This is a genomic window from Endozoicomonas sp. 2B-B, assembly GCF_053470045.1.
The window spans coordinates 288,111-403,453 of sequence record NZ_JBLZMU010000001.1; the positions used below are offsets into that span (position 1 = coordinate 288,111).

At 46.9% G+C, this 115,343-nt stretch carries 89 protein-coding genes, 4 tRNA genes, 3 rRNA genes and 1 pseudogene (2 of these 97 cut by a window edge); 52 read left to right on the forward strand and 45 right to left on the reverse strand.

Annotated features, from left to right (window positions below):
- Window positions 1-1,284 carry the 3' portion of a DNA helicase II gene (uvrD, locus tag ACOMHB_RS01135; RefSeq protein ID WP_448215152.1) on the forward strand. 870 nt of this gene lie to the left of the window's left edge, so 1,284 of the gene's 2,154 nt are visible here — the last part of the coding sequence; its start codon lies off the left edge, out of view; its stop codon occupies window positions 1,282-1,284.
- Between the two features lie 165 nt (window positions 1,285-1,449).
- On the opposite strand, the gene ACOMHB_RS01140 is transcribed toward uvrD, so the two are convergent.
- The 4 genes from ACOMHB_RS01140 to ACOMHB_RS01155 form a co-directional block, all read right to left on the reverse strand.
- Complete coding sequence (locus ACOMHB_RS01140; RefSeq protein ID WP_448215153.1) at window positions 1,450-1,881, reverse strand: hypothetical protein; 432 nt, start codon at window positions 1,879-1,881, stop codon at window positions 1,450-1,452.
- A 25-nt stretch (window positions 1,882-1,906) separates the two neighbouring features.
- A complete protein-coding gene (locus ACOMHB_RS01145; protein ID WP_448215154.1) occupies window positions 1,907-3,307 on the reverse strand; it encodes a hypothetical protein in 1,401 nt (466 codons plus the stop codon).
- 177 nt (window positions 3,308-3,484) lie between these two features.
- Entirely contained in the window at window positions 3,485-4,306 is an 822-nt protein-coding gene (murI, locus tag ACOMHB_RS01150) for a glutamate racemase (protein WP_448215155.1), read from the reverse strand.
- Between the two features lie 20 nt (window positions 4,307-4,326).
- The gene (locus ACOMHB_RS01155; protein WP_448215156.1) at window positions 4,327-4,515 is read right to left on the reverse strand and encodes a hypothetical protein; all 189 of its coding nucleotides are present in this window, start codon (window positions 4,513-4,515) and stop codon (window positions 4,327-4,329) included.
- A gap of 52 nt (window positions 4,516-4,567) precedes the next feature.
- On the opposite strand from ACOMHB_RS01155, the gene ACOMHB_RS01160 reads away from it, so the two are divergent.
- A complete protein-coding gene (locus tag ACOMHB_RS01160) occupies window positions 4,568-5,065 on the forward strand; it encodes a DUF29 domain-containing protein (RefSeq protein ID WP_448215157.1) in 498 nt (165 codons plus the stop codon).
- Complete coding sequence (locus ACOMHB_RS01165) at window positions 5,058-5,546, forward strand: DUF29 domain-containing protein (RefSeq protein ID WP_448215158.1); 489 nt, start codon at window positions 5,058-5,060, stop codon at window positions 5,544-5,546. The genes ACOMHB_RS01160 and ACOMHB_RS01165 overlap by 8 nt, the downstream gene beginning before the upstream one ends.
- 148 nt (window positions 5,547-5,694) lie before the next feature.
- On the opposite strand, the gene ACOMHB_RS01170 is transcribed toward ACOMHB_RS01165, so the two are convergent.
- Window positions 5,695-7,686 (reverse strand): hypothetical protein, encoded by a 1,992-nt coding sequence (locus ACOMHB_RS01170; RefSeq protein WP_448215159.1) that lies wholly within the window; start codon window positions 7,684-7,686, stop codon window positions 5,695-5,697.
- 369 nt (window positions 7,687-8,055) lie between these two features.
- On the opposite strand from ACOMHB_RS01170, the gene ACOMHB_RS01175 reads away from it, so the two are divergent.
- Window positions 8,056-8,334, forward strand: a complete 279-nt coding sequence (locus ACOMHB_RS01175; protein ID WP_448215160.1) for a hypothetical protein — start codon at window positions 8,056-8,058, stop codon at window positions 8,332-8,334.
- On the opposite strand, the gene ACOMHB_RS01180 is transcribed toward ACOMHB_RS01175, so the two are convergent.
- Entirely contained in the window at window positions 8,331-9,590 is a 1,260-nt protein-coding gene (locus tag ACOMHB_RS01180) for a hypothetical protein (protein WP_448215161.1), read from the reverse strand. The two genes, ACOMHB_RS01175 and ACOMHB_RS01180, sit on opposite strands and share 4 nt — an antisense overlap.
- A 433-nt stretch (window positions 9,591-10,023) precedes the next feature.
- On the opposite strand from ACOMHB_RS01180, the gene ACOMHB_RS01185 reads away from it, so the two are divergent.
- Window positions 10,024-11,283, forward strand: a complete 1,260-nt coding sequence (locus ACOMHB_RS01185; RefSeq protein ID WP_448215162.1) for an FAD-dependent monooxygenase — start codon at window positions 10,024-10,026, stop codon at window positions 11,281-11,283.
- A gap of 81 nt (window positions 11,284-11,364) precedes the next feature.
- On the opposite strand, the gene ACOMHB_RS01190 is transcribed toward ACOMHB_RS01185, so the two are convergent.
- Window positions 11,365-11,559 carry a hypothetical protein gene (locus ACOMHB_RS01190; RefSeq protein WP_422136167.1) on the reverse strand — a complete coding sequence of 65 codons (195 nt, stop codon included), beginning with the start codon at window positions 11,557-11,559 and terminating at the stop codon, window positions 11,365-11,367.
- Window positions 11,560-11,824: 265 nt separating this feature from the next.
- On the opposite strand from ACOMHB_RS01190, the gene ACOMHB_RS01195 reads away from it, so the two are divergent.
- The gene (locus tag ACOMHB_RS01195) at window positions 11,825-13,669 is read left to right on the forward strand and encodes a Na/Pi cotransporter family protein (RefSeq protein WP_448215163.1); all 1,845 of its coding nucleotides are present in this window, start codon (window positions 11,825-11,827) and stop codon (window positions 13,667-13,669) included.
- On the opposite strand, the gene ppx is transcribed toward ACOMHB_RS01195, so the two are convergent.
- Window positions 13,655-15,151, reverse strand: coding sequence for an exopolyphosphatase (ppx, locus tag ACOMHB_RS01200; protein WP_448215164.1), 1,497 nt, complete (start codon window positions 15,149-15,151; stop codon window positions 13,655-13,657). The two genes, ACOMHB_RS01195 and ppx, sit on opposite strands and share 15 nt — an antisense overlap.
- A 490-nt stretch (window positions 15,152-15,641) precedes the next feature.
- Between ppx and trxA the strand changes: the two genes are divergently transcribed.
- The 5 genes from trxA to ACOMHB_RS01225 all read left to right on the forward strand — a co-directional run bounded on the left by trxA (window position 15,642) and on the right by ACOMHB_RS01225 (window position 21,385).
- Window positions 15,642-15,965 (forward strand): thioredoxin TrxA, encoded by a 324-nt coding sequence (trxA, locus tag ACOMHB_RS01205; protein ID WP_317144147.1) that lies wholly within the window; start codon window positions 15,642-15,644, stop codon window positions 15,963-15,965.
- A gap of 591 nt (window positions 15,966-16,556) precedes the next feature.
- Entirely contained in the window at window positions 16,557-17,816 is a 1,260-nt protein-coding gene (rho, locus tag ACOMHB_RS01210) for a transcription termination factor Rho (RefSeq protein ID WP_257276489.1), read from the forward strand.
- 65 nt (window positions 17,817-17,881) lie between these two features.
- Window positions 17,882-19,348 carry a 4-hydroxy-3-polyprenylbenzoate decarboxylase gene (gene ubiD, locus ACOMHB_RS01215; protein ID WP_448215165.1) on the forward strand — a complete coding sequence of 489 codons (1,467 nt, stop codon included), beginning with the start codon at window positions 17,882-17,884 and terminating at the stop codon, window positions 19,346-19,348.
- A gap of 329 nt (window positions 19,349-19,677) precedes the next feature.
- Window positions 19,678-20,565, forward strand: coding sequence for an NAD(P)H-flavin reductase (locus tag ACOMHB_RS01220; protein WP_448215166.1), 888 nt, complete (start codon window positions 19,678-19,680; stop codon window positions 20,563-20,565).
- A 169-nt stretch (window positions 20,566-20,734) separates the two neighbouring features.
- Window positions 20,735-21,385, forward strand: a complete 651-nt coding sequence (locus ACOMHB_RS01225; protein WP_448215167.1) for a TetR/AcrR family transcriptional regulator — start codon at window positions 20,735-20,737, stop codon at window positions 21,383-21,385.
- 93 nt (window positions 21,386-21,478) lie between these two features.
- Here ACOMHB_RS01225 and parC read toward each other — a convergent pair whose 3' ends face one another.
- Window positions 21,479-23,752, reverse strand: a complete 2,274-nt coding sequence (gene parC / locus ACOMHB_RS01230; protein ID WP_448215168.1) for a DNA topoisomerase IV subunit A — start codon at window positions 23,750-23,752, stop codon at window positions 21,479-21,481.
- 87 nt (window positions 23,753-23,839) lie between these two features.
- Window positions 23,840-24,535: an endonuclease gene (locus tag ACOMHB_RS01235; protein ID WP_448215169.1), complete on the reverse strand. Its 696-nt coding sequence runs from the start codon at window positions 24,533-24,535 to the stop codon at window positions 23,840-23,842.
- A gap of 306 nt (window positions 24,536-24,841) precedes the next feature.
- Between ACOMHB_RS01235 and ACOMHB_RS01240 the strand changes: the two genes are divergently transcribed.
- From ACOMHB_RS01240 to ACOMHB_RS01295, 12 genes are all read left to right on the forward strand, one after another.
- Window positions 24,842-25,975 (forward strand): glycerate kinase, encoded by a 1,134-nt coding sequence (locus tag ACOMHB_RS01240; RefSeq protein ID WP_448215170.1) that lies wholly within the window; start codon window positions 24,842-24,844, stop codon window positions 25,973-25,975.
- 657 nt (window positions 25,976-26,632) lie between these two features.
- Window positions 26,633-28,195, forward strand: a complete 1,563-nt coding sequence (locus ACOMHB_RS01245) for an FAD-dependent oxidoreductase (RefSeq protein WP_448215171.1) — start codon at window positions 26,633-26,635, stop codon at window positions 28,193-28,195.
- Between the two features lie 191 nt (window positions 28,196-28,386).
- A complete protein-coding gene (locus ACOMHB_RS01250; protein WP_448215172.1) occupies window positions 28,387-30,237 on the forward strand; it encodes an F-box/WD repeat-containing protein in 1,851 nt (616 codons plus the stop codon).
- Between the two features lie 234 nt (window positions 30,238-30,471).
- Window positions 30,472-32,304, forward strand: coding sequence for a WD40 repeat domain-containing protein (locus ACOMHB_RS01255; protein WP_448215173.1), 1,833 nt, complete (start codon window positions 30,472-30,474; stop codon window positions 32,302-32,304).
- A 272-nt stretch (window positions 32,305-32,576) separates the two neighbouring features.
- Window positions 32,577-34,424: an F-box/WD repeat-containing protein gene (locus ACOMHB_RS01260; RefSeq protein WP_448215174.1), complete on the forward strand. Its 1,848-nt coding sequence runs from the start codon at window positions 32,577-32,579 to the stop codon at window positions 34,422-34,424.
- A gap of 220 nt (window positions 34,425-34,644) precedes the next feature.
- Window positions 34,645-36,483 carry an F-box/WD repeat-containing protein gene (locus tag ACOMHB_RS01265; RefSeq protein ID WP_448215175.1) on the forward strand — a complete coding sequence of 613 codons (1,839 nt, stop codon included), beginning with the start codon at window positions 34,645-34,647 and terminating at the stop codon, window positions 36,481-36,483.
- Window positions 36,484-36,720: 237 nt separating this feature from the next.
- Window positions 36,721-38,571, forward strand: a complete 1,851-nt coding sequence (locus ACOMHB_RS01270; RefSeq protein WP_448215176.1) for an F-box/WD repeat-containing protein — start codon at window positions 36,721-36,723, stop codon at window positions 38,569-38,571.
- 575 nt (window positions 38,572-39,146) lie between these two features.
- Window positions 39,147-40,232 (forward strand): IS630 family transposase, encoded by a 1,086-nt coding sequence (locus ACOMHB_RS01275; protein ID WP_448218589.1) that lies wholly within the window; start codon window positions 39,147-39,149, stop codon window positions 40,230-40,232.
- Between the two features lie 130 nt (window positions 40,233-40,362).
- Complete coding sequence (locus tag ACOMHB_RS01280) at window positions 40,363-41,859, forward strand: WD40 repeat domain-containing protein (RefSeq protein ID WP_448215177.1); 1,497 nt, start codon at window positions 40,363-40,365, stop codon at window positions 41,857-41,859.
- A 237-nt stretch (window positions 41,860-42,096) separates the two neighbouring features.
- Complete coding sequence (locus tag ACOMHB_RS01285) at window positions 42,097-43,944, forward strand: F-box/WD repeat-containing protein (RefSeq protein ID WP_448215178.1); 1,848 nt, start codon at window positions 42,097-42,099, stop codon at window positions 43,942-43,944.
- Between the two features lie 505 nt (window positions 43,945-44,449).
- A complete protein-coding gene (locus ACOMHB_RS01290) occupies window positions 44,450-45,118 on the forward strand; it encodes an epoxyqueuosine reductase QueH (protein WP_448215179.1) in 669 nt (222 codons plus the stop codon).
- A 48-nt stretch (window positions 45,119-45,166) separates the two neighbouring features.
- Window positions 45,167-45,598 carry an H-NS family histone-like protein gene (locus ACOMHB_RS01295; RefSeq protein WP_448215180.1) on the forward strand — a complete coding sequence of 144 codons (432 nt, stop codon included), beginning with the start codon at window positions 45,167-45,169 and terminating at the stop codon, window positions 45,596-45,598.
- Window positions 45,599-45,636: 38 nt separating this feature from the next.
- Here ACOMHB_RS01295 and ACOMHB_RS01300 read toward each other — a convergent pair whose 3' ends face one another.
- The 7 genes from ACOMHB_RS01300 to ACOMHB_RS01330 all read right to left on the reverse strand — a co-directional run bounded on the left by ACOMHB_RS01300 (window position 45,637) and on the right by ACOMHB_RS01330 (window position 51,841).
- Entirely contained in the window at window positions 45,637-46,299 is a 663-nt protein-coding gene (locus ACOMHB_RS01300; protein WP_448215181.1) for a hypothetical protein, read from the reverse strand.
- Window positions 46,300-46,352: 53 nt separating this feature from the next.
- Window positions 46,353-47,819: an AAA family ATPase gene (locus ACOMHB_RS01305; protein WP_448215182.1), complete on the reverse strand. Its 1,467-nt coding sequence runs from the start codon at window positions 47,817-47,819 to the stop codon at window positions 46,353-46,355.
- Between the two features lie 124 nt (window positions 47,820-47,943).
- A complete protein-coding gene (gene rpmG, locus ACOMHB_RS01310; RefSeq protein WP_034834535.1) occupies window positions 47,944-48,111 on the reverse strand; it encodes a 50S ribosomal protein L33 in 168 nt (55 codons plus the stop codon).
- A gap of 20 nt (window positions 48,112-48,131) precedes the next feature.
- Window positions 48,132-48,368: a 50S ribosomal protein L28 gene (gene rpmB / locus ACOMHB_RS01315; protein ID WP_422136193.1), complete on the reverse strand. Its 237-nt coding sequence runs from the start codon at window positions 48,366-48,368 to the stop codon at window positions 48,132-48,134.
- A 405-nt stretch (window positions 48,369-48,773) separates the two neighbouring features.
- A complete protein-coding gene (gene radC / locus ACOMHB_RS01320; protein WP_422136194.1) occupies window positions 48,774-49,469 on the reverse strand; it encodes a RadC family protein in 696 nt (231 codons plus the stop codon).
- 377 nt (window positions 49,470-49,846) lie between these two features.
- A complete protein-coding gene (locus ACOMHB_RS01325) occupies window positions 49,847-50,851 on the reverse strand; it encodes a hypothetical protein (protein ID WP_448215183.1) in 1,005 nt (334 codons plus the stop codon).
- A 423-nt stretch (window positions 50,852-51,274) separates the two neighbouring features.
- Entirely contained in the window at window positions 51,275-51,841 is a 567-nt protein-coding gene (locus ACOMHB_RS01330; RefSeq protein WP_448215184.1) for an RING finger protein, read from the reverse strand.
- 174 nt (window positions 51,842-52,015) lie between these two features.
- Between ACOMHB_RS01330 and ACOMHB_RS01335 the strand changes: the two genes are divergently transcribed.
- From ACOMHB_RS01335 to slmA, 5 genes are all read left to right on the forward strand, one after another.
- Complete coding sequence (locus ACOMHB_RS01335; protein ID WP_448215185.1) at window positions 52,016-52,228, forward strand: hypothetical protein; 213 nt, start codon at window positions 52,016-52,018, stop codon at window positions 52,226-52,228.
- Window positions 52,229-52,510: 282 nt separating this feature from the next.
- On the forward strand, window positions 52,511-53,755 hold the full coding sequence (gene coaBC / locus ACOMHB_RS01340; protein WP_448215186.1) for a bifunctional phosphopantothenoylcysteine decarboxylase/phosphopantothenate--cysteine ligase CoaBC: 1,245 nt from the start codon (window positions 52,511-52,513) through the stop codon (window positions 53,753-53,755).
- Window positions 53,752-54,207, forward strand: a complete 456-nt coding sequence (gene dut, locus ACOMHB_RS01345) for a dUTP diphosphatase (RefSeq protein ID WP_317144117.1) — start codon at window positions 53,752-53,754, stop codon at window positions 54,205-54,207. The genes coaBC and dut overlap by 4 nt, the downstream gene beginning before the upstream one ends.
- A 105-nt stretch (window positions 54,208-54,312) precedes the next feature.
- A complete protein-coding gene (gene argB / locus ACOMHB_RS01350) occupies window positions 54,313-55,218 on the forward strand; it encodes an acetylglutamate kinase (RefSeq protein WP_448215187.1) in 906 nt (301 codons plus the stop codon).
- A gap of 120 nt (window positions 55,219-55,338) precedes the next feature.
- Window positions 55,339-55,929 carry a nucleoid occlusion factor SlmA gene (slmA, locus tag ACOMHB_RS01355; RefSeq protein WP_422136201.1) on the forward strand — a complete coding sequence of 197 codons (591 nt, stop codon included), beginning with the start codon at window positions 55,339-55,341 and terminating at the stop codon, window positions 55,927-55,929.
- A 144-nt stretch (window positions 55,930-56,073) separates the two neighbouring features.
- Here slmA and pyrE read toward each other — a convergent pair whose 3' ends face one another.
- Complete coding sequence (gene pyrE / locus ACOMHB_RS01360; RefSeq protein WP_448215188.1) at window positions 56,074-56,718, reverse strand: orotate phosphoribosyltransferase; 645 nt, start codon at window positions 56,716-56,718, stop codon at window positions 56,074-56,076.
- Window positions 56,719-57,631: 913 nt separating this feature from the next.
- Between pyrE and ACOMHB_RS01365 the strand changes: the two genes are divergently transcribed.
- The gene (locus ACOMHB_RS01365; protein ID WP_448215189.1) at window positions 57,632-58,408 is read left to right on the forward strand and encodes an exodeoxyribonuclease III; all 777 of its coding nucleotides are present in this window, start codon (window positions 57,632-57,634) and stop codon (window positions 58,406-58,408) included.
- A 302-nt stretch (window positions 58,409-58,710) separates the two neighbouring features.
- Here ACOMHB_RS01365 and ACOMHB_RS01370 read toward each other — a convergent pair whose 3' ends face one another.
- Together ACOMHB_RS01370 and rph are read right to left on the reverse strand one after the other, a co-directional pair.
- On the reverse strand, window positions 58,711-60,663 hold the full coding sequence (locus ACOMHB_RS01370) for a hypothetical protein (RefSeq protein WP_448215190.1): 1,953 nt from the start codon (window positions 60,661-60,663) through the stop codon (window positions 58,711-58,713).
- 359 nt (window positions 60,664-61,022) lie between these two features.
- Window positions 61,023-61,742 carry a ribonuclease PH gene (rph, locus tag ACOMHB_RS01375; protein ID WP_448215191.1) on the reverse strand — a complete coding sequence of 240 codons (720 nt, stop codon included), beginning with the start codon at window positions 61,740-61,742 and terminating at the stop codon, window positions 61,023-61,025.
- Window positions 61,743-62,060: 318 nt separating this feature from the next.
- Between rph and ACOMHB_RS01380 the strand changes: the two genes are divergently transcribed.
- Window positions 62,061-62,924: a YicC/YloC family endoribonuclease gene (locus ACOMHB_RS01380; RefSeq protein ID WP_448215192.1), complete on the forward strand. Its 864-nt coding sequence runs from the start codon at window positions 62,061-62,063 to the stop codon at window positions 62,922-62,924.
- Window positions 62,925-63,000: 76 nt separating this feature from the next.
- On the opposite strand, the gene ACOMHB_RS01385 is transcribed toward ACOMHB_RS01380, so the two are convergent.
- The 3 genes from ACOMHB_RS01385 to epmB form a co-directional block, all read right to left on the reverse strand.
- The gene (locus tag ACOMHB_RS01385; protein WP_317144109.1) at window positions 63,001-63,255 is read right to left on the reverse strand and encodes a hypothetical protein; all 255 of its coding nucleotides are present in this window, start codon (window positions 63,253-63,255) and stop codon (window positions 63,001-63,003) included.
- A gap of 132 nt (window positions 63,256-63,387) precedes the next feature.
- Window positions 63,388-65,064, reverse strand: coding sequence for a hypothetical protein (locus ACOMHB_RS01390; protein WP_448215193.1), 1,677 nt, complete (start codon window positions 65,062-65,064; stop codon window positions 63,388-63,390).
- Between the two features lie 93 nt (window positions 65,065-65,157).
- Window positions 65,158-66,213 (reverse strand): EF-P beta-lysylation protein EpmB, encoded by a 1,056-nt coding sequence (epmB, locus tag ACOMHB_RS01395; RefSeq protein WP_448215194.1) that lies wholly within the window; start codon window positions 66,211-66,213, stop codon window positions 65,158-65,160.
- Window positions 66,214-66,242: 29 nt separating this feature from the next.
- Between epmB and efp the strand changes: the two genes are divergently transcribed.
- The 8 genes from efp to ACOMHB_RS01435 all read left to right on the forward strand — a co-directional run bounded on the left by efp (window position 66,243) and on the right by ACOMHB_RS01435 (window position 75,203).
- Complete coding sequence (efp, locus tag ACOMHB_RS01400; RefSeq protein ID WP_448215195.1) at window positions 66,243-66,812, forward strand: elongation factor P; 570 nt, start codon at window positions 66,243-66,245, stop codon at window positions 66,810-66,812.
- 117 nt (window positions 66,813-66,929) lie between these two features.
- Window positions 66,930-67,919, forward strand: coding sequence for an EF-P lysine aminoacylase EpmA (epmA, locus tag ACOMHB_RS01405; protein WP_448215196.1), 990 nt, complete (start codon window positions 66,930-66,932; stop codon window positions 67,917-67,919).
- A gap of 591 nt (window positions 67,920-68,510) precedes the next feature.
- Window positions 68,511-70,065, forward strand: a 16S ribosomal RNA gene (locus ACOMHB_RS01410).
- Between the two features lie 141 nt (window positions 70,066-70,206).
- A tRNA-Ile gene (locus ACOMHB_RS01415) sits at window positions 70,207-70,283 on the forward strand.
- A gap of 17 nt (window positions 70,284-70,300) precedes the next feature.
- Window positions 70,301-70,376: transfer RNA gene (locus ACOMHB_RS01420), tRNA-Ala, on the forward strand.
- A gap of 331 nt (window positions 70,377-70,707) precedes the next feature.
- Window positions 70,708-73,800, forward strand: a 23S ribosomal RNA gene (locus ACOMHB_RS01425).
- Between the two features lie 203 nt (window positions 73,801-74,003).
- Window positions 74,004-74,119: ribosomal RNA gene (gene rrf / locus ACOMHB_RS01430) — 5S ribosomal RNA — on the forward strand.
- Together the 16S, 23S and 5S rRNA genes with 2 tRNA genes alongside form the textbook arrangement of a ribosomal RNA operon.
- 271 nt (window positions 74,120-74,390) lie before the next feature.
- Window positions 74,391-75,203: a formate/nitrite transporter family protein gene (locus tag ACOMHB_RS01435; protein WP_317144287.1), complete on the forward strand. Its 813-nt coding sequence runs from the start codon at window positions 74,391-74,393 to the stop codon at window positions 75,201-75,203.
- A 100-nt stretch (window positions 75,204-75,303) separates the two neighbouring features.
- Here ACOMHB_RS01435 and ACOMHB_RS01440 read toward each other — a convergent pair whose 3' ends face one another.
- On the reverse strand, window positions 75,304-75,741 hold the full coding sequence (locus ACOMHB_RS01440) for a hypothetical protein (protein WP_448215197.1): 438 nt from the start codon (window positions 75,739-75,741) through the stop codon (window positions 75,304-75,306).
- 399 nt (window positions 75,742-76,140) lie between these two features.
- Between ACOMHB_RS01440 and ACOMHB_RS01445 the strand changes: the two genes are divergently transcribed.
- Window positions 76,141-77,268 (forward strand): ankyrin repeat domain-containing protein, encoded by a 1,128-nt coding sequence (locus tag ACOMHB_RS01445; protein ID WP_448215198.1) that lies wholly within the window; start codon window positions 76,141-76,143, stop codon window positions 77,266-77,268.
- Between the two features lie 71 nt (window positions 77,269-77,339).
- Here ACOMHB_RS01445 and radD read toward each other — a convergent pair whose 3' ends face one another.
- Window positions 77,340-79,109, reverse strand: coding sequence for a DNA repair helicase RadD (gene radD, locus ACOMHB_RS01450; RefSeq protein ID WP_448218590.1), 1,770 nt, complete (start codon window positions 79,107-79,109; stop codon window positions 77,340-77,342).
- 580 nt (window positions 79,110-79,689) lie between these two features.
- Between radD and ACOMHB_RS01455 the strand changes: the two genes are divergently transcribed.
- Window positions 79,690-80,349: an XRE family transcriptional regulator gene (locus ACOMHB_RS01455; protein ID WP_448215199.1), complete on the forward strand. Its 660-nt coding sequence runs from the start codon at window positions 79,690-79,692 to the stop codon at window positions 80,347-80,349.
- Window positions 80,350-80,435: 86 nt separating this feature from the next.
- Here ACOMHB_RS01455 and ACOMHB_RS01460 read toward each other — a convergent pair.
- The 5 genes from ACOMHB_RS01460 to ACOMHB_RS01480 form a co-directional block, all read right to left on the reverse strand.
- Window positions 80,436-80,511: transfer RNA gene (locus ACOMHB_RS01460), tRNA-Phe, on the reverse strand.
- Window positions 80,512-80,552: 41 nt separating this feature from the next.
- A tRNA-Phe gene (locus ACOMHB_RS01465) sits at window positions 80,553-80,628 on the reverse strand.
- A 146-nt stretch (window positions 80,629-80,774) separates the two neighbouring features.
- Window positions 80,775-80,993 (reverse strand): hypothetical protein, encoded by a 219-nt coding sequence (locus tag ACOMHB_RS01470; protein ID WP_317144291.1) that lies wholly within the window; start codon window positions 80,991-80,993, stop codon window positions 80,775-80,777.
- 20 nt (window positions 80,994-81,013) lie between these two features.
- Window positions 81,014-81,286: an oxidative damage protection protein gene (locus ACOMHB_RS01475; RefSeq protein ID WP_422136221.1), complete on the reverse strand. Its 273-nt coding sequence runs from the start codon at window positions 81,284-81,286 to the stop codon at window positions 81,014-81,016.
- A gap of 56 nt (window positions 81,287-81,342) precedes the next feature.
- Window positions 81,343-82,809, reverse strand: coding sequence for a protein adenylyltransferase SelO (locus tag ACOMHB_RS01480; RefSeq protein WP_448215200.1), 1,467 nt, complete (start codon window positions 82,807-82,809; stop codon window positions 81,343-81,345).
- A gap of 259 nt (window positions 82,810-83,068) precedes the next feature.
- Here ACOMHB_RS01480 and ACOMHB_RS01485 point away from each other — a divergent pair, with 259 nt between their 5' ends.
- Window positions 83,069-84,112 carry a protein kinase family protein gene (locus ACOMHB_RS01485; RefSeq protein WP_448215201.1) on the forward strand — a complete coding sequence of 348 codons (1,044 nt, stop codon included), beginning with the start codon at window positions 83,069-83,071 and terminating at the stop codon, window positions 84,110-84,112.
- A gap of 190 nt (window positions 84,113-84,302) precedes the next feature.
- On the opposite strand, the gene ACOMHB_RS01490 is transcribed toward ACOMHB_RS01485, so the two are convergent.
- Window positions 84,303-85,217, reverse strand: a complete 915-nt coding sequence (locus ACOMHB_RS01490; protein ID WP_448215202.1) for a 1-acylglycerol-3-phosphate O-acyltransferase, YihG family — start codon at window positions 85,215-85,217, stop codon at window positions 84,303-84,305.
- 91 nt (window positions 85,218-85,308) lie between these two features.
- Entirely contained in the window at window positions 85,309-86,409 is a 1,101-nt protein-coding gene (mutY, locus tag ACOMHB_RS01495; RefSeq protein WP_448215203.1) for an A/G-specific adenine glycosylase, read from the reverse strand.
- A gap of 293 nt (window positions 86,410-86,702) precedes the next feature.
- On the opposite strand from mutY, the gene ACOMHB_RS01500 reads away from it, so the two are divergent.
- The 4 genes from ACOMHB_RS01500 to ACOMHB_RS01515 all read left to right on the forward strand — a co-directional run bounded on the left by ACOMHB_RS01500 (window position 86,703) and on the right by ACOMHB_RS01515 (window position 94,590).
- Window positions 86,703-87,674 (forward strand): TDT family transporter, encoded by a 972-nt coding sequence (locus ACOMHB_RS01500; RefSeq protein ID WP_448215204.1) that lies wholly within the window; start codon window positions 86,703-86,705, stop codon window positions 87,672-87,674.
- Window positions 87,675-87,905: 231 nt separating this feature from the next.
- Complete coding sequence (locus ACOMHB_RS01505; protein WP_448215205.1) at window positions 87,906-90,002, forward strand: hypothetical protein; 2,097 nt, start codon at window positions 87,906-87,908, stop codon at window positions 90,000-90,002.
- A gap of 234 nt (window positions 90,003-90,236) precedes the next feature.
- Window positions 90,237-92,309, forward strand: a complete 2,073-nt coding sequence (locus tag ACOMHB_RS01510; RefSeq protein ID WP_448215206.1) for a hypothetical protein — start codon at window positions 90,237-90,239, stop codon at window positions 92,307-92,309.
- A 229-nt stretch (window positions 92,310-92,538) separates the two neighbouring features.
- On the forward strand, window positions 92,539-94,590 hold the full coding sequence (locus tag ACOMHB_RS01515) for a hypothetical protein (RefSeq protein ID WP_448215207.1): 2,052 nt from the start codon (window positions 92,539-92,541) through the stop codon (window positions 94,588-94,590).
- A gap of 546 nt (window positions 94,591-95,136) precedes the next feature.
- On the opposite strand, the gene ACOMHB_RS01520 is transcribed toward ACOMHB_RS01515, so the two are convergent.
- The gene (locus ACOMHB_RS01520; protein ID WP_448215208.1) at window positions 95,137-95,619 is read right to left on the reverse strand and encodes a hypothetical protein; all 483 of its coding nucleotides are present in this window, start codon (window positions 95,617-95,619) and stop codon (window positions 95,137-95,139) included.
- Between the two features lie 992 nt (window positions 95,620-96,611).
- On the opposite strand from ACOMHB_RS01520, the gene ACOMHB_RS01525 reads away from it, so the two are divergent.
- On the forward strand, window positions 96,612-98,678 hold the full coding sequence (locus tag ACOMHB_RS01525) for a hypothetical protein (RefSeq protein WP_448215209.1): 2,067 nt from the start codon (window positions 96,612-96,614) through the stop codon (window positions 98,676-98,678).
- A 63-nt stretch (window positions 98,679-98,741) separates the two neighbouring features.
- Here the strand turns inward: ACOMHB_RS01525 and ACOMHB_RS01530 are convergent, their stop codons facing one another.
- From ACOMHB_RS01530 to ACOMHB_RS01550, 5 genes are all read right to left on the reverse strand, one after another.
- A complete protein-coding gene (locus ACOMHB_RS01530) occupies window positions 98,742-99,515 on the reverse strand; it encodes a metal ABC transporter permease (RefSeq protein ID WP_448215210.1) in 774 nt (257 codons plus the stop codon).
- Window positions 99,515-100,429: a metal ABC transporter substrate-binding protein gene (locus tag ACOMHB_RS01535; protein ID WP_448215211.1), complete on the reverse strand. Its 915-nt coding sequence runs from the start codon at window positions 100,427-100,429 to the stop codon at window positions 99,515-99,517. Before ACOMHB_RS01535 ends, ACOMHB_RS01530 begins: the two co-directional genes overlap by 1 nt.
- A complete protein-coding gene (locus tag ACOMHB_RS01540) occupies window positions 100,413-101,651 on the reverse strand; it encodes a hypothetical protein (protein WP_448215212.1) in 1,239 nt (412 codons plus the stop codon). Before ACOMHB_RS01540 ends, ACOMHB_RS01535 begins: the two co-directional genes overlap by 17 nt.
- Window positions 101,652-101,869: 218 nt before the next feature.
- Window positions 101,870-103,963, reverse strand: a complete 2,094-nt coding sequence (locus tag ACOMHB_RS01545; protein WP_448215213.1) for an AsmA family protein — start codon at window positions 103,961-103,963, stop codon at window positions 101,870-101,872.
- 111 nt (window positions 103,964-104,074) lie between these two features.
- Window positions 104,075-105,817: an SPOR domain-containing protein gene (locus ACOMHB_RS01550; RefSeq protein ID WP_448215214.1), complete on the reverse strand. Its 1,743-nt coding sequence runs from the start codon at window positions 105,815-105,817 to the stop codon at window positions 104,075-104,077.
- Between the two features lie 275 nt (window positions 105,818-106,092).
- Between ACOMHB_RS01550 and ACOMHB_RS01555 the strand changes: the two genes are divergently transcribed.
- The 5 genes from ACOMHB_RS01555 to hisF all read left to right on the forward strand — a co-directional run bounded on the left by ACOMHB_RS01555 (window position 106,093) and on the right by hisF (window position 109,548).
- Complete coding sequence (locus ACOMHB_RS01555) at window positions 106,093-106,809, forward strand: hypothetical protein (RefSeq protein WP_448215215.1); 717 nt, start codon at window positions 106,093-106,095, stop codon at window positions 106,807-106,809.
- 146 nt (window positions 106,810-106,955) lie between these two features.
- Window positions 106,956-107,549, forward strand: coding sequence for an imidazoleglycerol-phosphate dehydratase HisB (hisB, locus tag ACOMHB_RS01560; protein ID WP_422136241.1), 594 nt, complete (start codon window positions 106,956-106,958; stop codon window positions 107,547-107,549).
- Between the two features lie 116 nt (window positions 107,550-107,665).
- Window positions 107,666-108,310, forward strand: a complete 645-nt coding sequence (gene hisH, locus ACOMHB_RS01565; protein WP_422136242.1) for an imidazole glycerol phosphate synthase subunit HisH — start codon at window positions 107,666-107,668, stop codon at window positions 108,308-108,310.
- Window positions 108,311-108,376: 66 nt separating this feature from the next.
- Window positions 108,377-108,733: a DUF4870 domain-containing protein gene (locus tag ACOMHB_RS01570; protein WP_422136243.1), complete on the forward strand. Its 357-nt coding sequence runs from the start codon at window positions 108,377-108,379 to the stop codon at window positions 108,731-108,733.
- A 41-nt stretch (window positions 108,734-108,774) separates the two neighbouring features.
- The gene (hisF, locus tag ACOMHB_RS01575) at window positions 108,775-109,548 is read left to right on the forward strand and encodes an imidazole glycerol phosphate synthase subunit HisF (protein WP_448215216.1); all 774 of its coding nucleotides are present in this window, start codon (window positions 108,775-108,777) and stop codon (window positions 109,546-109,548) included.
- A 50-nt stretch (window positions 109,549-109,598) separates the two neighbouring features.
- On the opposite strand, the gene ACOMHB_RS01580 is transcribed toward hisF, so the two are convergent.
- The 7 genes and pseudogenes from ACOMHB_RS01580 to ACOMHB_RS01610 form a co-directional block, all read right to left on the reverse strand.
- Complete coding sequence (locus tag ACOMHB_RS01580; RefSeq protein ID WP_448215217.1) at window positions 109,599-110,609, reverse strand: hypothetical protein; 1,011 nt, start codon at window positions 110,607-110,609, stop codon at window positions 109,599-109,601.
- Between the two features lie 244 nt (window positions 110,610-110,853).
- Window positions 110,854-112,131: an AhpA/YtjB family protein gene (locus tag ACOMHB_RS01585; RefSeq protein ID WP_448215218.1), complete on the reverse strand. Its 1,278-nt coding sequence runs from the start codon at window positions 112,129-112,131 to the stop codon at window positions 110,854-110,856.
- Window positions 112,132-112,294: 163 nt separating this feature from the next.
- Window positions 112,295-112,645, reverse strand: a pseudogene (gene rhuM, locus ACOMHB_RS01590) (RhuM family protein); the annotation flags it as partial.
- A gap of 11 nt (window positions 112,646-112,656) precedes the next feature.
- Window positions 112,657-112,842: a virulence RhuM family protein gene (locus ACOMHB_RS01595; RefSeq protein WP_448215219.1), complete on the reverse strand. Its 186-nt coding sequence runs from the start codon at window positions 112,840-112,842 to the stop codon at window positions 112,657-112,659.
- Window positions 112,843-112,971: 129 nt separating this feature from the next.
- Window positions 112,972-113,106, reverse strand: a complete 135-nt coding sequence (locus ACOMHB_RS01600; protein WP_448215220.1) for a hypothetical protein — start codon at window positions 113,104-113,106, stop codon at window positions 112,972-112,974.
- Window positions 113,107-113,315: 209 nt separating this feature from the next.
- Window positions 113,316-113,921, reverse strand: a complete 606-nt coding sequence (gene rhuM / locus ACOMHB_RS01605) for a RhuM family protein (RefSeq protein ID WP_448215221.1) — start codon at window positions 113,919-113,921, stop codon at window positions 113,316-113,318.
- Window positions 113,922-114,066: 145 nt separating this feature from the next.
- Window positions 114,067-114,405 carry an N-6 DNA methylase gene (locus ACOMHB_RS01610; protein WP_448215222.1) on the reverse strand — a complete coding sequence of 113 codons (339 nt, stop codon included), beginning with the start codon at window positions 114,403-114,405 and terminating at the stop codon, window positions 114,067-114,069.
- A 390-nt stretch (window positions 114,406-114,795) separates the two neighbouring features.
- On the opposite strand from ACOMHB_RS01610, the gene ACOMHB_RS01615 reads away from it, so the two are divergent.
- On the forward strand, window positions 114,796-115,343 hold the 5' portion of the coding sequence (locus tag ACOMHB_RS01615) for a hypothetical protein (RefSeq protein WP_448215223.1). Its footprint extends 181 nt past the window's final position; only the first 548 of its 729 coding nucleotides appear in the window; its start codon is at window positions 114,796-114,798; its stop codon lies off the right edge, out of view.

Here is a 115,343-nt window from a genome sequence, read left to right on the forward strand (position 1 = left end):
CGTGCAGCCAATGCAGTGATTGCCAATAACCCGGACAGGCTGGGTAAAGAGCTCTGGACCAGCGGTTATGAAGGAGAGCCCATCCAGCTTTATGCCGGTTTTAACGAAATGGATGAAGCCCGATTTATCACCGATCGTATTCGTGAGGCTTCTGAACAGGGCATGGCTCGCAGTGGTATAGCGATACTTTATCGCTCCAATGCCCAGTCCCGTATTCTCGAAGAAGCCATGCTCAGGGCTTCCATTCCCTACCGAATTTATGGTGGTCAGCGGTTTTTTGAACGGGCGGAAATCAAGAATGCTCTGGCCTATCTGAGACTGGTCAGCTCACCTGATGACGACACTTCCCTCGAAAGGGTTATCAATATTCCTACTCGTGGCATTGGTGAAAAAACCGTTGAAAAACTCCGTGAAACAGCCCGTTCACAGGGCCTGAGTTTATGGGGTGCCGTCAAAACTGTTGTTGCCGCCAGTGCCATTGGTGGCAAAGCCGGTCGTTCTCTGGGTGAATTTGTTGACTTGATAGAAAGCCTGAGTGCTTCAGGTGATGAGCTGAATCTGGGGGAGTTGGCCGACCATGTAATATCCGTCTCTGGTTTGATTGATCATCATGAGAAAGAGAAAGGGGAAAAAGGTCGTGCCAGGGTAGAAAACCTGGAGGAACTGGTCACCGCCTGCAGCGAATTTGATATTGAAGACTTCGATCAGGATGAAGAGACAGAGCCCATGTCTCCGCTGGCAGCATTTCTGGCCCACGCGGCTCTGGAAGCCGGAGACAATCAAGCTGACCCATTTACAGACAGCGTTCAGATGATGACCCTTCATTCAGCTAAGGGTTTGGAGTTTCCGCTGGTTTTTCTTGCCGGTCTGGAAGAAGGTCTGTTCCCCCATAAGATGTCTCTGGAAGAAGGTAACCTGGAAGAAGAAAGACGACTCTGTTACGTCGGGATTACCCGGGCTATGGAAAAGCTCTATCTTACCTATGCAGAGAATCGCAGACTCTACGGGAGTGACACCATGAATCGCCCTTCCCGCTTTATTCGGGAAATTCCCGGCGAGCTGATGCAGGAAGTGCGTCTGGGTGGATCAATTACTCGTCCGGTTTCTGTTCAAACATCTGACCATGGATTGGCTTTAGGCCAGCGTGTTCATCATGATGTCTTTGGTGAAGGGGTGGTCCTGAATTATGAGGGTGAAGGCGGCCAGGCCCGGGTTCAGGTCAACTTTGATTCGGAAGGTTCAAAATGGTTGATGATGGCTTACGCTAACCTGAGTCCGTTGTAGGTATAAGCATCTGGTCAGCGACCTGGATCTTCCCCCGTCTAAAGAGGGTGTCGCAAAACCCTGGTTCCCAAGTTTTCAGACCCTGTGGGTCCCTGCATGGAAACGAGAGCTTTGCGACAGCCTTAATTCAGGTGAGGAGTGCCGCAATTGATTTTGTAGCGTGATTCACAGTGCGTCGTAGTAATCCCCCCACTTTTGTCTGAAAAACACGTTACAGTACTGTAACTCCAATTCTAATGGCGATTCGTTGGTGACATTGACATAAGGGTTAAGTTCCAATGTGACTACTACTGACTCTCCCGCCAGCAGCTTATCGTACAGTGCTCGTTTTCGCCCTTCATTCTCTGAAGCTGGCATTCGTATAATGATATTTTTTTTGCAGTTTGGTGCAGGTATAGGAAAGTATTTTTTGGGCACCAATATTTCAAATTGACCACCCTGGTTAAAACCATAGTGCTCGTTAATCCTGTACTCGCCAGACTTCAGTTCATATTGCATATGATAATAGTCAGAGTATTTGCCCGGGTTTACTTTTACCCATTCTGCATAAGTTATTGCAGTGAATAGCAGCATGAATAGGGTTAAAATTCTGTTCATAAGTATCTGGCCAGTTACTTAATGATCATTTGGTGTCAAGCATAATTACATCATAACCAGGAATAAACTCGCCCTCAATAAGATGATGGTGATGGTTTTTTCGCAAATTGCGAACATAATAGATAATACCAGCAGCTATAGTAGTTAAAACGAACCCCACGGGGATTCCAACGGCGATTCCTGTCTCTATTCCCTTACTGTAATCTCGTGATAATTTTTTCCAGTCGGGGTTGGGATAAAGACACTCCTGTTGAGGCGGTTCTTGAGATATTGGCTGATGTATAGCTATGGGTGAGTTGAGTCTATTGGCAAGATCTGCTTTTTGGGTTCTGGTATCTCCGGGATAGAAAGTATGCGTTTGCGAAAATGGGCTTTGGGTGGATGCTTCTACCACCTCAGGGTCGGAGAGATTTGCTTTGACAACCAGGTCTGTGGTTAGCGTGTGGAAAGTTTTTAGAGAGCGTGTCACTTCTATATCACAAAGATAACGACCAGCATCAGTTAAATTGACTCCGTGCATAGTCACAGCGAAGGTGTAGTTTCCAAGATTGGAAAGATCCAGTGAAATATTTTTCAGATTGGAAAAACTCAGCGATGTGTTTCCCGGACTGGAAAAATTCATCGGTACTTGTCTTTCGGCATTTTCATAGGAAATACTTTCTGCCTTGTCTTTCTGCCAATAAAGGTAGGTTTCGATACTGCCATTTTTTTGCTGGGGGCCAAAGCGAACCGAATCCAGTGATGGTATCTCATTATCAACAGTGGGGTTGAACCTATACTGGAATCTGGCTTCATTGCCCTCAAGAACAGCAATGTTTGGATTCACTGGCCCATGATGAATGTGTCTTAGTTCAAGATCGCAGCTGAACATAACTGGTGGGAAGGAGTCATAACGGATGCGTGCGCCATAAAATCCGGCCTCTTCTGGCTGTACATCCTTAAAAAAGATTTTCAGATTAGCGCCTGCCGCATCTCCTTTGTAAGAATAAGAAAACCGTCCTTCGTAACCTTTTCTTGTATCCAATGTATGATTTTCTAACTTCATCATAAAAAAATCGACCCACTTATATTGACGATTCCAGAGCCCAAACCAAATCTCCTCTTTTTCATCAAAATTCCCTGTCGGGCAAGGGCCATGATCAATCCTGACAAAAAGAACAACTGTGCCTTTAAAATATTCATGCAACTGTGGCTCAAACTGACAGCTACCTTCGCAAGTTTTAAGATTTTTGGCATCTGCAAAGCCGCTATTTTGATTGTCAGGACGGTTAATAGCGGAGTGGAGAACAAACATGGTTGCCAGAGATTGTAGCCAGGAATTAGAGTTTAAATATGGAGAAGAACGGGCATAAGGTGAAACAAGTGGCAGCATGATGAGCATCAACACCAGACTGTAATTTGAATATCTTAATTTTTGAATAAACATAACATCGCCTTTCAGGTATCAAATGGATTGAAAACTGCTGATTGGTTTTTGACAGATAATGAACTCATGGCATTGAGCGTAGACGAGAATCCGGATCACAGCAGGCAGGCAAAACAGACCCATGTATCCTTTGATGCATGCCACTGAGTATTACAACATTTCTGAGAACTTTGATTGTCAGCCTGACGGGGTAATCCCGGTCAGGCAGTCCAGACAGGTTATTTCCGAAAAATTCATGGCTTCCAGGGCAGGCAGCAATGATGTGACTGATTTGTTTGAGCCCGTATAAAGGAAGCGATGTTCAACAGGCCCTTCATGATGGGAATAATGCACCTCCAGCAAAGAGGCCACTCTGCGGGCGATAGCTTCACCGGAATCAATCCAGGTAACGGGGGCGGGTACGACAGAATCCAGAAGTTCCTGAACCAATGGAAAATGGGTGCAACCCAAAACGATACAGTCTGGCCAGTTAGTGCCATTGAACAGCGGTTCAATAATCTTTTTCAGATCATCAGGGTTTATTTTTTCACCGCGCAGATGTTGTTCAGCAAGGTGCACCAGTTCACTACTGCCTACCCGAATCACCTCACAGTCTCCTGCGAATTCATGGATCAGCTGACTGGTATATTCTCTTCCAACGGTTCCCGGCGTGGCCAGAAGGCCAATGCAGCGTTTTTTTGAAGTCTGGCTGGCAGGTTTGATGGCTGGCACAACGCCAACAACAGGAATTTCGAGCAGCTGGCGGGCCCTGGGCAGAGAAACTGTGCTGGCTGTATTGCAGGCGATGATGGCCAGGGAGGGGTGAAAGTTATTAACCAGCCGTGACAGGCAATGAAGAGTTCGGTCAACCACATCATTTTCAGACTTTGGGCCATAGGGAAAACCTTCACTGTCAGAGCAGTAAATCACGGACAGAGACGGCAGTTTCTCCCTGACTTTCTGGTAGATGCTGAGACCTCCGACTCCGGAGTCAAAAATGACGATAGGCTTCTGTTGCATAAGATGACAGAGGTACCGGTTCAATGAAAATAAACAGCATAGACTAGAGCCTTTGTTTCTCTTTGAAAATAGTTGCTTAAACTTAGTTTCTGCATCCCCATCATTTGTTTTCGATACTGACGGTTCTCCTTGGCATCAATGGCCGAATTGACCAGTCCAAAACCACGGGCAAAGCCCCCGGCAAAGGCATCTGTGCTTTGGTAATTCATTTTGATTCCCTTCTGCTATTTGCCTACAGTGGAAGGGCAATGGAGGTGATTTATGGAAAACCTATACAAAACCGATTACACCCAATGGCTCAGCAAGCAACGGGAGTTACTGGCTCAGCGGCAATTTGACCAGCTCGACATAGACAATCTTCTGGAGGCGATGGAGTACGAGATGGGCAACAGTATCAAGGCTTTTGAGTCTCATTTAACTATCTTGTTGCTGCATCTACTCAAATACGATTATCAGAAACGAGTGTTAAAAGACCCTTGGGTGGAAAGTATGGTAGCCCATTTATGGGTCACTAGTATTGGGCAATCAAGAGTTCAGATCAATCGCCATTTAAAGGGTGACCGCTGTCTGGAATCCAAGGCTGATGAGCTGATAACCGACGTTTATCAAGATAGCAAAAAGCTTGCAGTTAAGGAGATGAATCAACACGCCCGTAGTGAAAGCCAGAAACTTGATAGAAGCAGCTTCCCAGACCAATGCCCGTGGACCTTTGAACAGATCATGACAGAAGACTGGCTACCGGAGACAGACAATGACTGATTTATACAGAACTGACTACCACAAGTGGCTAGGACAGCAACGGGATTTGCTAGCCCAGCGACAATTTGACCAGCTTGACATCGACAATTTGTTGGAGGCTATGGAGCTACGAATGGGGGATTATGCCGATAATCTGGAATCTCATCTTGTTACTCTGGTATTGCACTTACTCAAGTATCATTACCAAACCTTTGTTATTAACCCAAACCTGTATGAACCCAAGACTTTTAGAAGCTGGTTTATCAGTATTTCCAATGCACGTAACGACATTAGTGATTTAATTAAAAAACACCCACACCTACAACCCCGGCAGGACGAGTCTTTATCAAACAGTTACCCTAAAGCTAAAAAAAGAGCTATCGAGCAGATGAACCTATTCATAACCAACAAACGTTATCTTGTGAACAACAACAGCTTTCCAGACCAATGCCCATGGACGTTTGACCAGATTATGACAGAAGACTGGCTCCCCGACGACTAAAACAGCGCAGCAGCCCCAATCCCCGCCACCGTCCCAATGGTGCCAAAGAACCCACCCTGGTTCAGGGCACTTTGCTGATCCGCCACCACCTCCAAAACACATAATCAGTTCTCCTTGCCAAAGTATCCGTCACAAGTGATGCAAGTCACTAATGCTGATCAACTAAGTCCAATTCTTTGTCTGGACTATCTTCCTGGAGCGTTCCTATGTTTGAAGAATCTGGATCGACGTCGGACTGTTCTTGATCGTTCGTCAGCAAGGAGGCCGTGTCAACATCTGTGACAGTTGTTTCTGTTTCAGAAGATCCCTGAGCAGAAGGGACAGGTGCTTCTGTCAAAGCTTTCCCTGAGCCATCTGACATGCTGGTATGGGAATCATCTGGCTGCATCTTTACGTCTTCTAAAATATAACCGCGACCGTACAGCTCGCCATAAGATTTCAGGAACATCCAGTGACGGTAGCCACCACCTGCATCACTTGTAGCCCCGGAGTCCGTGTCAGGAGTGGTGACGGTTGTTTCTGTTTCAGAAGATCCCTGAGCAGAAGGGACAGGTGCTTCTGGCGAAGCTTTCCCTGAGCCATCTGACATGCTGGTGTGGGAATCATCTGGCTGCATCTTTACGTCTTCAAAAATATAACCGCAGCCGTACAGCGTGCCATAAGATTTCAGGAACATCCAGTGACGGTAGCCACCACTTGCATCATTTGTAGCCCCGGCGTCCGTGTCAGGAGTGGTGACGGTTGTTTCTGTTTCAGAAGATCCCTGAGCAGAAGTAACAGGTGCTTCTGTCGAAGCTTCTCTTGAATCATCGGATTTGCCAATGAGGTTTTTCAGCTTCTGTATAAGATGTCTTATGCCTATAACTTTAAATTTATCACCAATAGCATCCTGGGCGAGCACTAAAGCGTATCGCAGCTTCTCGAGTTCTTCCTGTGGCATATCTTTCGGAATCTCTGCTCCAGAGTATGCCTCAAAAGAAAATGCATTAAATCTTACGCCTTCAGGTGCATAAATTACTGTAGCTTTTTCCCTGTCAGAGAAGGTCCAGCCTTGTCGCTCGTAGACTTCACTAACCTTGTCTAAAAGCAAAGAGATGTCATTCATTAAAGAGATATAAACATAATCAGACTCGTTTCTGTCTTCTGGAGGAGTACGGGAATAATCGGTTGCTCTTTCCGGTGGATCATTGTCTTCACCGCCTGAGCCAGCCCCAATACCTCCACCACTGCCGATATTACCTGTTCGAAAGTCAGTGAACCCGCCAAGAAGAGGTGCATAGGCAGGCTTTTTCACTTCACCTCCCTCACCTTCTTTTCCAGTATCTGCGTCCATAGGCTCTTCGGAGGAATAAGGATCGCTGATAATGGTTGCTTTACCATGCCCTGAATAGACCAGCCAGGCATATTGGCTCAGGGGAACACAGTAACTGCTGCCCCTGCAGAAGCTTGTGTTGGGATAAGTGGGAAAAAGAGTCATGTCGGGAAAAATAAAATACTCATTTACTTCAGCCTGTTTCAGCACTCCCCCAGGGAAAGCTTCTTTTCCTTCCAAGCCGTCAGGATGTTCATTCAGGTGCTGGATCAGGTTGACAATCAGTTGAAGAACTTCCGGCATTAATAAGATAGCCGGGACCAGGAATGAGTGATAGGGTTCGGAAATCTCAGAATTGCTGAATTCAGAAATAATGAACGTTTTTCCATGAAAAGAAAATCTCATGGTGTTGAACTGAGAATCAAACACCAGCCTTATCTTGTTCAGTCTGAGAATATCCAAATGATTCAGATAGACCTGCTCTAATGCAGATGTTGTTTTGGAAGTTCTATCTGCGACTTTAAATGCAGTGACGAAAACACCTTCATCGGCTTCAGATATCTCAATAGAGGAGGAGCCGAAAGTGGCAACATTTAATGGAAGAAATGTTTTTGTTTTACTCAGAGGGGACGCTTCAGGTTGATAAAAAAAAGTATCAGTCCATTGTGCTTCAGGAAGCTTCAATACTTCTATAGGTGATAGGTATAAGTCCGTTGTTTTGGGTTGGTAGTTATAAGAAATCGAATGATGGACCAGGTCAGACCATTGTCCTGCTTCACTGTAAAATGACACAAGGAGAGGGACTATCGGAAGCAACCGATACTGCATTTGTATACTCCACTTTAGTACCTAACCAGTTGGTTTCGCATATTCTGGACGGCGGCTTTTTCCATCCTTCTGCGTTCCAACTCTGGTTGCGTAGCTATGGCTACGCGCCCGTCGTTGCGCTTTGAAGGATGAAAAAATCCACTCGCCAGAATATGCGAAACCAACTGGCCAGGTACTTAATCAACATTATTTATGCAAAGGTTATTTTTAGCAGTAGTTGATCGATATGCAAAAAAATTGTTTTTTATTTGTCTTCCAGCCATTTGGCAGAACTGCTTTCAAGGTTTGTGACGATTTAGCTGATTACGCTTGGAGGTAAAGATTTTTCAGGATACACTCATTCAATAGGTCAGCAAGGAAGCGCAACTGATGAAAATCAATCCGTCTTCTACTTCCACTGCACTGGACTATGGTGAAAACCCAGACAAAAGCTCAGGCGATCAGGGTGAAGGTTCTCATCAGGCGGGCGATGAGTATCAGCCAAAAGTCCCTCAAAAGGAGCGGGGGCTCAACTCTGCCCGAAATCTGCGATCCCGAAAAGCTTCAAAAAAACGCAATAAGAAGCGTGGGGCCCGAAAACTTTCTGAGCGTCGGGCCCGTCAAAAAGACAAAGACGAGTATCAAAATGACAGCGAGTCTGATGTCTAAATCTCATCAATGTTGATGAGTAACCTCCTTTCTTTGGATGACATACCTTTGCGCAGCTCTCTGTTTTTTGAAGGGCCAGAACTGACTACGGACTCTTCTTCATCCTTCGCTACCAGCAATGGAGCTGTGTCAGGAGGCATGACTGTTGTCTCTGTTTCAGCTGATTCCTGATCAGAAGTTGCAGGTGCTTCAGGTGGTGGTGTGGATGGTTTCTGCGACGCTTCCTTTGATTCATCGAATTGAACGCTTTGGTCATCCGTCAGCTTCTTCCAGCTTCTTTTACCATGATTTATACGATAAAAACGGCCTCTGAAATTTGCGAATTTTTCTATCTGGACAGTTTCGATGCGTCTGCCTTTTTCTGCATTACGATTCAGTCTGGCAATTGTAGATCTTTCCAGATCAGACCTTGATTGAGCATCTCGCTCGTCAGCTTCATCATCTTCAGGTAGCAGGAAAGAAGTTTCGTCATCTTCAAATTCGTTTCTGTCTTCTGGAGGTGTTCTGGAATAATCTGTTGCTCTTTCAGGTGGATCATTTTCTTCACCGCCTGAGCCAAGCCCGACGTATCCATTTCGGACATTACCGACCCGGAAGTTAGTCAATCCGGCAGGTGCTGGTCTATAGACCGTTTTTTTCCCTCTATCGCCATTACCTCTTTTTCCTTTTTTTCCATCCATAGGCTCATCGGAGGAATAAGGATCACTGATAATCGCTGCTTTCCCATGCCCTGAATAGACCAGCCAGGCATATTGACTCAGGGGAACACAGTGACTGCTGCCCCTGCAGAAGCCTGTGTTGGGCTGAGTGGGAAACAGAGTCATGTCGGGAAAAATGAAATACTCATTCTCGTCAGCCTGTTCGAGCATTCCCCCGGGGAAAGCTTCTTCTCCCTCTATACCATAAGGGTGTTCATTCAGGTGCTGGACCAGATTGACAACCAGTTGCAGGACTTCGGGCATTAACAAGATAGCCGGGACCAGGTATGAGTGATAGGGTTCGAAAATTTCAGAATCGCTGAATTCGGAAATAATGAAGGTTTTTCCATGAAAAGAAAATTTCATGGTGTTGACCTGAGAGTCAAAAATAAGACTGATTCTGTTCAGTCTGAGAATATCCAGTTGATTCAGATAGACCTGCTCTAATGCAGGTGTTGTTTTGGAAGTTCCTTCTGCGTCTTTAAATGCACTGACGAAAACACCGCCATCGGCTTCAGAAATCTCAACACAGGAAGCACCAGCTGTAGCAATATTCAATTGAAAAAGTGTTTTTGTTCCACTCAGGGGGGGTGTTTCGGGATGATAAAATAATTCATCGGTCCATGGTACTTTGGGAGCTTCCGACAATTGAAGTAAATGTGGAAGATTCCGGTCCATTATTATTTTGGGTTGGTTGTAATAATAAGAAGTTGAATACTGGGCTAAGTTAGGCCATTGTCCTGCTTCACTGTAAAATGACACAAGGAGTGGGACTATCGGAAGAAACCGATACTGCATTTGAATACTCACTTAATAAATTTTATTTATGATGACAATGTATTTAGCAGCAGTTGATTGATATGCAAGAAAATTGGTTTTTATTTGTTAGATGCTGCGACATCCTTCCTGATTCGGGTAGTTGAGCATTCAGCGGCCCTGTGGTCATATGGGCCGGTTATCTGCACAGTTTGGGTTAATGGGAAGTGAGGCTATGGTGAAATCAGAAAACTACGATGTACTGGTGGTTGGCGCAGGTATGGTGGGTGCCGCAATTGCTTGTGCTCTGGGTCTCAAAGGTATTCGTATTGCAGTTTTTGACCGGGCCTTACCGTCAGCATTCAAACCTGATCAGTTGCCGGACCTGAGAGTGTCGGCACTGAGCTATGCATCAGAGCAGATTCTGAAAAACCTGGGAGTCTGGCCATACCTGCAAACCATGAGAATGTGCCCATACCGACGCATGGCTGTATGGGAGAAATTGCACTTTCCGCCCGGCAGTGAAACGGATAAGCGTCCTAATCAAACCGTATTCAACGCAGCAGATATCAGGCACGACCAGCTGGGTTTTATTGTCGAGAATCGCATCACTCAGCTGGGTCTTTTAAAAAGGCTCAAAGATATAGAGTCGGTATCCTTGTTCGCCCCGGCAACTATTGAAAGTATGAATCTAAAGGGTGAAAAGCCTGAAATCATGCTGCAGGATGGAAGTGTATTTAAAGCGGATCTGCTTATCGGGGCTGACGGTGCCCAGTCCAGAGTCAGGGAGCAAGCCAATATTCGTCTTGACACTCGTGAATATGAGCAACAGTGTCTGGTGGCTACTGTAGAGATTGAAGGCGGCTTGCAGGACATTACCTGGCAGGCTTTCACGCCTACCGGACCGGAAGCCTTTCTGCCACTGCCCGATATCGACAGCAAAAGTTATGCGTCTATTGTCTGGTATAACTTGCCTGAGAATGTCCAGAAACTCATGAAACTTTCGGACACTGACTTTCTGGAAGAGCTGTCATCGACTTTTCCCAAAGAGTTACCACCGTTGCTTAAGCTGCACGGGAGAGGCTCGTTCCCGCTGGCCCGTCGTCATGCCATGAACTATTTCACTAATGGAGTGGTGTTGGCAGGCGATGCCGCACACACCATCAACCCTCTTGCGGGTCAGGGGGTCAATCTGGGCTTTCAGGATGTTGCCTGGCTGGCAGAAGTACTGACTGATGCCTTTCAAGCGGGTGAGTCGCTGGGTAGCCAGAAAGTACTGTCGCGATACGAAAAAGCTCGTCGCAGAGACAATCAATTGATGATGAGTACTATGGATGCTTTCTACCTTGCTTTCAGCAACAACAGTTTGCCCCTGAAGGTTTTGAGAAACGTTGCATTGAGTCTTGCCGCTAAATCAAAGCCTGCCGTGAAGGAAGTCATGAAATACGCCATGGGCATTTCCGGGCGACAGGCTGAATTAGCAAAATCGTCGTAAATTTTTGACAGGGTAGGAAGTGTCAGAAAAAAGGCCTGAAAAAACAGGCCTTCATTTATTAGTGCACTTTAGTCCATTATGTCACTGCTTCAGACAACGTCTTTTGGAGAGCTCTGCCGCCGGACTGGAGGCCAGTGTAGCCACCAGATCTTTGGCAAAGTACTCTCTGACCTCACCAGTGTCCATCAGTACCTTGATCCGACCATTTCGCAGGCATTGATATAATCGCCCCTGCTCGCAGGTGATTCGATCTTTAACTATCAGATTTCCGGCCATCTTCCTAACCTTGTTACTCAACCATCTGAACGAAGTTCCCTGTTATGAAACTTGCCGTCACAGCTCTTTGAATGTTTCTCATCTCTGTCATCTTTACCCGCGAGGCTATTCCATACTGCTGATCAGGCATTAGAATCTCGGGAACCCATATTATCGGGCCTCAGTCCTGACTCTTTAGTGACAGTTTTGCTACAGATAAATTAATTGAAAAGTCCGAACCAACGCGCCGATAAGGACGGTAATGAAGTCAGCGTTCGGAATGTTTATGAGCTTTCAATCAGGCATGTTAAGCCGACTTTTTTTACCTTCTATCATTGTAATGCTGATCTATGGTTTCTGGGTCAGCCCCGAATTTCGCGAGATAGCGGCTGGTGTTGCTATTTTTTTGTTTGGCATGGTTTATCTGGAGCAGGGCTTCAAGGTCTATACCGGAGGGCTTCTTGAAGCTCTGCTCAAGAAAACTACCGATAAGGTCTGGAAAAGCCTGTCCTTTGGTGTGATTTCCACCGCTTTTTTGCAATCCAGCTCTTTGGTTTCGGTTATCGTCATTTCCTTTCTCAGTGCCGGACTGATAGGCCTGACGGCAGGAATCGGGATTATTTTTGGTGCAAATCTTGGCAGTACAGCCGGTGCCTGGCTGGTGGCTGTTTTTGGCTTGAAGGTTAAATTGTCAACCTATGCCATGCCCCTTTTAGTGATAGGAGTGCTCCTGAAATCCAACAAGTACAAGAATATTAATGGATTAGGTTACATCCTTCTTGGTATAGGCTTTCTGTTCCTCGGTATCCACTACATGAAGGTGGGCTTTGATGCCTTCAAAAGCTCCATTGACCTGGCTGAATTTGCCATGCAGGGCTTTTCGGGGGTGCTGGTGTATACCGGGTTAGGTATGCTGGCCACCATCATTATGCAGTCAACCAACGCAACAATGGTTTTGACATTCTCGGCTCTTGCTGCAGGTCAGCTCAGCTATGAGAATGCCCTGGCCCTGGCCATCGGCTCAAATATTGGCACCACGATTACAGCCATCCTTGGAGCCATCAGTGCCAACGCAGAAGGTAAAAGGCTGGCTGTTGCCCACCTTGCTTTTAATGTCGTCACGGCCACCATTGCTATTGCTGCTCTCAAACCTCTGATGGGGGCAGTGGACTATCTGGCTTCTGTTTATGGTATTGCCGCGAATAATTACACCTTGAAGCTGGCCATCTTTCATAGCCTGTTCAACATCATTGGTATCGTGACCCTTTTGCCCTTCCTCAATAAAATGGTGCATTGGCTACAGATGCTCTTTACCGAGAGCACTCCGCAGGTTCCATTAAATCTTGCGGGGGATGAATCTTTGAAGGTTGAAAGAGCTATTTACCTGAACCCGGTCACTCTCAGTTATCCCGATACCGCATTGAGAGCCATTACCAAGGAGTGTGGACATCTCTATCGCAATACTCTTGAGTTGATCTGTTATGGCATTTATCTCAGCGGTGAAAAGCTTCGTGAGTCTGACAACCTCGAAGAGTTGGTTCAGAGCTGGCGCAGGGATGACCAGCCCTGGACGATCAAGGAACTTTATATTCGCCACATAAAGGGTATCTATGCGGATATTGTCCAGTATTCTGGTGCCCTGGAAGGTAAACTCCCCAGGCAGCAAGCTCAGGAGCTGTTTGCCCTGAAGGTGGCCTGTCGTGATTTTGTTCAGGCCATCAAGCACGTCAAGCATATTTACAAGAACATGGGCAAATACACCCAGTCGGAAAATGAGCAGATTCGGGAACAGTACAATCAATTGAGGCTCTGTCTGGCTTCCGTTCTAAAGCTGGTTGACATTTTGGGCGTTCGTCGCAGTTACAGCCATATCCGTGAACATGCGGAACAACTGAAGAAAGAACTCAGGGAAAGAGACGGGCAAACCAACGAGACTCTGAACGAACTGATTCGCTCCGGACAGGTCGACCCATTTATTGCAAGCTCACTATTGAACGACAGCGCTCATGTTCACGATGCCTGCACAAACCTGATTGACGGTGCCGTCATCATGCTCACAAGGGACAGGGAAGAGTATCAGGAATTTGATATGTCTTCCGAACAGCCCCCCGATCCATCAGTTCACAGTTAATTTGAAGCCGACCTTATTCAGATACATTTTTTCTCGTTCAAAGTCGGCTGCTGTCAGGGGGTGATCTCCTAACCAACCTGATTCAAAGCTAACATTCAGAGTACGGTGACCCGCTTTTAAATCATAATGGGAGAAAGCCCCGTCCCGTATATGATTGAGCACAATCCCCAGACGCAGGAGCACAGTCAGCTTTAACAGCAGGTTGCTGTCTGAATGTTCAAGCAAGCCTTTCGGAATGGCTCTGCGATGCCCATGCACCAGCAGAGCCAGCTTTCTCTGCTGCTCTTTATTGAACCCCATCAGATCCGAGTGCTGGATCAGATAAGCGCCATGACGGTTGTATTGTGCATGTGAAATATCCAGGCCTACCTCGCACACCAGTGAAGCCCAGTTCAATAACTCCCGATCAGAAGCCACCAGTCCCCAGCTCTTTCTGACCTGATCAAAACAGGCCTGTGAGTAACGGTTAATCCCTTCTGCATTGGTCAGGTCAACATGATAGCGTTTCATCAATGCCGACAGGGTCCGGCCCCTGACATCCTCATGACGGTCCCGACCCAGCATGTCGTAAAGAACGCCCTCCCGAAGAGCACCCTCTGAGTATTGCATCCTTTCTATCTCGAAAGCGTCAAAACAGGCCATCAAAATGGCCAGCCCGGCAGGGAAGATAGCCTGCCGATCCGGTTTCAGGCCAGGGAAACGGACTCTGCCAGTGTGACTGAATTCCAGAACCTGACTTTTGAGCATGTCCATTTTTTCATGGGTAATAATTTCACCATGGCCCATGGCTGAGAGAATCGAACTCACTGCCCGAATAGAGCCAGAGGAGCCCACCGCATCCACCCAACCAAGATTTTTGTAGGCTTGTTCAATATTCAGGAGTTCCAGGCGCGCCGCATAATAAGCCGACTGAAAGCGCTCGGGGGACAGCTCTGCGCCGGGAAAAAACCGGTCGGTATAGGCCACACAACCCATATGAAGACTCTCGAGCAGTCTGGGTTCGAAGCGCTCACCTACAATCAGCTCGGTGCTGCCACCACCAATATCGACCACAACTCGACGATCATTGTCGTCTGATTGAGTCTGGGCTACGCCCAAATAGATCAGACGGGCCTCTTCCCGACCGGCAATAATTTCAATAGGATGATTGAGGATTTTTTCAGCTTTTTCGACAAAATCGCTGCTGTTCTTCGCTTTTCTAAGGGCATTGGTGCCAACGACCCTAAGTGCCTGAAAGTGCCTTCCGGACATATACTGGGCAAACTGTGCCAGGCAATTCAGTCCTCTTTTCATGGCCTGCTCAGAAAGACAATCATCCTCACTCAGACCGGCAGCCAACTGTACTTTTTCTCCAAGTCGTTCAATCGGCCTGATTTCCCCCTGTTCCACTCTGGCGACAATCATGTGAAAACTGTTGGAACCCAGATCAATAGCTGCCACGAGAGGCTGGCTGTTGGACTCAATACGACCCTGGTCTGTCATAATGTTCTTCTTCGACACTCCCGCAGCAATCAGTCCGGTTTTTTTCACCCGGGGCCCGTTGAGCTGACGGTTGGTTGAATAATCAGGCCATGACCAGACAATCAGTTTTTGTCATGCAAATCATGGTGCTGGCTAACATAAACCAGCAATATAACAGAAGGCTCTGGTTACAGCACATTTACTGTCAGCCGCACATTGTTGTATACCGGGCTGCTTGCGCTTAAAGCTTCTGTTTACAGGTTTTGGCAGAGATTTCGTGAAAGGAAAAAAGCCATACTTTCAAGTTTCTGATGATGAAAAATAAACATCCCATGAGTCATCAATTACAGGCTGCAAAATCTGATTCATGCTGACAGCCGTATACAAATAATCATAACTCTGTAAACTACCACCCACAATAAAATCAGAGTGATCGAATTTGTTTCCGGGATCATCCCTTTGCTATGATTCGGGCTCTGACATTAAGCAAAATGGCTAGGAGATCCATTCCATGAGCGAAATTGTCAATGTGACAGACGCTACCTTCGAAGAGGACGTGCTGAAGGCAGAATGTCCTGTACTGGTCGACTATTGGGCTGAATGGTGTGGTCCCTGCAAAATGATCGCGCCCGTACTGGACGAAATCGCACTGGACTACGACGGCAAACTGAAAATCTGTAAACTGAACATTGATGACAACGAAGCCACACCTCCAAAGTATGGCGTTCGAGGCATTCCAACACTGATGCTGTTCAAGGGTGGCAATGTTGAAGCGACCAAGGTTGGAGCCCTGTCCAAGTCTCAGCTGACAGCATTTCTTGATAGCAACCTGTAACAGAATCAATCTTACGGCTTTAGAGATTTCAGAAGCTTTCTGATACTCCCGGCCAAGAGATTTCTGGAAAAAATCAGCCGGATGAAGTCGAATCATCCAGCTGGTTTCACAGCATTGTGTGATATCACAAAGCAATGAGTCAGGATAGTCCGGCGCCCATCCATCATCGTCAGAATGAGGCTGATGAAAATCAAAAACACAGATACGAAATAGCTGTTTTCATGCTTGCTCCGAAGGGAAATATTTCTCAACAAAAAGTTTCTGAAAAGTTGACGTAGCAGGAGTTCTTGATTATTTTCCAGAAAAGGATATAGACTGTTAATTCGGGAGTTATTAGATCTGCTTGTTTCAGGTAAGCCTGTTGAATGCTTTTCTGGAGCTTTGAAGGTCCTTCTGAACAGCAGTAGTGGATACTCCGGCCACGTTTGTTTCGAGCTAGCCTTTACGATGTGGTTACAGCTTGAAAGCCGTTTTTATGAGCTTAGGCAGGCATCGATATTAAACGATGCTGAAAATAATAATCTCAATAATATCTGATCTTCCTGCAACTACGACGGCCATTACCTTTCAATTTAACGTTCGCGAACTCTTATGCATCTTACCGAACTGAAAAAAAAATCTGTTCCTGAACTTCTGGCGATCGCTAATGAAATGGGCCTTGAAAATCTGGCCCGTTCCCGGAAGCAGGACGTAATTTTCTCAATCCTGAAGCGCCACGCCCGCAGCGGGGAAGACATCTATGGCGATGGTGTTCTTGAGATCCTGCAGGATGGCTTCGGCTTCCTGCGCTCTTCCGACAGTTCTTATCTGGCGGGTCCTGATGATATTTATGTTTCACCCAGTCAGATTCGTCGATTCAATCTGAGAACCGGTGATAGCATTGCGGGTAAAATTCGACCACCTAAAGAGGGTGAACGCTATTTCGCACTGCTAAAAGTCAATGAAATTAACTTTGACCAGCCAGAAAACGCCCGTAATAAAATTCTATTTGAAAACCTGACCCCGTTGTTTCCACAGGATCGTCTGGTCATGGAGATGGGTAACGGCTCCACCGAGGATTTAACAGGACGAATTATCGACCTGGTGGCTCCAATCGGTAAAGGTCAGCGTGGTCTGATCGTGTCCCCCCCTAAGGCTGGTAAGACCCTGATGCTGCAGAATATTGCAGCTAATATCACCCGTAACAACCCCGAATGCCACCTGATCGTTCTGTTGATTGATGAGCGTCCGGAGGAAGTGACCGAAATGGCCCGTTCCGTGCGTGGTGAAGTGGTGGCCTCGACCTTTGACGAGCCTCCATCGCGACACGTGCAAGTGGCTGAAATGGTTTTGGAAAAAGCCAAGCGACTGGTTGAGCATAAGAAAGACGTGGTGATCCTGCTGGACTCCATTACCCGCCTGGCTCGTGCCTACAACACAGTTATTCCTTCTTCCGGTAAAGTTCTGACCGGTGGTGTTGATGCCCACGCTCTGGAGCGTCCCAAACGTTTCTTTGGTGCTGCCCGTAACATTGAGGAAGGTGGCAGTCTGACCATTATGGCTACCGCCCTGGTGGACACTGGCTCGAAAATGGACGAAGTGATCTTCGAGGAATTCAAAGGTACTGGTAACATGGAACTGAACCTCGACCGTCGCATCGCTGAAAAGCGTGTTTTCCCTGCCATTAACTTCAACAAGTCCGGTACTCGTCGTGAAGACTACCTGACCACAGAAGAAGAATTGCAGCGCATGTGGATTCTGCGCAAGATCCTGCACCCAATGGACGAAATCGGCGCCATTGAATTCCTGCTGGACCGCATGAAGCACACCAAGACCAATGAAGAATTCTTCCAGTCTATGAAGCGGAAGTAATCCATCATTATCCGGGGACAGGTCAGCCTGTCCCCATCTTCTCTCAGCCTCAGCTTTAACTTCCAATGAAATACAGGGACCTACGGGACTTCATCAAGCTGCTGGAAAAGCAGGGTGAACTCGTCAGAATCAAGACCGAAGTCGATCCGTATCTGGAAATGACCGAAATCAGCGACCGAACGCTTCGCAAGAAAGGGCCGGCACTGCTGTTCGAAAATCCAAAAGGTTATGACATGCCGGTACTGGCCAATCTGTTTGGCACAGAGCGCCGGGTGGCTCTGGGTATGGGGCAGGATAATGTCAGTGCGCTGAAGGAGATAGGTCAGCTCCTGGCATATCTTAAGGAACCCGATCCACCCAAGGGCTTCCGTGATGCTTTGACAAAGCTGCCTGTCTTCAGACAAGTGTTGAACATGGGGCCCAAAGTGGTCAGTAAAGCCCTCTGTCAGGAAGTCGTGCTCAAAGGTGATGAGATAGATCTGAACCGGATTCCTGTTCAAACCTGCTGGCCCGGCGATGCGGGCCCTCTGGTCACCTGGCCTCTGGTCATCACCAAAGGCCCTGGAAAGGATCGACAGAACCTCGGAATTTATCGGCAACAGCTGATTGGTAAAAACAAACTGATCATGCGCTGGCTCTCTCATCGTGGCGGTGCTCTGGACTTCAGGGATTGGCATCAGCAATACCCTGACAAGCCTTTCCCCGTAACGGTAGCTCTGGGTGCTGATCCAGCTACTATCCTGGGGGCAGTAACCCCAGTGCCTGACAGTCTTTCAGAGTATGCCTTTGCAGGCCTGTTAAGAGGCAGTAAAACCGAACTGGTTAAAAGCATCACCAACGATCTTCAGGTACCTGCCAGTGCCGAGATTGTTCTGGAAGGGCATATCTATCCGGGAGAGATGGCAGACGAAGGCCCGTTCGGTGATCACACCGGTTACTACAACGAAGTGGAACGTTTTCCGGTCTTTACCGTAGAGTGTATTACTCACAGAAGAGATCCCATCTATCACAGCACCTACACAGGCAGGCCTCCCGATGAGCCCGCTATCCTGGGAGTGGCCCTGAATGAGGTATTTGTCCCCATTCTGAAAAAGCAGTTTCCGGAAATCGTGGACTTTTATCTGCCTCCGGAAGGCTGTTCTTACCGAATGGCGGTGGTGACCCTGCGTAAGGAATACCCGGGTCATGCCAAGCGAGTCATGCTCGGTGTATGGTCATTCCTCAGACAATTTATGTATACCAAGTTCGTTGTTGTCACCGACGATGATGTCAATGCCAGAGACTGGAACGATGTCATCTGGGCCATGACGACTCGAATGGATCCCAAGCGGGACTGCGTCTTTGTTGAAAACACTCCCATTGATTATCTGGATTTCGCTTCACCCGTTGCAGGTCTTGGTTCCAAGGTGGGTTTTGATGCTACGAATAAATGGCCCGGAGAAACCGATCGGGAATGGGGGCAAACCATAACCATGACGCAGGAAGTCAAGGAACGGGTTGATGCACTCTGGGGTGATTTGGGTATAGACTGAAACAATTACAGCTCTTGATTATCACTCGGTTACCCGAGCTAGCAGCCTGTCGGACTCAAGCGCCCGTAGCGAGGATTGCGAGAAATTGGTCTAAAAATTTCTGCTTCTGAGGAGAACAGGGGGCTATTTGACGAAGAGGCAGGAATTTTTAGACCAATTTATCGCAACCGCACGGATGCAGGAGCTAGAGCAACGCAGGAGCAGTTGCCGAGTAGGGCAGACTTAAGTCCGACAGGCTGCTAGGAGGCTGACCGAGAATAGCGCCCGTAGCGAGGACGGCAGAAAATTGAGGATGAAAATTCGGTTTTGTGAGGAGAATAGCCAGCTATTTGACGAACAAAAGCGGATTTTCAGACCAATTTGCTGCCGCCACAGTAGGGCAGACTATTCTCGGTCAGCCTCCTAGAGAGTTACTTCTTAATACGGTCATCAGGGAAACCCCGGGCATTCCTGCTGGCTGTGATATTCGGGAGGGAGGTATTGTGCAGATAAGCGAGTCTTCCAGGCTGCGGTGCTCAGTTGCCGATACTCAGCTTCTCAGTTCCGACATTTACCGTATCAAACTGACTGCTGAGTCAGACTGCTTTCCTGGCTATTATCCGGGTCAGTATCTTGTTGTTCACCTTCAGAATAATGAAAACAATTGTTTTTCTATTGCTTCAGCGCCGCAAAAAAACCAGCAGCATCTGGAGCTGCATATTCAACAGCTGAAAGGCAGTCCAAACTCTCAACAGCTCTTTCGGGAAATAAAAGAAGGTGTGCTGAACGTCAGTTTGCCTCTAGGGAATTGCCATCTCCCTGACTCAATCGACAAACAGCAGCCCCTGCTTTTCGTTGCCGCCGGCACCGGCTTCTCCCAAATGAAAAGCATGATTGAGTATTGCCTGCGTCACCATCATCACGGTGAGATGCATCTTTACTGGGGAGCCAGAACACCTGCAGACTTCTATCTGCCCAACCTCCCTGTGCAATGGTCTGGCCAGGGCGTTCATTATCATCCGGTAGTTAGTGAAACCCATCATGAAGATGACTGGTGTGGGCGCCATGGGCTGCTGTATGAAGCGATTCTGGTCGATCGCGAAAAGCTGCTCGATTGTCAGACCTATATCAGTGGCTCACCACAAATGGTTTATGCGACATATGACGTAATGATTGGAGACGGATTCCCGGAAAAAAACCTGCACTCTGACGTTTTTGACTACGCACCAAGAAAATAATATCGTCACAAATCTTGCTACCCTTCTGAATTGCAAATATAAACCCTGACCCATTAGCACAGTAATAAAAAACACTGCCGTAATTTATTTGCAACGAATGGTAATTGCGCAACTCTTGTCTATATTCATAGTCGATCGTCATAACACCCAATCAATATACGGAGATTTTATGCAATCTTCCGCTGCCAAAGTTCAGCAGACGGCTGTGAGAAGCAGTCGTGTGCGCCAGAAAAATATTAAGGTCATATTGCAAGCTGCAGAGGACGAATTCGTTCTTAGTGGCTTCAAAGGAGCTTCAATCAGGGATATTGCAACCAGAGCCGGGTTGCCAAAAGCCAATATTCATTATTACTTCAACAGCAAGGTCGATCTGTATGGTGCTGTTCTTGGCCATATTATGGAACTCTGGGAAGCGGTTTTTTCCGGCTTGAACATAGAGGATGATCCGGCTTCAGCCTTTCGTCAGTACATACAGGCAAAAATGCAATACTGTCTGGCTCACGCCAACGCTTCCCGTATATTCAGCAGTGAGATCATTCATGGTGGGCAACATCTTAAAGAACATTTTGAGTACTTCAAGTCATGGATCAAAGAGAAATCACGAGTTATTGAATCTTGGATAGAGCGAGGCAAAATGGACCCTGTCGACCCTTTGCACCTGTTATTTACCATCTGGGCTACCACCCAATATTATGTGGATTACAGCCCACAGGTAGCCTGTGTTATTGGTAAGGAGGCTCTGTCCGATGAGGATTTAGAGGCTGCGACAGAGCATCTTTGCAACCTCATCATCAAGGGGTGTGGGATCAGAAGTTGCTGATCGCAGTCACTGGGTGCAAAGACCGTCATGGGTTTTTAACGGTCGTCAGCGACGGCTGTAAAAACCTGTGACCGGATGACTCAGGCATCGAGCTTAACAATCCTCCTCCTCCTTCTTGTTCGCCCGAATAACCTCAACACTGTCCACTTTCTGGAAGCCTCGGGGCAGCTTATTGCCTCTGCGACCTCTCTCTCCGTGGTAATGCTCAATATCTGCCGGTTTCAGAGTCACATGCCGTTTGCCGGCGTAGAGAACCAGAGCATCGCTCGAGTTCATCACCGCCAGATGAACCATCAATTCGATTCGATCCGATGCCCGTGCCGCAGGAATATTAATGATCTTGTTACCTTTGCCTCTTGCCAGCTTGGGTAATTCAGATAGCGGGAAGATCAGCATACGCCCTTCGTTGGTAATGGCAGCCAGCACCTGGTCTTCGCCCGTTACCGGTATAGGTGACATGACCCGGGAATACTTGGGCAAAGTCAGCAGAGCCTTACCGGCTTTGTTCTTGCTGACCATATCAAAATGCTGAACGACAAAGCCATAACCAGCATCGCTCGCCAGCAAATAACAGTCATCATTGTCACCGACACACAGCCCTTCAAAGGTCGCCCCGGAAGGTGGATTGACACGCCCGGACAGCGGCTCACCCTGGCCTCGCGCAGAGGGAAGAGTATGAGTTAGAATAGAATATGCACGACCAGTAGAGTCTATAAATACCGAAGACTGGTTACTCTTGCCCTTGGCAGACAGTCGATATCTATCCCCTGCCTTGTAGTTGAGACTGGCGGGGTCAACCTCATGTCCTTTGGCACACCGCACCCAGCCTTTTTCAGACAGCACGACAGTCACTGGATCAGATGTCATCAGGTCAGTTTCCGAGAGAGCCTGGGCTTCCTGTCGAACCTTCAAGGGTGAACGACGATCATCACCAAACTCTTCGGCATCGGCCTTGATCTCTTTTTTGACCAGGGTTTTCAGTCGACGCTCGGAACTGAGGGTCAGCTCAAGATTTTTGCGTTCGTTTTCCAGCTCTTCCTGTTCAGCACGAATCTTGATCTCTTCCAGTTTGGCTAACTGGCGCAGCTTGATTTCCAGAATGGCATCCGCCTGAAGCTCAGAGAGGCCAAATCGAGTCATTATGACTTCCCTGGGTTTGTCCTCATTGCGGATAATTTCGATGACTTCATCAATATTCAGGAAGGCTGCCAGTAAACCTTCAAGAATATGAAGTCTGGCCAGTACTTTATCCAGACGGTGCTGCAGGCGACGTCTGACGGTATCGGTTCTCCAGACCAGCCACTCCTTCAGCAGGGTATCCAGAGCCTTGACCTGAGGCTTGCCATCGACACCGATCATGTTCATATTGACCCGGTAGGTCTTCTCAAGATCGGTTGTGGCAAACAGATGGTTCATCAAACCATCGACATCAATACGGTTGGAGCGGGGAACAATCACCAGCCGAGTAGGATTCTCATGGTCTGATTCGTCCCTCAGGTCTGCGACCATTGGCAACTTCTTGGCCTGCATCTGAGCGGCTACCTGCTCCAGAATTTTGGCTCCGGAAGCTTGATAGGGCAGCGCTGTAACAATGATTTCTCCGCCTTCCTGCTGATAGACGGCTCTCATTCTCAGAGAACCTCGTCCCTGCCCGTAAATCTTCAGAATTTCTTCGCGGGGTGTGATGATTTCAGCTTCGGTGGGGAAGTCCGGTCCCTGAACATGCTCAACAAGCTCGGCAGTGGTTGCCCCCGGATGATCCAGCAGATGAATACAGGCGTTTGCCACTTCTCTCAGGTTGTGAGGAGGAATGTCGGTCGCCATACCCACTGCGATACCGGTGGTACCGTTCAACAGCAGATTGGGCAATCTGGCAGGCAAGATGGATGGCTCTTCCAGTGTTCCGTCAAAGTTAGGCACCCAGTCTACCGTGCCCTGTGCCAGCTCACCGAGCAGTACGTCAGAATAACGAGTCAGTCTGGACTCGGTATATCGCATGGCAGCAAAAGACTTGGGGTCATCCGGCGACCCCCAGTTACCCTGACCATCTACCAGCGGATAGCGGTATGAGAAGGGCTGCGCCATCAATACCATGGCTTCGTAACAGGCAGAGTCGCCATGAGGATGAAATTTACCCAGAACATCACCCACAGTACGGGCTGACTTTTTAAACTTGGCGGTATTTTTCAGTCCCAGCTCACTCATCGCATAAACAATACGACGTTGTACTGGCTTCAGGCCGTCGCCAATGTGGGGCAGAGCGCGATCCAGAATGACATACATGGAGTAATTCAGGTATGCGCTTTCTGTATAGGCCCTCAGTGACTGACGTTCTATTCCATCGTCACCTATGAAGGTCTGTTCCATTCTCTATAAACCTTGGGAGCTTTAAAAATGTGCTAATCGGAATATGATAATACCCTGATCGCAGATAGGACAGTGGAATGGGCTCATTCATCCCTCTGAATATCTTGAAACGTATGGATTCTCCCAGCCCTGAACCTCGGCAATACGAGCATTACGCTCAATTTCCCAGTCGGCTGCCGGATAGAGCCGGTCCCAGGCCTCATAGAGCTTTTTCTGACTTTTACTGATTCTGAAGGCGTAACGGCCTGCCATATACAGATAGATACGGGCAATCTGGCCCCGTTGTGTTATCGGTGGTTGTGCTTTTCGCTGCTTGAAATTGACTTTAAAGTCACACTGGCCATACATGTTGGGCGTATCTTGCAGAAAGCCGAAGCGGTAGTTGGATCGATCGCCATTCACCTCTCCTACGGCGGGCACCATATTGTGGAGATCCGATTCCATTTTGCGAAAATCGGGATTCTCGCCACAGCGCTTACGACCCCCTTCCTGCCAGCACTGGAGCTGATGACCAAATTCCCAGGCCGGTACAACATGTTCCCACTCAATCCTTGAAGCACGGTTTGGTTGTTTTCGTACCTCGTAGCCGCAGGATTGCAGGTCAGGCACCAGTTTCTTGCCGCGGACGGTTATATCACAACCGCAATAAAAACTGGTGAGGTGATCGGAATAGATTTTCACCGCTTCCCGCTTGGCCTGAGAAAAACTGGAGGGTGCAGACCAGGCAGAAAAAGGAAGCTGAGCAACGGAAAATACAATCAATAAACGAGAAGCAATGGACACGAATCAGACTCGGACATAAAAGACACAGGTCTTATTTTATTAAAAATTAGCCCTATGATTCCATATATGTTTCAGAATAGCCCTGACGTCTACTAAGTACCTGGCCAGTTGGTTTCGCATATTCTGGCGAGTGGATTTTTTCATCCTTCAAGGCGCAACGACGGGCGCGTAGCCATAGCTACGCAACCAGAGTTGGAACGCAGAAGGATGGAAAAAGCCGCCGTCCAGAATATGCGAAACCAACTGGTTAGGTACTTACGTATTGCGGCATCATAAAGACTGGTTGACACGGAAGAGTAGAAACCGATGAAAATTGTCATTGCCCCCGATTCCTTTAAAGAGTGTCTAACGGCTGCCCAGGTAGCCTCTGCGATCGAAACCGGCTTTAAGGAAATTCTTCCTGATGCGCAGTACGTCAAAGTACCTGTTGCTGACGGTGGCGAAGGAACACTTCAGTCACTGGTTGATGCCACGGGTGGACATTTTATAGAAGTGCCCGTCACAGGCCCTCTGGGTCATCAGATTCAGGCTGAGTTTGGCATACTGGGTGATGGCACAACCGCTGTCATTGAAATGGCCAGGGCGTCCGGACTGGAGTTGGTAAGTCCTGATCAGCGTGACCCGATGATTGCGACCACACAGGGTACCGGTGAGCTGATCCTCAGTGCGCTGGACAGGGGCGTCGACAAAATAATTGTCGGGATCGGTGGCAGTGCAACCAATGATGGTGGTGCCGGTATGGTGCAAGCTCTGGGGGTTCGTTTATTGAACGACCAGGGCAAGGAGTTGCAACGCGGTGGTGGTCAGTTATCAAGCCTGAGCAAGATCGATGCCTCTAACCTGGATCAGCGCCTGCAATCAGTAGAGATTATTGCTGCCTGCGATGTTGATAATCCGCTGACCGGTGACAATGGAGCTTCCGCTATTTTTGGTCCGCAAAAGGGAGCAACACCCGATATGGTCAAAGTTCTGGATCAGTCCCTTGGTCATTATGGCCTGATTATGGAACGCGACCTGGGTGTCTCTGTCTGTGACAGGCCGGGTGCCGGAGCAGCGGGTGGCATGGGGACGGCATTACTGGGTTTTCTCAATGCCCGGCTGGAGCCGGGTATTGAAATCGTCATGGCTGCTGTTGACCTGGCTGAAAAAGTCAAAGGGGCCAATCTGGTCATTACAGGTGAAGGCCGCATTGATGGTCAGACTGCTCAGGGAAAAACCCCAGTGGGTGTGGCCCGTGTTGCCAAATCATTGGATCTTCCGGTAGTGGCATTGGCCGGTTCAGTTGGGCAAGGGGCAGAGGCCGTTTATGCTCAGGGGATCGATGCCTTGTTTCCTGTAGTTCACGGAGCGGTGACTCTTGAGCAGGCACTGATGAAAGGAGAAGAAAACCTGATCAGGGCTGCCAGAAATCTGGCTGTAGCTTTGACAATGAAGCTCTAGAACGCTCAAGAGTGTGGGAGCGAATTGTTAGAGTTTTTTGACAGTCTCATAGTTTAAAACTGTGATTTACAAGACTAGCAGCCTGTCGGACTTGAGCGTCCGTAGCGAGGATTGCGAGAAATTGAGGATAAAAATTTCTGATTCCGAGGAGAATAGCGAGCTATTTGACGAGGGAGCAGGAATTTTTAGACCAATTTATCGCAACCGCAGTAGGACAGTCTTAAGTCCGACAGGCTGCTAGCGCGAGAGTTGCAATCAGGCATCAGGGTTTAACGCGGTCTTTGATTTTTTAATCCTTCAGTCCCTGGCAATAGCGGTAGAAAAATCTGAAATTTTGGAAATTGAATTCACAAACAAATAATTTGATCTATTTTTACCAATTGGCCTGAGTAAGTCGTAAGCTGATCTATTTCTCAGGCGTTCCGGAAATCCGACAGCTTGATCGGAATCAGGCCGGTAAAGAACAATAAGAGTTATACCAATCGTATTTTCTAACTCCCGTGATGAGCGTGGAGATTTTAGCCTTAAGACAAGGCGACGATCGCCAACGCAGGATTAAGGCTAAAATCTTCAGCGCAATAGGGAGTTAGACAGTTCGATTGGTATTAAAAGAAAAATACTCTGCAACGAATTGCCTATTGCTGAACACTTTTAAGAATGAAGTCTAAAAATATCATTAAGGTAGGTCTGCTGCTCACCTTATTCCTGAGTCCGACACTCCGGGCATTGACGCCTTCAGTTGTGATCGTAGGTGGTGGGCCTGCAGCCATGACGGCCGCCCAGACGATTGCCAGATACAACCCAATGGTCAGGATACGGGTGATAAAAAGTCATAAGAGTCAGGGGCAGCTTGAAGGGGCGGGTACTATTGAGAACTGGCCAGGTAGCCTGACAATCACGGGGAGAGGCCTGCAACAGTTGATGGAAAACAAGGCAAGGAGCAGTCCTAATGTCCAAATCATTGAAGATCATATCGTTGCCACTCAACTGAAGGGAAAAATGAAGATTTTACAGGGGGAGCGCTCCGTCTATTATGCGCCCCTTGTTATATTGGCATCGGGGGCAAAACCGAACCTGCCGACGATTCTGGAGCCCTACAAAGGCAACGGAGTATTTACCTGTACCGATTGTGATGGTCCCAGGTTTGCGGAAAAAGATGTTCTGGTGGTGGGTGGAGGAGCCTCAGCCATTGAACAGGCCATCAGCCTGCTCAGCCTCAATGCCAAAAAGGTGCATCTGGCCGTTCAAGGCAGTAGCTTCAAGGCAGAAAGCATCTTGATTGATCTTCTCTACAATGCACTGGAGAGAAGGAAGAAGGCTCTTTTTCTCTATTTCGAACATAATCTGGAGTCTGTTTACATCAATCAGGATGGCTTGTTAAATGCCACTACATTGAGTTTTGAGGGTGGCAGGCGCAAGCTGAGTCTTCCCATTTCTGGCGTGTTCTCAGCCATCGGACAGAAACCTCAATCCAGTATGTATCCTGATATTTGTCTGAATAACAAGGACTATATCCAACGCTATGATCTCAACCAAACCCCATGGTCCCAGCCCTTGATGAAGAGCAGCATACTGACACTGGGTTCTGTTGATAGCCCCTTTGTTACTCTCCTGATGGCTGCTGCCAGGGGAACCACCACTGCCCAGTGGCTGAATAAAACGGTGACAAAAAGTATCTGGCCGAAAAGGAGGGTCGCTATTCTTGGCGCAGGAATTGGCGGAAAAACCGCTGCTTTATATGCCAGTCGATCGGGATTTGATGTTGTTCTCATTGATACCCGAAACAGAAAGCCATTGAAAGGCTTCTGGCCAGTCCCCGACAATGAATCCAGCCTGCTCACAAGTCTGGATAAGCAGCTTCTCAAGTTATCCGTTTCTGCAACAACCGTAGATACCATTACCTTGACGCCTTTAGAAAATCTCTACCATGTTCAGGCTGACAGCCGTTCCATCGTGGTGGATGGCATCATTGCAAACACACTGGAATACGCGCCGGAGAGCCTGGGAATTGGCTCAACAGCGCCCGAGAGTCTGGATAACGAATACCGTTGGAGCCATACCTGTCAGAGCGGCGTGCTGACTGCCGGGGATGTTGCTGTCCAGCACGACCTGCCCAGACAAGCAATAACGGCCTCTTATTCTGGCTACCTTGTCGGCTTGCGGGCACTGGAAGAAATCCTGATGATGGAAGCGCAAGAAGCACTTCTCGATAGACCCTGAGCAACAACCGTCCAGCCTGTTCATTATTTGTTGTGGGGAAAGACAAAGAAAATGCATGGGCCGGTGGCATTTTTGTTAGTTGTTCTTAACAAGAAGTTCTTAACTTTTACTCTAAAGCCGACTTTACTTCACAGCGTTAATTTTGAATATTTTCTAATCGAGGACAAATACTCACTTCGAAGACTCCGAGTATGAATAGAACAGATAATAACAACACCGTTGGCGGTTCAGTTCCCCAGAGACCTTTTCAATCTACATTGGCGCAAGCACCAACTGGGGTCAGTGAGGGCAGAAATGTCACTCTATCTGACGAGAGTAAATCTTCACTGCTCAATTTGTCCGTCGACACACATTTGCAAATTATTGGCTGTTTGAGGCTTAGGGATATTGCTCGTTTAAAACAGGTATCTACCTACTTTCGAGAAGTGATTCAAGAAGATAATTCGCTGGCAAAGGCGTGGTATCGGCGTTTTTCTTCAAGGCACCACTTTCTACTTAGCACGATCGTCACTTCAAAAGACGATGATCAGCTCCGTTGTTGGATGGAGCGGTTTATAAACGATAAAGATTTAATCGAATCACTCATACAACGCCGAAGCAGTCCTCATTTACCTGCTCTGCTTCATTTCACTAATGCTGAACGAAAATCTCAATTTAGAACCTTTAAGTTAGCGACAAAAACCACTATTTCAGATGATGGCCTTGTCAACTCGGCCTGTTTCAGCGCTGATGTTCGCCATATGGTGACTGCCAGTTATAACGGCACGGCGAGAATCTTTGGCCTGGAGTCCGATGGATCATGGAAACCAAAAGTCCTCATTCTTAACTTCCATTCATCATGTTCAGCCAGCTTCAGCGCCCATGGCCGCCATGTAGTAGTCTCCAGTGACAACGGCACAGCACGTATCTATAGTCAAGAGGTCGATGGTTCATGGGAACGAAAAGCCGTTATTGTTCATGAGGACGCTGTCTATTCAGCCACCTTCAGTCCCGATGGTCGCTATTTGGTATCCATCAGTGCAGATGGTGAGGCGAGAATCTACGGTCTGGAAGCTGATGGTGCATGGGTAAAAAAAACCGTCATTTTTCATCAGGATCACTTTGTATCAGCAACCTTTAGCGCCGACGGTCGCTATGTGACGACCGTCGGTAGAGATCACACAGCGCAAATTTTCGGCCTGGAGGACGATGAATCATGGCAACCAAAAGCCATCATTCGGCATAATACTTCAGTCAGGTCAGCCAGCTTTAGCGCCGATAGCCGTCTTGTGGTGACTGTCAGTCGCGATCGCAATGCCAAAGTCCATTGTCGGGAGATAGACGGATTATGGCAAGAACAAGCCACTTTACCCAATGATCTCTCGGTCGCATCAGCCCGCTTCAGCCCCGATAGCCGCCACGTGGTGACTGTCGGTGACGATAACCTTGCGAAAATCTATAGCCAGAAGGATGGTGGATTGTGGGAAGAAAAAAGCATCATTTCCCATAATGGTTCGATTCAATCACTTAACTTCAGTGCTGATAGCTGCCATGTGGTGACTGCCAGTGCTGATGAAACGGCGAAAATCTATAGCCTGAAAGCCGATGGGTCATGGGAGGAAAAACAGACCGTTTTCCATGAAGATTGGGTTAGATTGGCGACCTTTAGCCCTGATAGCTGCCATCTGGTGACTGCCAGTGACGATGGTATGGCGAAGATCTACGGCCTGAAGGACGATGGGTCATGGGAGGAGAAAGCGACCATTCCTCATAGTGGGTGGGTCTATTCAGCGGCCTTCAGTACTGATGGCCGACATGTGGTAACTGCCGGTGACGACGGCGCGGCAAAAATCTGCGGTCAGATGCTCGATGGAACCTGGTTAGTGAAAGCGACCATTTCCCATGATGGTTATGTCCGATCAGCCACCTTCAGCGGCGATGGCGGCTATGTAGTGACCGTCGCTGACAATAATTGGGACCATGATGGTCGTCGAACCATGAAAATTACCGAACTTTGGGTGGAAGATGAACCCCTGTGTGAGGATATATGTCGCCTCTTTTGATTCATGACACTCCTCAATAGACCCTGAGCAACATCCATCCGTTCTGTTTAAGTAACTGTTAGGTACTTATCATTGGTTGCGGAGAAAAACACTGAAAATGCATGGCAGCATTTTTGTTAGTTGTTCTTACCAACATGTTGTGAACTTTTATCCTTAGACCGACTCTACATTGCCTCATTAATTTTGAATTTTCTTTCTAATCGAGAACAAATACTCACTTCGAAGATTCCGAACATGAATAGAGTAAATAATAACGGCACCGTTGGCAGTCCAGCTCCCCTGAGACCTCATCAATCTATATCGGCGCGAGCACCAGAGGGGCTCAGTGAGGGCAGAAATATCACTGTATCTGACGAGAGTAAACCTTCACTACTCAATTTATCCGTTGACACACATTTGAAAATTATTGGCTGTCTGAGGCTTAGAGATATTGCCCGTTTAAAACAGGCATCTAGCTACTTTCGGGAAGTTATTCAAGAAGATAATGCGCTGGCAAAGGCGTGGTATCGCCGTTTTCCTTCATCACACCAGCTTCTGCTTAACACAATCGTCACTTCAAAAGATGATAATCAGCTCCGTTGTTGGATGGAGCGGTTTATAAACGATAAAGATTTAATCGAATCACTCATACAACGCCGAAGCAGTCCTCATTTACCTGCTCTGCTTCATTTCACTAACACCGAACGAAAGACAAAATTTAGAATATTTAACTTATCTACAAAAGCCACTATTTCACACGATAGGCCTGTCAACTCAGCAAGTTTCAGCGCGGATGCCAGCCACATGGTGACAGCCGGTCGAGACGGCGCGGCGAGAATCTTTGGCCTGGAGGCCGATGGATCGTGGATACCAAAGGTCCTCACTCTTCAACGCTATTCAGTATGTTCATCCAATTTCAGCGCCAATGGCCGCCATGTGATAATCTTCAGTTTCAACGACGGCACAGCGCGTATATACGCACAAGAGGCCGATGGTTCATGGGAACGAAAAGCCGTTATTGTTGAAGCTGTCCATTCAGTCACCTTCAGTCCTGATGGTTGTTATTTGGTAACAGGCTCTTGGTGTGGCAGGGCGGTAATCTATGGTCTGGAGGCCGATGGTACATGGAAAATAAAAGCCAGTATTTCCGATTGGGAATGCTTACCGACCTTTAGCTCCGACGGTCGCTATCTGGCGATCGTCGGTAACGATCAGACAGCGCGAATCTTCGGCTTGGAAGACGATGGATCATGGCAACCAAAAGTCATCATTCGGCATAATAGTCCAGTCATCTTAGCTTGCTTCAGTCCCGATGGCCGCCTTGTGGTGACTGTCAGTGGCGATCGTAATGTGAAAGTCCATGGCCAGGAGATAGACGGATCATGGCAAGAACAGGCCACCTTACACCATAATCTCCCCGTTGCATCAGCCCGCTTCAGCCCCGATAGTCAGCACGTGGTGATCAGTGGCTATAGGTTTGCGAAAATCTATTGTCAAAAGGACGATGGATTATGGGAAGAAAAAAGCACCATTCCCCATAATGGTTCGCAATCACTTACCTTCAGTGCTGATAGCCGTCATGTGGTGGCTGCCTGCGCTGATAAGACGGCGAAAATCTATGGATTGAAAGCCGATGGGTTATGGAAAAAAAAAGAGACCGTTTTCCATGGATGTTGGGTTAGTTTGGCGACCTTCAGCCCTGATGGCTGCCACTTGGTGACTGCCAGTGACGATGGCAAGGCGAAGATCTACGGCCTGAAGGACGATGGCTCATGGAAGGAGAAAGTGACCATTTCTCATAGTGGCAGGGTCAATTCAGCGACCTTCAGCACTGATGGCCGACATGTGGTGACTGCCAGTGATGACGGCACGGCGAAAATCTGTGGTCAGATGCTCAATGGATCCTGGTTAGTGAAAGCGACCATTTCCCATAATGGTCGCGTCAGATCAGCCACCTTCAGCGCCGATGGCGAGTATGTGATGACCGTCGCTGAAAATGATTGGGACGAAAATGGTAGTCAAACCGTGAAAATCACCGAACTTTCGGTGAAAGATGACATCCTTGAGGATATATGTCGTCTCCTTTGATCTATGACTCTTCAGTTTCCGTGCCGTGCACGGTTATCCATAACTCTGTTCAGGGTAATTGAACAAAAAAATGTCTTCAGTATCTATCATCCGGTCTGTTCATTATTTGTTGCGGAGAAAGGCAAAGAAAATGCATGGGCTGGCGGTATTTTTGTTAGTTGTTCTTACCAACATGTTATGAACTTTTATCCATAAACCGACTCCACATAACCGCATTAATTTTGAATTTTCTTTCTCATCGAGAACAAATACTCACTTCGAAGATTCCGAACATGAATAGACTGGAAAATAACGGCACCGTCGGCGGTTCACCTCCACCAGAATCCTATCAGACTATATTGGCGCAAGCTCCAAAGGGAGTCAGTAAGGGCAGAAACATCAATGTATCTGACGAGAGTAAACCTTCACTACTCAATTTGTCCGTCGACACGCATTTGAAAATTATTGGCTGTCTGAGGCTTAGAGATATTGCCCGTTTAAAACAGGCATGTAGCTACTTTCGAGAAGTCATTCAAGAAGATAATGCGCTGGCAAAGGCGTGGTATCGCCGTTTTCCTTCATCACATCAGTTGCTACTCAGGACAATCGTCACTTCAAAAGATGATGATCAGCTCCGTTGTTGGATGGAGCGGTTTATAAATGATAAGGATTTAATCGATTCACTCATAGGACGCCGAGGCAGTCCTCATTTACCTGCTGTGCTTCATTTCACTAATACCGAACGAAAGTCTAAATTTTGGACATTTGAATTAGCTACAAAAGCCACTATTTCACATAATAGGCCTGTCAACTCAGCCAGTTTCAGTGCTGATGCCAGCCACGTGGTGACTGCCGGTCAAGGCGGCGTGGCGAGAGTCTTTGGCCAGGAGGCCGATGGATCGTGGATACCAAAAGTCCTCACTCATCAAAGCGATTTTGGCTGTTCAGCCAGTTTCAGCGCCAATGGCCGCCATCTGGTAATCTTCGGCTACGACGGCACTGCGCATATCTATGGTCAAGAGGCCGATGGTTCATGGGAACGAAAAGTCATTATCGTTCATGAGGGCGTTGTCTTTTCAGCTACCTTCAGTCCCAATGGTTGTTATTTGGTAACCAGTAGTTTGGATGGAACGGCGATAATCTCCGGTCTGGAGAGTAATGGTTTATGGGTAAAAAAACTCATTATTCTCCGTCATGATCCAGATGCTTTGGTGAATTTCAGTGCCGATGGTCGCTATTTGGCGATCATCGGTGAAGATAACACGGCGCACATCTTCGGTCTGGAGGACGATGGATCATGGCAATGGAAAGCAATTATTTGCCATAATAGTGCAGTCAGGTCAGCCTGCTTTAGCGCCGATTGCCGTCATGTCGTGACTGTCAGTAGAGAGCACAATGCGAAAGTCCATGGCCAGGAGATAGGTGGGCCATGGCAAGGAGAAGCTATTCTACCCCATGCTCCCCCAGTCAAATCAGCCCGCTTCAGCCCCGATAGCCGCCACGTAGTGACTGTCGGTGACGATAATTTTGTGAAAATATTTAGTCTGAAGGAGGGTGGATTATGGGAAGAAAAAGGCATCATTTCCCACAATGGTTCGATTCGATCACTTAACTTCAGCGCTGATAGTTGCCATGTGGTGACTGCCAGTGCTGATAAAACGGCGAAAATCTGTGGCCTGAATGACGATGGGTCATGGGAGGAGGAAGTAACCATTTCTCATAGGAATTGGGTCATTTCAGCGATTTTCAGCCCCGATGGCTGCCATGTGGTGACTGCCAGTGTTGATGGTATGGCCAAGATCTATGGCCTGAATGCCGAAGGGTCATGGGAGGAGAAAGTGACCATTTCTCATAGGATGTGGCTCAGTTCAGCGACCTTCAGCACTGATGGCCGACATGTGGTGACTGCTAGTCGTGACGGTACGGCGAAAATTTGTGGTCAGGTGCTTGATGGAACCTGGTTAGTAAAAGCGACCATTTACCATGCTGGTTGCGTCAGATCAGCCACTTTCAGCGCCGATGGCGACTATGTGATGACCGTCGCTGACAATGATTGGGACGATACTCGTGGTCAAACCGTGAAAATCACCGAACTTTGGGTGGAAGATGATCCCTTTGAGGATATATGTCGCCTCTTATGATCCATGACACTTCTCAATAGACCCTGAGTAACATCCATTCGTTCTGTTTATCATTGGTTGCGGAGAAAAACACTGAAAATGCATGGGCTGGCGGTATTTTTGTTAGTTGCTCTTAACAGCATGTTATGAACTTTCATCCTTAAACCGACTCTACATAACCGCATTAATTTTGAATTTTCTTTCTCATCAAGAACAAATACTCACTTCGAAGATACCCAGCATGAATAGTGTAAATAATAACGGCTCCGTTGGCAGTCCAGTTCCCCTGAGACCTCATGAATCTACATCGGCGCGAGCACCAAAGGGAGTCAGTGAGGGCAGAAATATCAGTGTATCTGACGAGAGTAAACCTGCACTACTCAGTTTGTCCGTCGAGACACATTTGAAAATTATTGGCTGTTTGAGGCTTAGAGATATTGCCCGTTTAAAACAGGTATCTAGCTACTTTCGAGAATTCATTCAAGAAGATAATGCGCTGGCAAAGGCGTGGTATCGTCGTTTTCCTTCACCACACCAGTTTCTACTTAACACAATCGTCACTTCAAAAGATGATGATCAGCTCCGTTGTTGGATGGAGCGGTTTATAAATGATAAGGATTCAATCGATTCACTTATAGAGCGCCGAAGCAGTCCTTATTTACCTGCTTTGCTCTATTTCACTAATACCGAACGAAAGTCTCAATTTAGAAAATTTAAATTAGCTGCAAAAGCCACTATTTCACATGATGGCTCTGTCAACTCGGCCAGTTTCAGCGCTGATGCCCGCCATATAGTGACTGCTGGTCAGGATGGCAGGGCGAGAATCTTTGGCCTGGAGGCCGATGGATCATGGACACCAAAAGTCGTCATTCACCAGAGGTACATAGCATATTCAGCCAGCTTCAGCGCCGATGGTCGCCGTGCAGTGATTTTCGGTTACGACGGCACAGCGAGTGTCTATGGTCAAGAGGCCGATGGTTCATGGGAACGAAAAGTCATTATTGTTCATGAGAAATCTGTCTATTCAGCCACCTTCAGTCCCGATGGTGGCTATTTGGTGACCTTCAGTGGAGATGGCACGGCAACAATCTGCGGTCTGTACAATGGTGCATGGATAAAAAAAGCCATCATTTGCAATCAGAGTTGCTTTGGTCCAGCGACCTTTAGCGGCGATGGTCGCTATATGGTGACCATCGGTGGCGATCAGACAGCGGATGTCTTCGGCCTGGAGGACGATGGATCATGGCAACCAAAAGCCATCATTCACCACGATACTTCAGTCAGGTCGGCCAGCTTTAGCGCCGATGGTCGCCTTGCAGTGACTGTCAGTGGCGATTGCATTGTGGACGTTCATGGTCTGGAGATTGACGGATCATGGCAACCAAAAGCCAGCATTCGCCACAATAGGTCAGTCAATTTAGCCAGCTTCAGCCCCGATAGCCGACACCTGGTCACTGCTGACGATTTTTTTGCGAAAATCTCTAGTCAGAATGACGATGGATTTTGGGAAGAAAAAGGCATCATTTCCCATGATCCGATTCTATCACTCATCATCAGCACTGATAGCCGCCATGTGTTGACTGCCGGCCATGATATAGCGAGGATCTATGGCCTGAGGGACGATGGATCATGGCAGGAGAAAGTGGCCATTCCTCACAAGTGCAGGGTCTATTCAGCGATCTTCAGTACTGATGGCCGACATGTGGCGACTGCCAGCGCTGACGGCACGGCGAAAATCTATGGCCTGAAGGACGATGGATCATGGCTGAAGAAAGTGACCATTTCTCATAAGAGCAGGGTCTATTCAGTGAACTTCAGTACTGATGGCCGTCATGTGGTGACTGCCAGTGATGACGGCACGGCGGAAATCTGTGGTCAGATGCTTGATGGATCCTGGTTAGCAAAAGCAACCATTTCCCATGGCGGTCCCGTCAGATCAGCCACTTTCAGCGCCGATGGCGACTATGTGATGACCGTCGCTGACAATGATCATAGTAATAATTGTGGTCAAACCGTGAAAATCACCGAACTTTGGGTGGAAGATGAACCCCTGCGTGAGGGCATATGTCGCCTCTTTTGATCTATGACACTCTGGCTTCCACGCTGTGCACGGTGGTCCTTCGACCCTGAGCAACATTTATCCGTTCTGTTTATCACTTGTTGCGGAGAAAACACTGAAAATGCATGGCGGCATTTTTGTTAGTTATTCTTAACAACATGTTATGAACTTTCATCCTTAAACCGACTCCACATTACCGCATTAATTTTGAGTTTTTTTTCTAATCGAGAACAAATAATCACTTCGAAGATTCCGAACATGAATAGAGTAAATAATAACGGCACCGTTGGCAGTCCAGCTCCCCTGAGACCTCATGAATCTATATCGGCGCGAGCACCGAAGAGAGTCAGAAAGGGCAGAAACATCAATGTATCTGACGAGAGTAAACCTTCACTACTCAATTTGTCGGTCGACACGCATTTGAAAATTATTGGCTGTCTGAGGCTTAGAGATATTGCCCGTTTAAAACAGGTATCTAGCTACTTTCGAGAAGTCATTCAAGAAGATAATGCGCTGGCAAAGGCATGGTATCGCCGTTTTCCTACATCACACCAGCTTCTGCTTAACACAATCGTCACTTCAAAAGATGATAATCAGCTCCGTTGTTGGATGAAGCGGTTTATAAACGATAAAGATTTAATCGAATCACTCATACAACGCCGAAGCAGTCCTCATTTACCTGCTCTGCTTCATTTCACTAATACCGAACGAAAGTCAAAATTTTGGAGATTTAACTTAGCTACAAAAACCACTATTTCACACGATAGGCCTGTCAACTCAGCCAGTTTCAGTGCTGATGCCAGCCACATGGTGACTGCCGGTCAAGACGGCGTGGCGAGAGTCTTTGGCCTGGAGGCCGATGGATCGTGGATACCAAAAGTCCTCAGTCATCAAAGCCATCTAAGATGTTCAGCCAGATTCAGCGCCAATGGCCGCCGTGTGGCAGTCTCCGGTTACGACCGCACAGTGCGTATCTATGGTCAAGAGGCCGATGGTTCATGGGAACGAAAAGCCGTTCTTGTTCATGAGGACGTTGTCTATTCAGCTACCTTCAGTCCCGATGGTTGTTATTTGGTAACCAGCTCTAGGAGTGGGGCAAGAATCTATGGCCTGGAGGCCGATGGTAAATGGAAAATAAAAGCCAGCATTCCCGATCAGCAAGGTTTGTATTCACCGATCATTAGCTCCGACGGTCGCAATGTGGCGATCATTAGCAACGATCAGACAGCGCGAATCTACGGTCTGGAGGACGATGGATCGTGGGAACCAAAAGCCATCATTCGGCACAATAGTTTAGTCGTGTCAACTAGCTTTAGCCCCAATGGCCGCCTTGTGTTGACTGTCAGTGGCGATCGCAATGCGAAAGTCCATGGCCAGGAGATAGACGGATCATGGCAAGAACAAGCCACCCTATACCATGATCTTTCGTATTCATCAATCCACTTCAGCCCCTTTGGCCGCTTCAGCCCCGATAGCCGCCACCTGGTCACTGCCAGACATAATTTTGCAAAAATCTATAGTCTGAAGGACGATGGATGGGAAGAAAAAGCCACCATTCCTCGTAAAAGTTTTCTATCAGTTATCTTCAGCGCTGATAGCCGCCATCTGGTGAGTGCCAGTGACGATGGTGTGGCGAAAATCTATGGCCTGAAGGCCGATGGGTCATGGGAGAAAAAGGATACTATTTTCCATGAAGATACGATCATATCGGCTACCTTCAGTTCTGATAGCTGCTATTTGATGACTTTCGGTGGCGATAAGGCGAAGATCTATGGCCTGAAGGGCGATGGATCGTGGCAGGAGAAAGTGACCATTTCTCATAAGGGGAGGGTCAATTCAGCGTCCATCAGCACTGATGGCCGACATGTGGTGACTGCCAGTAAAGACGGCACGGCAAAAATCTGTGGTCAGATGCTCGATGGATCCTGGTTCGTAAAAGCGACCATTTCCCATGCTGGTCGCGTCAGATCAGCCACCTTCAGCGCCGATGGCGAGTATGTGATGACCGTCGCTGACAATGATTGGGACAATCGTAATAGTCAAACCGTGAAAATCACCAAACTTTCTATGGAAGATGACATTCTTGAGGATATATGTCGCCTCTTTTGATCTATGACTCTACGTTTCCCGCGCTGTGCACGGTTATCCCATACCTCTGTTCAGGGTAATTGAACAAAAAATGTCTTCAGTATGTGTCATCCAGTCTGTTAATCATTTGTTGTGGAGAAAGACAAGGAAAATCCATGGGTTGGTAGCATTTTTGTTAGTTGTTCTTACTAACATGTTATGAACTTTCATCCTTAAACCGACTCTACATTCCTTCATTAATTTTGAATTTTCTTTCTAATCGAGAACAAATACTCACTTTGAAGATTCCAAGCATGAATAGAGTAGATAATAACAGCACCGTTGGCGGCTCAGTTCCCCAGAGACCACATCAATCTATATCGGCGCGAGCACCAGAGGGGGTCAGTGAGGGCAGAAATATCAATGTATCTGACGAGAGTGAACCTTCACTACTCAATTTGTCCGTTGACACACATTTGAAAATTATTGGCTGTTTGAGGCTTAGAGATATTGCCCGTTTAAAACAGGTATCTAGTGTAGTGCGACCTAATTAACAGTACATAAAGACTCCTAACGGTCTACTATGGATGTTATTCCAACCACTGCCTGTTTTTACTATGCGAGTTGCCACAGAGATAATACTTGATGCTTCTGAAGAAATACGACTCAGAAAGATTACTTCATCAAATACTTGCCCTCTTCGCTTGGCCCGCCGTGCCCAGATTGTTCTTCTCTCTGCAGAAGGAAAAAGCAATCTTGAGATTGCGCAAATACTGAAGATCGGTCGTCATCAGGTCAGCCGCTGGCGTGACCGATATGCTCAGGAAGGCTTCTCCGGGATTGAACAGGATCGAGCTCGCAGTGGCCGTAAAAAGAAGATTGATGCTGCTGAGATTGTGAGTCTGACCACAAACACCCTTCCGGAAAATGCCACTCACTGGAGCACCCGAACTATGGCTGCTGTTAGCGGTATCAGTGAGAGAAGTGTTCGCCGGATATGGCATGCATATGGCCTCAAGCCTCACCTGGAAAAGACATTCAAGGTGTCCCGAGACCCGAAATTTGTGGAGAAGCTTGAAGATATTGTCGGACTCTATCTGTCTCCTCCTGAACATGCGTTGGTGCTGTGCTGTGATGAAAAAAGTCAGGTTCAGGCACTCGATCGAACACAGCCTGGCTTACCGTTGAAGAAAGGGCGTGCCGCAACAATGACTCATGATTATAAACGACATGGTACAACCACTCTCTTTGCAGCACTGAATGTACTTGATGGTGCTGTCATCGGTCAGTGCCAGCAGCGTCATACCCATGTGGAATGGTTGAAGTTTCTTAAACAGATAAATAGGGAAACGGCAAAAGACAAAGAGCTGCACCTGATTTGCGACAACTATGCGACTCACAAACACCCGAAGGTGCGAGAATGGCTGGAAAAACATCCTCGTTTTCATATGCACTTTACGCCAACGTCAGCATCATGGTTAAACATGGTTGAGAGATTTTTTCGGGATCTCACGAGTCAGCGTTTACGCCGTGGTGTGTTTGTCAGTGTGCCACAGCTAGTCAGTGCGATTGATGAATATATTGAAAAGCATAATCAAAATCCAAAGCCGTTTATCTGGACTGCTAAGGCAAATGATATCTTAGAAAAAGTCGTTCGGGCTAATCGCCGGTTAAGTTGCAAAAAGAACGACGCACTACACTAGCTACTTTCGAGAAGTCATTCAAGAAGATAATGCGCTGGCAAAGGCATGGTATCGCAGTTTTCCTTCATCACACCAGTTTCTGCTTAACACAACCATCACTTCAAAAGATGACGATCAGCTCCGTTGTTGGATGGAGCGGTTTATAAACGATAAAGATTTAATCGAATCACTCATACAACACCGAAGCAGTCCTCATTTACCTGCTCTGCTTCATTTCACTAATACCGAACGAAAGTCTCAATCTAGAACCTTCAAATTAGCTACAAAAGCTACTATTTCACATGATAGCCGCGTCAACTCGGCCAGTTTCACCGCTGATGCTCGCCATATTGTGACTGCCAGTCAAGATGGCACGGCGGGAATCTTTGGCCTGGAGGCCGATGGATCATGGAAACCAAAAGTCGTCATTAATCAGGAGGATACATCATATGATGTCAGCTTGAGCGCCGATGGCCGCCGTGTGGTTATTTTCGATTACGACGGCACAGCACAAATCTATGGTCAAAAGGCCGATGGTTCATGGGAACGAGAAGTCATTATTGTTCATGAGGACGCTGTCCATTCAGCCGCCTTCAGTCCTGATGGTTGCTATTTGGTAACCAACAGTCAAGATGGCATGGCGATAGTCAGCGGTCTGGAAGCCGATGGTACATGGGTAAAAAAAACCATGATTCCCAATCAGAATTTCTTTCATCCAGCGACCTTTAGCGCCCAGGGTCGCCATATGGTGACCATCGGTGGCGATCGTAATCAGACAGCGCAAATCTCCGGCCTGGAGGACGATGGCTCATGGCAACCAAAAGCCATCATTCGGCACAATTATTCAATCAGGTCGGCCAGCTTCAGCGCCGATAGCCGCCTTCTAGTGACTGTCAGTAACGATCCCAATGCGAAAGTCCATGGTCTGGAGATTGACGGATCATGGCAACCACAAGCCTGCATCCGCCACAGGAGGTCAGTCAAGTTAGCCAGCTTCAGCCCCGATGGCCGCCACCTGGTCACTGCTGACGATTTATTTGCGAAAATCTCTAGTCAGAATGACGATGGATTATGGGAAGAAAAAGGCAACATTTCCTATCATGGGATTCAATCACTCATCATCAGCACTGATAGCCGCCATGTGTTGACTGCCAGTCAAGATGGTATGGTGAAGATCTATGGCCTGAAGGACGATGGATCATGGCAGGAGAAAGTGACTATTTCTCATAAGAGTAAGGTCTATTCAGCGACTTTCAGCACTGATGGCCGACATGTGGCGACTGCCAGTGATGACGGCACGGCGAAAATCTATGGCCAGAAGGACGATGGAACATGGCAGGAGAAAATGACCATCTCTCATAAGAGCAGGGTCTATTCAGCGACCTTCAGCACTGATGGCCGACATGTGGTGACTGCCAGTGATGACGGCACGGCGAAAATCTGTGGTCAGATGCTCGATGGATCCTGGTTAGTAAAAGCGATCATTTCCCATCACGGTCAAGTCTTGTCAGCCAGCTTCAGCGCTGATGGCGACTATGTGATTACCGTCTCTGATAATGATCAGGATGTTGGTGGTCAAACCGTGAAAATCACCGAACTTTGGGTGGAAGATGAACCCCTGCGTGAGAATATATGTCGCCTCTTTTGATCCATGACACTCTGGCCTCCACACTGTGCACGGTGGTCCTACGACCCTGAGCAACATCCATCCGTTCTGTTTGTCATTTGTTGTGGAGAAAACACTGAAAATGCATGGCGGCATTTTTGTTAGTTGTTCTTAACAAGATGTTATGAACTTTCATCCTTAAACCGACTCTACGTTACCACATTAATTTTGAGTTTTATTTCTCATCAAGAATAAATACTGACTTTGAGGATTCCGAACATGAATGGACTAGAAAATAACGGCACCACCAGTGGTTCACCTCCACCAGAACTCTATCAGTCTATATTGGCGCAAGCTCCAACGGGTGTCAGTGAGGGCAGAAATATCAGTGTATCTGACGAGAGTGAACCTTCACTACTCAATTTGTCCGTTGACACACATTTGAAAATTATTGGCTGTTTGAGGCTTAGAGATATTGCCCGTTTAAAACAGGTATCCAGCTACTTTCGAGAAGTCATTCAAGAAGATAATGCGCTGGCAAAGGCATGGTATCGCAGTTTTCCTTCATCACACCAGCTTCTACTTAACACAATCATCACTTCAAAAGATGACGATCAGCTCCGTTGTTGGATGGAGCGGTTTATAAACGATAAAGATTTAATCGAATCACTGATACAACACCGGAGCGATCCTCATTTACCTCCTCTGCTTCATTTCACTAATACCGAACGAAAGTCTCAAACTAGAACCTTCAAATTAGCTACAAAAGCCACTATTTCACATGATAGCCGCGTCAACTCGGCCAGTTTCACCGCTGATGCCAGCCACGCGGTGACTGCCAGTCAGGATGGCACGGCGAGAATCTTTGGCCTGGAGGCCGATGGATCATGGAAACCAAAAGTCGTCATTAATCAGGAGGATACATCATTTGATGCCAGCTTGAGCGCCGATGGCCGCCGTGTGGTTATTTTCGATTACGACGGCAGAGCGCAAATCTATGGTCAAAAGGCCGATGGTTCATGGGAACGAGAAGTCATTACTGTTCATGAGGACGCTGTCCATTCAGCCGCCTTCAGTCCTGATGGTTGCTATTTGGTAACCAACAGTCAAGATGGCATGGCGATAGTCAGCGGTCTGGAAGCCGATGGTACATGGGTAAAAAAAACCATGATTCCCAATCAGAATTTCTTTCATTCAGCGACCTTTAGCGCCCAGGGTCGCCATATGGTGACCATCGGTGGCGATCGTAATCAGACAGCGCAAATCTCCGGCCTGGAGGACGATGGCTCATGGCAACCAAAAGCCATCATTCGGCACAATTATTCAATCAGTTCGGCCAGCTTCAGCGCCGATAGCCGCCTTGTGGTGACTGCCAGTAAAGATCAAAATGTGAAAGTCCATGGCCTGGAGATTGACGGATCATGGCAACCAAAAGCCAGCATCCGCCACAGGAGGTCAGACAAGTTAGCCAGCTTCAGCCCCGATAGCCGCCACCTGGTCACTGCTGTCGATAATTTTGCGAAAATCTCTAGTCAGAATGACGATGGGTTATGGGAAGAAAAAGGCACCATTTCCCATGTTCACTCGATTCTATCACTTATCATCAGCACTGATAGCGGCCATGTGTTGACTGCCGGTTATGATGGTATGGCGAAGATCTATGGCCTGAAGGACGATGGAGCATGGCAGGAGAAAATGACCATTTCTCATAAGAGCAGGGTCTATTCAGCGACCTTCAGCGCTGATGGTCGGCATGTGGCGACTGCCAGTGGTGATGGCACGGCGAAAATCTATGGCTTGAAGGACGACGGAACATGGCAGGAGAAATTGACCGTTTCTCATAAGAGCAGGGTCTATTCAGCGACCTTCAGCACTGATGGTCGACATGTGGTGACTGCCAGTGATGACGGCACGGCGAAAATCTGTGGTCAGATGCCCGATGGAACCTGGTTAGTAAAAGCGATCATTTCCCATCACGGTCAAGTCTTGTCAGCCAGCTTCAGCGCTGATGGCGACTATGTGATGACCGTCTCTGATAATGAACAGGATGATGTTGTAGATGTGAAAATCACCGAACTTAGGGTGGAAGATGAACCCCTGCGTGAGGGTATATCCCGCCTCTTTTGATCCGTGGTTCTGGCCCCCACGTTGTGCATGGGTATCCATTCTCCTGTTCAGGCCATTTGAATAAAAATGTCTTTTATTGGACTCCTCAACAAGGCCTGCTGCAGGTCTTCGATCGATGATTGGCCTTGAATCAATAAATGACAAACCTGTTGGTAATGCCTGAACTCCCGAAAGGCACCCTGATGGAAATAGATGATGATGGTCATTATTTCAGTGAGCGACAGTTTTGATATATCACTTTTGCTCTATTGGCGTCGCAGACGAGTTGCTTATGCTGCCCGGTTGCAAAACTCAGGCAGAAATCATCGACATTACAGAATACATTGGCCATAGACACGAAGCCTTTGGTAGTTGTCTATGGTTTGGTATCTTGACGTTAGCTAAGATGTCTGGAGGTTTTCTGCGTTGAACTCATCTTAACTCATGGATATAAGAAAAAAGCATTTCTCAATTGACGCGTTTGCTATTTAACTGATGATTACGACTGGATTCAGGTATCCACATTATGAATTCACCTTACTCTGTAGATAACTATCAAAGGCCTGTCCTGAAGTCTCCCAACGGCTCAAGGAGAATTTTATTGCATTCTTGTTGTGCACCTTGCGCCTGCGAAATCATTAGTGCCATTAAAGCCTCTGGTTTTGAGCAGACGGTATATTTTTATAATCCTAACATTCATCCTCTGGAAGAATATGAGTTAAGGAAAAAAGAGAACAAGCGTTACTGTGAAAAAAATGACATCAACTTTATTGATGCCGACTATGATACTGAAAACTGGTTTGATCGTGTCAAGGGTTACGAGGACGAGCCGGAGCGTGGAGAAAGATGTTCAATATGCTTTTCGATGCGTTTTGAGAGAACAGCGTTGTATGCTTTTGAACATGGGTTTAATCTCATCTCCAGTACATTGGGTATTTCTCGCTGGAAGAACCTTGAGCAAATCAATCGCTGCGGCGTTGAAGCTGCCGGTCGGTATCCGGACCTGACGTACTGGACTGTTAATTGGCGCAAACAGGGTGGCGCTTCAAGAATGATTGAAATTTCCAAAGATGAGCATTTCTATCAACAGGAGTATTGTGGCTGTGTGTATAGCCTGAGAGATACTAATCGTTGGCGAATGAGTCGGGGTCGCCCTAGAATTAAACGACTTATCACGTTTTATGGTGAACGCTGAATGGTGCCTTCACAAGCTGACGGCATTTGTTTGATACACTGAGGTCTGATGATGAATATATTTGATGAACTTCTGCATCGTCTGGGTAGTAAAACCAGAATCCGTTCTCTCTTCAAGGATATGGGTATGGATGAGATGGAGCGCATCATTAACCGGTTGAATGAGGTGCTGGAAGAAAAAAATCAGGAAAAAGAAGCCGCTGATATAAAAAGAAAACAAAAGCTTCAGAGCGTAGAAGAGATCAAGAAAGTCATGGAGGCCAAAGGTCTTTCGATGTCTGATCTGAATCTTTTGCAAGAGGTAGGCAAGGAAGGCAAGCGTAAGAGAAACGTCTCCAAACATAACTTTGAGTTTCAGACAAACTCCGGAGACACGGTGCGTTGGTTCGGTTCAACAACAGGGCGCCTGCCCAAAGATTTTCAGGACTATCTGGATCGTACCGGTAAAAAGCGGATTGAATGTGTTATTGAAAGTGAGTAGTTGTTGATGATGGTAATAGTATCTGCCAGTGGGTTTTATCAGGCTTGCAGATGAGTTATCAGAGAACGCATCCATAAAGACAGATCACTGATGTCGTCCAGAATCAGAAACAGCAGGGCGACATCCACAGGATCTATTTCGCTTTCCGTCAGACAGGTTTGTTCACGAATTTCGTGACAGGCCTTTCTGAGCTCATCGACATCACAGGCCAGACTTTTCCTGTAGCAACCTTGAGATTTGTTGTGCTGCTTTCTGAATCCGCTCTTGCTGAGTTCATTTGATTTGATGGCGGCCTGCTTTAATTGATTCGCCGTCTTACCAAAGTGCCCGGTCAGGTTATTCAGCGGAATAATCATTTCGGCTGGCAATCGAAGGGGGCGGTAGCTTAGTCGTTCTGAAAGTCGAAAGATCTGATGGGCGAGCTGGCTCTGTGCCTGCAGTGTATCTGCGATTACTTCCCTGGGTTGAGCCGTCAGCGATGGTTTTTGCAACCGGGACAGCACCTCTTGCTCCATGGCTTTAAGCTGATGTGGGAGTTCTTTGATCCAGGGCTTGCTGGAAGGGATCGGCGTGTTTTCATACACAAAACCTTGAAGTTCTCGGTTGAGGTGCAAAAGTGCATTCAACACGGCATTACGATGTCGTAACAAGGGTTTGAACGGTGAGCCTGAGAAGAGGCTGGCAAAGGTTTCAAGATCCATAAGGCCGTTATCGGCCAAGAGTCTGACGAACTTAAGTGTCCCCGTTGCGGGCGCTATTCCCGGTTTGGCTCGATTACCGAAGTACATTGAGTTGATATGGCGGTTAGCACCGCCGTCGGGGCAGTGCTCTCTGACATCAGGACAGGTAACGAACCAGCAAAGACATCAAGCTTTCCCTGGCTTGAAAGAGTGCCAACAGGACCTATAGCAAGCAGTTTGGGGAGTTTCGATAAATTTTCCAGAAGAGTCAGACGACTGTGCCCTGTCTCACTATCACGATGACTTATCGTGATAAAAGGCGTCATTTCCGGTCCCAGGCTATCCAATAGTGCTGGATTGTGTGTGGTCACCAGGATATCGATATGACGTTGTTCCCCAATAGACCTCAAAACGCTCAAAAGGACATTGGATCTTGAAGGATGAAGACCATTATCAATTTCTTCTACTACCAGAAGGCTGTGCTCGGGGCGGGTGAGTAAGGCAACCAGTATGGCCAAAAACCTCAATGTACCATCTGACATACCTCTGGCATCAACGGAAACCTTCTTGTCGCCCCAGAACTCATCACAATATAACATGGCATCGGATTTGAAACGGCCAACAGTTTCAGAGTATATCCGACCAATGTCCTTTTCTGGCAATAAACTGACATGCTTCGTCAATGTCTCTTCAATGTACTGTTTTTGTTGCACATCAAGAGCCGCAATGATTCCGGCCATGTTGGCTGCATCGCTATCCAGATCTTTTGACAAGGGGGCATAATTCCTCATGTGAGATGGGATAGGGTCAAGAATAAAAATACTTGTTAGTGCCCCGATAACGGCTTCAACCCCATCGGTAATATCTTTACTCAGATTTTGAGAGAATGCTTCCGGGTGTAGCTGACTCAAAATAGTGGATTGTCGTGTCGAGGGTCTGGGTTTACCTTGTTTTCTGTTGTAGAGACGGGCTGTAATAGCAGGTGCATCAAGTCCGCAATCATCAGTTCTGAATAAAAATATATCTGAGGAGATGGCTTGGGCTCGTGGTCTGTACTTCACTCGTCTCAAGCTTTCTGAGGCAATTTGTGGTAAGCCCTCAATATTGACTTCGAGCCTGTAAATATAATCAATGAGTTCATTGCTTCCAGAGGCTTTTACTTCCAAGGCAAACTGTTTTGTACCCGAACGACATACCCAGTCTACGCTGCCACGCAATCCCGGGAAATTACTGTCTCCCTGAAGAATAACATTCAAAGGCACACTTGATGCACTGAGGTTCAGAAATAGTAAGGCGTCCAGTACATTGGACTTACCACTGGCATTGGTGCCGATGAGAACTGTGAGAGGGTCTATGTAAAGGGTCGAGCTTTCGAAGCTTTTCCAGTCTTCTACTCGGATTTCTTTTATCATAAAGCTACCGTTTGCTTGATCTGCTGGGAGAAAGGCTTTCTTGTCTTTTTCTTTTGACACTACTCCAGATAGTAAGTATTGGAACGTTTGGAATGTATGGTGGATTGAGGGTTGACCAAACTGGTCCAAAATAGACAACTCGGTTACAGAGTAGTTGCAGGTTATATTAAATCGTAATGTATTTGAACGTAAGAAGAAGCTGTGGAGGAAAAATGGGCCCGACAGAGCATCGGGCCGGAAAGAGCTCAGGATCTTACTTGATCTTGTACTCTTTATATTCAACGTGCTTGCGTACAACAGGGTCGTACTTTTTGAACACCAGCTTGTCTGGAGTGTTACGCTTGTTTTTGGTCGTGGTGTAGTAGTGACCTGTGCCAGCTGATGAAACCAGCTTGATTTTTTCACGAATACCTTTAGCCATGACTTATTGCTCCCGCTATCTTAAACTTTTTGACCGTTAGCACGCATTTCGGACAGAACGGTGTCGATACCTTTCTTGTCGATGATGCGCATGCCTTTAGCGGATATACGCAGGCGAACGAAACGCTTCTCGCTCTCTACCCAGAAACGCTTGTGGTGCAGGTTTGGCACGAAACGACGCTTGGTCTTGTTGTGCGCGTGGGAAACGTTGTTTCCGGTAACCGGGCGCTTGCCGGTAACCTGACAAACTTTGGACATAGTAGTGGCCTCTCAAACCAAAAAAACCCAGCCATGAGGCCGGAGGATTCCGTTATTCTTTTTCGGGCAGGTCTGCCCAATGTTAAGAGTCAGAACTCTCAGCAGCTACCCATATACAAAGACCGCGCTTTATACCAAAGTCAAGGCTTTGGTGCAAGTTGGGCGCTATAGGCGTTTTCCGCCTGTTGGCTCGAAAGCCTTCTCCTTACTGGCTCCTGAAAAACTGAAAGAGTCAGTTCTTCAAGGGGCGCGGTCTGAATTATCCACAGATTTGAACAGAATCTGTAGTGGTAAAAATCGATATTTGCGGTGTCAGGGTATCTGATTATCACGTATCTGTGTTGCAGGAAGTCTATTGGATCTCTTCAGCATTATACCCATCATTATACCCATCGCTTGCCAGATTCACATAAGGCCTTGCTCGGCCAGAGAAGCCGACACACCTTTGCCAATAATAATGTGGTCCAGTAGCCTGATATCCACCAGGGCCAGTGCTTTCTTGAGGGCTTCGGTAATTCTTATATCAGCCTGGCTGGGCTGCGGATCACCTGATGGGTGATTGTGGCTGGCTATAACCGCCGCCGCGTTGAGTTCAAGGGCTCTTTTTACCACCTCTCTGGGGTAGACAGGCGCTGCATCGAGTGTGCCCTGAAAGAGGGTTTCCAAAGCCAGAACCCGGTGACGGGTGTCCAGAAACAGGCAGGCAAACTCTTCTCTCTGACAGCCCCTGAAATGGAGCTGAAGGTATTGACGGGTGGCATCCGGGCAGTTGATCGTGCTCTGCTCAGACATTTTTTCTGAGAGTACTCTCTGGCAGATTTCGAGAATGGCACTGAGTTCAGTCGCCTTCGCTTTCCCAAGTCCTTTTAAAGCTTGTAATTGCGCAGGTGTTGCACAAAGCAAACCATCTAACGACTGAAAGCGCTGAATCAGCTGGTTAGCAAGAGTCAGCACATGAGTGCCTTTGTAGCCGGTACGTAGCAGAATGGCCAGTAGCTCGGCATCACTCAATACGGCAGGCCCCCGGGAGATCAACTTTTCCCTGGGGCGTTCCTCTACCGGAAGTGCTTTAATGGCTGTGTCCTGAGGTTGATGAGTCATAAGGTCAGAAGTATCGACTGTTAAGTTGGTGTTATTTCAGACACAATAAAATCCGAAAAATTCCCTGATTTATCCCGTGATAGCCTCTATCGTTAGCTAAGTGAAGAAGGTAATCCAAATCTAAAAACCCTTTTGGCTGTGTTTAAGGCTCTGGGAGTTTCTATGAATATCGGAAAGCCTTTGCAGATGTAAGCTTATCTCGTTCCCACACTTGGACCCACAGGGCCTAAAAGTATGGGAACGAGCCATTTCCGTTACCGTATCTCTGAAACCAGAGGGCTTTGTGGTCATTGGCTCACTCGCCCGCAAGATCCCACTTGACGGGGACAGCCGCTGCCGGTCAGTTCTGCGGTTATGCATTCAGCGCCATAAAATAATTATTTTTCCAGCTTTAAAGTTCCGTCACCTAATAAAATTCTACCGTTGTAGTACGGAAGAGCATGGTTTGCCCAAGAATAATTTTTTATGAAACTTTCACCTATGACCATATTCATTGAGTTCACATAATGTGCATGTACTTGACTAATTGCGCTTGCAAGATGAGACCTTGCTGAAACAGCCAACACTCTACTATATGGGGAAAAAAGAAATGCAGATGCAATATTGTTCTTATCTGGAAATCCGCCGTGGCAAGAATAAAGATCAATAAAGCTGCTTTTTGAATGGGAATTGTAAAGGATATCTAGAGCTTTAATATGCTGATTATTTACAGAAATTAAATCCCTATTACCATGAACGTTAATTTCAGTTATGGTTGCGTTAGATGCATTCACAGCTTTCCAAAAATCATCCGTACTATAAACAACATTGGGTAAATAACTTCCCAAGGAATATAAAGCATGTGCATAGTAATCAAGTGTATCAAGGTAAGACTCAATTGATGATATTACATTGATATGGTTATTCCAATAATAGTTGCTTTTTCGATATTCATGGTTCCGCTTAAAGTAATTCTTAAGCAGCGCTACGTTATCTAGATTTGTTACCAGGCTAGGATCGATACGGCTCACCCAAAAATCTGGTTTTATCGAGAAAAAAAATGAATTAGCAAAAGTGCACTCACTACAACTGATTAAATGATCATCTTCATATGGGAAATTGCCAATTAAGACTACACCTTTCATTTTTTGCATTGAATGTTGTAAGACTAATTCTTTATGGAATTCGCTATATGAATAATATCTTTTATCTTTAAAAAGAAAATTAACATTCCAACCTTCTGATTCAAGGTCATTTTTGTAAACCTCTAGCTCTTTTTCAAGTGAAGATGCATAACTAGTATCAGTAATAACTAAAACCATATCATTTTGGGCTAATGCAGAGTTCATCGTAATAAAAGTGATGAACAAAAAAAACAAACTTTTCATAATCAAACTATCCATAGTAATTTCCATATAAATACTTAGAGCTTCTTATGTGGAATAAGTTTCTATGATTTGTTAGTCAAGAAAACAGTATTGAAAGAATGCATAACAAAAAATTCCAGCAGATGTCTTCGGTGCTGCTGAATCGAGTCTGGTCAGTCTTCCGTGCAAGTGAGCAGGGTTATTAAATTTCTGTCCCCAAAAAGATCTGGGCTCATCCTTCATCCTGCCCAATTTCATGTAAAAAAACGGGTTCCCATTTATATGTTTATCTAAGAATTCCAGTAACACTCTGCCAGTGTACGTCTCTATGCACATCGCTTTTAACTCAGTGCGAATGCAACATAATAACAGCATTGTCTGGGACTCGCTGACGCTCACCCGACACCACCTTTGACGGCTCGACTTAATCAGGCAGCATACTCTCAATAAAACCAGCTGTTATTGTGTTTCCGTCTTTGGCTCTATCTGAGTCTCTGTTGGCTCATTTAGAAAATCCGTGAGCTCTTCAAGACCTTTTTCAAATTTCGAATGATCGTCTTCGCTTAACTCAGATAAACGCTGAAAAAACAAAGTAGATAATTTTTGGTATAATACTCTGCTGATATCGTCTCTTGCTGGGTAATGTTCTTGTGATTTTACGAATGGAGCTGCAAAAACTAAAAATTTTGGACTTGCCGGACCCCTTTGTAGTGCAACAATCATTGATGCCTGAGACTCTGGTCTGGTAAGTGCCTGTGACAGAGGTTCTTGCTCAATACAAGTTTTATGATCTGCTGAACTTGCACCATGATGTACTCGTGCTCGCCGCCTACAAACCGGGCATAATAGATCCTGATGAGTTGATCGTAATGTATCTATACAATCCTTATGAAAATCATGTCCGCAGCAAAGGCTGGTACTTTGCTGACTACTGTTAATTTCATGCAGACAAATTGGACATACGTCAGCGTATCCTGTGCTGATTGTCAAACTTAAGTTGAAAACTAAAAAAATAAACAAGCGCATAAAGAGCTACACCATTTTGATTTGAATCAAGAGAACAAGCATTAAAAAATTTCTTAAGGAATGCATCTACTTCACAGTCTCTGAAATTATTAAGTGCTACTTTCAGATTTGTGCACTACTTATAGTGGCCAGTGTCATGTTCGTCCAGATCAAGTTTCATAAATGCTGAATCTTATGCTACTTCGGATAGGGCATACCTTTAATGTTCTGGAATTGATTCTGTTGTCGCCCAGAGCTTCAGCTCCCAAACGTTTTTTTCCACTGGCAGCAAAGCATAAGCGGGTCATGGTTCTCATGGGCCCACTTGAGAAACTGACTGGTGCTGTCTACCTGGTCGTCGTTAGGCGACAGAGGGAAGATGGTCAGCTTGATCGCATAGTTCGATAACCAGGGAGTCACTTCCGGTAAAAAAGCATGCCTACTTCAAACAGGCTTGAAAGTTACCGCTGGCGACTCAGCTTGGCCACAAGAACACAAAAATGATCAATGAAGTTTACGCAAAATGGACGCCTTCAAAGTCTAAAGATGAGTCCAGAAGAATCTGGCAGACAATGACTGATCAAGGTCATCTATCTAATGCCTGCCTTATAAATTAAAATAGCCCGAAAATAGACCCAAAGGTTTAAAGGAATTGAGAAATCCCCTTTATTTATCGAACATAGGCCTACTATGCAACGTTTAAGAAATAAACGGATCTTGCTCGGTGTAACAGGTGGCATTGCTGCCTATAAGAGTGCCGAGCTGATTCGCATGCTTCGCAAATGGGATGCGGATGTCCGGGTGGTCATGACCAAAGCTGCCTGTGAATTCATCACGCCTCTGACGCTTCAGGCCCTTTCCCTCAATCCGGTCCACCTGGATCTGCTGGATGCCAGAGCTGAAGCCGGAATGGGCCATATTGAACTGGCCCGCTGGGCTGACGTGGTGCTGGTGGCTCCGGCCACAGCCGACTTCATTGCCCGACTCACAAGCGGTCAGGCCGATGACCTGTTGACCACACTCTGTCTGGCGACCAGCGCTCCTATTTGTCTGGCCCCTGCCATGAATCAGGGCATGTGGCGTGACCAGAGCACACAGCAGAATATAGAACTGTTAAAAGAGCGCAGCGTTAGCATCTTCGGGCCTGACGATGGCAGTCAGGCCTGTGGTGATATTGGTCCGGGCCGAATGCTGGACCCTGAACTGATTGCCCGGCATACCGCTGAAATGTTTCAACATGATGTATTGAGTGGCCTGAATGTTCTGATTACCGCCGGACCTACCCGGGAAGCTCTGGACCCGGTGCGGTTTATTTCCAACTACAGCTCTGGAAAAATGGCATACTCTCTGGCGGTCGCGGCCGTGGAAGCCGGTGCATCGGTCAAACTGGTCAGTGGCCCGGTTGCCCTGGAAACACCCGACCGGGTTGAGCGCATTGATGTCATCAGTGCCAGAGATATGCAACAGGTTGTTCTGGATAACATCGAAGGGGTTGATATCTTTATTGGCTGTGCAGCGGTCTGTGATTATCGTCCAGTTGAAATCGAGAAAGACAAGATCAAGAAGAACCCTGACGATCCTTCTGAAACGCTGGAGATCAGGTTAGTCAAGAATCCGGATATCGTTGCATCGGTGGCCGATCTGGAAGAACCTCCTTTCGTTATCGGGTTTGCGGCAGAAACCCGAAATGTTCTGGGTTATGCAATAGACAAACTGCGTCGCAAGAAACTGAACCTGATTGTTGCCAACGACGTGTCAGATGATGAAATAGGTTTCAGTAGTGACAATAATGAAGTGACTATTCTGGGTGAAGATTTTGAAGAGCCCATACCAAGAGCTTCCAAGACCGTTCTGTCCAGAAAGATTCTGAAAATTGTCGCGCGTCGTTTTGGCAAATGGGAAAGAGAATACAAAAACACGTCAGGTGACCAATGAAAGCACTGAAAACCCGAATTCTTGATACACGACTGGGTTCTGAATTCCCTTTGCCAGCCTATGCAACGGATGGCTCTGCAGGGATTGATCTCAGAGCTATGCTGGAAAAGCCGTTAACACTGGAGCCGGGGCAGACCGAGCTGCTGCCTACCGGTATGGCCATTCATATTGAAGACGCTGCTCTGGCTGCCATGATCCTGCCTCGTTCCGGGCTGGGACATAAGCACGGTATTGTCCTGGGTAATCTGGTGGGCTTGATTGACTCTGATTATCAGGGGCAGCTGATGGTTTCCTGTTGGAACCGGAGTCGTTCGACTTTCACCATCGAGCCCGGTGAGCGCATTGCTCAGCTGGTGCTGGTGCCGGTGGTTCAGGCCAAACTGGATATTGTTGACAGCTTTGATGAAACTGATCGCGGTGTCGGTGGCTTTGGTCATTCTGGAACTCGATAAATCAGTATCGGCAATGCGAGCCAGTGCCTGAGCCGAAAGTGTCATAAAGAGTCGAACTTTTGCTCTGGTATTTTTTCGGCTGATTGTGTTTTGTGAGGAGTATTGATGGATAAAGCAACCCAACTGCCATTGCATGATCGGGCCCGGGTGCTCACAGAGGCTCTGCCTTATTTACAGCGTTTTGCAGGTAAAACCATAGTCATCAAGTACGGTGGCAATGCTATGGAGAGTGAAGAGCTTAAAAATGCCTTCGCCCAGGGTGTCGTCATGCTGAAAGCTGTGGGCATCAATCCTGTTGTTGTTCATGGGGGCGGCCCTCAGATCGGGTCCATGCTGAAACGCCTGAATCTGGAAACCCGCTTCGTGCAGGGAATGAGGGTGACAGACTCCAGTACCATGGATGTTGTCCAGATGGTGCTCGGTGGTTTGGTCAACAAGGAAATAGTCACGCTGATAAATAACAACGGTGGTCGTGCAGTGGGTGTCACCGGTAAGGATGGTCGCTTCATCCGGGCACGTCGTCTGCAAGTGACTCATAAGACACCGGAAATGTCTGCACCGGAAATCATAGATATTGGCCATGTGGGTGAAGTGGAGTCCATCGATACCGGTATTGTTGAGATGCTACAGAACTCGGACTTCATTCCTGTAGTTGCACCTATCGGTGGTGATGATTCGGGTCTGTCTTATAATATCAATGCCGATCTGGTAGCGGGTCATCTTGCAGAAGCTCTGAATGCGGAAAAGCTGTTACTGCTGACTAACACTCCGGGGCTACTCAGTAAAGACGGTGAATTGTTGACCGGACTGGATTCCGTGCAAGTTGAGAAGCTGATTGCTGATGGCACGATTTATGGCGGTATGCTACCAAAAATCCAGTGTGCCCTGAGTGCAGTCAGTAATGGGGTAAACCGGGCTCATATCATTGATGGAAGAGTTCCCCATGCCCTGCTACTGGAACTTCTGACCGATCAGGGTGTGGGTACCCTGATTACTGGCGGTCATGCGTGAACAGCCTCTGAGAAAAGAGACAGTGATCTTTACAGTCAGAGGTCAGCGGCATTTTCGGCTCAAGGCTGTTTGGAGGCTGAAAATTTTTTCACGGACTTAGTAAGAGTGTGTCGAGAAGTAATGGATAAAACCAGAAAGTTTTCCCGAAAGGATCAAATTCTGCAGGCACTGGCTCATATGCTGGAAAATGCCCCCGGGGAGAGGATTACTACCTCGTCTCTGGCCAGAGAAGTGGGGGTGTCTGAAGCAGCGCTTTACCGCCACTTTCCCAGCAAGGCCAAGATGTTTGAAGGACTGATAGAGTTCATAGAAGATACTCTGTTCTCAAGGGTTAATTTGATAATGGAAGAAGAGCAACAGGCTTTGCGACGCTGCGGCATGATGCTGCAACTTCTGCTGGGTTTCTGTGAGAAAAACCCTGGTTTGACTCGTATTCTCACAGGTGATGCTCTGGCTGGAGAGCCTGATCGCCTGAGACAGAGAGTCTTCAAACTGTTTGACCGGTTGGAAACCCAGATCAAGCAGGTCCTGAGAGGTGCTGAATTAAGTGAGGGGCTGAGACCTCAAGCTACTCCGGGTGCTATGGCTAATATGTTGCTCTCCATTGCTGAAGGACGTATTTGCCAGTACGTGCGCAGTGAGTTCAAACGGAAGCCAACTGAGCAGTGGCTCGCACAATGGGAAGTGCTTGCAACCGTCGTCTTCAGATAAGCACGATGTGTCAGTGGGCGACTCAGTGATCGCCCTTGCTGCTTTGACAGCCGTCTGCGTTTAGACTGGCGCAAGAGACTGTCAAAGCAGCGAAACAGGCCGGCATGATCGAAGAGAGCCGCTTATTTCTGATGCCAGAGATTGTTATGAGACTCCGTAACGTTCCCTGTATTCCCTGATGGCAGGGGCATACATCTTTATATCTTTATTCTCTTCGGCATACGACAAAAGGTCATTCAGTGTGACAATGCTGACCACAGGGATGGAAAAATCTCTCTCAACTTCCTGGATGGCTGACAGTTCGCCCTTGCCTTTTTCCTGACGGTCCAGAGCAACCATGACTCCCGCCGGACTGGCAGGGCTCTGATCAATAATTTCCATAACTTCACGAACAGCAGTACCCGCTGTGATCACGTCATCCACAATAATGACACGACCTTCAAGGGGGGCTCCGACGATATTGCCTCCCTCGCCGTGTTCTTTAACTTCCTTGCGGTTGAAACACAGGGGCGTATTGAGGTTGTGATGCTCAGATAATGCTACTGCAGTGGTAGTGGCCAGAGGGATGCCCTTGTAGGCCGGACCAAAAAGAATATCGTACTCAATACCAGAATTGACCAGGGCGTGAGCATAGAACTGCCCCATTTTACTGATGGCTTCGCCAGTGTTGAAAAGGCCGGCATTAAAGAAGTAGGGCGATTTTCTGCCAGATTTGAGGGTAAACTCACCGAAGCGAATCACCTGTTCTTGCAGGGCGAAGTCTAGAAATTCTCTCTGATAATCGAGCATGATCTATCAAGTGCTTATTCGAAAAAAGGTAGCTTTATTTTACCGCGAAAATTCTTCTCATGCAGGCTCTGAAGCGATTTACATGATTCCGGTCAAATAAAGTTTGGGTCACTGGCGCCGCTTGCAGCAGGACGAACCGTCAACCTGTAGGAGGCTTTTATAAAACCCCATAAAATGGATCGGAAATGCTGAACGCTATTCTTACGACAGTGAGTTTGTAATTCTGTGTTTAGCCTTAAGTAAGAAGGTCAGTAAACTGTATGGGAACCCTCAATTTTGAAAATACCTTTGCCAACTATCCATGGGTGCAGCTATTCTCGAAAGTAGTGTCTTTAAATGAAAAAAAGCCAAAGTGATGTTTTGATGCCTGACGACAGTGCACTGCTCTGATATTTTGAGAAGCTGTTGCAGCATTTATGCGGATAAACATATCGGCGACAACCCTGTATCATTCTTCAGTTAAAATTCCCTCTTTTCCTGTACTCTGTGTAGTTGAACTTTTACCTTGGAAATGCAGCACTTTTAACTATTAAGTCATTTCCAGGGTTTAATCAGGGCTGTATAAGGCTGGTCCCGGATCCGGGAAGCAATGCTCTGGTTATGGAGAGAGACCTGTGACTATTCAGGTTATGAGTCGATTCCCAAGTCATTGGAGGCCGTCGCAAAAGTGCTGTGCCTGGCTGATACTGCGTTAAAAGGTGATTCAAAATGCTCATTTACTCCTTGTAAACTTCGCTTTTTGCCACTTTTTTTCCCTGTCTCGGCTTTGTCGCTACTTTTGCAACACCCTCATTGGCGTGAGGCAGATGCAGGATTAAGCCTGTTTTAATGACTGTTGACTCAGGTCGACAGTTCAATCAGGTAGTTTGCTTTATGCCGGGCCAGGTCTGGTTCAGGTAAGGTGTAGTCAATAATGAGAGTTATCAGCTTTAATTGCGAAGGCATAAAAAACGCGCGTGAAAAAGGTCTGTTTGGCTGGTTGATGGACCAGGATGCCGATGTCATCTGTTTGCAGGACATTCGTGAGGATGAGTTTGCAATGGAAGAAGACCAGTATCAGCTCAAAGGACATTTCTGTTATGCATACGGTGGTTATGACAGGAAAGATTGTGGCGGTGTAGCCATTTATACACGTCAGGCGCCCAAAGCTATTATCAGCGGGCTTGGTTTTTCCGAGGCGGACGAAACAGGGCGTTATATTCAGGCTGACTTTGACAAGATCAGTATTGCCAGCATGCATGTGCCTGAAGGTCATGATGCTGCCAGCCAGAACTTCAAGTATCGCTTTCTGGACAATTACTCCCATCATCTGAACAAACAGCGTCGCAAGCGCCGTGAATTCATTATGGCGGGTACCTGGAACATTGCTCATCGCAAGATTGATGTGGCCAACTGGCGCGATTCTGAAGAAGTTTCCGGTTTTCAGCCTGCTGAACGTGGCTGGATGGAAGGTCTGCTGGGTGATATGGGCTTCTTTGATGCTTATCGTGAAGTGGATCGTGAGTCTGGCAAATACAGCTGGTGGCAGGATGAGTTTCTGCGTCATGATAATCTGGGCATGCGTATTGATTATCAGATCATCACGGCCGGGATGCGTCACAGTGTCTTGAATGGTGGTATCTACAAAAACCAGATTTTCTCCAGTCACGCGCCGGTCATCATCGATTTTGACTGGGAGCTGGAGAGCTGATCTGCACCTTCTTTGTAGCTGTTTGTGTCGATAATGTCAGACGGGTTGCCTGACAATGTTTGTCGGCCAGGCTTTATCAAAAAGTTCTGATTTGAAAAATCTGCATTCTGTTCAAGCTCGATAACGAAACGTCTTGTCAAAGGTTTAGACTGGCAGACGACAGACAACGACAGTAACAGCAGTGTCGCAAAGAGTGAGTGTTTAATAATTCTATCCTTGCCTCCTGATCTACAGAGAGGAAGGATAGATCAAGAAAATAAGTGTGTTTTTTTTGTCTTTCCCATTAAAGGGCGGGTATCAGTTCAAGGGATGAGGTCATTATCCTGGTTCACATCAACAGGCTTGCGTTTTCGATGAATTCTTTTGTGATTCGAAAGGGCTTTAGCATTCTGACTGACCCACCCGCATGGCCGTGGCTGGCGATCCATCCCGAATACTGTCAGGTTACAGGTTTTTTGTCCGGTGTGGATTCTTTTGTGATTCCACAGAGCTTGTGCATTCGGAAAGACCATTCCGCACGGTCTTGACGGCCCATCCTCGCTGACTAACATTATGTCACAGGTTTTTTGCCCGGTGTGGTATTTGGTTTTGTGATTCGACAGGGCTAGCGCATGCTTGTTGATCTTCCCGCACAGTCGCTGCTGGCCATCTTCCCCGGTAACGGTTGCATCGCAGATTTGTTGACTGCTGTGGACGCAACTTTTGTGATTCGACAGAGCTTTAGCATTCTTGCAGATCATTCCACATGGCAGCGGCTGGTCATCCTCCCCGACGACTATTACGTCACAGGTTTTTTGCCCGCTGTGATACCGGTTTTTGTGATTCGCCATGGATGGAGCATTCTTGCACACCTTCCCGCATGGGTACAGTTGGCCATTCTCTCCGGCCACGGTCGTGTAACAGGTCTGTTGCCCGCTGTGAACTCTGAATTTGTGAGATGCCAATTTTTTGGCATTATTGCAGACCATTTTGCATGGCCGCAGCTGACCATCTTCCCCGATGACTCTTACGTCACAGGTTTTTTGCCCGGTGTGATATTGGTTTTTGTGATTCGCCATGGCTTGAGCATTTTTGCACACCTTCCCGCATGGGTAAAGCTGGCCATCCTCTCCAACCAGGTTGACATAACAGGTTTGTTGCCCAGTGTGGACGTACCTTTTGTGATTCGACAGGACTTGTGCATTCTGGCAGACCATTCCGCATGGCCGCAGCTGGCCAGCTTCCCCGACGACTCTTACGTCACAGGTTTTTTGCCCGGTGTGATATTGGTTTTTGTGATTCGACAGGACTTGAGCATTCTTGCACACCTTCCCGCATGGGTAAGGCCGACCATCCTCTCCAAACACGTTGACATAACAGGTTTGTTGCCTGGTGTGGACGTACCTTTTGTGACTCGACAGGGCTTTAGCATTCTGGCAGACCATTCCGCATGGCTCAAGCTGACCATCCTCCCCGACTAAAGTTAAGTCGCAGGTTTTTTGCCCGGTGTGGTATTTGCTTTTGTGAGAAAGAAGTGATTTTTTATTCTTGGAAACCCTCCCGCATTGTCGCAGCTGGCCGTCATCTCCTATCAGAATCACGTTGCAGGTTGCTTGTCCGACAGGGGGAGTTGTATCGGCTGCCTCTGAAACCATTGAGTTTGAGGCAACCCCATCTGAGGCGACCCCGTTTACGCTATTGGATGGGTCGGAAGATTGTCGGAATCGACAAACATCGTCACAGGGATAGACAAAACAATTTAAACCCAAGGTATGGAAGGATTGTCCAGGGTCTTCATTACCGCCGCCAGTGTCAGAATACAGTAGGCCGCTGTAATAGCCTGTAATATGAGTAGTGGCCTGTGAGGTATTCTGGCCCGGTGATTGTGATGACTGATATTGTGGTTGGTCCTGTTCAGTGCCAGGCATCATAGTGGTGATCGCAAACGGGGGATTTTGACCCGTCTCCTGTCCTTCAATTGGGTTAAACAGCGATGAGTCGGGGTTCCAATAGTTTTTTAAAAGCCAGCCGACAGTGATAACCGCTTCTAGAAGCAGCCATGAATAAGGGGTTGGGCACTGAGAGGTTTTTTTTATCCAGTAACTGTCAGGTTTGTGTCGTTTTTTATCAGTCTGTGAATCGGGTTCTGTATAGCCGTTTGTGTCGGCAATCTCAGACGGGTTGCCTGACAATGTTCGTCGGTCAAGCTTTATCAAAAAGTTCTGGTTTGAAAAATCTGCATTCCGTTCAAGCTCGATAACAAAATGTTTTGTCAAGGGTTTAGCCTGGCAGATGACAGACAACGTCAGTAACAGCAGTGCCAAAAAGAGTAAGTGTTTAATAATTCTATCCTTACCTTCTGGTTAACAGAGAGGAAGGATAGATCAAGAAAATAAGTGTGTTTTTTGTGTCTTCACTCATGAAAGGGCAGATGTCAGTCGCAGGGCTTGGGAAATCATCCCGGTTCACATCAAAAGGTCTTGCCCTTTCGATGTGCTCTTTTGTGATTCGACAGGATTTTTGCATTCTCGCAGACTGTCTCGCATTTAACAGATAGCTGCCAGGCTGTCGGTTATCAATATCCTTTCGTCCCATCGGGTTGTGCCAGACCGGCAGGCGGTCTGGATCAAGCGGTTTATTCTGCCAGAGCCTCTTTCTGCAGGTTAACCAGGTCATTAATGCCTGCTTTAGCCAGAGCTAACATGGCTGTCATCTCGTTTTGACTGAACGGTGCTGCTTCAGCGGTACCCTGAATTTCAATGAAACCACCCTCTTCTGTCATGACAACGTTCATATCGGTTTCAGCGTTGGAGTCTTCCGGATAATCCAGATCAAGAACCGGGCTGCCTTTGTAAATACCTACAGAAACAGAAGCAATCAACTGAAGGAATGGATCATTCTTGATGATCTTTTTCCTTTGCATATGGCGGATCGCATCAACAAGAGCCACGCAGGCACCGGTAATAGAGGCTGTACGGGTACCACCGTCTGCCTGGATAACATCACAGTCGATGGTGATGGAATTCTCGCCCAGTTTTTTCAGGTCAACAGCAGCACGCAGTGAGCGGCCAATGAGACGCTGAATTTCCAGAGTGCGGCCACCCTGCTTGCCTCTGGCGGCTTCGCGGCCCATGCGATCTGTGGTTGATCGGGGCAGCATACCGTATTCGGCGGTCACCCAGCCTTGTCCGGAACCTTTAAGAAATCGGGGGACTGACCTGTCGACAGACGCTGTGCAGATCACTTTGGTGTTGCCAAACTCAACCAGCACTGATCCTTCAGCGTGCATGGTGTACTCACGAGTGATTTTGATGTTGCGTAACTGATCCGCAGTTCTTCCACTAGGACGCCGCATTGTCTTACCTTCTACCGCCGGGAATATTAAAAGCGGAATTATAACCAACGCCGACGTTGGGCTCTATGTTTGCCATAAAATAACCATTAATGGCCGGAAGTTGATCGAGGCTTGATACTGCTTGCTGTTGATGTATCCTGCAACACCGGACCACAAACTTTCGCTCTGAAAAAATACCGGGTGGTTCCCGTTCTGCTTCCTGATCCGGGTTGATCAGGATTCCGACATCTTCAAAGGCGGCACTCGGGGCGGTTGCTTTTCAGTGCAGTAATTTATGCTCAGCCGATGTGGCTGACGGTTCTTTTTACAGGGATACTTATGACTTCCAGTATGACGGCATTTGCCCGCACTCAGGTCCAGGAGGGCTGGGGCAGTCTGGTGTGGGAAATTCGTTCAGTCAATCATCGCTACCTGGAGCCTCATTTTCGTCTGCCAGAAGCTGTCAGGGAACTAGAACCTGCATTGCGAGAAGCATTGAGAAAGCATCTGCACAGGGGTAAGGTCGAATGTTCATTAAAGCTGCAACTGGCAGAAGGTCAGCAGCAGATGAACGTCAATGAATCGGCCCTGGAAGCTCTGCAGTCAGTGGTCAACAAAGTTGAAACCTACTTCATCAATGCTTCCGGCGTAAATCCTCTGGAGGTCTTGCAATGGCCCGGCATTATGGACAATGAAGAGACCAATATGGCTTCGGTTCATGCGGCGGTTATCAAAGCCTTTGAAGAGGCTCTGATACAGCTGTCGGATTTCCGTCGCAGAGAAGGGGGCGAGTTGGAGAAGTTCATCCGTTTAAGGCTGCAAGGCGTGACCGAAGAAGTAGAGAGCGTGCGTTCTGTTCTCCCTGATTTGTTGGAGTCCCAAAGACAAAAAATCATGGATCGTCTGAAAGAAGCCAAGGCTGAACTGGACCCGGATCGACTGGAACAGGAATTAGTGTTTCTGGCTCAGAAAATGGATGTCGATGAAGAGCTGGATCGTTTGTCGACCCATGTTTCTGAAGTTAAACACACCCTGGGCAAGAAAGGAGCTATCGGGCGCCGACTTGACTTCCTGATGCAGGAACTCAACCGGGAAGCCAATACGCTGTCCTCAAAATCCATCAACGCAGGTCTGACACAAAGTGCCGTTAATCTTAAGGTGTTGATTGAGCAGATGCGGGAACAGGTTCAGAATATCGAGTGAATTGTTCTGGTATCAGTTTTGAACATCGTTAAGTGCTAACCATGGCGCCTCCTGCGTTCTGGCGACGGTGGAAGTGTCACTCAGACGACATCTTTTTAATTTTATCCATCGATATCGATTGCCAGTACGGGCAACCGGTGTATCGCCAGTTTTGAATGACGCCTTTGGAAGAAGTAGTAAACGACTGTCGACAAGTGCTCATCAGGTAGGCTGAGCCCCAGTTAGAGACCCAGCTATAAACTTTATTACCATTCTTCAGTTCCAGCATGGAACTGGGGGCTCCCCAATTACTGATGGCTTCTTCTACGTGGTGGCCGTGCCAGGAATCCATGACCTCCTGAGTGGTGCTACAGCCTGTCAGAAGGAAGATGAATGGTAGTACATATTGCAAAGAATGGTTGCTGAACACTTTATTGCCCCTGCTTCGATCTTCAGGGTTGAATCGAAAAAAGTATAGAAGCGATCAGTACTGATCTTCCAGCAGCCGAAATTTGAACTGTCTATAGCCTGGTGAACTGGAGATGCATTCCAGCAGTTGTCCTTTTCGGATTTTGTCTCCCTGAAGCAGAGTGAATTTCAGTCCACTTTTGAATGAGACCCTGGGCGTTATCAGGGTGGGCATATCATTCACGGCTGGCATGACCGGTAGAAGGAAAGCTCTCTGATAGTGACTGGTGTCCATGTTTTTTTTCAGAGGCGTAAGCGCACAGGGTTTTGTTGAGGCAGACAGAAGTTCCAAACCTATGAGCAGATCTTTTTGATTATTCACCTGAACCCAACGGACTGCGGCCAGTAACCAGTTTTGCTGGCCGGTTTCCCTGACGGCCAGAAGCTCCCCGGTTCGCAGTTGGCGTTCAAGATCACCACTGGTGCTCAGGCAGTAACCCCCTGCGCAGGTATTGATGATCGAGCAATCATAGACGGGATAGAGAGAGCCCTGATTGCCTGAGCGGGTAAATTGAATGGGTGAAGTGCTCGTGGACATCTTTGTATCTTCATCCGTATGGGTGTCATGGGCTTCGGACCAGGCATCACTACTGTCATTGGAAGAGAAGCTACTCATACCGGATTGGTTATGGGCGATATGTCCGGAAACCATTTCATCAAACGACTGCTGGCCGTGCAGGAAATAATGAACAGCGCTGAAGCCAAAGCAGATTTCACAGCTGTCTGAGCTTGTCTGACGTTGGTGTTTTCGTTGCCCGGGAAGGCTCCATGCAGCTGCCAGATGATCAATGACCCGTTTTGTCAGAGCTCCGGGTTTTTCTTCCGAGACCGATTCGCTCAGCTTTTTGAGGTGCGCGGTCAGCAGCCTGGAATCCAGAGCCATAAGGTGATCATTTTTTTCTCCTTCCAATAGAGAGCTGAAGAGCAGCCCTTCATCGGAATCCAGATTGACCACAAAGTGCGACCGGCTATTTTCAACCGGCTCGAGTTTGCTGTGCGGTGCCCAGAGACAGAGGGCCTTGAAAATCTGTCGGATTTCCTGAGGTCTCAGCTGGTTGGATCGGGAGCGACTGAGTAGCAATGCACGCTTATACAGATCTGAAAGAGACAGTTTTCTGGCCTTGGTAGTGATGGCATCCTCTAGGCTGAAAGTGTCCAGATTTTGTGTGCGGGCAGTAAAGTACAGGGTGTGCATTTCCAGCCACACCCGCTCGGGAGCAGGTCGATAATACTCACAGGTAAAGAGCAGAATGGAGGCACTTTCAGTCAGTGAGCGGTGCAATGCGGCGCCCAGAGGGCTGGAAGCATCCTCCTGGTTCTGGCTGCTGCGCACAATCACTTTGTAGACTCTCAGCAGTCTGAGCAGCAGTTTCAGACAATTATCGTATTCTACCTGCTGAGCATCGTTAAAAGTGATGATATCTTTCAGAACCTGATTCTGACTCTGATGAACCAGAAAATAAACGACGGGTCTGAATTGCTCAACCAGAGACCACTGAAGAGAAGGCTGTACTTTGAGGCGAGCCAGCTCTTCCAGTGCCTGCCCTATTGATTTAAACGACAAAGATCTATCAATTTTAGGCAGCTCACTGAGCCATTGATGAACTCCGTGCACATCGGTCTGGCTGAACGATAAAGTGTTCAGGCTCTGAGACGGGAGCTGCAGCGGAATCCTTTCGTTCTGCGCGTCCATGAAATCATCCTGATTGTCTGCCTGTTAAAAATCCTTTAGGACCATTTCTTATATTAAGATCACGGGCTTAAAGAATCCAGCGTGACAGACAGGCTAATTAACCGGTATGGGGGTTTTGCTGGCTTCTCCTGCTACTTCTTTGACCAGCCTGGGGACCAGGTAACCCGGACATTTCTGCATCAGCTCGTTAACGAGCACTTTGGCTCTTTCTTCCGTTACGTCAAAGTGGGCGGCACCCTGAACCCGGTCCAGAAGATGCAGGTAATAGGGTAGAACTCCGGCATTGAACAGGGTGTGACTCAGATCGGCCAGTGATCCGGAGTCATCATTGATGCCTTTAAGCAGCACCGTCTGGTTCAATACTGTTGCACCCGCTTGTCTCAGCTTTTGCAGCGCTCGTTCAACCTGTTCATCGATCTCATTGGCGTGGTTGCAGTGAATCACCATAACGGGTTTCAGCCTTCCGCCACAAAACCAATGAAGCATTTCTTTGGTGACTCTCTGGGGAATAACAATAGGCAGTCGGGTATGAATTCGAAGCGTTTTCACATGGGGTATATCGGACAGTGTCTCTACCATACGAGCAAGGCGACTATCCGTGGTAGCCAGTGGATCTCCGCCACTTAATATGACCTCATGAATACTGTTCTGAGTGCGAATGTATTCTATCGCCTGCATCCAGTTGTCTCCGCCCAGCCGGTTGTCCTCATAAGGGAAATGTCGCCGAAAGCAGAAGCGGCAGTTTATGGCACAGGCTCCGCTGATAATCAGAAGCAGTCTTCCCTGATATTTATGAATAATGCCCTCGGTCGGGTTCTGAGACTGTTCTGCGAGAGGGTCGAGACTGAACCCACTGACTTCCTCACACTCTTCACCCAGAGGCAGAACCTGTCTGAGCAAAGGATCGTACTGGTCACCCCGGGTCATCCGATCTATAAAAGGACGTGGAATCCGCATACGAAAAGACTTGTCGCTTTTGATGGCCCCCGGCAACAAAGTGTCTGGAAGATTCAGAATGTTGAGCAATACTTCAGGGTCGGTGACTGAATCAGCCAGCACTTTTTTCCAGTTGTCTGGTTGCTCTTCAGGAAGCATAAAACGGGTTGATAGCTTGTCAGTATGCACACCGTCCTCGTAACGGGTTATCATAGGGGTTTTCATTTTGCTGGTAGTGTCCGATGGCTAGTTATAGTACCAACGAATTTCGTTCAGGTCTCAAAGTGATGCTGGAAGGTGATCCCTGCGTCATCATTGAAAACGAGTTTGTAAAACCGGGTAAAGGTCAGGCCTTTAACCGCGTCAAGTTCCGCAACCTGATGAGCAACCGTGTCTGGGAGCGTACCTTCAAGTCTGGTGAAAGCATCGAAGCGGCAGACGTGATGGACTATGACATGGAGTACCTCTACACCGACGGTGAATTCTGGCACTTCATGATGACTGACGGTTCTTTCGAGCAGCACGCTGCCAGCAAGGAAGCCGTGGGGGATACTCTCGATTGGCTCAAGGAGCAGGAAGTATACACCGTAACCCTTTACAACGGATCTCCTCTTTCTGTGAGCGCACCTAATTTCGTAGAACTGGAAGTCATTGAAACCGATCCGGGCCTGAAAGGTGATACTGCCCAGGGCGGCTCCAAGCCAGCCAAGCTAAGTACTGGCGCTTCCGTGAAGGTGCCTTTGTTTATCACTGAAGGTGAAGTTCTGAAAATCGATACCCGAACTGGTGAGTATGTGGGTCGTGTGAAGTAATTGACCGTTACCTCCAGCCTTTGGCTGGAGGGCTTCTGCATCGTGCGCCGCTGTAATTGTTTGTGTCCCTCTGACAGCTAGCATGTGACTCATTTCGACCAATGGAGTATGACTTGCATGTCATCCGATAACTGGAAGCCCTCTGCCTCAATCTCGACACTGCAAGAAAGAGCCCGGCTGTTCACCAGAATTCGGCAATACTTCGACGAGCAGCAAGTCATGGAAGTGGATACGCCCATGCTTTCTGCCAGCGCGACTGTGGATCTTCATATCGACAGTTTTGTCACTACCTTTTTACCTATCGGTGAGGGGGGGGAGCAAACCTGCTACCTGCATACATCACCCGAGTTTCCAATGAAAAGGCTTTTGGCTGCGGGAAGTGGTGATATTTATTCTCTGGGTCGAGTGTTTCGTAATGGAGAGGCAGGCGGGCGCCATAATCCTGAATTCACGATGCTTGAATATTACCGACTCGGAATGGATTCGCACCAGTTAATGGATGATATGACCTCACTCCTGTCTTCAGTGACAGCTTTTAAAGAGATAGAGAGAGTCAGTTATGGGGGCATTTTTCACGAAAAACTGGGACTGAATCCTCATGGGGCAACAGATGAGGCGCTTTCTGATCTGGTTAAAAAGCATGTCGATGAGGCACTCTCAGGCCTGGAAAGAAATGATTGTCTTGATCTGTTGTTTTCAAAGAAGATTGAACCGGAGCTCGGTGTCGGTGAGGCCGGTGAGCTTAATGGCGTTTACGTCTACGACTACCCAGCCAGTATGGCTGCTCTGGCGAAGCTTCATACAAATGATCAAGGGGACCGGGTGGCAGCACGATTCGAGCTTTTTGTTAACGGTGTTGAACTGGCCAATGGTTACCACGAACTGACCCATGCTGAAGAGCAGCAGATGCGTTTCAAAACGGAGCAGGCTAATCGTAGAGAACTGCGCAGACCAGTTTACCCTTACGATCATCATCTTGTTGAAGGCTTGAGGTCAGGTATGCCCGATTGCGCTGGTGTCGCTATGGGGCTTGATCGCCTCCTGATGTTAATGCTGAACAAAAAGAAAATTGCAGATGTCGTTGCGTTCGATTTCTTCAGGGCCTGAGCAAACAGATCGTCAAGCCGGTTTTCAAGCGACATTTGTCGTTGGAATGATTGGGTGCCTGAATAGCACTATTGAGTATTAGGTATTAATCCTCTGTTGCCATAGTCGGTTTCAGACGTATAATTCATTCTACTTATCAGGCGCAATATTCCATTACTGGCAGACGGCATTGCAATCAATAAAATATTGGTTGACAGTCTGGTTTGGCGGTGTAGAATGCGCCGCCGCTGAACAGGAAAAACAACACTGATTAATCATAAGTGTTTGTCAGTTTAGCGGTTTGGAAAGCCACTTTGACTCCTTGGCAAAGACAAGGCTTGACAACAAAAACGGTCGCGGTAAGATAGCGGCCTCGCTGAACAGCGCTGACCGCTGAATCAGCCGGTTAAAACCTTCTTGTTTTAATCCAGTTCTTTAACAAATTATCAGACAATTCGTGTGGGCGCTTGTGCGAATGGCATCGGTCAGCAGAGCTTTGCTCTGAAATGATTTAAATGCTGATCAAGCAAGCGAACATACCTGTAATTCATGTACGTTTAATTGCAAATGATTGAGCAGCGGACTGTTTTCGGACAGGAAGCAAAACGATTTAAACTGAAGAGTTTGATCATGGCTCAGATTGAACGCTGGCGGCAGGCCTAACACATGCAAGTCGAGCGGTAACAGAACTAGCTTGCTAGTTGCTGACGAGCGGCGGACGGGTGCGTAACACGTAGGAATCTGCCCGGTAGTGGGGGATAGCCCGGAGAAATCCGGATTAATACCGCATACGCCCTAAGGGGGAAAGCAGGGGCCCCGTTCTTTTTTAAAGAGCGGACCTTGCGCTATCGGATGAGCCTGCGTCGGATTAGCTGGTTGGTGGGGTAAAGGCCTACCAAGGCGACGATCCGTAGCTGGTCTGAGAGGATGATCAGCCACACTGGGACTGAGACACGGCCCAGACTCCTACGGGAGGCAGCAGTGGGGAATATTGCACAATGGGCGCAAGCCTGATGCAGCCATGCCGCGTGTGTGAAGAAGGCCCTAGGGTTGTAAAGCACTTTCAGCGAAGAGGAAAGGTTCAAGGTTAATACCCTTGAGCTGTGACGTTACTCGCAGAAGAAGCACCGGCTAACTCCGTGCCAGCAGCCGCGGTAATACGGAGGGTGCGAGCGTTAATCGGAATTACTGGGCGTAAAGCGTGCGTAGGCGGCTTGTTAAGTTGGATGTGAAAGCCCCGGGCTCAACCTGGGAACGGCACCCAAAACTGGCAAGCTAGAGTGCGGAAGAGGAGTGTGGAATTTCCTGTGTAGCGGTGAAATGCGTAGATATAGGAAGGAACACCAGTGGCGAAGGCGACACTCTGGTCTGACACTGACGCTGAGGTACGAAAGCGTGGGGAGCAAACAGGATTAGATACCCTGGTAGTCCACGCCGTAAACGATGTCTACTAGTCGTCGGGGATCTTGCATTTCTGGTGACGCAGCTAACGCGATAAGTAGACCGCCTGGGGAGTACGGCCGCAAGGTTAAAACTCAAATGAATTGACGGGGGCCCGCACAAGCGGTGGAGCATGTGGTTTAATTCGAAGCAACGCGAAGAACCTTACCTGGCCTTGACATCCTGCGAACCTTTTAGAGATAGAGGGGTGCCTTCGGGAACGCAGTGACAGGTGCTGCATGGCTGTCGTCAGCTCGTGTCGTGAGATGTTGGGTTAAGTCCCGCAACGAGCGCAACCCTTATCCTCAGTTACCAGCACTTCGGGTGGGCACTCTGGGGAGACTGCCGGTGACAAACCGGAGGAAGGTGGGGACGACGTCAAGTCATCATGGCCCTTACGGCCAGGGCTACACACGTGCTACAATGGTGCATACAGACGGTTGCCAAGCCGCGAGGTGGAGCTAATCTGAGAAAGTGCATCGTAGTCCGGATTGGAGTCTGCAACTCGACTCCATGAAGTCGGAATCGCTAGTAATCGTGAATCAGAATGTCACGGTGAATACGTTCCCGGGCCTTGTACACACCGCCCGTCACACCATGGGAGTGGGTTGCTCCAGAAGTAGCTAGCTTAACCTTCGGGAGAGCGGTTACCACGGAGTGATTCATGACTGGGGTGAAGTCGTAACAAGGTAGCCCTAGGGGAACCTGGGGCTGGATCACCTCCTTAAACGACGACCGACCTTCCATAAGCGTTCACACGAATTGTTTGATAACACCAACGACGAAAGTCGTCTGGTGTTGTTTTGTTCTTTAAAAAAGTGTGTTTAATGAATCGGTTGTTTTAGCATTGCGCTGAACCAGCAGGATTGGGTCTGTAGCTCAGTTGGTTAGAGCGCACCCCTGATAAGGGTGAGGTCGGCAGTTCGAGTCTGCCCAGACCCACCAATCATGATTCGGAATATGGGGCTATAGCTCAGCTGGGAGAGCGCCTGCTTTGCACGCAGGAGGTCAGCGGTTCGATCCCGCTTAGCTCCACCATTAATCCGAACGACTCATTCATTAAGCGTATTTTGCTTCATTGTCCCCTTCTTTAACAGAAAGCGGACAATGCGATCTTTAACAATGTGGAATCCAAACTTAAATTAAGCTGAGTTGATTTAAAAGACGTGAGTCTTTTAATGAAATTCTTGCTGAGACACTCTCAAGTGTAGGGCGTTCAGTTGTCAGTGGTCAGTTAACAGTGGCCAGTGATGAACTGAAGATCGTTAAGGTAGTTATTGCCTATAACCATCAGTTGCCACGAATCGACTGACCACTGGTCACCGACAACTGACAACTGAGATCTCGAAGAGATCGCTTTGGGTTATATGGTCAAGTGACTAAGCGTACACGGTGGATGCCTTGGCAGTCAGAGGCGATGAAGGACGTGGTAATCTGCGAAAAGTCTTGGGGAGCCGATAAACAGGCGTTGATCCAGGAATGTCCGAATGGGGAAACCCACTCACACAAGTGAGTATCCTTAACCTGAATACATAGGGTTCAGGAGGCGAACCCGGGGAACTGAAACATCTAAGTACCCGGAGGAAAAGAAATCAACCGAGATTCCCCCAGTAGCGGCGAGCGAACGGGGAGTAGCCCTTAAGCAATTTTTGGTTTAGCGGAACACTCTGGAAAGTGTGGCCATAGTGGGTGATAGCCCCGTACGCGAAAAGCCAGTGATTGTGAAATCGAGTAGGACGGCACACGTGAAATGTTGTCTGAACATGGGGGGACCATCCTCCAAGGCTAAATACTCCTGACTGACCGATAGTGAACCAGTACCGTGAGGGAAAGGCGAAAAGAACCCCGTTGAGGGGAGTGAAACAGAACCTGAAACCGTGTACGTACAAGCAGTGGGAGTCAGTGGTCAGTTGTCAGTTGTCAGTTGCCAGTAGGCAAGCGACAGCAGATGACTGATTACCAGGTCGTCAAGTTGGAAAATACGGGCAGATTTGCAGAGGTGTTGAAATTGACGCTGAACAAAACTGACCACCGACAACTGACAACTGGCCACTGATGACTGCGTACCTTTTGTATAATGGGTCAGCGACTTATTTTCTGTGGCAAGGTTAACCGTATAGGGAAGCCGTAGCGAAAGCGAGTCTTAACAGGGCGTCCAGTCGCAGTGAATAGACCCGAAACCGGGCGATCTATCCATGAGCAGGTTGAAGATCAGGTAACACTGATTGGAGGACCGAACCCACTGTCGTTGAAAAGCCAGGGGATGACTTGTGGATAGGAGTGAAAGGCTAATCAAGCCCGGAGATAGCTGGTTCTCCTCGAAAGCTATTTAGGTAGCGCCTCGTGTCTCACCATCGGGGGTAGAGCACTGTTTGGGCTAGGGGGCCATCCCGGCTTACCAACCCCATGCAAACTCCGAATACCGATGAGTGCAATCACGGGAGACACACGGCGGGTGCTAACGTCCGTCGTGGAAAGGGAAACAACCCAGACCGTCAGCTAAGGTCCCAAAGTAATAGTTAAGTGGGAAACGATGTGAGAAGGCCCAGACAGCCAGGAGGTTGGCTTAGAAGCAGCCACCCTTTAAAGAAAGCGTAATAGCTCACTGGTCGAGTCGGCTCGCGCGGAAGATGTAACGGGGCTCAAACTATTCACCGAAGCTACGGGGTTCAGTGGTCAGTTTTCAGTGGTCAGTTGTCAGTATGAGTAGACTGACAACCGACCACTGAAAACTGACCACTGCAACCGGTAGAGGAGCGTTCTGTAAGCCGTCGAAGGTCAACCGGAAGGTGGGCTGGAGGTATCAGAAGTGCGAATGCTGACATGAGTAACGATAAAGGGAGTGAGAGGCTCCCTCGCCGGAAGACCAAGGGTTCCTGCGCAACGCTAATCGGCGCAGGGTGAGTCGGCCCCTAAGGTGAGGTCGAAAGACGTAATCGATGGGAAACAGGTTAATATTCCTGTACCCCTTTTGACTGCGATGGAGTGACGGAGAAGGCTAGGCCGGCAGGGCGATGGTTGTCCCTGTTTAAGGTCGTAGGCTGTGGACTCAGGCAAATCCGGGTCCACAAAGCCGAGAACTGATGACGAGCCCACCAAGGTGGGGAAGTGGTTGATGCCAGGCTTCCAGGAAAACCTTCTAAGCACCAGGTCAAAAGGGACCGTACCCGAAACCGACACAGGTGGTCAGGTAGAGAATACCAAGGCGCTTGAGAGAACCTGGGTGAAGGAACTAGGCAAAATGGCACCGTAACTTCGGGAGAAGGTGCGCCGCTGCCGGTGACCGGACTTGCTCCGTAAGCTGGCGGTGGTCGAAGATACCAGGTGGCTGCGACTGTTTATTAAAAACACAGCACTGTGCTAACACGTAAGTGGACGTATACGGTGTGACGCCTGCCCGGTGCCGGAAGGTTAATTGATGCTGTTATCGCAAGAGAAGCGGTTGATCGAAGCCCCGGTAAACGGCGGCCGTAACTATAACGGTCCTAAGGTAGCGAAATTCCTTGTCGGGTAAGTTCCGACCTGCACGAATGGCGTAACGATGGCCACGCTGTCTCCACCCAGGACTCAGTGAAATTGAAATCGCTGTTAAGATGCAGTGTATCCGCGGCTAGACGGAAAGACCCCGTGAACCTTTACTACAGCTTCACAGTGGATCTTGATGTTGCTTGTGTAGGATAGGTGGGAGGCTTTGAAGTGTGGACGCCAGTCTGCATGGAGCCAACCTTGAAATACCACCCTGGCAATATTGAGGTTCTAACCCAGGTCCTTTAGCAGGATCGGGGACATTGTGTGGTGGGTAGTTTGACTGGGGCGGTCTCCTCCCAAAGAGTAACGGAGGAGCACGAAGGTTGGCTAAGCACGGTCGGACATCGTGCGGTTAGTGTAATGGTACAAGCCAGCTTGACTGCGAGAGGAACATCTCGAGCAGGTACGAAAGTAGGTCATAGTGATCCGGTGGTTCTGAATGGAAGGGCCATCGCTCAACGGATAAAAGGTACTCCGGGGATAACAGGCTGATACCGCCCAAGAGTTCACATCGACGGCGGTGTTTGGCACCTCGATGTCGGCTCATCACATCCTGGGGCTGAAGCCGGTCCCAAGGGTATGGCTGTTCGCCATTTAAAGTGGTACGCGAGCTGGGTTTAGAACGTCGTGAGACAGTTCGGTCCCTATCTGCCGTGGACGTTGGAAGTTTGAGGAGAGCTGCTCCTAGTACGAGAGGACCGGAGTGGACGAACCACTGGTGTTCGGGTTGTGTCGCCAGACGCATTGCCCGGTAGCTAAGTTCGGACGGGATAACCGCTGAAAGCATCTAAGCGGGAAGCCCCCTTCAAGATGAGACTTCCCTGGCCGCAAGGCCCATAAGAGACGTTGAAGACTACGACGTTGATAGGCGGGGTGTGTAAGCGTTGTGAGGCGTTGAGCTAACCCGTACTAATGACTCGAGAGGCTTGACCATATAACGCCAAAGCGATTTGCGCAGCGAAGCTGCCAGCAAAAGCTGGAAGCTTGAAGCCGTACACAGTGAACGAGAGTGTTGAGCAAGAATAGGCGACACAGCTTAAAAGAGATTTGGATTCCAGAGCCTTAGTTTTCGAGAAACAGCTTCAAGCCTCCAGCTTAAAGCTTCCAGCTCGAGAGCCAACGGCTCGACCAGTTTTGCCTGGTGACCATAGAGTGTTGGAACCACCCGATCCCATCCCGAACTCGGAAGTGAAACGACACATCGCCGATGGTAGTGTGGGGCTTCCCCATGTGAGAGTAGGTCATCGCCAGGCATTGAATAAAGCAGAACCCCGGTTGAGAGATTGACCGGGGTTTTTGTTTAATCGTATCCCATTACTCTCAAAACTTTTTCCTTCTTTGGTGCATGTTCACACAAAATGCACCGATTCACTTCTTTCCCATCAACTATTTTCTTCAGGTACTTGCCATCCTGTAAATAGTTAACTTATTAAAAATCAAATTGTTAAGTGATAAATCAAAAGACAGGCATCTTTTTTGCTGTGCAGGACTCGACGAATAATAAAATTAGCGAGATGGAATTATATGGCTTATATCGAACCCGATCAGTTTGTCAAAAAAATGGTGGACTCCGGTGAGTCAAAGATCTTTATGTCAACCAAAGATACTTTTATTCGAGCCTTCATGGCAGGAGCTATTCTGGGATTGGCGGCTATCTTTGCCATTACAGTGACTATCAATACTGGCTCACCGCTGATCGGAGCTCTGTTGTTCCCGATTGGTTTTATCATGTTGTATCTCATGAAATTTGACTTGTTGACCGGCGTCTTCACCCTGGTTCCTCTGGCGTTAATTGATAAACGACCCGGTGTGGATATGCGAGGGCTTCTCAGGAATTGGGGTCTGGTATTTCTAGGGAATTTTGCCGGAGCACTGACTACTGCTTTCTTTGTGTCGTTTATTTTGACCTATGGCTACAGCATTGATGGTGGAGCCATAGCTGCGAAAGTCTCCGCCATTGGTGAGTCGAGAACATTGGGCTATCAGGAGCATGGTCTTGCAGGTTGGTTAACGATTTTTGTTCGGGGAATGCTCTGTAACTGGATGGTATCAATGGGGGTTGTCGGCGCCATGATCTCAACGTCTGCAGGTGCAAAGATGGTGGCCATGTGGATGCCTATTATGCTGTTTTTCTTCATGGGCTTCGAGCACTCTATTGTCAATATGTTCCTTTTTCCCTTCTCAATGATCATGGGTGGTGAGTTTACTGTGATGGATTACCTGATCTGGAATGAACTGCCTACCGCTCTGGGGAATCTGGTAGGAGGTTTCCTTTTGGTTGGCCTGCCACTTTATTTGACCCATGTAAGAACCAGCCCGGAGCGAGGACTGGCTTAACGTATCAGAGTGACTGCCTCTCTTACATAAAGAGGTAGTCACAAAAGTTGTCTTGAGAAAAAAGAAAAGAACGGAAGGAATTTTACGTGGTGGCTCAGGTTTATTGCCGGGGCTCTGTAACCGCAACGCTCTCAAGAAAATCCATGATAGTCTGAACATCCTCCAGTTCACCCTCCTCATTCCAGAGCACTGCGATGGAACCTGCCCGGAAGCTCACCCTGACAGCGGAAGCAGGTAATTTGGAGAGCTTTTCAGAGTCGACTCTGGTGTTTTCAGACCAGCGTCCATCGGCTTTTTCCAGAACGATAAGGGGATCATTATCTTCAGTCAAAGACACAGTGGAATACTCAAGCCATGGGCTCTGCTCGATAATGGCAGATTCAGGTAAAAGGTCTTTGTCTTTGATTTCCCGACAGGTAAAGCCAGACAAGATGGCTTTGTTTCTAAGCTTCATACGACGCCTGTCTGACTTAGAAGGCAGGAGCCACATGAAGTTACCAATAATAACCAGAGCAATGAGTGCGATTATCCAGATCATGTCATTATTCTACTGTAGCGTTTTTCTTCTAGTTGCCATGAAAAGCATTTGGATTTTTCGGTTACAGGTTTGATAACCCAATACTAATGCCCATAGCAAATGTCTATGGGCAGGGATAGTACCATAAGGAATTAAAATAAGTTACTGACCAGCAGCAGGACTGATTTGTACCTACGTTCAGTAAGTCCCACCTGTGTTCTGTATCACTGACAGAGTCGATTAAATCAGATTCAGGAGCGTGATAATAGATTGATTTCTCTACGATTACTCCAGCTGTGAGCCCTATCAGCGGATCTGATTCATTATCCGGATTAAAGTAAAAAAAGTAAGGATACCGTTGAACTTTATAAAAAAATAATAATCCAGGGGTTATATGAAATTAAAAAATGGAGAAGACAGATGATAGCCACTGGAGAAGCACCCAATAGCAATATTCTTGAGAATCACAGCCTGCTTGGTAGAAGCAATTCAGCTCAAGGACAACAGAACAGTGAGACACGGACCTGTTCCTGGGCTCAGCATAAAGTTAACAAATTGCATCTGAAATTAAGAGGACCAGGTTCAGCATTAATGAAAGCAGCCAAACACAACGATACTAAGCTGATCAGCTATATCATTGACAGGCACCCGACCTCTTTACAACTTTGCTTGAAGCAAAAAAATCGAAATCCGGCCATTCAGGCGGCAGTCCATGGTAATACGGAAGCATTCCAATTGTTAATTAACTATGGAGCATCACCGGATACAGTATTGGCGAGTGAGAGCTATGAAAAAGGAGAAGGTAACCTCCCCCGACTATTTGTTCGCAGTGGCAGGCACTCTAGTTATTCGCCTGCTGATTTCACATCAAAAATAATGAAGGTGTTACTGGAAAACAATCAAATCAACGTTAATAGCGTCAATTGTATTCAAGATTTTACTGGAGGTATGTCCATGACACCAATGGAATTAGTAAACAGCCAGGTAGGAGCAAAAAACAGAGGCGTAATCAGTGAATTACTTGCCAGCGATCCCAGAACCCGGGTAAATACAAAATTAGCATTTGAGTACTTAGGGCCTTTTAAATCTTCCTTTCATATTGAATTTCCTCCTGAACTTTCATTTTATATAACGCGTGAAAGAAAGATCTCTGTTAGCCTTATCGGTCAGGCCATATTGTTAAATAACCCTCATTTAGCACTTACACTACTTGACCGCCCGGATCTGGATCCCGGTAAACCCGATGGAACAGTCGAAAACCTGCTGATTATTTTCTTTAATAAATTAGCAAAGGGCTTGTTTTATAATCTGGGAGATCCTCTGAGAAAAAAAATGATTGCATCCGAAGAATTTCGCAGGCAGATCCTGAACTGTGACTCATTGTTAGCCAAGAGACGATTCATCTTACTCTTATCTATGGATTTCAAAAGCAGGAATATCCAACACATCGAAGAACTTAGTCGGCTTAATCGCGATGAATTAAACACGCGCATCAGACATGAACTCTCTCAATATGACATAAGAGAATCTGTCGAAAGAGAGGTTTAGTCTGATTATTGCTGTCATAAATGTCTGGCTTCAGGCACCTTCATAATAGTTTTAGAGTATGAGGTGGCGGGTTACTCGGCCTCATAAGCCTTTCGGTAATGGCCCTCATAATCAAAGAGCTTATCAACGACCGACCAGTAGTGTTTCTCTTTTCTGGCAATCACGAAGTCTGGTTTGCGGAATTTCTTTTGTTGACTGATGACGGAGTCGACTGACTTTGCCCTAAAGGGCTCAGCACGATTAATCAGGGCATGTTTGCCAAAGTGATGATAAAAAGCACCTTGTTGTGCAGCGGTGTCCAGACGGAAATACTCGCTGACTTCAGCTCCGTCTTCATCGTAGTAGGTGATTTTGATTCTGGGGTGATTTCCTCCGGAGTCAGATTCCATCGTCATACCGGAGCAACGAAGGACCATACAGTCTTTCAGGTTAAGGGCATCTCGCAGTTTTTGATCCGGATCAACCAGTGTTTTTCTGCATTGATGACATTTTCTCGCGGCAATGTCGTTTTCTGCACCGCATTCTTGACACTCCTTGAAACGATAGCGGAAATCGCATCGAACGATTTGACCTTCAAACGTTTCAACGCCCTGGCAACGGCGACCATAGTGCTCGATCAGATCACCGTCATCATCGACAATGCCCCAGAAGCTGTTCTCATGGCCACAGGCAGGGCAGGGAACTGTCACCGGAACGGATTGGGAGTCTGGCTTTGGACTACCTACTTCAGGGCTGAACAGATCATAGCGATTGCCGGCAAAATCTATAACCAGACAATCTTTCTTGCCTCTTGCCAAACGTAGCCCACGGCCCACAATCTGTTGATAAAGGCTGACAGACTCGGTGGGGCGAAGAATAGCGATCAGATCAACATGGAGGGCGTCGAAGCCGGTAGTTAAGACCGAGACGTTGACCAGATATTTGATCTTCTGAGCCTTGAAAGCCTGAATCAGGTTATCGCGTTCCTGAGTAGCCGTGTCACCAATGATCAAAGCGGATTCAGATTCTGGCAGATAGCCCATTATTTCCCGGGCATGGTCCACGGTAGAAGCGAAGATCATGATACCTTTTCTGTTTTCCGACGCTTTCAGAACCTGATTGATGATCTGTTGTGTCGCCCGCCCTTTGCCTTTGAGCAGCGTGTTCAGATCAGCTTCGCTATAGCGACCAAAACGGTCCCTTGATAAAAGACTGAAGTCGTAAAAAACAACAGGAGCATCAATCAAGGTTGCCGGTGTCAGATAGTTGTTTTTGATCATGTACGACAACGGAAGTTCATAAATGCAGCTTTTGAAAAATCGCTTTTCTGCCGTTCGCAGGGTGCCTTTTTGGTTTCCGGGCAGGTAATGCTGATAAATCCAACCCATGCCAAGCCGGTAGGGCGTTGCCGTTAATCCCAGTATTTTCAGCTTTGGATTGAGCTTTTGAAGGTACTCGATAATCTTGTGATAACTGGAGGTTTTCTCCAGAGAAACCCGATGACACTCATCTATGACCAGCAACGTGAAGTCCTCGTCATTAAACTGATCCAGGTTTCTAACGACAGACTGAACACTGCCAAACACAACCTGCTCAGTAGCCTCTTTCCTGCCCAGCCCGGCACTGAATATGGAAGCTTTCAGCTCATAGCTTTCGTATTTGACATGATTCTGTTCAACCAGCTCTTTGACATGAGCCAGAACCAGGACCCGGCCACGGGCAATGCGTCCCAGCTCACTGATGACCAGGCTCTTGCCAGCACCTGTAGGGAGTACCACAAGGGCAGGGTCGTCACTGTTGCGAAAGTGCTGTATCACTCTGGAAACAGCGTCTTGTTGATAAGGGCGTAGCTGGAAAGTCATTGGCTGATTATATCGGTCCTTTGGTGACACTCCCCGCCTTGTCAGGCGAAGCTTCTGACTTCACAGGCTACAGCCAGTCTATAGCGACTGGACTTACACAGAAGCCTCCATCAGCAGTAACCGGGTGCCCCTCGGTTATTTATTGGTCTTTTGTTTGATTTGCCGCAGCCTTAACGGGTCACTCAGGTATGGGCTCGTCTGGTTCTTCAAGGGCGGTTGGGCAGTTTTCTCTGCCTTAATTTTTTGTTAACAGTGCTTGGTTTTCGTCACCGTGAGTCTCTGCATAGAGACAGACCGATGGAAAATATAACCAACCACGAACAAATACTCAACCGGAACGCTCTGCGTTCCCGTCTTATATCCCCGCCCGATTGAGGGTGTCGCGAAAGGTTAATTAAAACGCTTCAAGCTTCAAACCGTCATCTCCGCGAAGGCGGGAACGACGATCTTGATATATCCTGCTGACCATACCCTTTTACGACACCCTCTTCAGGGCGGGGAGGATGTCAACTGTGTACGTTTAATCAGATCTGCTGTTGTATAATTGCCCTTTTATTCTTATTCCAGGACAAAACAGAGTATGGCAAACGCTTTCGCGCGTCGATTCCAGTTGATAGTTGATCGTCTGGCAAAGGGAAACAAAAAGCAGTTTGCCGAAATGACAGGCAAATCCGCCTCTCACATCTATAAAATCTGTCGGGGTACAAGCCGCCCTTCCATGGCCTATCTGGAAAGTCTCTATGATGAGTTTCGGGTCGACCTGAACTGGTTGCTGACTGGCAATCAAAACGACAGTGGACAAATATCTGATACTAAAGAAAGTAAAGAAATTGTCTTCGCTCCTATGTTTGATGTACAGGCCAGTGCAGGAATGGGTTCAGCTGTTCAGGGTGAAGAAGTCAGCGATTATTTTGCTTTCAATAAAACCTTTCTGAGCCGACAATTGGGCGTTTCCGGTGAAAGTCTGGCATTTGTCACCATCAGCGGTGACAGTATGCTGCCCACCTTTCAGGACGGAGATCAGGTGTTGGTGGATCTGTCCCGGAGATCAGTCCATAGTGAAGCTGTCTACCTTATTCAAACCGAAGATGGTTTGATGGCCAAGCGGGTAAAACAGGTGCAGCATGAACTGAAAATAACCAGTGATAACCCTGAATATCCCCGTTGGAATATGGATCTGAAAAAGGTGGAAGAGAATCCAGTTGTGGGCAAGGTCATCTGGTGTGCCAGGGCGGTCTGAGTAGCGCTTCAGAGGTACACTATTAATCTGTAAATTTTTTCGGCGCACAAAAAAAGGGTTACAATTACTCGTAACCCTTTTATATATGGTGCCTAGGGGCGGAATCGAACCACCGACACGCGGATTTTCAATCCGCTGCTCTACCAACTGAGCTACCCAGGCCAGACTGCTTTTCGACTTAATAGCACCATCGTGAAGATCGATGGTGCCTAGGGGCGGAATCGAACCACCGACACGCGGATTTTCAATCCGCTGCTCTACCAACTGAGCTACCCAGGCGTTTCATGCAATCATGTGCGAGGCGTATTAAACGGATTTCACCCCTCTGAGTCAAGTCGGCTACAACGATTTTCCGTCTTTTGAACAAAAAAATTGGGTTGGATCAATAGATTAGAGATGTAACGCAGCAGACAGAGCTTGCTTTGTCATTGAAAAACGACATAGTCTGCCAATTCTTCCAGAGATTCCAGTTCCGCTATTTCTTCAATCGGTGCCTGCCCTTTTTCTTCCTTGTAAGTCTGATAGGCCCGGGTATCTACAACAATGTCGCCATTTTCTTCCTGAAAGAGGACGGAGTGGTCGCTGATAGCAGAGAGGATCTGCTTCTTTTTGTTGTTAGAGATGGAAATGTCTTTGATGTTCATGGTAGAGGCTCCTAATCAGTTTACTTCTGCTCAGGCACAAAACCATCGGCGGTATCATAATCTTCACCGGCGAAAAACTTATCCATCTGTTCGGTCAGGTATTTGCGGGTTTCAGGGTCCAGCAAGTTGAGGTGTTTCTCGTTAATCAGGCGAGTCTGGTGGGCTTGCCATTCGCTCCAGGCTGTCTGGGAAACGTTCTCATAAACCCACTGGCCTTTGGGTCCGGGCAGAGGTGGTACAGCAAGACCTTCGGCTTCTTTTTTGAGTTTTACACAATGTACGGTACGAGCCATGGGTATCCTCATTTTCTTAATCAGTAACAGGTTGGAATGGTATAGCAAACTATCCGTCAGGACGAGCAGCTGACTTCCAGCTTTTTACCCCACTCAGGGGGCTTTTGAGCATAATGTTCCAGATCAGGGTGCTCATCATAGGGGGACTGCAACACTGTCATCAGTTGTTCAATCTCGCCGTAATCCCCTTGTTCTGCCTTCTCGATAGCAGCCTGGGCGAGATAGTTTCGCAGAATGTATTTGGGGTTAATTTGCTTCATACGTTGGTGGCGCAGCTGCTCTGGCTCGGAGTTTTGAGAAACTCTTTCATCATAGCGTTGCAGCCATTGTCCGAGCGGCTCAGATTCGCTGCATAAAGCAACGAATGCGGATACTCCCTGACCCACATGGTAATCAGACAAGGTTCGGAAAAACAGGGTGTAGTCCACATGTTGTTCATGGAGCAACTGCAGAAGATCCTTGATCAGATCTGAGTCTTTGGGGTCTTCTTCCAGGAGTCCCAGCTTTTCACTCATCAATGACAGGTATCTGTCAGAGTAAAGTGCAGGATAGGTGTCCAGTATTTTTTGCAGAGCGGATACATCGTCGAGCAGAGGCACCAGGGCCTGTGCCAGTCGGCCACAGTTCCAGTAACCGATATCAGGTTGCTGGCTGAAGGCGTAGCGACCGGAGTGATCAGAGTGGTTACAGATGAAGTGCCAGTTGAAATCATCCTGAAAGCCGAAAGGTCCGTAATCAAAAGTTTCGCCGAGGATACTCATGTTGTCGGTGTTCATCACCCCGTGCGCAAAACCGTTAGCCTGCCAAAGGGCAATCATTTCAATGGTTTTTTCTACCACCGTTTTGAAAAATAAACTGTATTTGTCGTTTTTATCGGAACACTCGGGAAAGTAGTTCTCAATGGTAAATTCGGCCAGAGTTTCAAGGGCATCGTATTGTTTGCTGTAGTAGAAATACTCAAAGTGACCGAAACGGATATGAGTTTTTGCCATTCGCAGCAGGGTAGATCCGCGTTCCTCAGTTTCACGGTAAACCGGAGTGTCGCTGGTCACCACACAAAGGGCGCGGGTGGTCGGGATGCCCAGGTGAAACAGAGCCTCAGAGGCCAGGTATTCTCGAATGCAGGAACGTAGAACGGCCCGACCATCTCCAAATCGGGAATAGGGCGTCATACCTGCCCCTTTCAAGTGGAGATCCCAGCTTTCACCCTGTTTGTTGGTCACTTCCCCGAGAAGCAAGCCTCGTCCGTCACCCAGCTGTGGATTGTAGCTGCCAAACTGATGTCCGGAGTAGATCATTGCCAGAGGATCGGAACCTTTCAGAGTTTTTAAGCCTCCAGCCACCTGGGTCAACTGTTCTTTGCAGGTGTCACTCAGCTCAAGATCTAACAGATCAGCGGCTCGCTGACTGACGGCTACTAACTTTGGATTATCCAGAGGCGTGGCCTGAAGACGGGTGTAGAACACGTCAGGCAGCTGGCCAAAGCGGTTGTTAAAGTTGAGCTGATCCAGGCTTGTTCTCATTCAGGATTTTCCATACATCAGAGGACGGAAATGCCACCACTCCCTTCGACGGCATTGCTACAAATACTCTAGTATTTTACTAGGAAATCGCCTTGTAGGGGAGAGCTGTTCAGGAATGCTTATATAAAAAACGTCGGCTCCAGAGACGAGACACCAGAAAGAGCGGGAAGCATTTGTTAGATGGCGGTCGGCATATAAAGTTTGAACTTTCTTCAAAAAAAACAGTCTAAACATTATTAATCAAATTTTTTGTATTAACATGAAAACCACAATAAAAATTTTAATGACCTGCCTCTTGGTTGAGCTTATGTCATTGTCTTCAACTGCTAAGGCATATGAAAGGGTATCCTGTAACTCCAGAAGTATTCGGGACTGCGTATTTGATATTTCAAATTCTCTCGGTATTGAGAATTATGAAGCATGTCAGTTGGAAAGCCTTAATTTTGATAAAGGCTCTGTCACTAAAGACGCTTTCTATTCTTTAATATGCCCGTCGGATAGATTTTTTATAAAAGAGTCACGAAATAGCAATTATCAAGAAAATACACTTATCAATGACTACTTATCTACAAACTGCATATCTGAATTTTGCTCAATGTTAGTAAAACCAGTGAGAGAAGTTTCCCTTTTAAGTGATTCAATACCCTTTTATTACTCTGTCTTTCCTTATATTGAAGGAAAAACATTAAGTACAATAAAAGAAAAAATGTATTCAAATCGTTTAAATCAAAAAAAACTAAATATATTGTATAGAAAAATTGGAATGACTCTCGGTACTCTGCATAGCTCAGGGATAATCAATAAATATGTTGAAAACAATTTTATTTTATTGAAATCCCGCTTAGTACATGGGTATTTGCATAGCTCAAATATAATCGTCAAATCTGATAATTCTGTGTTCTTTGTAGATACAGATGGTTTATACAAATCAGTAAAATCACCACAGCAGATAACTACTGATATTAACACAGTGATTCTTCAAGTTTTACCGGGGTCGGTGTTGCTACTTGATGACCCTGCTTTATCTGATTGGATGAGTGCTTTTCCAGACTTCGTTACTAATTTTATAGATGGCTACTGTAGTTTATTTACTGAAATCCAATATAACGAGTGTGATTCAAAAATAAGAGTGCAAATGGTTTCGTTATTGAGAACTGTATATCAGTCACTTTTGACAAAGGATGATTCTGAATCAGAGGATGAGTCAGAAACTGTTGCTTACATAAATTCATACGTTCTGGAAAATAGACTTGGAAAGTTCCTTTCGTCACATATTGAATCTGTAGAAAAAAAAGATAATTGATCTTGAAGCTTCAAAACTAGCAAATTTTTTCGCTTCTCTTCGGTCTATTTTCTTCGAATTCCATCAAATCATCTCTTTATTGAAAGCAAGCGTAGAGTCGAAGCCAAAAAGAATTTTTTGGCTTCGGAGTCAGGGGGAAGGCTGGATTATACGACTTTGTTTTAGTTTTTTTTACCAGGTTCAATGATTGTCATTTAACACCACCTTCCTGACGCTGACTCATTTCCATCATGAGATGATCTTTCTCTACCCAGAGCTGATTGACCCATGCCTGAAAGTCATTTCGAAATTCAGCATCCTGCTGGTAGCTTCGACCTATGAATGATTCCGGGATCGTTTGTTGTTCAAAATGGATACTGACGCTTTTAATTCGACCACACAGGAAGTCCCAGAAGCCCAGCTGGTCTTTTTGATGATAAACAATGGTGATATTCAAAAGGGTTCTCACCTGCTCACCCAGTGCTCCGATCACGTAGCTGATACCGCCAGCACGGGGGTTCAGTAAATGTTTGAAAGGTGATGACTGCTTTTGGTGCTTTGCTTTGCTAAAACGGGTGCCTTCAAGGTAATTGACGATGGATACCGGCATGGTTTTGAATTTTTCGCAGGCTTTAAGGGTATTTTCCAGATCTTTACCACGCTTTTCCGGGTGCTTTTCAAGATAGGCTTTGCTGTAACGCTTCATAAACGGGAAGTCGAGAGCCCACCAACAGAGACCTATGACCGGAACGAAGATCAGCTCCTGTTTGAGAAAAAACTTCATCAAGGGGATTTTTTTGTTGAGCAGATGTTGCATCAGCAAAATATCAGCCCAGCTTTGATGGTTGGCAGTGACCAGATAATAGCCATTGGGGTTCAGATCTTTCAGGCCGCTGATATTCAGACGGGTTCCTGATAGCGCTCTGATCCAGAGAGAGTTGATGCTGATCCACAGCTCCGCCACAGAGTGGGCTATGCGTCCCATAAGGCGACGAAAGCTTTTTAGAGGGACGACGAGTTTTAAGAGAGAAAAACAGAGCAGCGGCAGGCTGAGAAAAAGGGTGTTGATGATCAAAAGGGAGACAGATAAACACCCTGTGACGTATTCTTTAAATCTACGGATCATGTTGGACTTGGCATTGTTTCATTGGGGTTGCGTAGTTTAACTCGAAATTTTTTTCAACTCTAACCCGGTAATTTCATATTGCTTATCGCCTTTACAGGCTCATCCTGATTTTACTTAACAGCTTGCTGACCGGAGCAGCCAGCCCCAGCTCGGACGGCTGATCAGGTTGAAACCAGTGCCATCGATCGCCATCCGCTACTGCAGAGGCTTTATCAGTAAAAGATTTGATGGGGGTGATATCCAGGTGATAATGGCTGAATGTGTGTCGAAATGACGGCCACTCTTCAAAATCTTGCAGACTCAATCCGGTCATTTTTTGAGCAGCTTCAGACAGCACCTCCTCGATCTGGATTTCCGGAAACCCCCAAAGTCCTCCCCAAATACCCGTAGGGGGTCTTTTTTCCAACAGAACCTCTCCAAACTCGTTAATTACCATTAACATTCTTACCGATCGTTCCGGCTTGTCTTTTTTAGGTTTGGGCTCTGGGTAGCGGGTTTCTTCCCCGGCTTTATGGGCCAGACAATTTTGCTCTAACGGGCAAATCAGACAGGAAGGTTTGGTTCGGGTACAAATCATAGCGCCCAGATCCATCATCGCCTGAGTGTAATCAGCATTGCGATGATGTGGAGTATACTCTTCAGCAATACTCCAGAGTTGTTTTGCGACAGCGGACTGTCCGGACCAGCCAGGAATGGCCTGATAACGGGCCAGAACCCTTTTGACATTGCCGTCCAAAATCGGAGCACGAATACCCATACTGATAGACGCTATCGCTCCGGCAGTGGATAAACCAATCCCTGGTAACTGAGTTAATTCAGCAACAGAACGTGGAAACTCACCGGCAAAAGTGTCCATGACCATTTTGGCCGCCTTATGCAGGTTTCTGGCTCTGCTGTAATACCCCAGCCCACTCCACAAATGGAGTACGTCATCGATCTCCGCTGAAGCCAGGTCTGCAACCTCGGGAAATCGCGCCATAAAGTTTTCAAAGTACGGAATAACGGTAGCGACCTGGGTTTGTTGCAGCATGACTTCGCTGATCCAGACCCGGTAGGGGTTGATGTTTTTCTGCCATGGCAGGTTCTTGCGGCCATGACCATCAAACCATTGGAGTATTTGCAGGCTGAAGGCTTCATTATTGCTATCTGGCGACATATCAAGGAGTCTGGGTTTGAAAATTGAGTCGTGCATTCTACTATGAAAAGTGCAATGAAATGCCGCTCAATCTGACTTCAAAGAGTTTTTGTATCTGCTTGCACTGCGAAGAGGGAAACATGATCTTCTGCACTCTAACCTAATCATTTTTCTGACGCAGGCTGTTTTTATCGGAAGTATATGGCCTTCTTAAGTATAAGGCTTACTGATCTTAATTATTTAAAAGTTTGAATTTTCTTATTCACCAAACAGGTTATTTTATACACATGCCTTTTAAAAGCTGCTCAAACAGCCATGTGCGATGACAGACACTCTCGGTAATAAGCAAGATGAATAAGACTGCAAATCCAGGCCGCACGGCTGGTCTGGTAACAAGACTAAGCCGTGTACCCACTCCTCTTGGAGGCTTGGCTCTAGGCATTGCCAGCCTCGGTGCTGCCTGGTCTCTGGTCATGCCCGACCAGTCCCAGGGGCTGAAGCTGACCGCTGCGGTTATCGCCGCTATTCTGGTCTTCAAGGTGATGCTGAAGTTTATTTTGCACCCGCATTTGATTCGTGAAGATCTTTCACATCCCGTCATCAGCAGTGTTATGCCAACCTGCGCCATGGCGACTATGGTGATCGCCTCTGCACTCATGCCCGTTTCCGAATTTGCGGCACGCTTGCTTTGGGTGGCAGCCGTGCTGACACATCTGATATTACTGGCAGGTTTTGTGACTCACAGGATTCGGGACTTTGATATTGAGCATATGGTGCCCAGTTGGTTTGTACCACCCGTTGGTATCATAGTGGCTGCGGTCACCAGTACGGGTATGGGTTTTGAGTCGCTGGTCAGGCTGCTGTTTATCTTTGGAATGTTCTGCTATTTCGTAAAGCTGCCCTTCATGTTCTATCGCCTGATCTTCAAGAACGCTATTCCTGATGCGGCGCTGCCTACTTTTGCCATTATGGGGGCACCTGCCAGTCTGTCTCTGGCGGGATACCTGACCATCACTGATAACCCCAGCCTGATTATGATCAGTATTCTGACGCCACTGGCTATTTTTATGACGGCAATGGTGTATATGGCTTTTATCAAGCTGCTGAGATTGCCATTTTCACCGGGCTATGCAGCCTTCACCTTCCCAATGGTGATTGGTGCCACAGCGCTGCTTAAGCTGGAAGGCAGGGTAAATGGTGTCTTTGCTGATCTCTTTTTTCAGTTGGGGCTCATGGAACTCTGGGTGGCTACTGCCATTGTGGCTTATGTTGTTATTCGCTATATCCTGTTTTACCTGAAGCCCAGGCCGCAAATGGCATAACCTGAACAGTAAATGACTGGCTTGATTCTAGTGTTCTGCCAGTCTTTTTTCAGGAGTATGATCCTCTTTCAACGGCCAATTCCGGAGTGTATTCAGGTTTGGCTGTTAATCCCCGAAGACCGTTATCAAACACGAAATCTGTCATTATTGGCAGGGTTGTGGAATTTTTTTGGAAACTAATAGTCTAAAACGCATAGCTAAGAAAATTAAATACGGTCAATGGAGTGATCAATGAATATAAATTCTAACAGAACAGATGCATATGGACTTTATGCAAGCAGTTTTGCTAAAAAAAATGTTGATGAGAGTTATGATTCAGAGCAGAGAGAAGTCAAGAGCTTTTCAAGAAAGCGATGGGTTCAAGATAAATCTTCTGCATTGATAAAGCAGATGCGCGTACTTGCTTGTAATCAGCCACATTTTTGTGATCGAGAGACTAGTCGGACTTCTTCCGATAGAAAAGTTTCCCATTGGGTTACTACTGATGGTTTTAAGGCCTTAGACGAAGCAAGAAGCAGAGTGAGCAAGACGTTTACCGCAGAGGAAGTGGCTGAACGTTTTCGAAATACCATTGAAAACCTCATACATAAGCTGCGATACGAGAAAATCGCAACGGGATATTATGAAGTTGATCAAAGAGAAGAAATAACAGCAATTTTTATTGACTTTATTTTATGCCAGGAAGGCCTGGTTCATGATCGCTGTTTTACCATTGAAAGCAGTCCCGATAAATACTTGGCAGGTAAAACCATAAGCCAAGGGAGGGCTGAAGAAATACAGTCTTTCCTGGATGCTATTTTTAGCGAACGGGCAGCAGAGGAATCAGAATTTTATGAACTTCGAATGTATTATAGTTTTGGGGATATGGTGGTTGATTATCTTAACAAAAAAGAAAGCGTATCGGATGATGTTATCCCAAAGACTGACTGTAAAAATGACTTTTACCTCATTGAATTTACTTACGGGAAATTGCTGAAAGCTATATTTCCATTTTTTCAAACCCTTCTTGCTGGAAATGGCTTTTTTTCTGAGCTGGTTGTGATCTTTGATTTTGTCAAAAAATTCAGACAGGAAATCATTGATAGTGCGTGTAAACCGTGTCAAACCAATAATGTTATAACCATTGCTCTACGCCTCAATGGTAATGATATAAGAGAGCATTTTAATCAAGATGTTATGGATGTTATTTTTTCCAGGCGCTGCGATGGTATAGTCAATGCCATGTTTGATAACTGCGCTTTTGGGACTGACAATGAAGTGAGACCGGCAAGCAGATTAAATCTTAAATTCGGTGAAGAGCTTGAATATGATATAAAAAATCAACCTTCTGGCTCAAAGTGTCGGCCTGTTGCTACTTTTACATGTCGACTCCAAAAAAAAGGTATGATTTATCACGATGCTAATGCTTGCGGACCTGATGCATCTTATGGTTATGGTTTTGATAATAGCTTTGCCGTATACCCTTTTTACGACTCAATGAGATGGTTTGAAATAAACTGCACGCCTTACCATTCTGATGATCAACTCGCAGAATTATCTTTTGAGAAGGTGATTGAAGTGACTGATTCAATGCTCATCGACGGGTTGATTGATTATAGTTCCGGGCATAAACACGTCGATGCCTTGAGTGCTACCCAGGGTGATACCGGTGTACTTCTGGCGATGGAGTCTGAGGTCCAGCGAAACCCTTTTTTGCTGAGGGCATTTGGAAATAATGATCGTATCCTGCAGAACGATGAAGCTAAATGGTATAAAACATTTTCTGATTACGATCCAGACATAAAACCATTTGCCTTAAAGCGGTTAAATAAGATGATTGACCGATACAATAAAAAAATAGAAGAAAACGATACTGTAAAGGCAAGCCATAAGGAGAGCACTGATTCGGAAAAAAAAGAGAGGCTTGAGCAATTTGCAACTTTTTATAGCCAGTTTGTTCATATGACGACTATACAAAAGGGGTTAGGTTATATTGATGACGATGCCAGCGAAAAGTTTATGGCTATGTCTTTACTGCACATTACCGGAGCAAGAGGAGTCAAAAAATTATCAACGCTGGAATTTCGTTTTTTTCGTTGTCCGAAAACGGTACAGGAAATCAAGTCGATTAACCAATTTTTGCAAGTCTGGTTTCAATACCTTCATCAGTGCAGAAAGGATAAGACCCCTTTGCAGCCTGTTCCTGAAAATATCCGATCCTGCATAGATTATACGGCAGCGGAAGTTCAAGCTAAAACCATTGATTACCTCACTAAATTAGGGCTGAATCCGGAGTATTATCGCTGTTTTTGGGGCGAAGTAAGAGATATTCCGTCAGCGACCGACTGAATGTAAAACTCAGGTTATGAACTATAGTCTTAGTTTTTAATGCTGGCGCTGGGGTGATTGGCCCCCAACCTCCTGATTTACTTCACTTCTTCTGAATCATTCCATCCCGATCATCAGCCTCATGCAGCAGGCCAGCACTGAGTAATATGAATCATCGTTCTGGAATTTTTTTACAAATTTATAGTCTAAAGCACTAGAGCTTTAAAGAATTAAATGTGTTCATTAGAGGGATTTATGAATATAAATAGAACGAAAACAGATAGTTACAGGTTTCATAAAAATGGCCTTGCTGAAAAGACTGATGAAAGTTTTGATTCAGAACAGTCAGTTTTCAAAAGTTTTTCAATAAAGCTACAGGTTGAGGATACATCCTCCGCACCGGTAGAGAAGTTGCGAGGAATCGGTACTATAGCACCAGCATTCAGCCATCAGATTGCCAATCAGACTATTCCCGAGCGAAAAGTGTCCCATTGGGTTGCTTTTGATGATTGTGAGTCCATAAATGCAGCCGAAGTCAGCGAGACGTATACCCCTGAGGAAGTGGCTGGGCATTTCCGAGCTATCATTGAAAACCTCAGGCATTCACTGATAAACGAAAAAATCGCAAGGGAAAGCTATGAATTTGATCAAACAAACGAATTAATAGAGATTTTTATCGATTTTATTTTATGTGAGGAAGGTCTGGTCCATGATCGGTGTTTTACTGTTGAACGCAGCCCTGATAAATACGTGGCGGGTAAAACCATGAGTCAGGGGCGGATTGAAGAGATAAAGTCTTTCCTGAATGCTATTTTTAGCGAATGGGAAGCAGAGGGATCGAAAACTTATTGGCCTAGAGTAGATTATGGTTTGGAGAACATGCTGGTTGATTATCTTAAAAAAAAGGAAAACGTACAGGATGATGTTGCTCCAAAGATTGTGTCCTCTGGTAATTTTTGGCATAAAATCAGGTTCGAGAAATTACTGAAGGAGATATATCCATTTTTTCAAACCCTTCTTGATGGCAGAGGCTTTTTTTCTGAGTTCGGTGTTGTCTTTAATTTTTTCGTAAAATTCAAGCAAGAACTGGTTGATAGTGCGCGTGAACCTTGTAGAACCAACAAATTAAACATTGGTCTGCGCGAGAACAGAAGTCATATGAGAGAGTATTTTAATCGACATGTTCTGGATGTTATTTTTTCCAGACGCTGTGATGGCATTGTTAATGCCATGTTTGGTGACTCCTCTTTTGAGACTGACACTGAAGCGAAGCCGTCAAAAAGATCAAACCTTAAATTAGGTGAAGAGCTTGAATATGATGTTAAAAATGATTTTTCCCGTACACGGGGTCGGCTTTGTAATATTTTCTCATCTCTACTAATAGAAAAAGGGATGAGTAATCAGGCTATCACCGACCAACGTGGTGTGCATTATGGTTTTGATGATTGTTTTACCGTAGTCTCTTTTTATGACTCGACGGCGTGGTTTGAAATAAATTGTACACCTTACCATCCTGATGATGAACGCGCCAAATTATCTTTTGAGAAGGTGATTGAAGTTATTGATACAATGCGTAACAAAGGATTGATTGATTATAGCTCCGGGCATAAACACGTCGATGCCTTGAGTGCTACTCAGGGTGATGCCGGTGTGCTTCTGGCGATAGAGTCTGAGATCCAGCGAAATCCTTTTTTGCTGAGGGCGTTTGGAAATAATGATCGTATACTGCAAAAGAATGAAGCCAGATGGTACAAAACATTTGCTGATTACAATCCGGACACAAAACCATTTGCCGTAAAGCGCTTAAATAGAATTATTGACCGATACAATAAAAAAATAAAAGAAAATCATACTGGAAAGCCAAGCCTTAAAGGGAGCACTGATTGGGAAAAAAAAGAGAAACTTGAGGAATTTGCCCATTTCTACAGCCAGCTTGTTCATATGACGACTATACAGAAGGGGCTTGGTTATATTGATGGCGATATCATGGAAAAGTATATGGCTATGTCTTTGTTGCATATCACCGGTGCTAACAGAGTCAACAAATTATCTACGCTGGAGTTTCGTTTTTTCCGTTGCCCGAAAACGGTACAGGAAATTGAATTGATTAACCAATTTTTACAAGCCTGGTTTCAATACATTCATCAGTGCAGAAAGGATAAAATTCCTTTGCAGCCTGTCCCTGAGGATATTAAATCCTGCAAAGACTATACGGCAGCTGAAGTTCAGCTTAAAACCATAGAATACCTCAGTAAATTAGGGCTGAATCCGGAGGAGTATCGCTGCTTTTGGGGTGAAGTAAGGGATATTTCGTCAGCGACCGATTGAATGTAAAGCACAGGTTATGAACTTTAAAGTCAGTTTTAACGTTGGCGTGGGGTTATTGGCTCCCAACCCCTTCATTTATTTCACCTCTGCTGAATCATTCCATCTCGATCAACAGCCTCACGTAGCGGGTCAGCGAGTAATATTCATCATCGTTCCGGAATTTTTTCAGTAATTAATAGTCTAATGCACTCAAGCTTTAAAGGATTAAATGTGTTCAATAGAGGAATTTATGAATATAGACACTACCAAAGCAGATACTTACGGATTTCATAAAAGCAGTCCTGCTGAAAAGACTGATGAAAGTTTTGATTCTGAACAAAAAGTATTCAAAAGTTTTTCAAGAAAGCTAAAGGTTGAGGATACATCCTCCGCACCGGTTGATAAGATAAGAAGGCTCGGCTCTACTGCGCCAGGCTGCAGCCATCCGATTGCCAAACAGACTATTCCCGAGCGAAAAGTTTCCCACTGGGTTACTTCTGATGATTGTAAAGCCATAAATGTAGCCGAAGTCAGCGAGACGTTTACCGCTGAGGAAGTGGCTGAGCGTTTCCGGACTAGCATTGAAAACCTTATACATTCAGTGATATACAAAAAAATCACAAGTGAAGGCTATGCATACTTTCAAGTAGACGAATTAACAGAGATTTTTATCGACTTTATTTTATTTCAGGAAGGTCTGGTCCATGATCGGTGTTTTAATGATGAAAGCAGTCTCGATAAATACTTGGCGGCTAAAACCATGAGCCAGGATAGGGCTGAAGAGATAGAGTCTTACCTGAATGCTATTTTTACCGAATGGGCAACAGAGGAATCAAAAGCTTATTGGCCTAGAACGCTTTATAGTCTGGAGGACTTGCTGGTTGATTATCTTAAAAAAAAGGAAAACGAACTGGATGATGTTAACCCAAAGATTGTGTCTTTTGATAACTCTTGGCATAAAATCAGGTTCGAGAAATTGCTTAAGCAGATATACCCATTTTTTCAAAACCTTCTTAATGGAACAGGCTTTTTTTCTGAGTTCTGTATTGTCTTTCAATTTTTCGTGAAATTCAGGCAGGAACTGGTTGATAGTGCGCGTGAACCTAGCAGAACTAACAACTTAACCATTGGTCTGCGCGAGAACAGAAGTCATATGAGAGAGTATTTTAATCGACATGTTATGGATGTTATTTTTTCCCGGCGCTGTGATGCTATTGTCAATGCCATGTTTGATGACTCCTGTTTTGTGACTGACAATGAAGCGAAGCCGTCAAAAAAATTAAACCTTAAATTGGGTGAAGAGCTTGAATATGACGTTAAAAATGAAGATACCGATACAGAGGGTCGGCTTTGTCGTATTTTTTCATTTCTACTAAAAGAAACAGGGATGAGTAGTCGCACTATCACTGACAGACGTGGTGTACGCCATGGTTTTGATGATCGCTTTACCGTAGTCTCTTTTTATGACACGTCGGCGTGGTTTGAAATAAATTGCACGCCTTACCATCCTGATGATGAACGCGCGAAATTATCTTTTGAGAAGGTGATTGAAGTGATTGATACAATGCGTAACTCAGGATTGATTGACTATAGCTCCGGGCATAAACACGTCGATGCCTTGAGTGCTACTCAGGGTGATACTGGTGTACTTCTGGCGATGGAGTCTGAGGTCCAGCGAAATCCTTTTTTGTTGAGGGCGTTTGGAAATAATGATCGTATCCTGCAGAGAAATGAAGCTAAATGGTACAAAACATTTGCTGATTACAATCCAGACATGAAACCATTTGCCGTAGAGCGGTTAAACAGGATCATTGAACGATACAATAAAAAAATAGAAGAAAATTATACTGAAAAGCCAAACCATAAAGGGGGCACTCATTTGGAAAAAAAAGAGAGGCTTGAGGAATTTGCACGTTTTTATAGCCAGCTTGTTCATATGACGACTATTGATCCCGAAATAATGGGAAAGTACACGGCTATGTCTTTGTTGCATATTACCGGAGCACGCGGAGTCAACAGGTTATCAACGCTGGAGTTTCGTTTTTTCCGTTGTCCGAAAACGGTACAGGAAATTGAGTTGATTAATCAATTTTTACAAGCCTGGTTTCAATACATTCATCAGTGCCGACAGGATAAAATTCCTTTGCAGCCTGTCCCTGAGGATATTAAATCCTGCAAAGACTATACGGCAGAGGAAGTTCAGATTAAAACCATTAAATACCTTAGTAAATTAGGGCTGAATGCGGAGGAGTATCGCTGCTTTTGGGGTGAAGTAAGGGATATTCCGTCAGCGACCGATTGAATGTAAAGCACAGGTTATGAACTTTAAAGTCAGTTTTAAGCTGGCGTGGGGGGTATTGGCTCCCAACTCCTTCATTTTATTTCATCTCTGCTGAATCATTCCATCTCGATCAACAGCCTCACGTAGTGGGTCAGCGATTAAATTGATAGTGGTGATGCATCGTATAAAATCAGCAATTTGTTAACTACAGCTTTGCGTACCAACAGGCGACCCCGTAGCGAAGACGGCAGCAAATTGAAGATGAAAACTCGGTTTTGTGAGGATAGCGAGTTCAAACCAATTTGCTGCCGACGACGACTGCACGGATGCAGGAGCTAGAGCAACGCAGGAGCAGTTGCCGACGACTGCACGGATGCAGGAGCTAGAGCAACGCAGGAGCAGTTGCCGACGACTGCACGGATGCAGGAGCTAGAGCAACGCAGGAGCAGTTGCCGACGACTGCACGGATGCAGGAGCTAGAGCAACGCAGGAGCAGTTGCCGACGACTGCATGGATGCAGGAGCTAGAGCAACGCAGGAGCAGTTGCCACGCAGGGCAAGTCTATTCTCAGTCAGTCTTCTTGCGATCATAACTGACCCAGACTTTAATTTTGTTGCTATCGGTATTGTCAATCCAAACTAATCCGTCTGGATCTGCACCTTCGTCTACCCTTGCACGGGGATCCTTGCCAATCTCTTTCTCCCACCAAAGTCGAGCCGATCTTCCGGAATGATCTTCGCTTTTCACTTCGAACAGCTGAGCAGCGCCCGACAATTCGCTACAGTAACTCGTATCCAGGTAATGAATATTCATAGTTTGTCCGTTCTCATAGCCCGGAATCGTCTGAATATGCTGCGGCAAGACATAGTCAACGCACATCCCCGATGAATCCCACTTTGCCGTAACTACATAGGGATCCTTATCAGTACCGATTTTCTGTAAGAATTCTATTTGCCTGATACCATCGGAGAAAGCATCCAGGGGAAATAGTAAGAACACAACCATCAACAACGCTGGCATAAAGCTTTGGCTTGTCTTTTGCGTCAACATAATCGAACCTACTGCCGTGTAACGACAATAGTTATACTAGGACACTCTGGTGTTTTTGCTAGGAGCCTGACCGGAAAGACACCTGAAAGTGATCTAGAGTATGGTATTTAGCTTTGCTATGACTCGCACAGTAGTCAAAGATGAACAATGGGATCGGATCAAAGATACGCTGTCGTGTAAGGTCTTCGACCCCGGACCAACAGCTGACAACAGGTTATTCATTGAGTCGATTCTCTGGCTTGCTGGTACCGGAGCACCTTGGTAGACATGCCTGAAGAGTTCGGTGATTGGCACAATATATAACCGATTCAGTCGCTGTAGCTTGAAAGGAATATGGAATCAAGTTTTTGAAGAACTGACTCATGGTTGCGTACATGGAACATGTACCTTTTAAACCGTCTTTTAGACACTGTGTTCAAAGGGATGTCGACAGGTTGCCATTCTCTTGCAGTAATAAATGGCGCACGCATCATGCGACTGAAGTAAGGCAGTGCGACGATTCTGTTCAATCGGGGGCTGTTAATGCGGCTTTTGTTGAGAGGCACAGGGGGCGGTGGTGCTGGCTTCGGCTACTAATCGTCTGATACAGTCCTTAACTGCCAGTAGTCAGCAAACTAATTCTGAACTTGAACTCGTTAGAAATGAGTTGCGACAGCATAAAACTCAGCTTGATAACTTAACAATCGCTCTCTGTTCAATGTTTATTTTTGGGCTTGCTGTATTATATTGTGTTCGGAGATGAAGGGTGGCGCCTGCAATTATATGGGAATGCTTTAGATAGCAGCATCATGATCTGGTTAGCATGACAACATCAGTAAATTGATTTTCTGGTTAGATAAGAACGCTCCCTGGTTTTGGGGTGAAGTAGCTCATCAGCCTCATGCTGCGGATCAGCATTGAGTAATATGAATTATCGTTCTGGAACTTTTTCAAGAATTAATAGTCTAAATCTACATAGCTAAAGAAATCAAATACGTTCAATGGAGTGAACAATGAATATAAATTCTAACAGAACAGATGCTTGCGGACTTTATGAAAGCAGTCCTGATGAAAAGAATGATGATTGTTTTGATTCAGAACAGAAAGTATTCAAAAGTTTTTCAAGAAAGCTGCAGTTTGATGATAAATCCTTTGCACCGATAAATAAGATAGGCAGGCTTGGCTCTATTGCGCCAGGTTGCAGTCACCAGATCGTCAATCAGACTATTCCCGAGCGAAAAGTTTCCCATTGCGTTACTACGGATAGTGCTGAGGTAATGAATGTAGCCAGAGTCAGCGAGAAGTTTACAGCTGAGGCAGTGGCTGGGCATTTTAGAAATACTATTGAAAACCTCATACATACACTGAGATACAACGTAATCGAAAAAGAAAGCTGTAGAGGTGATCAAAGAGACGAATTAATAGGGATTTTTATCGATTTTATTTTATACCAGGAGGGGCTTGTCCATGATCGATGTTTTACTGTTGAAAGCAGCCCTGATAAATACGTGGCGGGTAAAACCATTAGCCTGGGGCGGGTTGAGGAGATAGAGTCTTTCCTGACTACTATTTTTACCGAAGGGGCAGCAGCGGAATCAAAAAGAGATTTGCGTGGATTATGTTATAGTCTGGTGGACATGTTAGTTGATTATCTCAACAAAAAAGAGAATCTATCGGACGATGTGACTCCATATATTGGGTATTGCAATCATAAATTTACCTACCAGCAATTAATGAAGGATATATTTCCATTTTTCGAAACCCTTTTTGCTTCAAGAGGTCTTTTTTCTGAGCTGGGTATTATCTTTGATTTTGCTGTGAAATTCAGGCAGACAATTATTGATAGTGGTGATAATGATTATAGAGACAGAAACTTGTTAACCATTGCTTTGCGAGAAAACAAAAGTGATTTGAGAGAGTTTTTTAATCGAGATGTTATGGATGTTATTTTTTTGCGGCGCTGTGATGGCATTGTCGATACCCTGTTTGATAACTGCTCTTTACCGAATGACAATGGAGTGGATTTGGCAAACAGACCAAACCTTAAATTTGGTGAAGAGCTTGAATATGATCTTAAAGATGATTGTTCTCTTCGTTATGGTGATCATCGTAAGATTTTTTTATCTCGATTATCAGAAAAAAAGTTAACTGATCAAGGTACTGACGAACAACGTCGTGTACGCTATGGATTTAACAGTAAATTTACAGTGATCCCTTTTTATGACTCACGGCGGTGGTTTGAAATAAACTGCACGCCTTATCATTCTGATGATCAACTCGCGGAGTTATCTTTTGAGAAGGTGATTGAAGTAACTGATTCAATGCGAAACGAAGGATTCATTGATTATAGCTCCGGACATAAACACGTCGATGTGATGAGTGCTACTCAGGGTGACACTGGTGTGCTTCTGGCGATGGAATCTGAGATCCAACAAAATCCTTTTCTGTTGAGGGCGTTTGGAAATAATGATCGAATCGTACAGCAGGATGAAGCTAAATGGTATAAAACATTTGCTGATTATAATCCAGACACAAAACCATTTGCCGTAAAGCGGTTAAATAGAATTATTGATCGTTACAATAAAAGAATAGAAGAAAATCATACTGAAAAAGCAAGCCATAAAGCGAGCACTGATTCAGAAAAAAAAGACAGGCTTGATCAATTTGCCCATTTTTATAGTCAACTTGTTCATATGACGAGCATACAAATGGGGCTAGGTTCAATTGGTAACTATTGTATGGAAAAGTATATGGCTATGTCTTTATTGCATATTACCGGAGCAGAAAAAGTCGAGAAGTTATCAACACTGGAATTTCGGTTTTTCCGTTGCCCGAAAACGGTACAGGAAATTAAGTTGATTAACCAATTTTTACAGGCCTGGTTTGGCTACCTTAATCAGTGTAGAAAGGATAAAATTCCTTTGCAGTCTGTGCCTGAAGATATTAAGTCCTCCAAAGACTATACGGCAGCTGAAGTTCAGCTTAAAACCATAGATTACCTCAGGAAATTAGAGCTGAATCCTGAGGACTATCGCTGTTTTTGGGGCGAAGTAAGGGACATTCCGTCAGGGGCCTTTTGAGTGGGTCATAGATGGTGACTGGTTGCCAGAAGCTCATGCCCTTCTGGCTCTCTTCATTAGTTATCAGCGCCTGTTTAATACTCTGAATAGGACACAAACGGCAGTCAAGCTGACGACAATTGTCGCACCACCAGGAAAGTCATAAAGACTGGACAGCGCCAATCCCAGAATCACACCTGCTAATCCTGCCAGATAGCCGAAAGCAAGAGCTTTCTTTCCAGACAACTGATTGACAGCCAGAGCGGGCATAATCAAGGCGCTGAATACCAGATAGACACCCACCATTTTGACGCTCAGTGTGACCATCAGGGCAAAGAGCGGGTAAAAAAGTCTGCCATCAAGGATTTCTGGTCTCATGATTGTCACTGCAAGAAAAGCCAAACTTGCCAATCCCGGAACCACCATGTCCTGCCAGCCAAGCCAGAGGATATGACCGTTCAGGGCTCTGGAAATATGCTCCGCGCCTTGGGGATCACTGGACATAAGAAGAGTGATAGAAGCAGCAGAGACCACATAAATGCAGCCAATAATCGCTTCCAGCTCTTTCTCTGAGTATTTGGCCAGCCATGCAATCAGGCCAGCACCACCAATGGAAAAGGCAAAGGGCATTAAAGCTCCTAATCCTGCGGAGCCATCGTGGGGAACATGACGGTGAGCCTGTGTCATCGTCAGGATATGAGCGACGATGGCACCCATAGCCGCGACCTGGGCAATAGCCAGATCCATGAAGACAATACCACGCTTCAGAACCTGTCTTCCCAGGACCAGGTGTGTACTGAAAACAATGATGCCTGCCACCAGGGCAGGCATCATGATTGCAAGAAGAGCCCATTCCATTATGAATCTTCCGGTTTGCCTGTCACTTTCAGCAGCTTTTGAATGAGATCGTCATACAAGCTGATCAGGTCTTTACTCTGTTTGCTGCCACCGACCGTCATCGGCAACTCTGTGGCGGGCACACCGGCTTTCTGACTTAACCAGTCCGCACCTTTTTTGTCCTGATAGGAGGCGTACACGACGGCATCGATAGACGTCTTTTTAGAAAGCTCCAACAAGGATGCCAGGTGTCTGGTTGAAGGTGGCAGACCGGGTTTGGGTTCCAGGTCACCAACAACATTCACACCCAGCCACTCCAGCAGATAGTCAAAGTTGCTGTGATAGGTCACCAGGTTTTTACCTTTCAGTGGAGCGGCTTCCTTTTCCCAGCGCTTGATATTGGTCTCCCAGACTTCTGAGAACTTTTTGGCGTTTGCCAGATATTCATCCTTGTTCCCCGGGTCAAGCTCTGCCATGCGTTCTGCCAGGGCCAGGGCGATTTTCTGCAGTCGATAAGGATCAAGATGCAGGTGAGGGTTTCCTTCCGGATGAACATCGCCCATGGTTGGATCTACTTTTTCAAGCTTACCGATGGTCTCTACCTGATCAGCAGCAAAGAACAGCCCTTTGTCTCCGGTCTGAATTTTTGGGTTGGCTGACTTCATTTGCAGAACCGGCAGCCAGCCGGTTTCCAGCTCAGCACCTGAGCAAACGACTATGTCTGCCTTTCTTATTTTCGAGATCAGTCCCGGACGAGCCTGAATGTGGTGAGGGTCCTGTCGGGCCGTTGTTGCCGTGTAAACCTTTGTATCAGTAGCGAGCTCTTCAGACAATGCAGCCCACTCAGGCTCACAGGCAAATACGGTCAATGCTCCGTGACTGGATGCTGGAAAGGCCAGAGCGGATGCCAGCAACAGTTTAGAAAGTGTGCGCATCATGAGCTCCAAGGGACATAACATACTGAAGGGTTACGATGTTGTTGGTGTTTTCGAAACCGTCACCTGTCTGATGAGTGTACTGCAGTCTGACTGTGGAGAAGTGTGAGTGACTCCAGGACACCATAAGTTCAGTTTCTTGCAGCTTCTTCTCGTCGAAATGGTCCTCGTGGGCTTCGTAGCCCTTGAACTCCCCGTAACGAGCACCCACTGCCCACTGAGGCGTCATCTTATAAACGCCGCTCAGGTAAAAGCCTTTATTCTTTTCATTACCCTCAAAGTTGTCGCTGAGATCCTGTGTTTGCAGATATTCTCCTGTCAGGGTCAGGCTGCGGTACTTGAAGTTACCATCAGGAGCCCACTTCCATACGGCATCGGCAATATAGGTGTTCTTGCCAGTAAATTGGGCGTTATGAGAGTGGCTGTGGCCCTCATCTTCTTCATGTCCGTGATCTTCATCGTCTTCGTGCTCATGGTCATGATTGCTGATGCTGGCACCGTTGTCATTTCTGAGATAGCTCAGACCCAGCTGCCAGCTGTGCTCTTCATTAAAATCACCACCAACTTTGGTGAAGGCGGTGTAGACTCCCACTGATTTTGGATCGGTTAAATCTGCAGCCTGCAGCTTTTTACCACTAAAAGCTTCGGTACCGATCGTCCAGAACGTATCGGTAGGCATTACATAACTCAGGCGTACACCGTCGTCATAGTAGTGTGACCCCAGCATTGCCCGGTAAGCGGCAGGCCTTTCAACAAATGAATCCGTGTGAGCGTGCTGACCATTCAGGTAGCCGATATCAGACAGAAATCGACCAGCGCGAACACTAAAACCGCCAGGCAGAGCCAGAGTCTGGATAAATGCCTCTTCTGTTTCGAACTTGGTTTCGCCGTCGTGATCATGCACAACACCGGTGAACTTGCCGTAGAAAAGATCATCAACAGCCGCACTGACACCCAGTTCAATATGACCCAGACCAAAGCCCTTTTCATATTCGCTGAGAGCGCTGTCAGCTGACTTGTAATGGCCGTCCAGAATAAGGCTGAAATTTGGACTGAATCCTTCAGCATGAACAGTTGCGGTGGCTGACGCTGCCAGCAGAATCAGCGCTTTTGCCATTCGGCTGTAAGCTGATCTTTTGCGGATAGCTCCTTTAAAGGGAGTAACTTTGGCTGCTGGAGAGTGGAAGTCAGTAGAAATAACCGGCGGGTTGACTGCAGGCACAGAAGGCTCCTAGTGTGAAAATGCTCAATGCGTTGGGTGATATAAAGCTAGTCAATGCTTGTTATTTTGTAAATGTTATAACATAACGATTTGTATTCTCAAGTTCTATTACTTCTGTGAATCCACCTTCGGCTGACAGCTTCTCGCATTCCCCCCCACTGATACCGACACGGATGAGCGGGGGGCGATAGAGCAGGAAGCATTGGAAAAACGGTTTTTTATTTGAAAAGGCCTTTCAGGGCATCTTTCAGGTGTCCGGCTTTTTTCTCAATCTCTTTTTCCACACGCTTTTTCACTTCTTGTCTGGCCAGTGAAGCAATGGTGTCGGCCAGACGTTTGGTATCAATACCACACTCCTGCTGTCCCAGCTTGCCTTGACAACGAACCGGCCAGGTGACATTGACGTAGTCTTCGTTGACCTCGCAGGCTGGGTCACTATCAGGAGCACGGTCGCCACTGATGTTCAGGCCCACATGAAAATCCATAGTCTGTTTGACCAGATTGATATCGCCGTCACCTTTGAGATTCAGGTTGGTCAGAGCAGCAGTCAGATCCTTATTGCTGGCTACCCCGTTGTTGATGGTGAAACTGCCTCCGAGCTGGGTGAACCGGGTGGTATGACCCCAGTCTTTTTTCTGCAGATCTTTCTTGCGTATTCTGGCAATTCCCTCACACACCATCTTGTCAAAGTTGGCCTCCGTAAAGGCTCCCTTATCGACATTGAAGTCAACCTTTCCGTTCAGGTTACTGATCAGGACACTCTGAAGCTGGCCATGGGTTGTCAGGTTCATGTCTGCATTGACCTTACCTTCAATGGATTTCAAAGCCGGTATGGGCTGAGCCAGAGCCTGCAGATTTATAGCGTTCAGATCTGCTGTTGTCTGAATTTCAGGATTACCCTGTTTGCGAACATCCAGCTTGCCGTCCAGATCAATGGTGCCCTCGTAGAAGCCGGAAGCCAGCTTGATATCTTGTTGTCCGTTCAGGGCTGTAAGCTGGACTGAAGGCTTGTTAAAAGTGAGTTTTGCCACGGTCAGGGAAGCCAGTTCCAGAGAGCCTTTGACGTTCAGAGGACGCAGGGCGTCTTCCGGAATCAGTGGCAGCGCCTGGTTGGGCTGAAGCTCTTTCACAGTACCTGACGCAAAGGTCGGAGGCTCTGTGCTCTGCACACCTTCAGACTTGCCTTTTGATTCTTCTTTGGTCTCTGTCTGTTCGGAGGCAGGTGGCAGGTAGCGATCCAGGTTCAGGTCACCGCCCTTGAACTGAAAAGTCATGTCCTGTTGTTGCAGGTTTCCGATTTTGAAGAAACCATCCAGATTGAAACCATCAAGCGTCAGATCCAGTTTGCCTGCAGAGAAGCTTTTACCATCGGTGTTAAAGCTGCTCTTGAAAGCCAGCTGGGTCATTGCCCCGGGATCTGCCATGGGGGGAAGCAGGATCTTGATCTCTTTCAGAAACTTGCCTGGATTGAACTGTGTGACATCCAGGTGGCCTTTCACCATCAACGGTTGTTGCTGAACGTTCAGGGCGCCGACAATTTGCAGGGTTTCGGTGCTTGTCCCGACAAGATTATCTGCTGCCGGGTTGGCTGATATTTTGAGATCCTGCAGATCATAGGTGCCCTCTTTGAGGCTGAACTTCAGAACACCCGTGATGCCAGTCATCAGTGTCAGATCGGGTTCACTGCTCTTGATACGAGCTTTCAGATTAAAGTCAAAAGGCTCATTGTTGCGAATTGCCCCGGTTTCCAACCCGGCCTGATCAACCAGGTAGGTTTTACCTGTGCTCTCGTCGTCATAACGGATCACCAGTCCTTCAACACTGACATTGGCAATATCCAATTCCAGAGGTGTAGATTCGGTGGTACCTTCGGGCGTTACAACTGTTGTGGTCTCTGTTGCAACAGGCTCGCTACCTGTTTTTCTGGAAACCTCCCAGTTGCCCTGGCCGGACTCGTTCCTGACCAGATTAAGATCCAGCCCTATCAGCCTGGCTGTTTGCATTTCTACTTTTTTGCTTAACAAAGGTAGCAGCTTAACACTGACTTCCGCTGTCCCCAGTCTGGCCAGCTCGGAGTTGTCTGCCCCTTTAACATTCACCTGTTCAAGGGAAAGTCCCAGCCAGGGAAAGACCGACCAGCCAATAGGGCCGTCAATCGTGAGCGTCAAACCAGTATTGTCGTAAACCATTTTGGAAATGTCATCCCGGTAATTGTTGGGATCTATCACTTTCGGAAGAATCAGGGCAGCAGCAACAACAAGAATTATGATGCCAGCCACCAAAAAGGCGATGAGTTTAATTGCACGGTTCATTGGAGACCTCGGGATCTCTGGGTACAGAATATTGTTATTCCTTGGTCAGGATAGTGTACCGCAAGTGTTTGAGGAGTTGGTAAGGGGGATGAAAATATTGTCCCCCCCCCCCTAACTTTCCCGGGCCTGTAGTTTCTTGAGGGATTTTACCGAGCGGGTCCAGGGGTAGAGGACCTGGACAGCGTCTTTCAGTTGAGGTGAATTGAGAACAGCCAGAGCTTCTTTACTGCTGGTGAACTGACCTTGCAAAAGGACATACCAGTCTTTCTGGTTTTTTCGGTATCGCGCCGTAACTGCAGACTTCAATTCCGGGAATCGTTTTTTCAGCTTCTCAATGGCTTCTGGCTTGTTGGCAGAAAACCACTGAATGGTATAGCTGTTTCCCGGCCCACTGAAGATTGTCCCTTGCGGTTGAGTAACCTTTCGGGAGGTTATCTGCTGAGTCTTTTCTGACTTCCCTGTAATGAGACTTTGTAGTTCATTAACCGATCGGACTCTGGGGGAGAGGCGTATAGAAATACGGGCCAGCTCCGGGCTGGAAAGTGCTCTGTTAGCCTGATCTTTGCTGGTATAGGGAGGACCCACGAGTAAAAACCAGTCTTGATATCCTTTCCGATAGTGGATGATCTGGGTGTCACTCAACTGTGCATACCGCCTGCGGACTCTTTCGAGCGTATCTCTTCGGGTTCCAGTCAGCCACTGGATAGCGTAACTGTGCCGGGAAGCTTTGAGAATGTCATGTCTGGCCGGTTGCTGGTACTCTCTGGCTTCTTTTGGACGACGATATTCGTTGGTCTTTTCCTGGACCGAATACGTTGAATAACCCTCATTCAGGTAGCTCTGCTGGTAGTGCAGTTTTGTCTGAAAGTCCTCCTTTTCAGGAGTCGTCCGGGTATAACGCTGCGAACGAGGAGCACTGTAGTTCAAATCCATTGGTTCTTTATAAGGCTCGGACTGATAGGAAGAGTGAAATGGTGGCTCAGATGTCTGCTGAGAATCGACGTTGTAATCCCGATGGGTTTCTTGTTGCTGCAATTTTGGATAGGCGGGAGCGATACTGGCAAACAATCGATTATTGTCCGGCTTTACAGGATTATTGTAGGCATAACGCTGTTCGTTCAGTGGCTGTGAGGGGTCACCGGGATCTCTGAGTTCACCTGGCATAATCAGGTTGAGCTTCTGAATGCTGGCCAGAGATCGTGTCCAGGGATAGAGTTTGTCGGTCAGCAACAACCGGGGAGGACTGTTGAGGGCTGTCATTGCTGACTGGCTATCTTTGAATGGTCCGTCCAGCAATAAAAACCAATCTTTGTTTTTGCGCTGATAGCGGACAATCGTCGCTTGCTGCAGGACCGGGAAACGACGCTGCAGATCCCTTAATGGTTCTTCGGTATGGGTTGCGAGCCACTGGATAACAAAACTCCCATGTTCCGAGCCCATTAGTTCGTTGACTCTCTGCCGGAGTTGTTGTTCTGGAGTCGTCTGTTGATAGGTGTAGGAGTAGTTGTTACCCTGCCGAGGATAGTCCGGCTGCACAAACTCCTGTTTGAACTGGTTGTCTGGCTCCGCTTTGACAGGCTCATAGTGCTGCTGAGAAATAGTTTCCGGGTACCCGTTATTTCTATTTGAAGCAGAATAAGCAGCGGTTTCCAGAGATTGTTCGTAACGATCTGTCTGGCTGCTTCGGCATAGCCAGTCGCTGTTCTGATCGGAGCGACAATCCCATGATGAACTCAGTGTCAAGGGTTTTGGAGGCAATAAAAGGGCATCCGCTGAAAAAGCGGTGAGTGTTGCCAGGGTAGCAACAACTCCGAGCCTGATGTTTTTTTCCATAAACAGCACTCGAGCTGACATGAATCAGATCCTTCTGATCATTGCTTTTAACAAATCAGGTTTGAAAAATAATTGCAAGTCTTGTGTTGAATTAATTTTTCAGTCGCCAAGTGTTGTCTGGCTCATCGAACAGCAAGCAATGACCCCGGGAAATGTTCAACCCTCGCTATGGTGCGGCAGTTCAGCGACTAATATGGTGGTGAGGTTGTTTGCGTGACTCTGCCTGGGGAAAATCGGCCTCTGCCGCCTGAATACGTTGGGAACGGGTTATGGAGACAATGGACGCTTTTGGGATAATGTCAGTCAAACGTTGGCTGGCAACAATGTTCTGCCTGGCTTTGCCCGTCTCTTCATGGGCTTTGGACCTGGCGTGTTTCCCGAGGGTTGATACCACTCAAAATCAATACCTTGTTGCTTCAGACATGCTGATGCTGGAAGCAGCCAGGGAGAAGAAGCTCAACAAAGACAAGGCTGAGTTCCCTGTCTGGGTCAGCGGTTATCAGCGGGGCTGGTTTGCCAGAGTCGTTGAAAAATCACCGACAAAGACCGTTCCGGGTGTTACCCCAAAAGAAGGGAAGTTATTCAATGGCTTGTTGTTGGCATCATCCGGTCATCAGATCAGCAGCCTGGATCGCAATGAAACTCTGAACTGCAGAACCCTCATCAGTGTCAGACAACTCAAGACAATGGCTGGTGGCCAGCTACCCGGGAAGGGGCAAATCTGGATCTATGTCCTCAAGCCCGGGAGTATGAAGAGGGCGGCTGGCAAATACCCAATCCAGCAGTCGGATGTCGATAATTTCCTTACCGGGTGTGTGGAACAGTCCAGGACATTTTCACTGCCTCAGTTTGCTGAACAATGTGTGGATTTTACTGTAGGCTGGTCGCAGAACTGGGCCAATGACCGTGAAAGGCCTTCCGGTGGCAGGCTGGTACAGAACAAACGAAAGGAGATAGACAGATTGCTTGAGAGGCTGGAAGCAGAACTTTTCGAAAAAGTACGAGATGAATAGCTCGCCTGCTTGATAGCTGCTCCGTATAATGGCCGGATTGAGGTCCGGGAGTCAGCAAGCATTCAGGTTTGAATGGTCTTTATTTGAGTCTGGTGTTAATAACAGGTCAGACTCCATGTACAGAATAGATATAATTGGAGATTATCATGGCTGAGCGCAAGGCCAGTGTTGAAAGAAATACGCTGGAAACCCAGATCAGGGTTGATATCAATCTGGATGGCAGTGGCAAAGGCCAGTTCGACACTGGTGTGCCATTTCTTGATCATATGATGGACCAGATTGCCCGTCATGGCATGATGGATCTGGATATCAAGGCTGTGGGTGACAACGAAATCGATGACCACCATACCGTAGAAGATATCGGTATTACCCTGGGGCAGGCGTTCACCAAAGCCATTGGTGACAAGAAAGGTCTGACCCGATACGGGCACTCCTATGTACCGCTGGACGAGGCGCTTTCCAGAGTCGTCATCGATTTTTCCGGACGTCCCGGCCTTGAGTTTAATGTCGATTTTACCCGGGCCATGATTGGCAAGTTTGATGTCGACCTGTTCTACGAGTTCTTCCAGGGCTTTGTTAATCATGCCAATGTGACGTTGCACATTGATAACCTGCGCGGTCGCAATGCTCACCATCAGATAGAAACGGTCTTCAAGGCCTTCGGCCGGGCATTGAGAATGGCCCTGGAACTGGATCCTCGTATGGCTGGTCAGATGCCATCCACCAAAGGATCGCTGTAATCATCAGCCATGAGCAAAAAACAGCCATGAGCGAAAAAAAGCTTTGAGTCCACTTCAAACAGACAGGGTGATGCAGTCGGTATGTTTTTCATTAAGCTGTCAGGTGAGTTAAAAAAATGAAGACAGTTGCAGTCATCGATTATGGGATGGGTAACCTTCACTCTGCCAGTAAAGCTCTGGAACACGTGGCCAGCAGCGATACCCGTGTCAAGGTGACTTCTGACCCGAACATTATTCAGCAGGCCGATCATGTGGTGCTTCCCGGTGTCGGGGCTATCCGTGATTGTATGGCAGAAATTCGTGCCAAAGGCGTAGATGATGTGGTGCGGGAAGTGGTCGAAAGCCAGCGCCCGCTTCTGGGTATTTGCGTTGGTATGCAAGTCATGTTGAATCACAGCGAAGAGAATGGTGGCGTTGATTGTCTGGGTCTGATGCCCGGGCAAGTAAAATTTTTTGGCAAGGGGCTGGTGGATGAGGCCGGTGAAAAACTGAAAGTTCCTCACATGGGCTGGAGCCCGGTTCAGCAACATCGTGATCACCCTTTGTGGAAAGGCATCGAAGATAATGCCCGCTTCTATTTTGTCCACAGCTATCATGCTCATGCAAATGACGATGGGATGGCTGTTGGTCGTTGTCACTACAGCGTTGATTTTGATGTGGCTTTAGCACGGGACAATATCTTTGCGGTGCAGTTTCACCCTGAGAAAAGCGCTGACAGCGGCTTGAAACTGCTTGAGAACTTTTTGAACTGGAATCCTTAGAGGGGGCTCGACACTTAAAATACGTTCGAGCTTAAAAAAATGGACATAGACGCTTTGCAACCATTTATGAAAAAGCCCGATTCCAATGAGAAGAATTGGGCTGTTTTCTCCCATATTCTGACCTTGTTTGGCTGTGTCCTGCCAGGCACGAACCTGTTGATCCCTTTTCTGATCTGGTATCAGAAAAAAGATCAGTCTATGTTTATTGCCCATCATGCCAAAGAGTCTTTGAATTTCCAGATCACCGTGACTCTGGTGATTGCCATCTGGGGATTACTGAATGCTGTTCTGATCGGGCTGCTCTTTCTTCCCCTGATTCCGTTTGCGGTGGTTTTTGCCCTGATTTTTGTGATCCGGGCCAGCATGAAAGCCAGTCGGGGAGATGAGTACCGATATCCGGTATGCCTGCGTCTGGTCAACTGAGTCTTTAATCGGTTTATTGCAAAAAATAGAGAGGCCGTTCAATGGGCTTAGCGAAAAGAATTATTCCCTGTCTGGATGTTGACAATGGCAGAGTAGTGAAAGGCGTCCAGTTTCTTGATATCCGTGATGCCGGTGACCCCGTTGAAGTGGCTCGCCGCTATAACGAAGAGGGTGCAGATGAGATCACCTTTCTGGATATTACCGCCAGCCATGAAGACCGCGACACCATGGTTCATACCGTTGAGCGTATGGCCAGCGAAGTGTTCATCCCTCTGACGGTAGGTGGCGGCATTCGCAAGGTGGAAGATATTCGTACCATGCTCAATGCCGGTGCCGACAAAGTCAGTATTAATACGGCTGCTGTCTTTAATCCTGAATTTGTTCAGGAAGCTGCCGATCGTTTTGGCTCCCAATGTATTGTTGTTGCCATCGATGCCAAGAAGGTCAGCCTGTCAGGTGAGCCTGAACGCTGGGAGATCTTTACCCATGGCGGCCGAAAACCAACCGGACTGGATGCGATTGAGTGGGCCAGGAAAATGGAACAGTTGGGAGCTGGCGAAATTCTTCTGACCAGTATGGATCAGGATGGAGTAAAGAACGGTTACGACATTGGCATAACCCGAGCCATATCCAATGCTCTGGACATTCCTGTTATTGCCTCGGGTGGTGCCGGAAATCTGGACCATCTGGTTGAAGCTGTGAAGGAAGGTAAGGCCGATGCTGTTCTGGCTGCGAGTATTTTTCACTTTGCTGAATACTCTATTCCCCAGGCCAAAGCTTACATGGCCAGGCATGGCATTGAGATGAGAGTCTGAAATAGTAAGAAGGAAAGAAATTAAACTTTTTCCTTCCCGCATTTTTACAGTCAGTACAGCATCACTTTTCCAAAAATGATCATTACAGCGACCAGCAGCACGACTGACGTTTGTTCTGCTTTTGTCGCAGAATCATGGGCTTCTGTGCTGACCACTGTTGACTCATCAGCACCCATTTTTATCTCGAAATGGGCCGAGTTGTACTGACCGTCTGGTAATACACTGGGCAGTGAATAGGCCTGATTAGTCAGGATTTTGTAAACATCAGGGTCACCTGATTGTACTTTAGCTCTGGTGTTTAATGTCCATTCATTTTGGATTTTTTCCAATCGACCGGGAAACTCTTGACCGCCGAGCATCGAAGTCAGTGCAAAATAAGTATATTCAGTGATCATGCAACTGTAGTTACAGCTTTCATCCTCATAAGTGAACCAGGCGTGTTTAGGGTAACTGTCCGGGATTGTATCAAACCGACCACCACGAGCTTTGTCCATGGCATCGGCAATCAATGAACCATGTCGCTCGCCAAGCGCTTCAGGATAAACTTTGCTGTAGCCAAGACGGGTGATCAAATGCAGTACTTCTTCGAGGGCGCCATCAAATACACCTCTGGCCGCGCCATTTGGGTGAGTTTCGCTTGCTTTCAGGTCTTGCAGATTGGGTAGTTTCTTCTTATTTCCGACTTTATCCCTCACAGGTTGTAGTTCGGAATCGTCAGCTATCATTGCCAAAGTGGCTTCTTGTGCAACCAACATATCTACCACTTGCTGATTGTCGATAAGGCCATTATCATCGTTATCGAGATATTCAGCCATGATTTTCGCAGCATGAAGCAGTTTCTCATCGGGCACTTTTTCTGTGCCCCGAACCTTAATACCAAACACAGTCGTGTATTTTGGAAATACCATAGCCAGAGTTTGTTGGGTTTCAGATATAGGAGTTGGAGCAAGCGTTGTCGTCTGTGTCGTGTTTTGTGAGTAATTACCGCTGCCGTGGGCGTAAAAACTCAAACTAATAGTTATCGCTATCGCTGTTTTAACTATGGTTAGATTGGACTTCATAATCTCTCCGATACAGCAATGTCACTCATCAGCCTCCAACAAATGATGATCGCAGTAATTTTTCATAGCTATAAAAAGAGCTTTAAAAACATTCTGCCTCTGCTTTATCTTGCCATTCCTGATGTCTTGGTCACTACCATTGGTGAATAATCTACCACCCATGCCAAAACCTACATGGCCAGACAGGGTATTGAGATGAGAATCCGAGGAAGAGAGTTTACTCTTCCTTCAACAAACGACAGATTTATTGCTCCAGCTCCCGGCTGATGGAATAAGCCTCCTGCGCAATGGCTTGCTGCTGTTCTGCAGGTAAACCGGTGACCTCCACAATATCTTCGCCCTGTTCACTGAGTTTTATTTCGGGCTCTCCGGCTGGCAGCCAGTTGAGCTGATCACGAAACATGTGAATACCTTCCGAGTCAGGAAGACTCGCCAGCATCAACGCATGACTGGCGGCATTGTCGGATTGTGAGGGATGCTCGCTACCGGGGAAATCACAGATACCGTCACTGATACAGATACCCAATCCCATCTCCAGCGAAGCGATGTTCTGCTCGCCAACCACCCTGTTAAGACTTTGTATTAACAGGGCACAACTCAGGGCATCCATGGCAAAAGAAGCACTTTCCAGACTGGAAAAGTGAATATACCCGGTGCCATCTGGTGTGTAACTTAACTCGCCCTGGTAATGTTGAGTGGCACACCTGAGCGCTTCGCTCTGAGTCTCAATAATGTTCATCAGATCGTGGGGGGCCAGCAGTTGCCGCAATCGGGACAGGTTTTTATTGCGGACACTGATAATGGCCGAGATTTCCTCTTTTTCCTCTTCCTCGGGTTCCGGCTCAATGGAGTCCATCAGTTTTTCAGTCAGTTGTTTTTCCACAAAACCAGAGAGTCGAAGTACTTCATTTCTAAAGGAGACCGGATTGGCCGGGGATTGCAGAATAGAATGCAACTGCCTTTCAATAAGCTTAAGTCGGGAAGTGATATTGGAGGCGAAAAAGGAGAGCAACAACAATCCACTGATCAGAAGAATGATGCTGATCGTAATGATCAGTGTCAGAGCATCGCCGGAATTTCGGGTCAGTAACTCACTGTCCAGTTGCAGGCGGACATAGCCTGCAATTACGTCCTGATAGTGTATCGGTGACGAATAAGTTTCACCCTTCTCACCGACCTCATCGCTCTCTGAAGAGGCTATTTCACGATTATCAATGCTGTATATGGCGGCCTTGGCCACGTAGGGGTTTTGCACCAGCTGTCCCAGCAATACGTTGAGACTGAGCCTGTCTCCTGTGACCAGCATATCGGTGGCCGCACTGGCTGTCTGGGCACTCAGCAGGCTTCCGATGGAGTCAGCCTGATGACGGCTGGCAGACTCCAGCTCGCTGCTGACCAGAAAGCCGGTAGACAGAGTCAGGGCCGTGAAAAGCACGCCAAACAGCAACAATAGTTGCTGGCGAAGGGACAGAGCTTCTGATTGTCTGGCAAACAGGGTGATGATTTTTTTCGGCAATGACAAGGCCGAACCTCCTAAGGTGTTATGTCAGGCGCTTCCATTGAACTGTTCTGCCAGAGTGCCGATCACGCGGAGCTTTGTGCATTGAAGTACGCATTGGGTGCCAATAGGCACGATTCTAACAGAGAATGTGGTTAAAACCTGACTTTCAAACACGCACGTTTGTTTAAATAAGGTCATTAGTGCCCATCAGCGGTTGGTCGGCATCGGCTTTTAAAGCGATGATTTCCGCTGCCGTATGACCGGTAATAGCAAAATGAAATTTGTCTTGCACATGGGCATAAAACAAACGAGTGGTGTCTGATTTGGGATGATAGTCGATACTGCACTCGGCAAAGATATCGGTAATCTGCTGGTAAATACGCCGCTCACTGGCATGGATGGAACGCACCCGCCCCAGCAGCTCTTTAAAGTAATCCTTACCAAAATACCGGCCATTTTTTAAACGTTCATCATCCATGGCAAAGTCCTTGATGATGTATTCCTTGATTAAGGCTATCGCCCAAATGCGGAACTGTGTGGCTTGGGTTAGCCTACGGAAATGACGGCATCCAGGTTGTAGTACTCGAGCTTGCGTTTTACCTCCCGCTTACCCTCCTGTTGAACTGTTTCCAAAATGGAAATAGTTGCTTTTTGATCCAATTCGCCACTGGAGTAGATATTCTCCAGATGCCTGGAAATAGCTGGAACACCCACGCCCAACAGTTCAGCCATACGCTTCTGGGTTAGCCATAGGGTCTCATTGTTCAGCAGGACCTCTCTGCCTTTACATCTCCACCGGGAGCGGTATAAAGCAGGAATTTGGTGGTTTGGTCTTGCAGGCTCAGGTTTTTATGGCTCATGTCAGGCTGCCCTCTCTTCTGGCTTTGGGAAGCTTAGCAGCTGGTCACGGTAGTATTCGTACTGCTTTTGGCGCAGCTCAATTTCTCGGGGTAAGCCTTCGGTGATGGAGTGGGTCAGGATGTCGAATTTATCCATTGATATCACCAGAATCCAAGAGCTGTTTGGCTTTTTGCTTGCTGAGCTTTTCTTCTGCTTTGGCCAGTTCTATTTGGTCGGTGATGTTTAATTGATTGGCCGGAATCATGGCTTGCCTCCATTTTTTTTTGGGAGGCTTCTATTTTTTTATCTCTTTGTCGAAGTCACTTTCAAACAGACGGTCTTGAACAATGCGGTACTTTTCAAATTCACTTTCTGCCCAGTCCTTTGCATACTGTTCCAGAGTTGTGCAGGATCTCACGGTCATCGAATTCGAGGAACTGGTCCAGTCTTTTGGCCCAGTCCTCCATGGTCATGGGCATCTTTCTCAGGGCACGTGCTTCCGCCAGTTCAAGGTAGGCGTTGACGATTCGGCTCAATCCATCCATCTCCTCTTTACTAAGATAGTTTTTCGCAACAGAGACATCAGTTTTCAGGACTTTGCCATCGGGTGAGTTTTTCCAGCTGGTTAACCCCATATTTGCTTTTTCGCTATTTGCGCGTTCTTTGATCAGTTCAGCTGCAGTGTGGCCATGAATTGCGTAATGAAGTTTATTCTGAACCTTTGAAAAAAATTCTCGGGTGATAGGAGCATCCTTGTTGTAATCGATGCTGGTCGAGTAAATATCAGTTATTTTCTGATAAAATCTGCGTTCGCTGAGGCGGATCTCGCGGATTTCTTCCAGCAGTCTCTCAAAGTAGTCTTCCCCGAGAAAGGAGCCATTTTCCATACGCTCTTTATCGATGACATAACCCCTGATGGCAAAGTCTCTCAGGGCTTGGGTAGCCCATTGGCGAAACTGAGAAGCACGCACAGAGTTCACCCGTTAGCTCACAGAAATGATCGTGTCCAGATTGTAGTATCTTCATAACGAGCTTCAATGCTCTGCGTTTCGGACTGGGCTGTAAAAATCAGAAACTCCGCAGTGGAGTTGCGAACGAATTTTTTGTTGTCTTTTCTCATGCCTTAACCTCTGTACCCTCTAACTCAGCCAAAATGGCATCAATCTCCGAGCGTAGCTGATCTATCCTGCCAACCGTGGTTTTCAGCTCAGCATTCAACTGAGTAATATCAACCTTCTCCCGGGTATCCCTGGCTTCCACATAACTGCTGACCGACAGGTTGTAGTCATTGTCAGCGATCGTCTCAAGGCTGACCGACTTTGCGACATGCTCCACATCGTCCTTGCTGTCGAAGAACGCCATAATCTGCTGGATATGTTGATCCGTCAGCACATTGTTATTGGTCTCTTTTTTAAAATCACAGCCAACTACTGAGCCACGAACGTCGTTGGACACTGGTCATTGAGGCACTCCTGAAAATAAGGTTCTTCTGACAGCACGCTACCGCTCAGAGATTTGGCTACTGCAATCAGCAACAGGCGGAGCATGGGTCTCGATAGCTCTGTCAGTAAAAAAGAGTTCAGTTTATCACTTTCGCTGAAAAGCCTCGCCCAGAAGTGGGCCGGGAGCGTCAAAATACTACAAAATGACAAGCAACAGTCTGAAAAGTGGGCTTATTTACCGTAAATATAAAATCATCGAACAGATCAGCCCTTATTCACAGCTTTGTTAATTGCACTGACTTCAATGTTATGAACCTTCGTTCCAAAACCAACTCTAAACTATTGAATCAGTTTTAAATGTTTTTGCTAAGTGGGAATGAAGCTAACTAAAGAGGTATTAAATATGAATAAAGCAGATAATAATTCCGGAATTGTTGGTTTATTTTCACTAAAGCCTAAGGAGGAAACACCAAAGGGTGTCAGCTTCGGCAGAACCACAATGGCAGCTGACAAAGTTGATTCTTCATTGAGCCATTTTGTAAACGGAAGTGATACTGGTCACTCAAGCCAGAGGTTGGGAACTCTTGCCAGCACCAGCACGTTGCTAGAACAGAGAGTAGTATCTAACCAGGTGAGCACCGAAATAGACGCAGCAAAAAAAAGACCCCAGATGGCTGTGTCAAAAATTATAAATCACTTAGATAATTTTAAAACAAAAATAATTGCCGAGGATGAATATTGTAGAAATACAGCCCATACTCCGGATATCCAAGTATTAGAGAATATCATCCAATTACTTCAGCATCTTGAACCTTGCAAGATTTCAGTAGCTGTAAGATTTAATGTTGGGGCAGGTTCTGTTAAACTCGGTGATGATTTTTTTAGTACTGTTGATTTTAATGTTTATTATAGGGATCAGATGTTATTCTCTTTATTGCAGAATACTGTCAG

Bases quoted from the DNA above. Each gene is read 5' to 3' on its own strand.
- ACOMHB_RS01140 (WP_448215153.1), bottom strand. From the start codon at position 1,881: ATGAACAGAATTTTAACCCTATTCATGCTGCTATTCACTGCAATAACT.
- ACOMHB_RS01145 (WP_448215154.1), bottom strand. From the start codon at position 3,307: ATGTTTATTCAAAAATTAAGATATTCAAATTACAGTCTGGTGTTGATG.
- murI (WP_448215155.1), bottom strand. From the start codon at position 4,306: ATGCAACAGAAGCCTATCGTCATTTTTGACTCCGGAGTCGGAGGTCTC.
- ACOMHB_RS01155 (WP_448215156.1), bottom strand. From the start codon at position 4,515: ATGAATTACCAAAGCACAGATGCCTTTGCCGGGGGCTTTGCCCGTGGT.
- ACOMHB_RS01160 (WP_448215157.1), top strand. From the start codon at position 4,568: ATGGAAAACCTATACAAAACCGATTACACCCAATGGCTCAGCAAGCAA.
- ACOMHB_RS01165 (WP_448215158.1), top strand. From the start codon at position 5,058: ATGACTGATTTATACAGAACTGACTACCACAAGTGGCTAGGACAGCAA.
- ACOMHB_RS01170 (WP_448215159.1), bottom strand. From the start codon at position 7,686: ATGCAGTATCGGTTGCTTCCGATAGTCCCTCTCCTTGTGTCATTTTAC.
- ACOMHB_RS01175 (WP_448215160.1), top strand. From the start codon at position 8,056: ATGAAAATCAATCCGTCTTCTACTTCCACTGCACTGGACTATGGTGAA.
- ACOMHB_RS01185 (WP_448215162.1), top strand. From the start codon at position 10,024: ATGGTGAAATCAGAAAACTACGATGTACTGGTGGTTGGCGCAGGTATG.
- ACOMHB_RS01190 (WP_422136167.1), bottom strand. From the start codon at position 11,559: ATGGCCGGAAATCTGATAGTTAAAGATCGAATCACCTGCGAGCAGGGG.
- ACOMHB_RS01195 (WP_448215163.1), top strand. From the start codon at position 11,825: ATGAGCTTTCAATCAGGCATGTTAAGCCGACTTTTTTTACCTTCTATC.
- ppx (WP_448215164.1), bottom strand. From the start codon at position 15,151: ATGACAGACCAGGGTCGTATTGAGTCCAACAGCCAGCCTCTCGTGGCA.
- trxA (WP_317144147.1), top strand. From the start codon at position 15,642: ATGAGCGAAATTGTCAATGTGACAGACGCTACCTTCGAAGAGGACGTG.
- rho (WP_257276489.1), top strand. From the start codon at position 16,557: ATGCATCTTACCGAACTGAAAAAAAAATCTGTTCCTGAACTTCTGGCG.
- ubiD (WP_448215165.1), top strand. From the start codon at position 17,882: ATGAAATACAGGGACCTACGGGACTTCATCAAGCTGCTGGAAAAGCAG.
- ACOMHB_RS01225 (WP_448215167.1), top strand. From the start codon at position 20,735: ATGCAATCTTCCGCTGCCAAAGTTCAGCAGACGGCTGTGAGAAGCAGT.
- parC (WP_448215168.1), bottom strand. From the start codon at position 23,752: ATGGAACAGACCTTCATAGGTGACGATGGAATAGAACGTCAGTCACTG.
- ACOMHB_RS01240 (WP_448215170.1), top strand. From the start codon at position 24,842: ATGAAAATTGTCATTGCCCCCGATTCCTTTAAAGAGTGTCTAACGGCT.
- ACOMHB_RS01245 (WP_448215171.1), top strand. From the start codon at position 26,633: ATGAAGTCTAAAAATATCATTAAGGTAGGTCTGCTGCTCACCTTATTC.
- ACOMHB_RS01250 (WP_448215172.1), top strand. From the start codon at position 28,387: ATGAATAGAACAGATAATAACAACACCGTTGGCGGTTCAGTTCCCCAG.
- ACOMHB_RS01255 (WP_448215173.1), top strand. From the start codon at position 30,472: ATGAATAGAGTAAATAATAACGGCACCGTTGGCAGTCCAGCTCCCCTG.
- ACOMHB_RS01260 (WP_448215174.1), top strand. From the start codon at position 32,577: ATGAATAGACTGGAAAATAACGGCACCGTCGGCGGTTCACCTCCACCA.
- ACOMHB_RS01265 (WP_448215175.1), top strand. From the start codon at position 34,645: ATGAATAGTGTAAATAATAACGGCTCCGTTGGCAGTCCAGTTCCCCTG.
- ACOMHB_RS01270 (WP_448215176.1), top strand. From the start codon at position 36,721: ATGAATAGAGTAAATAATAACGGCACCGTTGGCAGTCCAGCTCCCCTG.
- ACOMHB_RS01275 (WP_448218589.1), top strand. From the start codon at position 39,147: ATGCGAGTTGCCACAGAGATAATACTTGATGCTTCTGAAGAAATACGA.
- ACOMHB_RS01280 (WP_448215177.1), top strand. From the start codon at position 40,363: ATGGAGCGGTTTATAAACGATAAAGATTTAATCGAATCACTCATACAA.
- ACOMHB_RS01285 (WP_448215178.1), top strand. From the start codon at position 42,097: ATGAATGGACTAGAAAATAACGGCACCACCAGTGGTTCACCTCCACCA.
- ACOMHB_RS01290 (WP_448215179.1), top strand. From the start codon at position 44,450: ATGAATTCACCTTACTCTGTAGATAACTATCAAAGGCCTGTCCTGAAG.
- ACOMHB_RS01295 (WP_448215180.1), top strand. From the start codon at position 45,167: ATGATGAATATATTTGATGAACTTCTGCATCGTCTGGGTAGTAAAACC.
- ACOMHB_RS01300 (WP_448215181.1), bottom strand. From the start codon at position 46,299: ATGGATCTTGAAACCTTTGCCAGCCTCTTCTCAGGCTCACCGTTCAAA.
- rpmG (WP_034834535.1), bottom strand. From the start codon at position 48,111: ATGGCTAAAGGTATTCGTGAAAAAATCAAGCTGGTTTCATCAGCTGGC.
- rpmB (WP_422136193.1), bottom strand. From the start codon at position 48,368: ATGTCCAAAGTTTGTCAGGTTACCGGCAAGCGCCCGGTTACCGGAAAC.
- radC (WP_422136194.1), bottom strand. From the start codon at position 49,469: ATGACTCATCAACCTCAGGACACAGCCATTAAAGCACTTCCGGTAGAG.
- ACOMHB_RS01325 (WP_448215183.1), bottom strand. From the start codon at position 50,851: ATGGATAGTTTGATTATGAAAAGTTTGTTTTTTTTGTTCATCACTTTT.
- ACOMHB_RS01330 (WP_448215184.1), bottom strand. From the start codon at position 51,841: ATGCGCTTGTTTATTTTTTTAGTTTTCAACTTAAGTTTGACAATCAGC.
- ACOMHB_RS01335 (WP_448215185.1), top strand. From the start codon at position 52,016: ATGCTACTTCGGATAGGGCATACCTTTAATGTTCTGGAATTGATTCTG.
- coaBC (WP_448215186.1), top strand. From the start codon at position 52,511: ATGCAACGTTTAAGAAATAAACGGATCTTGCTCGGTGTAACAGGTGGC.
- dut (WP_317144117.1), top strand. From the start codon at position 53,752: ATGAAAGCACTGAAAACCCGAATTCTTGATACACGACTGGGTTCTGAA.
- argB (WP_448215187.1), top strand. From the start codon at position 54,313: ATGGATAAAGCAACCCAACTGCCATTGCATGATCGGGCCCGGGTGCTC.
- slmA (WP_422136201.1), top strand. From the start codon at position 55,339: ATGGATAAAACCAGAAAGTTTTCCCGAAAGGATCAAATTCTGCAGGCA.
- pyrE (WP_448215188.1), bottom strand. From the start codon at position 56,718: ATGCTCGATTATCAGAGAGAATTTCTAGACTTCGCCCTGCAAGAACAG.
- ACOMHB_RS01365 (WP_448215189.1), top strand. From the start codon at position 57,632: ATGAGAGTTATCAGCTTTAATTGCGAAGGCATAAAAAACGCGCGTGAA.
- rph (WP_448215191.1), bottom strand. From the start codon at position 61,742: ATGCGGCGTCCTAGTGGAAGAACTGCGGATCAGTTACGCAACATCAAA.
- ACOMHB_RS01380 (WP_448215192.1), top strand. From the start codon at position 62,061: ATGACTTCCAGTATGACGGCATTTGCCCGCACTCAGGTCCAGGAGGGC.
- ACOMHB_RS01385 (WP_317144109.1), bottom strand. From the start codon at position 63,255: ATGGATTCCTGGCACGGCCACCACGTAGAAGAAGCCATCAGTAATTGG.
- ACOMHB_RS01390 (WP_448215193.1), bottom strand. From the start codon at position 65,064: ATGGACGCGCAGAACGAAAGGATTCCGCTGCAGCTCCCGTCTCAGAGC.
- epmB (WP_448215194.1), bottom strand. From the start codon at position 66,213: ATGATAACCCGTTACGAGGACGGTGTGCATACTGACAAGCTATCAACC.
- efp (WP_448215195.1), top strand. From the start codon at position 66,243: ATGGCTAGTTATAGTACCAACGAATTTCGTTCAGGTCTCAAAGTGATG.
- epmA (WP_448215196.1), top strand. From the start codon at position 66,930: ATGTCATCCGATAACTGGAAGCCCTCTGCCTCAATCTCGACACTGCAA.
- ACOMHB_RS01435 (WP_317144287.1), top strand. From the start codon at position 74,391: ATGGCTTATATCGAACCCGATCAGTTTGTCAAAAAAATGGTGGACTCC.
- ACOMHB_RS01440 (WP_448215197.1), bottom strand. From the start codon at position 75,741: ATGATCTGGATAATCGCACTCATTGCTCTGGTTATTATTGGTAACTTC.
- ACOMHB_RS01445 (WP_448215198.1), top strand. From the start codon at position 76,141: ATGATAGCCACTGGAGAAGCACCCAATAGCAATATTCTTGAGAATCAC.
- radD (WP_448218590.1), bottom strand. From the start codon at position 79,109: ATGACTTTCCAGCTACGCCCTTATCAACAAGACGCTGTTTCCAGAGTG.
- ACOMHB_RS01455 (WP_448215199.1), top strand. From the start codon at position 79,690: ATGGCAAACGCTTTCGCGCGTCGATTCCAGTTGATAGTTGATCGTCTG.
- ACOMHB_RS01470 (WP_317144291.1), bottom strand. From the start codon at position 80,993: ATGAACATCAAAGACATTTCCATCTCTAACAACAAAAAGAAGCAGATC.
- ACOMHB_RS01475 (WP_422136221.1), bottom strand. From the start codon at position 81,286: ATGGCTCGTACCGTACATTGTGTAAAACTCAAAAAAGAAGCCGAAGGT.
- ACOMHB_RS01480 (WP_448215200.1), bottom strand. From the start codon at position 82,809: ATGAGAACAAGCCTGGATCAGCTCAACTTTAACAACCGCTTTGGCCAG.
- ACOMHB_RS01485 (WP_448215201.1), top strand. From the start codon at position 83,069: ATGAAAACCACAATAAAAATTTTAATGACCTGCCTCTTGGTTGAGCTT.
- ACOMHB_RS01490 (WP_448215202.1), bottom strand. From the start codon at position 85,217: ATGATCCGTAGATTTAAAGAATACGTCACAGGGTGTTTATCTGTCTCC.
- mutY (WP_448215203.1), bottom strand. From the start codon at position 86,409: ATGCACGACTCAATTTTCAAACCCAGACTCCTTGATATGTCGCCAGAT.
- ACOMHB_RS01500 (WP_448215204.1), top strand. From the start codon at position 86,703: ATGAATAAGACTGCAAATCCAGGCCGCACGGCTGGTCTGGTAACAAGA.
- ACOMHB_RS01505 (WP_448215205.1), top strand. From the start codon at position 87,906: ATGAATATAAATTCTAACAGAACAGATGCATATGGACTTTATGCAAGC.
- ACOMHB_RS01510 (WP_448215206.1), top strand. From the start codon at position 90,237: ATGAATATAAATAGAACGAAAACAGATAGTTACAGGTTTCATAAAAAT.
- ACOMHB_RS01515 (WP_448215207.1), top strand. From the start codon at position 92,539: ATGAATATAGACACTACCAAAGCAGATACTTACGGATTTCATAAAAGC.
- ACOMHB_RS01520 (WP_448215208.1), bottom strand. From the start codon at position 95,619: ATGTTGACGCAAAAGACAAGCCAAAGCTTTATGCCAGCGTTGTTGATG.
- ACOMHB_RS01525 (WP_448215209.1), top strand. From the start codon at position 96,612: ATGAATATAAATTCTAACAGAACAGATGCTTGCGGACTTTATGAAAGC.
- ACOMHB_RS01530 (WP_448215210.1), bottom strand. From the start codon at position 99,515: ATGGAATGGGCTCTTCTTGCAATCATGATGCCTGCCCTGGTGGCAGGC.
- ACOMHB_RS01535 (WP_448215211.1), bottom strand. From the start codon at position 100,429: ATGCGCACACTTTCTAAACTGTTGCTGGCATCCGCTCTGGCCTTTCCA.
- ACOMHB_RS01545 (WP_448215213.1), bottom strand. From the start codon at position 103,963: ATGAACCGTGCAATTAAACTCATCGCCTTTTTGGTGGCTGGCATCATA.
- ACOMHB_RS01550 (WP_448215214.1), bottom strand. From the start codon at position 105,817: ATGTCAGCTCGAGTGCTGTTTATGGAAAAAAACATCAGGCTCGGAGTT.
- ACOMHB_RS01555 (WP_448215215.1), top strand. From the start codon at position 106,093: ATGTCAGTCAAACGTTGGCTGGCAACAATGTTCTGCCTGGCTTTGCCC.
- hisB (WP_422136241.1), top strand. From the start codon at position 106,956: ATGGCTGAGCGCAAGGCCAGTGTTGAAAGAAATACGCTGGAAACCCAG.
- hisH (WP_422136242.1), top strand. From the start codon at position 107,666: ATGAAGACAGTTGCAGTCATCGATTATGGGATGGGTAACCTTCACTCT.
- ACOMHB_RS01570 (WP_422136243.1), top strand. From the start codon at position 108,377: ATGAAAAAGCCCGATTCCAATGAGAAGAATTGGGCTGTTTTCTCCCAT.
- hisF (WP_448215216.1), top strand. From the start codon at position 108,775: ATGGGCTTAGCGAAAAGAATTATTCCCTGTCTGGATGTTGACAATGGC.
- ACOMHB_RS01580 (WP_448215217.1), bottom strand. From the start codon at position 110,609: ATGAAGTCCAATCTAACCATAGTTAAAACAGCGATAGCGATAACTATT.
- ACOMHB_RS01595 (WP_448215219.1), bottom strand. From the start codon at position 112,842: ATGGCTGAACTGTTGGGCGTGGGTGTTCCAGCTATTTCCAGGCATCTG.
- ACOMHB_RS01600 (WP_448215220.1), bottom strand. From the start codon at position 113,106: ATGGATAAATTCGACATCCTGACCCACTCCATCACCGAAGGCTTACCC.